General features: G+C 60.7%; 107 protein-coding genes and 3 tRNA genes (2 of these 110 running past the window's edge). 41 read left to right on the forward strand and 69 right to left on the reverse strand.

The genetic code is table 11. The annotated features are described in order from the left end of the window. A protein-coding gene (locus tag MOQ67_RS25645; RefSeq protein WP_253400437.1) for a DUF1513 domain-containing protein crosses the window boundary here: on the forward strand, positions 1-455 show its end. Its footprint begins 643 nt before the window's first position; 455 of the gene's 1098 nt are visible here — the last part of the coding sequence; its start codon lies beyond the left edge, outside the window; it ends in the stop codon at positions 453-455. Between the two features lie 105 nt (positions 456-560). Here MOQ67_RS25645 and MOQ67_RS25650 read toward each other — a convergent pair whose 3' ends face one another. The 5 genes from MOQ67_RS25650 to colR form a co-directional block, all read right to left on the reverse strand. Beyond that, complete coding sequence (locus tag MOQ67_RS25650) at positions 561-788, reverse strand: hypothetical protein (protein WP_247399746.1); 228 nt, start codon at positions 786-788, stop codon at positions 561-563. Next, positions 785-1504, reverse strand: a complete 720-nt coding sequence (locus tag MOQ67_RS25655; protein WP_253398555.1) for a lipopolysaccharide kinase InaA family protein — start codon at positions 1502-1504, stop codon at positions 785-787. Before MOQ67_RS25655 ends, MOQ67_RS25650 begins: the two co-directional genes overlap by 4 nt. 4 nt (positions 1505-1508) lie before the next feature. After that, positions 1509-2189, reverse strand: coding sequence for a class I SAM-dependent methyltransferase (locus tag MOQ67_RS25660; RefSeq protein WP_247399742.1), 681 nt, complete (start codon positions 2187-2189; stop codon positions 1509-1511). Between the two features lie 187 nt (positions 2190-2376). Then, the gene (locus MOQ67_RS25665) at positions 2377-3657 is read right to left on the reverse strand and encodes a sensor histidine kinase (RefSeq protein ID WP_321861843.1); all 1281 of its coding nucleotides are present in this window, start codon (positions 3655-3657) and stop codon (positions 2377-2379) included. Next, the gene (gene colR / locus MOQ67_RS25670; protein WP_016975511.1) at positions 3647-4330 is read right to left on the reverse strand and encodes a two-component system response regulator ColR; all 684 of its coding nucleotides are present in this window, start codon (positions 4328-4330) and stop codon (positions 3647-3649) included. The genes MOQ67_RS25665 and colR overlap by 11 nt, the downstream gene beginning before the upstream one ends. 204 nt (positions 4331-4534) lie before the next feature. On the opposite strand from colR, the gene MOQ67_RS25675 reads away from it, so the two are divergent. Further along, positions 4535-6484, forward strand: coding sequence for an LTA synthase family protein (locus tag MOQ67_RS25675; protein ID WP_321848877.1), 1950 nt, complete (start codon positions 4535-4537; stop codon positions 6482-6484). A 50-nt stretch (positions 6485-6534) separates the two neighbouring features. After that, complete coding sequence (locus tag MOQ67_RS25680) at positions 6535-7272, forward strand: phosphatase PAP2 family protein (RefSeq protein ID WP_253398562.1); 738 nt, start codon at positions 6535-6537, stop codon at positions 7270-7272. A 105-nt stretch (positions 7273-7377) separates the two neighbouring features. Here the strand turns inward: MOQ67_RS25680 and groL are convergent, their stop codons facing one another. The 5 genes from groL to MOQ67_RS25705 form a co-directional block, all read right to left on the reverse strand. Then, positions 7378-9024, reverse strand: a complete 1647-nt coding sequence (groL, locus tag MOQ67_RS25685; RefSeq protein WP_253398564.1) for a chaperonin GroEL — start codon at positions 9022-9024, stop codon at positions 7378-7380. Between the two features lie 50 nt (positions 9025-9074). Then, complete coding sequence (locus MOQ67_RS25690) at positions 9075-9371, reverse strand: co-chaperone GroES (protein ID WP_017846112.1); 297 nt, start codon at positions 9369-9371, stop codon at positions 9075-9077. A gap of 246 nt (positions 9372-9617) precedes the next feature. Beyond that, positions 9618-10094: an FxsA family protein gene (locus tag MOQ67_RS25695; protein WP_017846113.1), complete on the reverse strand. Its 477-nt coding sequence runs from the start codon at positions 10092-10094 to the stop codon at positions 9618-9620. A 67-nt stretch (positions 10095-10161) separates the two neighbouring features. Then, positions 10162-10893, reverse strand: a complete 732-nt coding sequence (locus tag MOQ67_RS25700; protein WP_448675693.1) for a HugZ family pyridoxamine 5'-phosphate oxidase — start codon at positions 10891-10893, stop codon at positions 10162-10164. A gap of 101 nt (positions 10894-10994) precedes the next feature. Beyond that, entirely contained in the window at positions 10995-12002 is a 1008-nt protein-coding gene (locus MOQ67_RS25705) for a DUF481 domain-containing protein (protein ID WP_448675694.1), read from the reverse strand. 192 nt (positions 12003-12194) lie between these two features. On the opposite strand from MOQ67_RS25705, the gene MOQ67_RS25710 reads away from it, so the two are divergent. The 4 genes from MOQ67_RS25710 to MOQ67_RS25725 all read left to right on the forward strand — a co-directional run bounded on the left by MOQ67_RS25710 (position 12195) and on the right by MOQ67_RS25725 (position 16983). Beyond that, a complete protein-coding gene (locus tag MOQ67_RS25710) occupies positions 12195-12509 on the forward strand; it encodes an MGMT family protein (RefSeq protein WP_448675960.1) in 315 nt (104 codons plus the stop codon). Positions 12510-12552: 43 nt separating this feature from the next. Continuing rightward, positions 12553-14085, forward strand: a complete 1533-nt coding sequence (locus MOQ67_RS25715) for an AmpG family muropeptide MFS transporter (protein WP_247396826.1) — start codon at positions 12553-12555, stop codon at positions 14083-14085. Positions 14086-14293: 208 nt separating this feature from the next. Next, on the forward strand, positions 14294-16009 hold the full coding sequence (locus tag MOQ67_RS25720; RefSeq protein ID WP_253398568.1) for a proline--tRNA ligase: 1716 nt from the start codon (positions 14294-14296) through the stop codon (positions 16007-16009). A 20-nt stretch (positions 16010-16029) separates the two neighbouring features. Continuing rightward, on the forward strand, positions 16030-16983 hold the full coding sequence (locus tag MOQ67_RS25725; RefSeq protein ID WP_253398570.1) for a hypothetical protein: 954 nt from the start codon (positions 16030-16032) through the stop codon (positions 16981-16983). A 70-nt stretch (positions 16984-17053) separates the two neighbouring features. Here the strand turns inward: MOQ67_RS25725 and dinB are convergent, their stop codons facing one another. Continuing rightward, on the reverse strand, positions 17054-18112 hold the full coding sequence (gene dinB, locus MOQ67_RS25730) for a DNA polymerase IV (RefSeq protein ID WP_253398577.1): 1059 nt from the start codon (positions 18110-18112) through the stop codon (positions 17054-17056). 283 nt (positions 18113-18395) lie between these two features. On the opposite strand from dinB, the gene MOQ67_RS25735 reads away from it, so the two are divergent. The 7 genes from MOQ67_RS25735 to MOQ67_RS25765 all read left to right on the forward strand — a co-directional run bounded on the left by MOQ67_RS25735 (position 18396) and on the right by MOQ67_RS25765 (position 28116). Beyond that, positions 18396-18472 (forward strand) — tRNA-Met (locus tag MOQ67_RS25735). A 287-nt stretch (positions 18473-18759) separates the two neighbouring features. After that, on the forward strand, positions 18760-19803 hold the full coding sequence (locus tag MOQ67_RS25740; RefSeq protein WP_253398579.1) for an HlyD family secretion protein: 1044 nt from the start codon (positions 18760-18762) through the stop codon (positions 19801-19803). Positions 19804-19805: 2 nt separating this feature from the next. Continuing rightward, positions 19806-22547, forward strand: a complete 2742-nt coding sequence (rbbA, locus tag MOQ67_RS25745; protein ID WP_448675695.1) for a ribosome-associated ATPase/putative transporter RbbA — start codon at positions 19806-19808, stop codon at positions 22545-22547. A gap of 1 nt (position 22548) precedes the next feature. Next, the gene (locus tag MOQ67_RS25750; protein ID WP_253398583.1) at positions 22549-23673 is read left to right on the forward strand and encodes an ABC transporter permease; all 1125 of its coding nucleotides are present in this window, start codon (positions 22549-22551) and stop codon (positions 23671-23673) included. A 175-nt stretch (positions 23674-23848) separates the two neighbouring features. Further along, positions 23849-23925 (forward strand) — tRNA-Met (locus MOQ67_RS25755). A gap of 268 nt (positions 23926-24193) precedes the next feature. Further along, positions 24194-26836: a bifunctional lysylphosphatidylglycerol flippase/synthetase MprF gene (gene mprF, locus MOQ67_RS25760; protein ID WP_253398584.1), complete on the forward strand. Its 2643-nt coding sequence runs from the start codon at positions 24194-24196 to the stop codon at positions 26834-26836. Continuing rightward, positions 26836-28116, forward strand: a complete 1281-nt coding sequence (locus MOQ67_RS25765; protein ID WP_253398586.1) for a virulence factor family protein — start codon at positions 26836-26838, stop codon at positions 28114-28116. The genes mprF and MOQ67_RS25765 overlap by 1 nt, the downstream gene beginning before the upstream one ends. A gap of 118 nt (positions 28117-28234) precedes the next feature. On the opposite strand, the gene recJ is transcribed toward MOQ67_RS25765, so the two are convergent. Both recJ and MOQ67_RS25775 read right to left on the reverse strand, forming a co-directional pair. Continuing rightward, a complete protein-coding gene (recJ, locus tag MOQ67_RS25770) occupies positions 28235-29944 on the reverse strand; it encodes a single-stranded-DNA-specific exonuclease RecJ (RefSeq protein ID WP_448675696.1) in 1710 nt (569 codons plus the stop codon). Between the two features lie 57 nt (positions 29945-30001). Next, positions 30002-30544 (reverse strand): YaeQ family protein, encoded by a 543-nt coding sequence (locus MOQ67_RS25775; RefSeq protein WP_247396803.1) that lies wholly within the window; start codon positions 30542-30544, stop codon positions 30002-30004. A 148-nt stretch (positions 30545-30692) separates the two neighbouring features. On the opposite strand from MOQ67_RS25775, the gene MOQ67_RS25780 reads away from it, so the two are divergent. Together MOQ67_RS25780 and MOQ67_RS25785 are read left to right on the forward strand one after the other, a co-directional pair. Next, complete coding sequence (locus tag MOQ67_RS25780) at positions 30693-31892, forward strand: CaiB/BaiF CoA transferase family protein (protein ID WP_253398596.1); 1200 nt, start codon at positions 30693-30695, stop codon at positions 31890-31892. Positions 31893-31908: 16 nt separating this feature from the next. Then, on the forward strand, positions 31909-32778 hold the full coding sequence (locus tag MOQ67_RS25785) for a TIGR02285 family protein (protein ID WP_253398598.1): 870 nt from the start codon (positions 31909-31911) through the stop codon (positions 32776-32778). A gap of 170 nt (positions 32779-32948) precedes the next feature. On the opposite strand, the gene MOQ67_RS25790 is transcribed toward MOQ67_RS25785, so the two are convergent. Beyond that, a complete protein-coding gene (locus MOQ67_RS25790; RefSeq protein ID WP_247396797.1) occupies positions 32949-33233 on the reverse strand; it encodes a DUF3509 domain-containing protein in 285 nt (94 codons plus the stop codon). Between the two features lie 313 nt (positions 33234-33546). Here MOQ67_RS25790 and MOQ67_RS25795 point away from each other — a divergent pair, with 313 nt between their 5' ends. Then, positions 33547-33768: a hypothetical protein gene (locus tag MOQ67_RS25795; RefSeq protein ID WP_253400439.1), complete on the forward strand. Its 222-nt coding sequence runs from the start codon at positions 33547-33549 to the stop codon at positions 33766-33768. A 95-nt stretch (positions 33769-33863) separates the two neighbouring features. Here MOQ67_RS25795 and thrC read toward each other — a convergent pair whose 3' ends face one another. The 9 genes from thrC to ffh all read right to left on the reverse strand — a co-directional run bounded on the left by thrC (position 33864) and on the right by ffh (position 42355). Further along, complete coding sequence (gene thrC, locus MOQ67_RS25800; RefSeq protein ID WP_253398599.1) at positions 33864-35273, reverse strand: threonine synthase; 1410 nt, start codon at positions 35271-35273, stop codon at positions 33864-33866. A 67-nt stretch (positions 35274-35340) separates the two neighbouring features. Continuing rightward, entirely contained in the window at positions 35341-36645 is a 1305-nt protein-coding gene (locus MOQ67_RS25805) for a homoserine dehydrogenase (RefSeq protein ID WP_247396790.1), read from the reverse strand. Positions 36646-36774: 129 nt separating this feature from the next. Beyond that, positions 36775-37506: a thioredoxin fold domain-containing protein gene (locus MOQ67_RS25810; protein WP_010207987.1), complete on the reverse strand. Its 732-nt coding sequence runs from the start codon at positions 37504-37506 to the stop codon at positions 36775-36777. 156 nt (positions 37507-37662) lie between these two features. After that, a complete protein-coding gene (gene xerD / locus MOQ67_RS25815; protein ID WP_253398601.1) occupies positions 37663-38559 on the reverse strand; it encodes a site-specific tyrosine recombinase XerD in 897 nt (298 codons plus the stop codon). Positions 38560-38782: 223 nt separating this feature from the next. Then, entirely contained in the window at positions 38783-39133 is a 351-nt protein-coding gene (gene rplS / locus MOQ67_RS25820) for a 50S ribosomal protein L19 (RefSeq protein ID WP_054593850.1), read from the reverse strand. 45 nt (positions 39134-39178) lie between these two features. Next, positions 39179-39952: a tRNA (guanosine(37)-N1)-methyltransferase TrmD gene (trmD, locus tag MOQ67_RS25825; RefSeq protein WP_448675697.1), complete on the reverse strand. Its 774-nt coding sequence runs from the start codon at positions 39950-39952 to the stop codon at positions 39179-39181. Then, positions 39934-40470 carry a ribosome maturation factor RimM gene (gene rimM, locus MOQ67_RS25830; protein WP_253398603.1) on the reverse strand — a complete coding sequence of 179 codons (537 nt, stop codon included), beginning with the start codon at positions 40468-40470 and terminating at the stop codon, positions 39934-39936. Before rimM ends, trmD begins: the two co-directional genes overlap by 19 nt. A 5-nt stretch (positions 40471-40475) precedes the next feature. Further along, a complete protein-coding gene (gene rpsP / locus MOQ67_RS25835) occupies positions 40476-40727 on the reverse strand; it encodes a 30S ribosomal protein S16 (protein ID WP_003175899.1) in 252 nt (83 codons plus the stop codon). Positions 40728-40978: 251 nt separating this feature from the next. Beyond that, the gene (ffh, locus tag MOQ67_RS25840; RefSeq protein WP_253398610.1) at positions 40979-42355 is read right to left on the reverse strand and encodes a signal recognition particle protein; all 1377 of its coding nucleotides are present in this window, start codon (positions 42353-42355) and stop codon (positions 40979-40981) included. A gap of 219 nt (positions 42356-42574) precedes the next feature. On the opposite strand from ffh, the gene MOQ67_RS25845 reads away from it, so the two are divergent. The 3 genes from MOQ67_RS25845 to MOQ67_RS25855 all read left to right on the forward strand — a co-directional run bounded on the left by MOQ67_RS25845 (position 42575) and on the right by MOQ67_RS25855 (position 46219). Then, on the forward strand, positions 42575-43387 hold the full coding sequence (locus MOQ67_RS25845) for a cytochrome C assembly family protein (RefSeq protein ID WP_253398618.1): 813 nt from the start codon (positions 42575-42577) through the stop codon (positions 43385-43387). Between the two features lie 12 nt (positions 43388-43399). Next, positions 43400-44638, forward strand: coding sequence for a transporter associated domain-containing protein (locus MOQ67_RS25850; protein WP_253398625.1), 1239 nt, complete (start codon positions 43400-43402; stop codon positions 44636-44638). A gap of 270 nt (positions 44639-44908) precedes the next feature. Further along, on the forward strand, positions 44909-46219 hold the full coding sequence (locus tag MOQ67_RS25855; RefSeq protein WP_448675698.1) for an MFS transporter: 1311 nt from the start codon (positions 44909-44911) through the stop codon (positions 46217-46219). A gap of 96 nt (positions 46220-46315) precedes the next feature. On the opposite strand, the gene purT is transcribed toward MOQ67_RS25855, so the two are convergent. The 5 genes from purT to MOQ67_RS25880 form a co-directional block, all read right to left on the reverse strand. Continuing rightward, positions 46316-47497: a formate-dependent phosphoribosylglycinamide formyltransferase gene (gene purT, locus MOQ67_RS25860; protein WP_026139924.1), complete on the reverse strand. Its 1182-nt coding sequence runs from the start codon at positions 47495-47497 to the stop codon at positions 46316-46318. 69 nt (positions 47498-47566) lie between these two features. Beyond that, entirely contained in the window at positions 47567-48034 is a 468-nt protein-coding gene (locus MOQ67_RS25865) for a VUT family protein (RefSeq protein ID WP_253398631.1), read from the reverse strand. Positions 48035-48196: 162 nt separating this feature from the next. Beyond that, on the reverse strand, positions 48197-48412 hold the full coding sequence (locus MOQ67_RS25870; protein WP_253398633.1) for a DUF1289 domain-containing protein: 216 nt from the start codon (positions 48410-48412) through the stop codon (positions 48197-48199). Beyond that, positions 48409-48933 carry a gamma carbonic anhydrase family protein gene (locus tag MOQ67_RS25875; protein WP_247405462.1) on the reverse strand — a complete coding sequence of 175 codons (525 nt, stop codon included), beginning with the start codon at positions 48931-48933 and terminating at the stop codon, positions 48409-48411. Before MOQ67_RS25875 ends, MOQ67_RS25870 begins: the two co-directional genes overlap by 4 nt. Positions 48934-48968: 35 nt before the next feature. After that, positions 48969-49571 (reverse strand): CoA pyrophosphatase, encoded by a 603-nt coding sequence (locus tag MOQ67_RS25880; RefSeq protein ID WP_253398643.1) that lies wholly within the window; start codon positions 49569-49571, stop codon positions 48969-48971. A gap of 146 nt (positions 49572-49717) precedes the next feature. Here MOQ67_RS25880 and MOQ67_RS25885 point away from each other — a divergent pair, with 146 nt between their 5' ends. The 7 genes from MOQ67_RS25885 to nagE all read left to right on the forward strand — a co-directional run bounded on the left by MOQ67_RS25885 (position 49718) and on the right by nagE (position 58228). Further along, complete coding sequence (locus tag MOQ67_RS25885) at positions 49718-50266, forward strand: NUDIX hydrolase (RefSeq protein ID WP_253398645.1); 549 nt, start codon at positions 49718-49720, stop codon at positions 50264-50266. A gap of 37 nt (positions 50267-50303) precedes the next feature. Beyond that, on the forward strand, positions 50304-50807 hold the full coding sequence (locus MOQ67_RS25890; protein WP_253398647.1) for a L,D-transpeptidase family protein: 504 nt from the start codon (positions 50304-50306) through the stop codon (positions 50805-50807). A gap of 262 nt (positions 50808-51069) precedes the next feature. Then, positions 51070-51801: a GntR family transcriptional regulator gene (locus tag MOQ67_RS25895; protein ID WP_247405475.1), complete on the forward strand. Its 732-nt coding sequence runs from the start codon at positions 51070-51072 to the stop codon at positions 51799-51801. Positions 51802-51837: 36 nt separating this feature from the next. Continuing rightward, complete coding sequence (gene nagA / locus MOQ67_RS25900; RefSeq protein ID WP_448675699.1) at positions 51838-52944, forward strand: N-acetylglucosamine-6-phosphate deacetylase; 1107 nt, start codon at positions 51838-51840, stop codon at positions 52942-52944. Then, positions 52937-53947 (forward strand): SIS domain-containing protein, encoded by a 1011-nt coding sequence (locus MOQ67_RS25905; protein WP_448675961.1) that lies wholly within the window; start codon positions 52937-52939, stop codon positions 53945-53947. The genes nagA and MOQ67_RS25905 overlap by 8 nt, the downstream gene beginning before the upstream one ends. A gap of 36 nt (positions 53948-53983) precedes the next feature. Then, positions 53984-56494, forward strand: coding sequence for a phosphoenolpyruvate--protein phosphotransferase (gene ptsP / locus MOQ67_RS25910; RefSeq protein WP_448675700.1), 2511 nt, complete (start codon positions 53984-53986; stop codon positions 56492-56494). 27 nt (positions 56495-56521) lie between these two features. Beyond that, positions 56522-58228 carry an N-acetylglucosamine-specific PTS transporter subunit IIBC gene (gene nagE, locus MOQ67_RS25915; RefSeq protein ID WP_448675701.1) on the forward strand — a complete coding sequence of 569 codons (1707 nt, stop codon included), beginning with the start codon at positions 56522-56524 and terminating at the stop codon, positions 58226-58228. A 171-nt stretch (positions 58229-58399) separates the two neighbouring features. Here nagE and MOQ67_RS25920 read toward each other — a convergent pair whose 3' ends face one another. After that, positions 58400-58711, reverse strand: coding sequence for an NGG1p interacting factor NIF3 (locus tag MOQ67_RS25920; RefSeq protein WP_253398662.1), 312 nt, complete (start codon positions 58709-58711; stop codon positions 58400-58402). Positions 58712-58715: 4 nt separating this feature from the next. After that, positions 58716-62612 (reverse strand): phosphoribosylformylglycinamidine synthase, encoded by a 3897-nt coding sequence (gene purL / locus MOQ67_RS25925; protein ID WP_321848904.1) that lies wholly within the window; start codon positions 62610-62612, stop codon positions 58716-58718. A gap of 286 nt (positions 62613-62898) precedes the next feature. Between purL and mltF the strand changes: the two genes are divergently transcribed. Then, entirely contained in the window at positions 62899-64359 is a 1461-nt protein-coding gene (gene mltF, locus MOQ67_RS25930; protein WP_253398671.1) for a membrane-bound lytic murein transglycosylase MltF, read from the forward strand. A gap of 111 nt (positions 64360-64470) precedes the next feature. Here the strand turns inward: mltF and MOQ67_RS25935 are convergent, their stop codons facing one another. The 5 genes from MOQ67_RS25935 to treP form a co-directional block, all read right to left on the reverse strand. After that, positions 64471-64767 carry a PTS transporter subunit EIIB gene (locus tag MOQ67_RS25935; protein ID WP_448675702.1) on the reverse strand — a complete coding sequence of 99 codons (297 nt, stop codon included), beginning with the start codon at positions 64765-64767 and terminating at the stop codon, positions 64471-64473. A 2-nt stretch (positions 64768-64769) separates the two neighbouring features. After that, positions 64770-67301: a phosphoenolpyruvate--protein phosphotransferase gene (gene ptsP / locus MOQ67_RS25940; RefSeq protein ID WP_448675703.1), complete on the reverse strand. Its 2532-nt coding sequence runs from the start codon at positions 67299-67301 to the stop codon at positions 64770-64772. Positions 67302-67423: 122 nt separating this feature from the next. After that, entirely contained in the window at positions 67424-68644 is a 1221-nt protein-coding gene (locus tag MOQ67_RS25945; protein ID WP_253398677.1) for a maltoporin, read from the reverse strand. 110 nt (positions 68645-68754) lie between these two features. Further along, on the reverse strand, positions 68755-70401 hold the full coding sequence (gene treC, locus MOQ67_RS25950; RefSeq protein WP_448675704.1) for an alpha,alpha-phosphotrehalase: 1647 nt from the start codon (positions 70399-70401) through the stop codon (positions 68755-68757). Positions 70402-70477: 76 nt separating this feature from the next. After that, positions 70478-71920, reverse strand: coding sequence for a PTS system trehalose-specific EIIBC component (gene treP, locus MOQ67_RS25955; RefSeq protein WP_253398687.1), 1443 nt, complete (start codon positions 71918-71920; stop codon positions 70478-70480). Between the two features lie 238 nt (positions 71921-72158). Between treP and treR the strand changes: the two genes are divergently transcribed. From treR to MOQ67_RS25970, 3 genes are all read left to right on the forward strand, one after another. Next, the gene (treR, locus tag MOQ67_RS25960) at positions 72159-72863 is read left to right on the forward strand and encodes a trehalose operon repressor (RefSeq protein WP_253398689.1); all 705 of its coding nucleotides are present in this window, start codon (positions 72159-72161) and stop codon (positions 72861-72863) included. Between the two features lie 282 nt (positions 72864-73145). Continuing rightward, complete coding sequence (locus MOQ67_RS25965) at positions 73146-74177, forward strand: hypothetical protein (protein ID WP_253398691.1); 1032 nt, start codon at positions 73146-73148, stop codon at positions 74175-74177. Further along, positions 74156-74935, forward strand: coding sequence for a hypothetical protein (locus MOQ67_RS25970; protein ID WP_448675705.1), 780 nt, complete (start codon positions 74156-74158; stop codon positions 74933-74935). The genes MOQ67_RS25965 and MOQ67_RS25970 overlap by 22 nt, the downstream gene beginning before the upstream one ends. A 149-nt stretch (positions 74936-75084) precedes the next feature. Here MOQ67_RS25970 and guaA read toward each other — a convergent pair whose 3' ends face one another. From guaA to MOQ67_RS25990, 4 genes are all read right to left on the reverse strand, one after another. Then, positions 75085-76662: a glutamine-hydrolyzing GMP synthase gene (gene guaA, locus MOQ67_RS25975; RefSeq protein ID WP_321848913.1), complete on the reverse strand. Its 1578-nt coding sequence runs from the start codon at positions 76660-76662 to the stop codon at positions 75085-75087. A gap of 82 nt (positions 76663-76744) precedes the next feature. Next, positions 76745-78214 (reverse strand): IMP dehydrogenase, encoded by a 1470-nt coding sequence (gene guaB, locus MOQ67_RS25980; protein WP_247402674.1) that lies wholly within the window; start codon positions 78212-78214, stop codon positions 76745-76747. Positions 78215-78454: 240 nt separating this feature from the next. Further along, positions 78455-79003 (reverse strand): sugar ABC transporter ATPase, encoded by a 549-nt coding sequence (locus tag MOQ67_RS25985; protein WP_448675706.1) that lies wholly within the window; start codon positions 79001-79003, stop codon positions 78455-78457. A 136-nt stretch (positions 79004-79139) separates the two neighbouring features. Further along, entirely contained in the window at positions 79140-79907 is a 768-nt protein-coding gene (locus MOQ67_RS25990) for a sulfite exporter TauE/SafE family protein (RefSeq protein WP_448675707.1), read from the reverse strand. Positions 79908-80006: 99 nt separating this feature from the next. Between MOQ67_RS25990 and MOQ67_RS25995 the strand changes: the two genes are divergently transcribed. The 4 genes from MOQ67_RS25995 to leuA all read left to right on the forward strand — a co-directional run bounded on the left by MOQ67_RS25995 (position 80007) and on the right by leuA (position 85135). Next, entirely contained in the window at positions 80007-80897 is an 891-nt protein-coding gene (locus MOQ67_RS25995) for a LysR family transcriptional regulator (protein ID WP_448675708.1), read from the forward strand. Positions 80898-80927: 30 nt separating this feature from the next. Further along, complete coding sequence (gene xseA, locus MOQ67_RS26000) at positions 80928-82307, forward strand: exodeoxyribonuclease VII large subunit (protein ID WP_448675709.1); 1380 nt, start codon at positions 80928-80930, stop codon at positions 82305-82307. A gap of 3 nt (positions 82308-82310) precedes the next feature. Further along, complete coding sequence (locus MOQ67_RS26005) at positions 82311-83132, forward strand: peptidoglycan DD-metalloendopeptidase family protein (RefSeq protein ID WP_321848915.1); 822 nt, start codon at positions 82311-82313, stop codon at positions 83130-83132. A 323-nt stretch (positions 83133-83455) separates the two neighbouring features. Next, positions 83456-85135, forward strand: coding sequence for a 2-isopropylmalate synthase (gene leuA / locus MOQ67_RS26010; protein WP_253398707.1), 1680 nt, complete (start codon positions 83456-83458; stop codon positions 85133-85135). 180 nt (positions 85136-85315) lie between these two features. On the opposite strand, the gene MOQ67_RS26015 is transcribed toward leuA, so the two are convergent. The 21 genes from MOQ67_RS26015 to trmJ form a co-directional block, all read right to left on the reverse strand. Then, positions 85316-86107, reverse strand: a complete 792-nt coding sequence (locus MOQ67_RS26015; protein WP_448675710.1) for an amidohydrolase — start codon at positions 86105-86107, stop codon at positions 85316-85318. Next, positions 86095-87243 carry a pyridoxal phosphate-dependent aminotransferase gene (locus MOQ67_RS26020; RefSeq protein ID WP_253398716.1) on the reverse strand — a complete coding sequence of 383 codons (1149 nt, stop codon included), beginning with the start codon at positions 87241-87243 and terminating at the stop codon, positions 86095-86097. The genes MOQ67_RS26015 and MOQ67_RS26020 overlap by 13 nt, the downstream gene beginning before the upstream one ends. 114 nt (positions 87244-87357) lie before the next feature. Beyond that, on the reverse strand, positions 87358-88827 hold the full coding sequence (gene der, locus MOQ67_RS26025; RefSeq protein ID WP_321848917.1) for a ribosome biogenesis GTPase Der: 1470 nt from the start codon (positions 88825-88827) through the stop codon (positions 87358-87360). Between the two features lie 259 nt (positions 88828-89086). Continuing rightward, entirely contained in the window at positions 89087-90238 is a 1152-nt protein-coding gene (bamB, locus tag MOQ67_RS26030) for an outer membrane protein assembly factor BamB (RefSeq protein WP_017846172.1), read from the reverse strand. Further along, positions 90231-90872: a YfgM family protein gene (locus MOQ67_RS26035; protein ID WP_253398718.1), complete on the reverse strand. Its 642-nt coding sequence runs from the start codon at positions 90870-90872 to the stop codon at positions 90231-90233. Before MOQ67_RS26035 ends, bamB begins: the two co-directional genes overlap by 8 nt. A gap of 41 nt (positions 90873-90913) precedes the next feature. Continuing rightward, entirely contained in the window at positions 90914-92203 is a 1290-nt protein-coding gene (hisS, locus tag MOQ67_RS26040) for a histidine--tRNA ligase (protein ID WP_448675711.1), read from the reverse strand. 23 nt (positions 92204-92226) lie between these two features. Further along, a complete protein-coding gene (gene ispG, locus MOQ67_RS26045) occupies positions 92227-93336 on the reverse strand; it encodes a flavodoxin-dependent (E)-4-hydroxy-3-methylbut-2-enyl-diphosphate synthase (RefSeq protein ID WP_247403071.1) in 1110 nt (369 codons plus the stop codon). 2 nt (positions 93337-93338) lie between these two features. Then, the gene (locus MOQ67_RS26050) at positions 93339-94346 is read right to left on the reverse strand and encodes a RodZ domain-containing protein (protein ID WP_253398724.1); all 1008 of its coding nucleotides are present in this window, start codon (positions 94344-94346) and stop codon (positions 93339-93341) included. Further along, positions 94346-95104: a type IV pilus biogenesis/stability protein PilW gene (pilW, locus tag MOQ67_RS26055; RefSeq protein ID WP_321848919.1), complete on the reverse strand. Its 759-nt coding sequence runs from the start codon at positions 95102-95104 to the stop codon at positions 94346-94348. The genes MOQ67_RS26050 and pilW overlap by 1 nt, the downstream gene beginning before the upstream one ends. Before the next feature lie 12 nt (positions 95105-95116). Then, on the reverse strand, positions 95117-96265 hold the full coding sequence (gene rlmN / locus MOQ67_RS26060) for a 23S rRNA (adenine(2503)-C(2))-methyltransferase RlmN (protein ID WP_448675712.1): 1149 nt from the start codon (positions 96263-96265) through the stop codon (positions 95117-95119). Positions 96266-96293: 28 nt separating this feature from the next. Continuing rightward, a complete protein-coding gene (gene ndk / locus MOQ67_RS26065) occupies positions 96294-96719 on the reverse strand; it encodes a nucleoside-diphosphate kinase (protein ID WP_017846179.1) in 426 nt (141 codons plus the stop codon). A gap of 91 nt (positions 96720-96810) precedes the next feature. Next, positions 96811-97011 carry a Fe-S cluster assembly protein IscX gene (gene iscX / locus MOQ67_RS26070; RefSeq protein WP_017846180.1) on the reverse strand — a complete coding sequence of 67 codons (201 nt, stop codon included), beginning with the start codon at positions 97009-97011 and terminating at the stop codon, positions 96811-96813. A gap of 14 nt (positions 97012-97025) precedes the next feature. Continuing rightward, positions 97026-97367 carry an ISC system 2Fe-2S type ferredoxin gene (gene fdx, locus MOQ67_RS26075; RefSeq protein ID WP_104904502.1) on the reverse strand — a complete coding sequence of 114 codons (342 nt, stop codon included), beginning with the start codon at positions 97365-97367 and terminating at the stop codon, positions 97026-97028. Positions 97368-97370: 3 nt separating this feature from the next. Next, entirely contained in the window at positions 97371-99233 is a 1863-nt protein-coding gene (gene hscA, locus MOQ67_RS26080) for a Fe-S protein assembly chaperone HscA (protein ID WP_448675713.1), read from the reverse strand. Positions 99234-99284: 51 nt separating this feature from the next. Then, the gene (gene hscB, locus MOQ67_RS26085; protein WP_247399830.1) at positions 99285-99806 is read right to left on the reverse strand and encodes a co-chaperone HscB; all 522 of its coding nucleotides are present in this window, start codon (positions 99804-99806) and stop codon (positions 99285-99287) included. Positions 99807-99814: 8 nt separating this feature from the next. Next, positions 99815-100138: an iron-sulfur cluster assembly protein IscA gene (gene iscA, locus MOQ67_RS26090; RefSeq protein ID WP_010565230.1), complete on the reverse strand. Its 324-nt coding sequence runs from the start codon at positions 100136-100138 to the stop codon at positions 99815-99817. Positions 100139-100166: 28 nt separating this feature from the next. Then, positions 100167-100553, reverse strand: coding sequence for a Fe-S cluster assembly scaffold IscU (iscU, locus tag MOQ67_RS26095; protein WP_010565229.1), 387 nt, complete (start codon positions 100551-100553; stop codon positions 100167-100169). Positions 100554-100652: 99 nt separating this feature from the next. After that, positions 100653-101867: an IscS subfamily cysteine desulfurase gene (locus tag MOQ67_RS26100; protein WP_253398732.1), complete on the reverse strand. Its 1215-nt coding sequence runs from the start codon at positions 101865-101867 to the stop codon at positions 100653-100655. Between the two features lie 50 nt (positions 101868-101917). Then, entirely contained in the window at positions 101918-102409 is a 492-nt protein-coding gene (gene iscR, locus MOQ67_RS26105) for a Fe-S cluster assembly transcriptional regulator IscR (RefSeq protein WP_003194020.1), read from the reverse strand. Between the two features lie 302 nt (positions 102410-102711). Continuing rightward, entirely contained in the window at positions 102712-103494 is a 783-nt protein-coding gene (gene cysE, locus MOQ67_RS26110) for a serine O-acetyltransferase (RefSeq protein WP_247399826.1), read from the reverse strand. A 2-nt stretch (positions 103495-103496) separates the two neighbouring features. Next, the gene (trmJ, locus tag MOQ67_RS26115) at positions 103497-104267 is read right to left on the reverse strand and encodes a tRNA (cytosine(32)/uridine(32)-2'-O)-methyltransferase TrmJ (protein WP_003210307.1); all 771 of its coding nucleotides are present in this window, start codon (positions 104265-104267) and stop codon (positions 103497-103499) included. A 145-nt stretch (positions 104268-104412) separates the two neighbouring features. Here trmJ and suhB point away from each other — a divergent pair, with 145 nt between their 5' ends. Further along, a complete protein-coding gene (gene suhB, locus MOQ67_RS26120) occupies positions 104413-105228 on the forward strand; it encodes a type III secretion system regulator SuhB (protein WP_448675714.1) in 816 nt (271 codons plus the stop codon). Positions 105229-105371: 143 nt separating this feature from the next. Here suhB and MOQ67_RS26125 read toward each other — a convergent pair whose 3' ends face one another. The 6 genes from MOQ67_RS26125 to queA all read right to left on the reverse strand — a co-directional run bounded on the left by MOQ67_RS26125 (position 105372) and on the right by queA (position 111446). Continuing rightward, positions 105372-105914 (reverse strand): glycine zipper 2TM domain-containing protein, encoded by a 543-nt coding sequence (locus tag MOQ67_RS26125; RefSeq protein ID WP_247399224.1) that lies wholly within the window; start codon positions 105912-105914, stop codon positions 105372-105374. 124 nt (positions 105915-106038) lie between these two features. Next, complete coding sequence (secF, locus tag MOQ67_RS26130) at positions 106039-106953, reverse strand: protein translocase subunit SecF (RefSeq protein ID WP_017846188.1); 915 nt, start codon at positions 106951-106953, stop codon at positions 106039-106041. A gap of 9 nt (positions 106954-106962) precedes the next feature. Next, complete coding sequence (secD, locus tag MOQ67_RS26135; RefSeq protein WP_017846189.1) at positions 106963-108831, reverse strand: protein translocase subunit SecD; 1869 nt, start codon at positions 108829-108831, stop codon at positions 106963-106965. 62 nt (positions 108832-108893) lie between these two features. Then, positions 108894-109232, reverse strand: a complete 339-nt coding sequence (gene yajC / locus MOQ67_RS26140; RefSeq protein WP_003175975.1) for a preprotein translocase subunit YajC — start codon at positions 109230-109232, stop codon at positions 108894-108896. 43 nt (positions 109233-109275) lie between these two features. Next, entirely contained in the window at positions 109276-110391 is a 1116-nt protein-coding gene (gene tgt, locus MOQ67_RS26145) for a tRNA guanosine(34) transglycosylase Tgt (protein ID WP_010565220.1), read from the reverse strand. Positions 110392-110396: 5 nt separating this feature from the next. After that, a complete protein-coding gene (queA, locus tag MOQ67_RS26150; RefSeq protein WP_017846191.1) occupies positions 110397-111446 on the reverse strand; it encodes a tRNA preQ1(34) S-adenosylmethionine ribosyltransferase-isomerase QueA in 1050 nt (349 codons plus the stop codon). A gap of 108 nt (positions 111447-111554) precedes the next feature. Between queA and MOQ67_RS26155 the strand changes: the two genes are divergently transcribed. Continuing rightward, a tRNA-Leu gene (locus MOQ67_RS26155) sits at positions 111555-111639 on the forward strand. Positions 111640-111802: 163 nt separating this feature from the next. Here the strand turns inward: MOQ67_RS26155 and MOQ67_RS26160 are convergent. After that, a complete protein-coding gene (locus MOQ67_RS26160) occupies positions 111803-112111 on the reverse strand; it encodes a DUF3077 domain-containing protein (RefSeq protein ID WP_017846211.1) in 309 nt (102 codons plus the stop codon). A gap of 578 nt (positions 112112-112689) precedes the next feature. On the opposite strand from MOQ67_RS26160, the gene MOQ67_RS26165 reads away from it, so the two are divergent. Both MOQ67_RS26165 and MOQ67_RS26170 read left to right on the forward strand, forming a co-directional pair. Further along, positions 112690-113067: a c-type cytochrome gene (locus MOQ67_RS26165; protein ID WP_082118788.1), complete on the forward strand. Its 378-nt coding sequence runs from the start codon at positions 112690-112692 to the stop codon at positions 113065-113067. Between the two features lie 209 nt (positions 113068-113276). Beyond that, on the forward strand, positions 113277-113591 hold the full coding sequence (locus tag MOQ67_RS26170; RefSeq protein WP_232925432.1) for a helix-turn-helix domain-containing protein: 315 nt from the start codon (positions 113277-113279) through the stop codon (positions 113589-113591). A 103-nt stretch (positions 113592-113694) separates the two neighbouring features. Here the strand turns inward: MOQ67_RS26170 and MOQ67_RS26175 are convergent, their stop codons facing one another. Together MOQ67_RS26175 and MOQ67_RS26180 are read right to left on the reverse strand one after the other, a co-directional pair. Next, on the reverse strand, positions 113695-113934 hold the full coding sequence (locus tag MOQ67_RS26175; RefSeq protein WP_069556794.1) for a DUF7660 family protein: 240 nt from the start codon (positions 113932-113934) through the stop codon (positions 113695-113697). A 213-nt stretch (positions 113935-114147) separates the two neighbouring features. Beyond that, positions 114148-114684, reverse strand: a complete 537-nt coding sequence (locus tag MOQ67_RS26180) for a dihydrofolate reductase family protein (protein WP_198717450.1) — start codon at positions 114682-114684, stop codon at positions 114148-114150. A 116-nt stretch (positions 114685-114800) separates the two neighbouring features. On the opposite strand from MOQ67_RS26180, the gene tnpB reads away from it, so the two are divergent. Then, positions 114801-115163 (forward strand): IS66 family insertion sequence element accessory protein TnpB, encoded by a 363-nt coding sequence (tnpB, locus tag MOQ67_RS26185; protein ID WP_232925431.1) that lies wholly within the window; start codon positions 114801-114803, stop codon positions 115161-115163. 18 nt (positions 115164-115181) lie between these two features. Next, positions 115182-115343: the start of an IS66 family transposase gene (gene tnpC, locus MOQ67_RS26190; protein ID WP_102619022.1), read on the forward strand. Its footprint extends 1341 nt past the window's final position; only the first 162 of its 1503 coding nucleotides appear in the window; the start codon lies at positions 115182-115184; its stop codon lies off the right edge, out of view.

Raw genomic sequence — 115343 nt, forward strand, 5'->3', positions numbered from 1 at the left:
TCGGCCAGCCGATGAACAGCGTGCGCCATATGGGCATCGCCAGCGATGGCACCATCCTCACCGGGCAGCAGTTCATGGGGCCGTCCCAGGAGCGTTCCGAGTTGCTCGCAATCAAGCGCCCAGGGCAGCCATTCGTGGCATTTCCGGTGGCCGATGAGCAACTGCAGGCCATGGGGCATTACACCGCCAGCGTCGCGGTACACAGTGAATTGCGCCTGGTGGCGTTGACCGCGCCGCGCGGCAACCGCTTCTTTATCTGGGACATGGACAGCGGCAAATTGCGCCTGGACGGGCCTTTGCCGGACTGCGCGGGTGTGGGTGCGGTAGCAGACGGGTTTGTCGTGACATCCGGCCAAGGGCGGTGCCGATTCTATGACTGTCGCCAGGAACAACTGATCGCAAAACCGTTGGAATTGCCGGCAGGGCTTTGGGATAACCATCTGCACCTGATCTGACGGTCAGCCGCTCGGGCTAATCCCGCGCTGCGCCTGACAGCCAGATCGCAGGCGAAAAAAAAGGGCCTCGTTTCACAAGGCCCTTTTCGGGTGGTTTCGATCGTTTCAACTTTGTGGCCCCACCCCTCGTGACATCCCGAACATGAACAACAGCAGGTCATGATCGGGCTTGACCGTCGCACTCGCCTTGGCAATGCGCGGCAGCAGGCATTGCCCGCCGCTTTGCACCGCACTGAGGACCTGTGTCCGAGGTTGTTCCCATGCAACCAGGGCCAGGGCAGCAACGCCCAACGCCCCAGACAGAAACAGACCTCGAGCTATTTCTAGCTTCATTTGGTTAAACCCTTGATAGCGCTGCCAAACGCCGTCTCGTAAAAGTAGCTGAGTTTTGCCCAGTCGCCATCGCTCCACGACGAGTGGCGGCGCAGTTGCAGCATGTCGTGGGAGGCCGCCCGATAAGCGGTGAGACGTTGGCGGCACTTCTCAAAGTCCAGCAGCGCGACTTCCACGCTGGCCGAGTCGGGCTCACCCGTGACTCGCACAAAGATATGCTTGATGTACAGGCAACCATGTTGCCAGCGACCCTTGTGCATGCGCGCCAACGTCGCCGCGAGTTCCTTGAGCAGGCGCTCATGGACCGCCTCACCGTACTGTTCACGGCCACCGGCGGCGTACCAATTTTCGATTTCGTCGAAACCGTCCAGCGAAGCCGTCACCAACAATGCCTTCCATTGGTGTTGCGGATCACGACGCGCCTCGCAGAACACCATCTCCGGCACCCGCACATTCAGCGAGCGCAGGCCCTTGATGGCATCCCGTTCGCGCAACACGGTCGGGCGCCCAAACGGATGGAGCCAACTGCGGTAGATATGCCCAGTCTGACGCTTGCTGTAGAGCAGGCGCCCGTTGGGGCCTATCACACGCTGCACACCACTCTCTCCGCCGCGTCGACGATTGGGCTCTTCGACCCACTCGCCCTGCTGGCGCCAGAAATAATCAAATCGCTCTTCGGGAGCTACGTGACTGCCTGCTACGCACTCAACTGCCATCCTGTTACCTCTTGCGCAATACATACACCCGCCACATGGCGTAGAGCGGGATGAAATCCAGGGATTCCTGAACACGGAAACCCGCTTGCTCAAACTCTGCCTCGACGGTAGCCGCCGGTAGTACAAACCGGTTTTGGTAACCTTCCTGCTCGCCTTCCTTACGACGTTTTACTTCGGCACGCTTGCGTTTCCAGGCCTTGAAGTTGCCATCCACCCACAACGAGATAATCACGCTGTCGCGGGTAACGCGATGAAACTCCCGCAGTATCGCCAGCCGGTGCTCAGGATCACCAATGTGGTGCATCAGGCGCATGCAGAAGATGCTGTCGACCGAGTTATCTGGCAGGTCGATATCAAAGGCCGATGTCCGCAAGGGCCGTACCCGCTTCACCACATCCGCCGGTTGGGAGAACGTCGCGACCTTCAACATCGACTCCGAATTGTCGGCGCCGATAATCACCCGATTGGGCTTTTCAGCCAGCAGCGGCCAAAAACGCCCAGCCCCACAAGGCAAGTCCAAGACCAGGCCGGGTTCACCGGCCATGGCCAACGCGCCGCGTGCCAATTGCTCGTCACGTTTGTGGGACAGCCGGCGAGCCAAATTATCCTGATGCTTGAGCAAATAATTCTGCGCATGCTGATCGTCGTACTTATCGGAAAATTCGAGCTTGATCGGGGTAGGCATCTTACGTCTCCGTTTACTGATGCCTACAACCTTAGGTTGCGAACTGTGATCAACAGGTCAACTCGTTGTGAAAAACTTGTCCTGTCCACTCCCATACATTTCAAGACTTTACAGATACAAGTAGTGGCAACGGGCCACTCCCGACAAATTATACTGATCTACGCCAGCATAGCGGTAGCACGCAAGGTCAGGGTTTGACCTGACTCAACTGGACGTGAAAGCGGCAACCATTGGGCTCCATGGTGCTCAAGCTGACGCTCCAGCCCTGGTTCTCGCAGATGCGTTGCACCAGCGACAACCCCAGGCCAAGGCCTTCACCGCGCTTTTCGCTGCCGCGCACGAAGGGTTCGAACATGGCTTCGCGCTTGTCTTCGGGGATGCCAACGCCGGAGTCTTCCACGATAAAACCACTCGGTTCCAGGGTGAGCCGGATAAAGCCCTGCTCGGTGTAATGCAGTGCATTACGCAGCAAGTTGCCCATCACCGCATGCAGGAAGGTGGTGTTGTAGCGTGTATCCAGAGGGTTGCCCGGCTGATAGATCAGTTGCAGGCCTTTATGCTCGATCGGCTCGCGCCAGAGGCCAAGCAAATCGTCCGCCACCTGCGTGAGGGTTACCCGAGGCGACATGGTGGCGTCGTTGTGCTGGGCGCGCGCCAGCATCAGGAAGGTCTGCACCAGTTCGCGCATTTCTTCGCAGGCCCTGGCGATGCGCAGCACCTGGTTGCGCCCGCGCTCGTCGATGGCCGGGTTTTCCAGCAGCAGCTCGCAGGAACTGGCCAGTACCATCAACGGCGTGCGTAATTCGTGGCTCACGTCACTGGTAAACAACTGCTCGCGGGACAGCGCCTGGCGCAAACGGCCCAGTGTGGCGTCGAAGGCCACGGCCAGCTCGCCCACTTCATCAGCAGCGTAATCCGGCGCCAGGGGCGGCGCCAGGCCGAGCAATTGGTCGCGATGACGCACCTGGCGCGCCAGGCGCACCACCGGTGCCATCACCTTGCGGGCCAACACCCAACCGAGGAAGACCGCCAGCGCCAGGCTGAGCACGAAGCCCACCAGCACCACCGCGAACAGCACGCGCTCACGCTCTTCGAAATCGCTCTGGTCTTGCAGCAGCACATAGCGCCGACCGGCGACCACTTCGACCATGGCGTGGTACGACAACGCCTCGCGGAACACTTCATGGAAACCGGGTTCCAGGTGCCGCAAGTCCTTGGGCAGCTCGAAATCCCCGCGCCCGCCGCTGAAATAGAACAACTGATCCGGCTCGGGTCGGTGGCTCCAGTCTTCGACGCTGTCCATCAGCAGCAGGCGCTGCAAGTCGCCGCCCAAACCGGCCGAAATCAGCTTCTCTTCCACCAGATGCACCGTCGCGATGATCCCCATGGCGAAGGCGCCCGCCACCAACGCGCTCATCAAGGCAAAGGCGATGATGATCCGCTGGGCAAGGCTTTGCTTAAACTCCATCACGACCCTCGGCCAGGCGGTAACCCACACCGTGTACCGTTTGCAGCAATGGCTTGGCGAAAGGTTTATCGATCACTTGGCGCAACTGATGGACGTGACTGCGCAGACTGTCACTGTCGGGACAATCATCCCCCCATAGCGCTTCTTCGAGAATTTCCCGACGCAGTACATGGGGACTTTTCTGCATCAACACCGCCAGCAGCTTCAGGCCCACCGGGTTGAGCTTGAGCAGGCGCCCTTCGCGGGTGACTTCCAGGGTATCGAGGTCGTAATGCAGGTCGGCCACCTGCAGGGCACGGCGTCCGCCACCCTGGGCGCGGCGCAGCACGGCTTCGATGCGCGCGGCCAGTTCCGACAGGGCAAACGGCTTGAGCAAGTAGTCATCGGCACCGGACTTGAAGCCCTGCAGCCGGTCATCCAACTGATCGCGGGCGGTGAGCATGATCACCGGCGTGTCGCGGCGCGCGTCTTCACGCAGGCGCTTGCACAAGGTGTAGCCATCGATGCCCGGCAGCATGATGTCGAGCACGATCAGGTCGTAGTGTTCGGTGGCGGCCAGGTGCAGGCCCGACAAACCGTCCTGCGCGCAGTCCACGGTGTAGCCTTTGAGCCCCAGATAATCGGCCAGGTTGGCCAGAATATCGCGGTTGTCTTCAACCAATAAAATTCGCATGGGCAGTGTCTCCGTACTTTCGTGCCAGCCGTGTGTTGGCTCGCGCAGCTTAAGGCCTAGTGGGGCTCAGGGATAGAGCTGAACACTGCGCAGATAAACGATTTCAACCGATTAGAGCACTGAACGAGTTTTTCACTATAGCTTCACAAACTGACTACAGTGCCAGGCCGAAGATCGCCCCCCATCGATCTAAGGAAGTTGGACATGGGGTTTCTCAAAACAGCGCCTATGCGCTATCTGCTGTTGGTAACCGGTGCCTGGTTGGTTGTTTTCCTGCTCACCCGCGGCGTACTGCTCATTACGCACCTGGATGAAGTCGGCGGCAATCTGCTGCCGGTGTTTGGCGTGGGATTGCTTTATGACCTCGGGTTCCTGGCCTATGCCGCGCTTCCTCTGGGACTGTACCTGTTGCTATGTCCGCCCGCACTGTGGCGCCGCCGTGGCCATCGCTGGTTCCTGCAGGCGGTACTCACTGTCAGCCTGTTCGCGATGTTGTTCACTTCGGTGGCCGAATGGCTGTTCTGGGATGAGTTCGGCGTGCGCTTCAACTTTATCGCCGTCGACTACCTGGTGTACTCCAATGAAGTACTGAACAACTTGCTGGAATCCTACCCCATCGGCAAGTTGCTCAGTTTGCTGGCGATGCTGGCTATCGTGTTGAGCCTGGCGCTGCGCAAGCCATTCAATGCCGCCATGAATGCCCCCCTGCCGCCCACGCGCGACCGCCTGTTGAATGCCTTGGCACTGTTGGTCGTCGCGGGCCTGAGCCTGCAGCTGATCAGCCAGGACAGCCCGCGCACCCAAGGCGGCAACGCCTACAAGAACGAACTGGCGAGCAATGGCCCGTATCAGTTTTTCGCCGCGTTCCGTAACAATGAGCTGGATTACTCACAGTTCTACAAGAGCCTGCCGACCGAGGTCGTGGCCAAGCAGTTGCGCGCCGAACTCAGCGAACCCAATGCGCGCTTTATCGGCCAGGACCCGTTGGATATCCGCCGCGCCATCACCCACCCGGGCACGCTGCGCAAACCCAATATCGTGCTGGTGACCATCGAAAGTTTCAGCGCCAAATACATGGGCAGCAATGGCGACGGGCGCAACCTCACGCCGAATCTCGACGCCTTGCGTCAACAAAGCCTGTACTTCAATAACTTCTACGCCACCGGCACCCGCACCGACCGCGGCCTGGAGGCAATCACCCTGGCAATCCCACCGACGCCGGGACGCTCCATCGTCAAACGTATTGGCCGGGAAAGCGGCTTCGCCAGCCTCGGGCAACAACTCACGGCCATCGGTTACGACAGCGTGTTTGTGTATGGCGGGCGTGGCTATTTCGACAATATGAACGCGTTCTTCAGCGGCAACGGTTATCGCGTCGTGGACCAGAGCAGCGTGCCCGAGGCGGAAATCTCGTTCAAGAACGCCTGGGGCATGGCTGACGAGGATCTGTACAAACAGACCCTGAAGCTGGCCGATGCCGACTACGCCAAACAGCAGCCGTTTTTACTGCAACTGATGACCACGTCCAACCATCGCCCCTACACCTATCCGGAAGGGCGCATCGATATCAAATCCGGCAATGGCCGCGACGGCGCGGTGAAGTACACCGACCATGCCATCGGCCAATTCCTGGAAGCGGCACGTCAGAAGCCCTGGTTCGATAACACCATCTTCGTCTTCGTCGCCGACCACACCGCCGGCAGTGCGGGCAAGGAAGACCTGCCTATTACCAACTATCAGATTCCACTGTTCATCTATGCGCCGAAGCTGATCGACGCACGGGAATCGGCACAACTGGCCAGCCAGATCGACCTGGCGCCAACCCTGCTGGGCCTGATCAACCTGAGCTATGAATCGACCTTCTTTGGCCGCGACCTGTTGCAGGACAACCCATTGCCCCCTCGGGTCGTGGTCGGCAACTACCAGCACCTGGGGTTATTCGACGGCAAAGACCTGGCGATTCTCAGCCCGCGCCTGGGCCTGCGCCGCCACAACGAGGCGCTGGGTGAGAGCCAGGAACTGCGGGTCGGCAACGATGACCCGCTGATCCAGCGGGCGATCACCTACTACCAGGCCGCCAGTTATGATTTCAAACAACAACTGCTGAGCTGGAGGGCCCCTAAGGAAGAGGCCCCGGCATTGAGCACGCGCTAACTAAAACGTCCCGTACAGCCAAGTACGGGACTTTTTTATCAGGGTTCACCATGCAATCCACCCCTGTTGTACCGGTTTCCAAACCTCTCAATTTCTGGCTGTGCCTGGGCATACCCGCCGGCGCTGCGCTCCTGATGCTCTTGCTGGAGCTGACATCGCTGGACATGGACCTCGCCAAGCAGTTCTACAACGCAGCGGATGGCGGCTTCATCGGGCGTTACAGTTTTTTCCTCGAAGACATCCTGCATGACCGCGCCAAACAGTTGGTCATCCTGTTCTCGGTGCTGGCCATCCTGGGGTTTGCCGGCACCTTTATCCTCCAGCGGCTCAAGCCTTACCGCCGCGAACTGGGCTGCCTGGTGTTGTCCCTGGGGCTGGCCACGGCGTTCGTCTCGCCGTTGAAAACCGTCACCGCCGTGCAATGCCCGTGGAGCCTCAAGGAGTTCGGTGGCCAGGAAACCTACAGCGAACTGCTGAGCCCCCGCCCGCCCACCGATAAACCTGGGCGCTGCTGGCCCGGCGGGCATGCGGCAACCGGGTTCGCGCTGTTCGCCTGGTTCTTTGCGCTACGGGATCGGCGGCCGCGGATAGCGCGCAAAGCGTTCATCTTCGCCGTGGCGCTGGGCGGCGTCTTTTCCGTGAGCCGCATGCTGCAGGGCGCACACTTCTTTTCCCACAATGTGTGGACGGCGATTTTCTGTTGGCTGATCTGCCTGGGGCTGTACTGCCTGATACTTTATCGACCCTCGAAGGTCAGGGTGTCTGAAGTGCGCGCATTGAGTACGTAGACCGGCCAGCCGCTTCAGTTACCGCCCGCCCTTTACACGCCCGCATAAAAAAACCCCGCCTGCATCGCTGCAGGCGGGGTTTTTCAGGCGCTGGGTAAGGCTGGCTTACATCATGCCGCCCATGCCACCCATGCCGCCCATGTCTGGCATACCGCCGCCAGCCGAGCCGTCTTTCTTCGGTGCATCAGCGATCGCCGCTTCGGTGGTCAGGATCAGACCGCCGATGGAGGAAGCTGCTTGCAGCGCGGAACGAGTCACCTTGGTAGGGTCCAGGATGCCCATTTCGATCATGTCGCCGTACTCGCCGGTCGCAGCGTTGTAACCGTAGTTACCTTTGCCGTTCTTGACTTCGTTGACCACAACGCTTGGCTCGTCGCCGGAGTTGGCAGCGATCTGACGCAGCGGCGCTTCAACAGCACGACGCAGTACAGCGATACCCACGTTCTGGTCAGCATTGTCGCCGGTCAGGTTGGTCAGGGCTTCCAGAGCACGGATCAGCGCAACGCCACCGCCAGGTACCACGCCTTCTTCAACGGCTGCACGGGTTGCGTGCAGGGCGTCTTCAACGCGGGCTTTCTTCTCTTTCATTTCAACTTCGGAACCAGCGCCAACCTTGATCACTGCAACGCCGCCGGACAGCTTGGCCAGACGCTCTTGCAGTTTTTCACGGTCGTAGTCCGAGGAAGTTTCGGCAACCTGGGCACGGATCTGAGTGATGCGCGCCTGAATGTCGACCTCTACGCCAGCACCGTCGACGACGATGGTGTTTTCCTTGGAGATGGTCACACGCTTGGCGCTACCCAGGTTTTCCAGGGTGGCGCTTTCCAGGCTCAGGCCGATCTCTTCGGAGATAACGGTACCGCCGGTCAGAACGGCGATGTCCTGCAGCATGGCCTTGCGACGGTCGCCGAAACCTGGAGCCTTGACGGCTGCAACTTTGACGATGCCACGCATGTTGTTCACAACCAGAGTCGCCAGGGCTTCGCCTTCAACGTCTTCGGAAACGATCAGCAGTGGGCGACCGGCTTTGGCAACAGCTTCCAGCACCGGCAGCATTTCGCGGATGTTGGAGATCTTTTTGTCGACCAGCAGGATCAGCGGGTTTTCCAGCTCGGCAACCATGGTTTCCGGCTTGTTGACGAAGTACGGGGACAGGTAGCCACGGTCGAACTGCATGCCTTCTACAACCGACAGTTCGTTTTCCAGGCCAGTGCCTTCTTCAACGGTGATCACGCCTTCTTTACCGACTTTTTCCATGGCTTCGGCAATGATGTCGCCGATGGAGTTGTCGGAGTTGGCGGAGATGGTGCCTACCTGAGCGATAGCCTTGGTGTCAGCGCATGGCTTGGACAGGTTTTTCAGCTCAGCGACGATGGCGATGGTCGCCTTGTCGATGCCGCGCTTGAGGTCCATCGGGTTCATGCCGGCAGCGACGGCTTTGTAGCCTTCGTTGACGATTGCCTGGGCCAGAACGGTAGCGGTGGTGGTGCCGTCGCCTGCGTCATCGTTGGCACGGGAGGCAACGTCTTTGACCAGCTGCGCGCCCATGTTTTCGAAACGGTCTTCCAGTTCGATTTCTTTGGCTACGGAAACGCCGTCCTTGGTGATGGTCGGAGCGCCGAAGCTCTTCTCGATGATCACGTTACGGCCTTTCGGGCCCAGGGTCGCTTTTACTGCGTCAGCCAGGATGTTGACACCGGTGAGCATTTTCTTGCGGGCGGAATCGCCGAATTTAACTTCTTTAGCAGCCATGATCGATATTCCTTAAATACTTTGTAGTAACGGGAAAATGGGCGGGGAAATCAGCCTTCCAGTACAGCGAGAATCTCGTTCTCAGCCATGACCAGCAGGTCTTCGCCGTCGACTTTCACAGTGTTGCTGCCGGAGTAAGGACCGAATACAACCTTGTCACCGACTTTAACGGCCAGCGCACGTACTTCACCGTTTTCCAGAGTCTTGCCTGGGCCTGCAGCGACGATCACACCGTGGTTGGCTTTTTCAGCAGCCGAACCTGGCAGAACGATACCGCCAGCGGTTTTCTTTTCTTCTTCGCTGCGACGGATAACGACGCGGTCGTGCAGAGGACGAAGCTTGCTCATTGTCGATCTCTCCTAATTGTGTTTTTCATCGGCCGGTGTCAGTACCGGCAGGTTTAATCCGGCGGTGCCGGTCGCGGTTCGCAGGGCGAAACGCGGAAGTCTGTCTGGTGTTGCCACCAGAAACCTTGCGGTGACCGTTACATAAGGGCGCATAAGCATATTACAAGGGGCCGGGGATGAATTTTTTTGCGTCTGCCAGCCCATAAAAACAACACGGCACCCGAAGGTGCCGTGCCAGTGAAGCAGTTATTTACTGTCGCGATGCTCGAACTCACCTTCGATCACATCACCTTCGCGTCCCAACGGCTGGCGCGGAGCCGGGCCGCCACGGGGTTGCAGGTCGTCGGCGAACGCGCGCTGGCGAATCGCAGCCTCTTCGGCACGCTGGCGCATTTTGCCCGCCAGCAGCTTGCGGGTGAAGGGCAGCAACATGACCAGGCCGAGCACATCGCTGATAAAGCCTGGCAGGATCAACAGGCCTCCGGCCAGGGCCATCATCAGGCCTTCGAGCATGGTTTGTGCCGGCAATTCACCGCGATTCAGGCTTTCACGGGCACGCAACGCCGTGGCCAGACCGGCGACGCGCAGCACCAGAACGCCGAGCATCGAGCCGAGAATGATCAGCAGCAGCGCCGGGAAAAACCCGATCGCACCACTGACTTTTACGAATACGAACAGCTCCAACACCGGGAACAGCAGAAAGAGCAATAAAAAAGGGCGCATCAAATGGTTTCCTCAACGCAAGATTGCCTTGCCAGTCCACCTTAGATGACGTCGCCATTTCGTGAATTCAAGCTTCAGCGGCGCTTTTTTTCGGCCAGACCGCAGCATGAGCCAATGAAACCAGGGCCTCGCGCACTTGTGTCGGCGTGTTGCAAGATTCAGCGAACGGCAACCAGTGCAGCGCATGACCGATGCGCAGGTGCATGCCTTCGCTGTCGATCCCGGCCAATTGCGCCGGTTCGTGGGTGGGCAAGCCGGCCAATTCAACGTAATGGGCGATGGCCTTGGTGTGATCGGCGTTCATGTGCTCAACCATGCTGCGCTCGGCCGGGCCGGCGAACGGGTTGCCCAGGGTCAACTGGTCAAGCCAGTGAATCGCGCCAAAGCCGCCGATATAGCGGTGACGTACCGGCTTGAGCACCCAGAAGTCGAAATCGTGGGCCTTGTGATAGTTGGCCGATTCAGGGAAGTAGCGGTAATAGCGCTCGGCAGCCGCGTCAATCGCAGCAGCGTCCTGCAATTGCTCGGCTTCGGCCAGGTAAGTCAGGCGCCCGACCGCCTGCACGTCATCCGCTTCACGCTCGCCGACCAGCAACGAACACTTGGGGTCTTTCTGCAGGTTATGGGTGTGTTGGGCAATCCGGCTGATCAGGATCAGCGGCCGGCCCTGCTCGTCCAGACAGTACGGCACGACCGAACCAAAGGGAAAGCCGGGCATGGCTTTGGACAATGTGGAGAGAGCCCCACGGTATTCCTTGAGCAACAGCTCTCGGGCGTTTTTGGCAACGTGCGCGCTCAACGTATGACTCCTCGGGAATTCAGTCGCCCATGGCGTATGGGAATGGATCTCAAGCCAAGGTAATCAATAACCGCGCAGGTTGCCAGCGGGCTTGAGGCCGATTACCAGGCCACGCCAAACCCTGCGGTGTAGCGGGTCTTGCTCAAGCTGCTTTCCGAGTCGCCACTGATCACGTCACGCTCGGCCTTGAGATTGAGCGACGCCCACTCGGTGACCTTGTAGCGCAGGCCCATTTCCGCATCCAGGGCGTATTCGGCCGGCCCGCCGATAGGTTTGCCCACTTCGCCGGAGGTGAAGAACTCAACCGTCTTGCCGATCAGGTAGCGGTTGTAGTCCCACTTCATGGCCAAGGAATAGAAGTTGTCCTTGCCGCCGTCGGAATATTCGTAATCGGTGCGGTTGACCAGCGAGCCCAGGGAGAATGCACCGAGTTCATCGTCCCAGAACTGGTAGCCCGGGCCGGTGCCGACCGTGCGCTGGCGGGACAGGTCTTCCACCTTGTCGCGCTTGTAGGTCAGGCGACCCTGCCAGAACCAGTGCTCGGTGATGAAACGGTCGAGGTCATATTCCAGGGCCCAGTTGTCGGTGGTGGTGACGTCGTCCTGGAATTCGCGGTTGTACTCGCCCTGCCCGGTGTGGCGCCATTGGCCATGGCGGGCGGAGGTCTTGAAGTCGATGTCGTAGTCGTTGGTGTCTTTCTCGGCGCGTTTGTAGTCCAGCGCCATGTCGACGTTGCCTTTCCACACTAGGTCTTCGATCACCGGTTTGGGCTTGATGATCTGCTGGATGCTGGCCAATTCCACCGTCTTGGGCGCCTCGCCATTGGCCAGCACCACTTTGCCATCGTCCGCCGCCTGCAAGGATTTGGCTTTCTCTCCGGTGTAGGCATCCTGCTTGACCAGTAATTCCTGATCACTCTCCAGGGTTTTCACCTGTTTCCAGTCCACCGGGATAGCCCCAGCGTAGTCGGTCTGGATCAGCAGCTTGCCACCGTCGAAGACCTTGATCTTGCCGGTCAGACGGTCGCCGTTCTTTAACCAGACCGTATCGGCAAGCAAGGGGGTGGAGGCGCTGAAAACAGCAAGGCACAGCAAGGTTCTGGACAACATAAGCAGATAGGGGGCTCAGGGTTGGCGAAAAAGAGGCGTTATCGTGTTAGATAGCTAGGACTGACTCAAGGAATTGTGTTGAGTTCAGTTCTCATCTGCATATTTACAGACGTTTCTTACAAACAACCGACGCTCTGAACGGATATCCCCACCGTGAAACAACCCGCCGAAGCCCCGCAAAGCCCTGCCGAGATGCGCCGCACCGCGCTGTACCTGACGCTGGCGCAAGTCCCCGAAGGCTGCGTAGTGAGTTACGGCGAACTGGCGCACCTCGCGGGGCTTGGGCGCGCGGCGCGCTGGGTCGGGCGCACGCTGAGCCAACTGCCCGAAGACACGCGCTTGCCCTGGCACCGCGTGCTGGGTGCCGGTGGTCGGATAAGCCTGCCGGTGGGCAGCGCCTCAGGCGACGAACAACGTGCGCGTTTACGCAGCGAAGGTGTCGTTATCCTGAACAACCGCGTGGATATTCAGCGCCATGGCTGGCGCCCGGTAGAGCACAGCGGTTAGAGTGCGCGCTTTGTTTCCGTGAATCTGAGGCAGACTCCAGCCCATGCCCCGTAAAACCTGGCGCGCCGCGCTCGCCGCCTATGCCAGCCCCTCGACGTTAGTGCTGTTGTTGCTCGGTTTTGCCGCCGGCTTGCCTTACATGTTGGTGTTCTCGACGCTTTCGGTCTGGTTGCGTGAGGCCGGTGTGGCCCGCGAGACCATCGGCTATGCGAGCCTGATCGGTTTGGCGTATGCCTTCAAATGGGTGTGGTCGCCACTGCTCGACCAGTGGCGCCTGCCGCTGCTCGGCAAACTCGGACGTCGTCGCTCCTGGCTGGTACTGGCCCAATCGCTGGTGATCCTCGGATTGATCGGCATGGGGTTCTGCGACCCGCAAAAACACTTGTCCTGGCTGATCGCTATCGCGGTGATCGTCGCCTTCGCTTCGGCTACCCAGGATATTGCGGTTGATGCCTATCGCCTGGAAATCGCCGATGACAGCCGCCAGGCTGCCCTGGCCGCCAGCTACATGTCCGGCTATCGCATCGCCGCCCTGCTGGCCACGGCCGGCGCGCTGTTTTTTGCCGAAGGTTTTGGCTCTACCGGTTTCAACTATAAACACTCGGCGTGGACCGGCACCTATGTGCTGTTCGGCGCACTGATGATTCCGGCGCTGCTGACCACCCTGTTTATGCGCGAGCCCAATGTGCCACTGCGGACCCAGTTGCAGGCGGGGCGCTACAGCTTCATGCACCAATTGATGTCGGTGTTTGTACTGATTGTGCTGTTGGTGTCGGTGCCGGCGATGTTCACCCAGTTGTACAACACCGATTTCGCCAGCGTGCTGTTCCACGGCGTAAGCCTGTGGGAACTGTTGATGGAAGACCGCGCCTTCCTGCGTGCCATCCTCTATATCACCCTGACGGCATTGTGCCTGTCGGCCATGGGCCGCCGAGGCTTGGCGCCAGTGCTGACGCCGGTCAACGACTTCATTCTGCGCTACCGCTGGCAGGCGCTGCTGCTGCTCGGGCTGATCGCCACCTATCGCATGTCCGATACGGTGATGGGCGTGATGGCCAACGTGTTCTATATCGACCAGGGCTTTACCAAGGACCAGATCGCCGGGGTCAGCAAGATATTCGGCCTGATCATGACGCTGCTCGGCGCCGGCATGGGTGGCCTGTTGATTGTGCGCTTCGGCATCCTCCCGATCCTGCTCATCGGCGGCATCGCCTCGGCCGGCACCAACCTGCTGTTCGTGGTGCTCGCCGACATGGGCCCGGACCTGCAGATGCTGATCTTCACCATCTCCATGGATAACTTCAGCTCAGGCCTCGCCACCTCGGCGTTTGTCGCCTACCTGTCGAGCCTGACCAACCTCAAGTTCTCCGCCACCCAATACGCGTTGCTCAGCTCGATCATGCTGTTGCTGCCGCGCCTGATCGGCGGGTATTCGGGGGTGATGGTGGAGAAGTTCGGCTATCACAACTTCTTCCTGATCACCTGCATGCTGGGCGTGCCGACGTTGCTGCTGATTGCACTGCATTGGTTCCAGGAAAACCGGCGGATTCGCTTGAACCCGCCGGCAGAAGACTGACAGAGCCTCCCCTTGTAGCTGTAGCGAGCTTGCCCGCGAAGAAGTCACAGACACCGCGTTTATCCCGGTTTCCCGCGTCATCGTTGACGATCTTCGCGAGCAAGCTCGCTCCTACAAACAGCTCTGCGTCCTGATGCCTGTACGGCGGCAGTTTGCGCCCGTACAATCCCAAGTCACTTCAAGTCCAAGCAACCGACAACGGCCTACCATGCGTACCAGTCAATATTTGCTCGCCACACTGAAAGAAACGCCTTCCGACGCGGTTGTGATCAGCCATCAGCTGATGCTGCGCGCCGGTATGATCCGCAAGCTGGCTTCTGGCCTGTACACCTGGCTGCCCATGGGCCTGAAGGTGATGCGCAAGGTCGAAGCCATCGTTCGCGAAGAAATGAACGCTGCCGGTTCTCTGGAAGTGTTGATGCCGAGCACCCAACCGGCTGAGCTGTGGCAGGAATCCGGGCGCTGGGAAGAGTACGGCCCGGAATTGCTGCGCTTCAAGGACCGTCATGGCCGCGACTTCTGCGCTGGCCCGACCCACGAAGAAGTGATCACCGACCTGATGCGCAACGAGTTGAGCAGCTATAAACAGCTGCCCCTCAACCTGTATCAGATCCAGACCAAGTTCCGTGATGAAATCCGCCCACGCTTCGGCTTGATGCGCGGCCGCGAGTTCATCATGAAGGATGCGTATTCGTTCCACGCCGACCAGGCGTCCTTGCAGGTCACCTACGACCGCATGCACACCGCCTACTGCAACGTGTTCACGCGCCTGGGCCTGAAGTTCCGCCCGGTTGAAGCGGACAACGGTTCCATCGGCGGCGCCGGCTCCCACGAGTTCCACGTACTGGCCGAGTCCGGCGAAGACGATATCGTGTTCAGCAACGGTTCCGACTACGCGGCGAACATCGAGAAAGCCGAAGCCGTGCCACGGGAAACCTCCCGTCCAGCGCCGGCTGAAGAGCTGCGCCTGGTGGACACCCCGGACACCAAGACCATCGCGGCCCTGGTGGAAAAATTCAATCTGCCGATTGAAAAGACCATCAAGACCCTGATCGTTCACGCCGAGGAAGCCGGCAAGCTGATCGCCCTGGTGATCCGTGGCGACCACGAACTCAACGAGATCAAGGCGGCCCAGCAACCTGGCGTGGCCAGCCCGCTGGTCATGGCCTCCGATGCCGAACTGCGCGACGCCATTGGCGCCGGTGCCGGTTCCCTGGGCCCGCTGAACCTGCCGCTGCCGATCATCATCGACCGTTCGGTCGAGCTGATGAGCGACTTCGGTATCGGCGCGAACATCGACGACAAGCACTACTTCGGCGTGAACTGGGAACGCGACTTGCCGGTGCCGACCGTGGCCGACCTGCGTAACGTGGTCGCCGGTGACCCAAGCCCGGATGGCAAGGGCACCCTGGAAATCAAGCGCGGCATTGAAGTCGGGCACATCTTCCAGCTGGGCAACAAGTACAGCAAGGCGATGAAGTGCGAAGTGCTGGGCGAAAACGGCAAGCCGATCACCCTGGAAATGGGTTGCTACGGCATTGGCGTATCGCGCGTGGTTGCCGCTGCCATCGAGCAGAACAACGACGAGAAAGGCATTATCTGGAGTGACGCCCTGGCGCCGTTCCAGGTCGCCCTGGTGCCGCTGCGCTATGAAACCGAGCAGGTCCGTGAAGCCACCGACAAACTGTATGCCGAACTGACGGCCGCCGGCTTTGAAGTGTTGCTGGATGACCGCGACAAGAAAACCAGCCCAGGCATCAAGTTCGCCGACATGGAACTGATTGGCATCCCGCACCGGATCGTGGTCAGCGACCGTGGCCTGGCTGATGGCAATCTGGAATACAAGAGCCGGACCGAAGCCGAAGCCCAACCGTTGCCGGTGGCTGACGTGCTGTCTTTCCTTCAGGCGCGTATTCGTCGCTGAAAACCAGATCAAGAGAAGTCATGTTCAAGCGAAACACCAGAGCCCTGGGGGGCGCCGCCTTGTGCGGCGCCCTGCTGGTCAGCGGCTGCGCCAACCAGATGTCGCAACGCAGTGAGCACGAGGAGCGGGTCGAGCGTAAATTGCTCGACCACAGCCTGCAGATCGATGTAGGCGAACCCAAAGTGCTGGAGCTGCCGCAACGCCGGGTTCGCATTCACGAGCAAAAGACCTTTGAGGTCACCGAATTCGAAGTCACCCGTCGTTACGACCGCTACACCCCCTACCAGCCCTGGCGCAAACTCTATGAGCTGCCGCTGGGCGCGGTCGCGTTGGTGGCAGGCGCGGGCGCCAACGTGGCGAATATCTTCGCCCTCGGCAACCTGCCGACCAGCATGACGCACGATTGGCTGAGCTACGGCATCGACGGCCTCAACCCGTTCATGAACGTGCAATCCCATGGGCGCGCGCAACAGAACCTGGCGGGGATCGATGAAGTCCAGCGCGACAAGCGTGTGGAGTATTCGAGCCTGCCCTGGAGCGAGCGCCCGGTACAGGTCACCGCGGGCAAGCAAGTGTATGAACTGACCACCGACCGCAACGGCGTACTGCGCCTGAACCTGTTGGACAGCCCGTTCGCCGAGCAGGATCTGAACCGCATCAGCACCTTGAAGATCAGCGTGGAAGATAGCCAGGACGACGTGCATTCGGACTCGACCCTGGCGGTGAGCCACACACTGCGCGGCAAGTTGCTGGAAGCCCACGGCCTGATCTACGACGACCTGGAAGACGACGAAGTCAGCCAGTGGGTCCACCGCGTCAAGCGCCTGTCGGAGCTGGGCCTGGAGGAAGAAGCCAGCGAACTGGAACAGAGCCTGATCGAACTGACCCGCAATGATCCGGAGTTGCAGCAGGAATTCCTGCAAGCGCTGACCAAGGATGCGGGGCGACTCGTCGCAGATCCTGGCGCACGCTGAGCCCTCGAAAACGCTGTAGATCTAAATGTGGGAGGGGGCTTGCCCCCTCCCACATTTTTGTTTCCGGGTTCTACCACAACAGCTCGAGCTGTTCGTTACCGCTGCTCAAGTCGAGCAACCGCACCCCAATCCCCAGCAACCGCACCGGCTTGCCACCGCGATTGAACGCCTGGGTCATCAGCTGTTGATAACTTTCCAGGTCCCGCCCTGCCCCCGCCTGCTCCAGGGTCGTCTGGGTAAAGTCATGAAACTTCACCTTCACGAACGGCTTCCCCGCGCGGTAACTGCTGTCGATGCGCGCGATGCGTCCAGCCAGGGTTTCCATCAGTTCAGGCAGTTTCGCCAGGCAACTTGAAAGATCTGGCAGGTCCACATCGTAGGTATTTTCCACACTGATCGATTGCCGACGACTGTCGTTCTGCACCTCGCGCTCATCTATCCCACGGGCCAGACTCCACAGCCGCTCGCCAAAACTGCCGAATTCGCGCACCAGCGCCAGCTTGTTCCATTCGCGCAATTGCAGGCAGTCTTCGATCCCCATGCGCGCCAGCTTCTCTGCGGTCACCTTGCCCACGCCGTGCAGTTTTTTTACCGGCAGTATCGACACAAAGTCTTCGACCTGGTCCGGCGTGATCACAAACAAGCCGTTGGGTTTCTTCCAGTCACTGGCGATCTTGGCCAGAAACTTGTTGGGCGCCACACCGGCGGACACGGTGATGTGCAATTGATTGGAGACCCGGCGCCGGATGTCCTGGGCGATACGCGTGGCGCTGCCGCCAAAATGCGGGCTGTCGGAAACATCCAGGTAGGCCTCATCCAGGGAGAGCGGCTCGATCAGGTCGGTGTAATCGCGAAAGATGCTCTGGATTTCTTTCGACGCTTCCTTATAGGCATCCATGCGCGGCTTGACGATGGTCAGGTCCGGGCAGAGCTTCAAGGCATGACGCGACGACATGGCCGAGCGCACCCCGTAGGCCCGCGCTTCGTAGTTACAGGTGGCAATCACGCCGCGCCGATCCGCCGAACCGCCCACCGCCAGGGGCTTTTGCGCCAGGCTCGGGTTATCGCGCATCTCGATGGCGGCGTAGAAGCAATCACAGTCGACATGGATGATTTTGCGCTGCGTCATATATATAGAAGGGAGTGCAATCCAACGGGCGGTCAGTATCGCACTCACACCTGTATATAGCACCAGTAGTTTGAATCTTCCGCGCAAGCGGTAGGAAATAGCCCAGGTAGATTTATTTTCTCAATCGAAATCAGCCTACCAATAGAGCTGAAAGCCTCGGCCCGACTGGCCCGCAGCCCTTTCCAAAACCGTGATGGAGAGGTAAGCGATTGAACCACAAGCGCTTTTCTTCGATTCATAGGTTGACACCCCTGCGTTCCGCTGTAGAATGCCGACACACAGACGCGGGATGGAGCAGTCTGGTAGCTCGTCGGGCTCATAACCCGAAGGTCGTCGGTTCAAATCCGGCTCCCGCAACCAGTTTTAAGTACACGTCAAACACCGCCACGACCTCACCGTCGCGGCGGTGTTTTCGTTTGTGTCGACTTTAACGACTGAAGACTGAGGGCGATGGCCGCGCCCGGTTTCAGCTCGATTGTTTGATAAAGATCAACGTTATGTGCAGCCCTCGATTGGTAACGTCTACCACGATGGGCAAACGCCGGTATTCACACGCAACAACGTGATCACGTTTGCGTCTCGCCGCCCGACAGGTGCATGTGTGCGCCTCAATCGACCCTCACGCCCCCACGTTTAAGGATCGGATCATGACGGCCAGCCCGAGTAACGATGCAAAGTGGTCTTGGCGGCGTGTCACAAGGATTGTTCTGATCCTTGTCATCGTCTTGGCAGCCGGCGCCGGTGGCGCCTGGTACTGGTGGCAAAGCCAGCAAGGCAAGTTGCCCGAGGGCATTGTCTCCGGGAACGGCCGCATCGAATCCGACCAAATCGACATCGCCGCGAAGTTGGCCGGACGCGTGCGCGAGGTGCTGGCCCGGGAAGGTGACCTCGTCACCGAAGGCCAGGTGCTCGCCCGCCTCGATACCACGGAGTTGCAAGCGCAACGCGCCAAATATGCCGCCGACGTGGCATCCGAGGAAGCCTCGATGCTCGAGGCAAAGGCGACGGTCGTGCAACGGCAGGCAGAACTGACCCTCAAGGAAGCAAAGCTGCGCCGCGCCCTCAAGCTGATCGTCACCGGGGCGATCAGTGAGGACAACCGCGATGAGGCGCAGGGCGAACGCGATTCTGCGCGCGCCGTTCTCGACGCCGCGCAGCGGACCGTGACCGCGCGCGAGCGTTCGGTCGTCGCCGCACAAGCCCTGGTTAATCAGACCGACGCCCAGATCGCCGACACCATTCTGGTGGCGCCCGTGCAGGGGCGCGTTCTGTATCGTCTCGTCAACCCCGGGGAAGTCGTTTCGGCGGGCGGAAAGGTGCTGACGATCATCGACCTGTCCGAAATCTACATGGAGATTTATCTCCCCTCCGAACAGGCCATGCGCGTAACGATCGGGTCGGCCGCGCGAATTGTGTTCGACGGCGCCGACTTCGCCGTCCCGGCCAAAGTAAGTTTCGTGTCGCCGGACGCGCAGTTCACACCCAAGCAGGTCGAGACGCGCAGCGAACGCGACAAGCTGATGTTCCGGGTCAAGCTGCGCATCCCGCCAAGCCTCATCGCGCGCCACCTCAACCAAGTGAAAACGGGGACCCGCGGCATCGGCTATGTGCGCCTCGATCCGAACCCGCCCAATTGGCCGGACACCCTGCAAAAGCGCATTCAGGCCGATCCTGTTGATGCCGAGGATTGACAATGGAGGCTCGCGCAGCGCTGATCGCCGAGGTTTCCAACGCGACTCATGCCTATGGCAAGGTTCTAGCGCTCGACAATGTCTCGCTCGCACTGCCAAGCGGCCAGATGACGGGCATCATCGGCCCTGACGCCGCCGGCAAGTCCACGCTGCTCGGCCTGATCGCCGGCGCGCGGAAGATGCAGACCGGATCGGTCGAGGTCCTCGGCGGCAGCATGAGCAATGCCCGGCATCGCCGCTCCGTCTGCACACGCATTGCCTATATGCCGCAAGGGCTCGGTAAAAACCTCTATCAGGAAATCAGCGTCCGCGAGAACCTGGCCTTCTTCGCCACCCTCTTCGGCCTGTCCGCGTCGGAACGTGAAGCACGCACACGGCGTCTGGCGGCCGCGATCGGCTTGCTGCCGTTTCTCGATCGACCTGCCGGAAAGCTGTCGGGCGGCATGAAGCAAAAGCTCGGCCTGTGCTGCGCGCTCATTCACGACCCCGACCTGCTCATTCTCGATGAGCCGACGACCGGCGTCGATCCGTTGTCGCGCCGACAGTTCTGGGACCTGATCAGCGAACTGCGGCGCGAGCGTCCGACGATGAGTGTCGTCATTTCCACCGCTTATATGGACGAGGCGAGCCAATGCGATTGGCTCATCGCGATGGATCACGCACGCGTGCTTGCCTGCGGCACTACGGACGAGCTGCGCACGAAGACCGGCCAGCAAGACATGGAAGCGGTGTTTGCCGCCCTGCAGCCGGGGCAAAAATCGACGGCGCAGCGCTTCGTCATTCCGCCGCGCCAACCAGGCAGCGAGGCGCCGGTCATTGTCGCGAAGAATCTGACGCGCCGCTTCGGCAGCTTCACCGCGGTCGATAACGTCAGCTTCGCCATCGAGCGCGGAGAAATCTTCGGCTTCCTCGGTTCGAACGGCAGCGGCAAGACCACGACCATGAAGATGCTGACCGGACTACTGGCACCGAGCGAGGGGGAGGCCGAGGTGTGCGGAAAACCTGTCGATGCCAACGACCTGTCGGTCCGCCAGCGCGTAGGCTTCATGTCGCAATCGTTCTCGCTCTATGGCGAACTCACCGTGCGGCAAAACCTGCGTCTGCATGCGCGCCTTTTTCATCTGGCCGCAGACCAGGCTAACGCGCGTATCGCCCAGCTCATGGTCGATGTCGGCCTTGTCGACTATGCCGACACCGAAGCGAACTCGCTGCCGCTCGGTGTGCGCCAGCGCCTCTCACTGGCCGTGGGGATCGTGCACGACCCCGAGTTGCTGATCCTTGACGAACCCACTTCGGGCGTCGATCCGTTGGCACGCGATGAGTTCTGGCGCTTGCTCGGCGACCTCTCGCGAACCCGCAATGTCACGATCTTCGTCTCCACGCATTTCATGAGCGAGGCCATGCGCTGCGACCGCATCTCATTGATGCATGCGGGTCGTGTCCTCGTCTGCGACACGCCGCAAAACGTCATTACCTCCAAGGGCAGCGCGAACCTCGAAGAGGCGTTCATCGCCTATATCGAGGCTGCCGAACCGTCTACGCCCGCGCCCCCCGTGGCCGATGCCGAAGCGCAGACCCAGCAGGATGCGGCGGCGTTGTCGCCCAGCCGCTCGACCTTCATGCCGTTGCGCCGCCTGCTCGCCTTTGCCAAGTGCGAGACGTTGTCGCTTGTACGCGATCCGGTGCGGCTTGCCTTCGCTTTCCTTGGCTCCCTCATCATGCTGTTGATCTTCGGTTTCGGCGTCTCCAGCGATGTGACCAATCTCACCTATGCGGCCTTCGACCACGACGACACGCCGGAGAGCAGAGCCTATCTCGCCAATTACTCGAGCTCTCGATACTTCATCGAAAAGACGCCGATCCACAGCGTCGACGACATGCAAAGGCGCCTGAAGTCGAACGACATCACACTGGCCCTCGAAATTCCACCTGGCTTCGGGCGCTTGGTAAAGCGCGACTCGGATTGGCAGGTGTCGGCCTGGATCGACGGCGCCAACACCTCGCGCGCCGCGACCATCGAGGGTTACGTGGAATCGGCGCACAATCTCTTCGCCGAAGAAAGAAAACGGCAGTCCAGCGACGTAGCGAGCACGAAACCGACGACCAGCATCGTGATCCGCAACCGTTACAACCCGACGGCCGAGAGCATCTATGCGATCGGGCCGGCCGTGCCGGCGATGTTGCTCATGATGTTTCTCGCCATTCTCACAGCGGTCAGCGTTGCCCGCGAAAAGGAGATCGGCACGATCACGAACTTCTATGCCACACCCACGACGCGCCTGGAGTTCCTAGTCGGCAAGCAACTGCCCTATATTGGCGTCGGCATGATCAATTTCTTCATCATGACCGCGACCGTGCTATTCATCTTCGATGTTCCGCTGAAGGGCGACGGTCTCGCACTGACCCTGGGCGCGCTGTTCTATGTGGCGGCGGCCACCGGTTACGGGCTGTTCATCTCGACCTTCACCTCGAGCCAGGTCGCAGCGGTGTTCGCCGGAGCGGTGCTGTCGATGCTGCCGACCATGCAGTTCTCCGGCATGATGCAACCCGTCTCGACGCTTGAGGGCGGCGCTCGCCTCATGGGGTACCTCTGGCCGACGAGCTATTACATGCACATGAGTGTCGGTGCGTTCACCAAGGGACTTGGCTTCACCGACATGGTTAACGATCTGCTCGCGCTGACCCTGTTTTGCCCGGCCTTCTTATTGCTGTCCGCGCTGCTCCTGCGCAAACAGGAGAAATAAGATGCAGAGTCTCTCCAACATTTTCTGGCTCGGCGTCAAAGATCTGCGCACCCTCTCGAAGGACCTGATGATGATCCTCTTCATCATCTATTCCTTCGGCCTCAGCATTTATATGCAGTCGACCGGAGCCGGCGAGACCGTCAACAATGCCTCCGTGGCGATCGTCGACGAGGACCACTCCAGCCTGTCGCGATCGATTGCCGGGCTGTTCTATCCCCCGTACTTCCAGGCGGCCAAAATGATCAGCGCCGCCGACATCGATCGCGGCATGGACAACGGTCTTTACACCCTCGTCGTCGTCATTCCTCCGCGCTTTGAAGCGGATGTGCGCAAGGGGCGCGATATTGAAGTCCAGGTCAACGCGGACGCCACCGCAGTCCAGCAAGCGTCATTGGGGTCGGGCTATATCCAGAACATGGTGAGCGAAGAGGTCACGCGCTACCGACAGGAGATGGCGCAAACCACCGGGCTCTCCTCGGATCTCGTCATCCGCCGCGCGTTCAATGCCAACGGCACGCAATCCTGGTTCCGCGCGATCGTCGGCCTTGCCGATCAGTTGTCGATGCTGATCATTATCCTGACCGGCGCGGCGCTCTTGCGCGAGCGGGAGCACGGCACGATCGAGCACCTGCTGGTGATGCCGTTGACGGCCTTCGAGATAGCGCTCGCCAAAGTATGGTCGAGCGGGTTGGTGATCTTCGTCGGCTTCATCTGCTCGCTGTTATTCGTGGTCGAGGGTCTCCTCGACGTTCCGATTGCCGGCTCGCGCGGTGTCCTGCTGCTCGGCACCCTCATCTATATCTTCGCCACGGCAGCGATCGGCATCTTCCTCGGCACCCTCGCCCGCACCATGGCGCAATTTGCCCTGCTGATGATGATGGCCGTCATGCCGATGATGATGCTGTCGGGCGGCATGTCGCCGATCGAGAGCCAGCCGCAATGGGTCCAGTACGTAACGTGGTTTTTCCCGTCGCGGCACTATGTGAGCTTCATGCAGGCGATCGTGTATCGAGGCGCGGGACTCGATATCGTCTGGAAAGAGTTCGTGACGGTCCTGGTGATGGGCGTGACGTTTCTCGCGGCGAGTTTGCTGCTGTTCCGTCAGTCCGTTGCGACCTTGCGGTAAGCCTTTTCTTGTACCGGCCTGTTTTAGGTCGAGACGATTGTCCGACAAAAAGCCTTTCCCTTACGCGCACTTACTCCACATAGTCGAGATTCAACGGTCAATTCACACTTATTTGACCCATCGGCCCATTAACGGTTGACACCCCGCCGCTTGGCTGTAGAATGCCGCCCACAGACGCGGGATGGAGCAGTCTGGTAGCTCGTCGGGCTCATAACCCGAAGGTCGTCGGTTCAAATCCGGCTCCCGCAACCAAACATCAAAAAAGGCTACTCGAAAGAGTGGCCTTTTTTGTATCCGGCAAAAAAAGTTCTTCTGAAACAATGGCATGGCATCTTTCATGAAACCGTAGACGGTTCGTGGAGTCCATTTCATCGCACGCTAGGCTTAATCCTTCTACGACCAATGGCCGCAGTCGCCGCATCCGGTGATCCGCGTTAATATTTGTAATTATTTTGTCCATAGGGATTGGTAACTTGGCTGGATACCCCCATCCTGTCGCGCACAATCCACGAGGTGATTGATGCGCGCCAACTCGTCTGAACCACAAGACTCCGTCACAGCGACACAACCGATCACTCCCACCCGTTTGCGCTGGCTGGATCTGTTAAGCAAGTATCGGCAACCCATCGGGCTGGCCGTGACGCTGCTGCTGTTCGCAATCGCCCTGATCGCCTGCCGACACCTGCTGCTGGAACTGGATCTCTACGCCCTCCACGACTCGATCCTGGAAGTGCCCAAACCGGCCTTGCTGGGCGCGTTAGCTGCCGCCATCGGCGGTTTCATCATTCTATTGGGCTATGAGTTTTCCGGCGCGCGCTATGCCGGGGTGAAACTGCCCGCCAAGACCCTCGCCCTCGGCGGTTTTACCGCCTTTGCCATCGGCAACGCCATTGGCCTGTCGATGCTCTCAGGCGGTTCGGTGCGTTACCGTTTATATGCGCGCCATGGCATCGGGGCTTCGGAAGTCGCCCACATGACCGTGTTCGCCAGCCTCGCACTGGGCTGCGCCCTGCCGCCGCTGGCTGCATTGGCCACCTTGAGCAACTTGCCCGCCGCTTCCGCCGCCCTGCATGTGTCGCAAGGCTTGCTCGGCGCTATCTCCGGTGCCGTGTTGCTGCTGTCGGCCGCGCTGTGCATCGGTATTTATCGCCGGCGCCTGCCAGAACAACCCTACCCGGACAACCTGCTGGTCAAGATTGGCCGTCGCACCCTGCGCCTGCCCGGTCGGCGCCTGACGCTCCTGCAACTGATCATCACCGCCCTGGACGTCGCCGCTGCCGCCACCGTCCTTTATATGCTGCTACCGGAAGCGCCACCCTTCGGCCCGTTCCTGCTGGTGTACCTGCTGGCGCTGGCCGCCGGCGTACTCAGCCATGTGCCGGGTGGCGTCGGGGTGTTCGAGGCGATCCTGCTCGCGGCCTTTGCCGACAAACTCGGTGCCGCGCCATTGGCCGCCGCCCTGCTGCTGTATCGCATGATCTATGTGGTGCTGCCGCTGCTGATCGCCTGCGTGTTCCTGTTGATCAACGAGGCCCAGCGCCTGTTCCAGACCCAGCAGAGTCTGCGCGTGGCTTCGGGCCTGGCAGCGCCGGTGCTGGCCGTACTGGTTTTTTTGTCCGGCGTGGTCCTGCTGTTTTCCGGCGCTACGCCGGAGATCGACTCACGCCTGGAAAACATCGGTTTCCTGATTCCCCACCGCCTGATTGACGCCTCGCACTTTGGCGCAAGCCTGATCGGCGTGTTGTGCCTGCTGTTGGCCCAGGGTCTGCGTCGACGCTTGTCGGCGGCCTGGATGTTGACCATGGTGCTGCTGCTGACCGGCGCCCTGCTCTCACTGCTCAAGGGCTTCGACTGGGAAGAAGCCAGCCTGATGACCATGACTGCGGTGTTGCTGGCGATCTTCCGCCGCTCCTTCTACCGCGCCAGCCGCTTGACTGAATTGCCGTTCTCGCCGCTGTACCTGGTGGCCAGTGTGTGCGTGCTGGGAGCGTCTATCTGGCTGCTGCTGTTTGCCTATCAAGATGTACCGTATAGCCACCAATTGTGGTGGCAGTTCACCCTCGACGCCAACGCCCCGCGTGGCCTGCGCTCGCTGCTGGGGGCTGCGGTGCTGCTGGTGATCGTGTCGCTGACCTGGCTACTGCGTACCGCGCGCCCGGTGATCCACCTGCCGACGCCGGAAGAAATGGAACGCGCCACCAAGATCCTGATGGCCTCATCGCAACCCGACGGCGGCCTGGCGCTGACCGGCGACAAGGCGCTGCTGTTCCACCCCAACGACGAAGCCTTCCTGATGTACGCCCGTCGCGGGCGCAGCCTGGTGGCCCTGTACGACCCGATCGGCCCGACCCAACCCCGTGCCGAGATGATCTGGCAGTTCCGCGACCTGTGCGACATCCACCATGCGCGCCCGGTGTTCTACCAGGTACGCGCGGAAAACCTGCCGTACTACATGGACATCGGCCTGACCGCGATCAAGCTGGGCGAAGAAGCCCGCGTCGACCTGAAACGCTTTGACCTGGAAGCCAAGGGCAAAGAGATGAAGGATTTGCGCTACACCTGGAACCGTGGAACCCGGGACGGCTTGTCCCTGGAAATCCACGAACCGGGCACGGCGCCGATGGACGAACTCAAGGTCATTTCCGACGCCTGGCTGACCGGCAAGAACGTGCGGGAAAAGGGCTTTTCCCTGGGACGTTTCAGCGACGACTACCTCAAGCACTTTCGCATCGCGATCATTCGCTTCGAAGGGCACCCGGTGGCCTTCGCCAACCTGCTCGAGACCTACAACCACGACCTGGCCAGCCTCGACCTGATGCGCGCCCACCCCGACGCGCCTAAGTTGACCATGGAATTCATGATGGTCGGCCTGATTCAACACTATAAGAATCATGGTTATGCTCGCTTCAGCCTCGGCATGGTGCCATTGTCGGGCCTGCAACCTCGCCGTGGCGCGCCGCTCACCCAACGCCTGGGCTCGATGGTGTTCCGTCGTGGCGAGCAACTGTATAACTTCCAAGGTTTGCGCCGCTTCAAAGACAAGTTCCAGCCTGACTGGGAACCCCGTTACATGGCCGTGCCCGCAGGACTTGATCCGCTGGTGGCACTGGCCGATACCGCCGCCCTGATCGCGGGCGGCTTGACTGGATTGGTGAAACGCTGATGATTCGACGCTCCTGGCGGTATGTATTGGCTTCTGTGGTGGTGCTCGCCGTAGCCCTGGGCGGCGGCTATTGGTACTGGAACCGCCCTGCCCCGCAGCCGACCCTGGAGCAGTTGCCCCAGGCCGATGGCTCGGTGATGACCCGCGTAACCCCCGCCGGCACCCCGAAAGCCCGCGTGGCCGTGGCGGTAATGGCCGACGAGACCCTGACCGACAGCCAACTGATTGCCCTGAGCCAGGGCGGCAAAGCGCAAATCGTCCAGGTGATCCTGCCCAAGGATGACTGCACGCTGCAGCAACAGGCACTGCAAGGCGCCCTGAGTCAGCTCAAGGGCCCCGCGACGCTGGTCAGCGGCATCGGCCCTGGCGCCGCCCTCGCCTGGCGCTGGCTGGCCACACAGAACAACGACAAGGCCAATGCCATCTCCGTCGGCTTCGCCCTGGTACAGGAAGGCTGTAAAGACCCACTGCCAAAGACCGCCGCCCACGGCAACTGGCTGGTGGCATGGAACGACAACCCTGACGATGAAAGCGCCAGTTTCGTGCGCGACACACCCCGCGCCACCACCAGCATCAGCGACTACGACATTCACTACCCGCAAGTGCTGAATAACGAACTGCGCAAGCAACTGGTGGGTTCGGACAACGGCGGCCTGGCGATTCCGGTCGTGGAAGTCCCCGCCGGCCAGGCCAAGGACACCGTGACCCTGTTCCTCTCCGGTGACGGCGGTTGGCGTGACCTCGACCGCGACGTCGCCGGTGAAATGGCCAAGATCGGCTACCCGGTCGTAGGCATCGACACCCTGCGCTACTACTGGCAGCACAAGACCCCGGAGCAAAGCGCCAAGGACCTCAGCGAGCTGATGCAGCACTATCGGCAGAAATGGGGCACCAAGCGCTTTGTGCTAACGGGTTATTCGTTCGGCGCCGACGTATTGCCGGCCATCTACAACCGCATGCCGGAAAACGAGCAGCAGCGCGTCGACGCAATCATCCTGCTGGCGTTCGCACGCACCGGCAGCTTTGAAATCGAAGTGGAAGGTTGGCTGGGCAACGCCGGCAAAGAAGCCGCGACCGGCCCGGAAATGGCCAAGCTACCGGCGGACAAGGTGGTGTGCATCTACGGTGCCGAAGAGGTCGACGAGAGCGGTTGCACCGACAAGACCGCCGTGGGCGAAGCGATAAAACTACCAGGCGGGCACCACTTCGACGAGAACTACCCGGCGCTGGCCAAGCGCCTGGTGGATATCATCGTCAAGCACCAGGCCAAGACCGAGTAATCCTACGCTGTACGCAAAACCCAATGTGGGAGGGGGCTTGCTCCCGATAGCGATAGGTCAGTCATACCGCTATCGGGGGCAAGCCCCCTCCCATATTGGTTTGTGGTGTGGGTTGGAACTAGCGCGGTTCGATATGCGCAATCATCAACTGCACGGTTTCCTGGCCACGGAACTCGTTCACGTCGAGCTTGTAGGCCAACTCCACCCAACGCACGGTCGGGTTCGGCCAGACCTCACGGTCCACCCCAAACGCAATACCGTCGAGTTTCACTGACCCGCATTCGCTCTTGAGCACCACTTTCAGGTGCCGCTCCCCCACCACACGCTGCTCTACCAGCTGAAACACCCCATGAAACAACGGCTCGGGGAAGTGCTGCCCCCATGGGCCGGCATGCCGCAGCGCGCGCGCCAACTCCAGGTGAAACTCTTCCACCGCCAGGGTGCCGTCGGACAACAGCCGCCCGGTCAAGTCTTCTTCGCGCAGTTGCCGACGCACTTCGGCATCAAAGGCTTCGGCAAACAAGGGGAAGTTCGCCTCGGGCAATGTCAGGCCGGCCGCCATGGCGTGGCCGCCGTATTTGCTGATCAGGTTGGGATGCTGGCTCGCCACCACCGCCAGCGCATCGCGGATGTGAAAGCCCTGCACAGAACGGCCTGAGCCCTTGAGCAGGCCATCACCGGCGTCGGCAAAGGCGATGGTCGGACGGAAATAGCGCTCTTTCATGCGCGACGCCAGAATCCCGATCACGCCTTGGTGCCACTCCGGGTCGAACAGGCACAAGCCATACGGCATCGACTCCAGCGGCAAGTCCTTGAGCTGGGCCAGGGCTTCGCGCTGCATGCCTTGTTCGATGGATTTGCGGTCCTGGTTCATGCCGTCCAGTTGCGCGGCCATTTCCCGTGCGGCGGCGAAATCCGTGGTGAGCAGGCATTCGATGCCCAGGCTCATATCGTCCAGGCGACCGGCGGCATTGAGCCGTGGCCCGAGGATAAAACCGAGGTCGGTGGACGTGATGCGAGCATGGTCACGCTTGGCCACTTCGAGGATCGCCTTGATCCCCGGCCGCGCGCGACCGGCGCGGATGCGCTCCAGGCCCTGGTGGACCAGGATGCGGTTGTTGGCGTCCAACGGCACCACGTCGGCGACGCTGCCGAGGGCGACGAGGTCGAGCAACTCGCCAAGGTTCGGCTGCGGTTTGTTCTCGTACCACCCCAAACTGCGCAAACGGGCACGCAGGGCCATCAATACATAAAAGATCACCCCGACCCCGGCCAACGCCTTGCTGGGAAACTCACAGCCCGGCTGGTTGGGGTTGACGATGGCATCCGCCGCCGGCAATTCATCCCCCGGCAAGTGGTGGTCGGTCACCAGCACTTTGAGCCCCGCCGCCTTCGCTGCCGCCACGCCTTCGACGCTGGAGATGCCGTTATCCACGGTGATCAGCAACTGCGGCTCGCGCTGCAGGGCCACGGCGACGATTTCCGGCGTCAGGCCGTAGCCGTATTCGAAGCGGTTGGGCACCAGGTAGTCGACATGGGCCGCACCGAGCAAGCGCAGGCCCAGGGTGCCCACCGTACTGGCGGTGGCGCCATCGGCGTCGAAGTCGCCGACGATAAGGATGCGCTGGCGTTGCTCCAAGGCCGTCACCAGCAGGTCTACCGCCGCGTCGATGCCCTTGAGTTGTTGATAAGGGATCAACCGCGCCAGGCTCTTGTCCAGTTCGGCCTCCGTCTCTACCCCACGCGCGGCGTAGAGGCGGGTCAACAGCGGTGGCAGTTCACCGAGAAACGGCAGGACAGCAGGTAACGGGCGGGGATCGATACGCATGGGACGCTGGGGAATTCTCTGTAGGGGAAATATTAGCGGCAGGCTTCAAGCGCTAGCTCAACCGCGCTCGCCGACCAGCCATTGCAGTTGCACTTCGTGCTGGCCGCGGTCGTCGGTGACGAAGATCGTGCCTTCGCTGATCATCACGTCCCACTTGATCACGCGGGGCATGTCCTTGGCCAAGGTCTCGAGGACTTCTTGCGGTACGGCAGCGATGTGTACGTTTTTCAGGTTTTTCGCCACCGGAACCACTTTGCCTTCCCACACACGCAGGCTGCCGTAAGCCAGCAGACTGGTGCGTTCGGTGCGACGCGAGCACCAGGTCAGGCGGTCGGCATCGGGCTGGCCAACTTCGATCCAGTGCAAAACCCGATCATCCAGACTTTTTTCCCACAGGGCTGGCTCGTCTACATCTGACAGACCACGGCCGAACGACAGTTGCTCGTTGTACCAAAGGGCGTAGGCCAGCAGGCGCACGGTCATGCGCTCTTCGGTTTCCGAAGGGTGGCGGGCGATGGTCTGTTTGACGCTCTCGTACACCGAGCGATCGAGGTCGGTGAGGTTGAGTTCGAATTTGTAGGTCGTGGACGGCTGGGCCATGAACGGACTTCTAGAGACAGGAAAAGGCTGGCAGTCTAACCGATGGCGAGGCTATTCAACGAATGCTGCGCTGCATCATCCTTATCCCTGCGCCCCTCGGCTATGTTAAAAGGCATTACACCACTGTGCTGCGTATGAAAGGTTCCTCATGTCGTTTAACGCCAAACCGCTTGCCGGCCTGAAGGTCATCGAACTCGGCACCCTGATCGCCGGCCCGTTCGCCTCACGCATTTGCGCCGAGTTCGGCGCCGAAGTGATCAAGGTCGAATCCCCGGACGGCGGCGACCCGCTGCGCAAATGGCGCAAGCTGTACGAAGGCACCTCGTTGTGGTGGTTCGTGCAGGCGCGCAACAAAAAATCACTGACGCTGAACCTCAAACACCCGGACGGCCTGGCGATCCTCAAGCAGTTGCTGGCGGACGCCGACATCCTGATCGAAAACTTCCGCCCCGGCGTCCTGGAAAAGCTCGGCCTGAGCTGGGACATCCTGCACGCACTGAACCCGAAGCTGGTGATGGTGCGCCTCTCGGGCTTTGGCCAGACCGGGCCGATGAAAGATCAGCCGGGGTTTGGCGCGGTCGGCGAATCGATGGGCGGGCTGCGTTACATCACCGGTTTTGAAGACCGCCCGCCGGTGCGCACCGGTATTTCCATCGGCGATTCCATTGCCGCCCTGTGGGCGGTGATCGGCGCGCTGATGGCGTTGCGACACCGCGAGGTCAACGGCGGGCTGGGCCAGGTGGTTGATGTGGCACTGTATGAAGCCATCTTCGCCATGATGGAAAGCATGATCCCGGAGTTCGATGTGTTCGGGTTCATTCGCGAGCGCACCGGTAACATCATGCCCGGCATCACACCGTCCTCGATCCACACCAGCGCGGACGGCAAGCATGTGCAGATCGGCGCAAATGGCGATGCGATCTTCAAACGCTTCATGTCCGCCATCGGCCGCGAGGATTTGGCCAACGACCCGCAATTGGCCAGTAATGACGGGCGTGACGAGCGCCGCGACGAGCTGTATGGCGTGATTGATCGCTGGGTCAATTCGCTATCGCTGGAACACGTGATCGAGCAGCTCAACAAGGCTGAGGTGCCGGCCAGCCGCATCTACAGCGCCGAAGACATGCTCGGGGACCCGCAATTTCTGGCGCGGGAAATGTTCCTCAACGCGCAACTGCCCGACGGCAAGGCCTTCAAGATGCCAGGTATCGTGCCCAAGCTCTCCGACACGCCGGGCAGTTGTGAGTGGGTGGGGCCGCAACTGGGCGAACACAACAGCGTGGTACTGGGAGAGTTGGGCTATGACGCGGCTGCCATCATCCGCTTGCGTGAGCAAGGAGCGATCTGATGGTGCGCTCAAGATAGTGGCTCGCCGTTGGCTGTTGCGCCTGTGCGCCCCTTTGCTGGGACTTTTGCCGCTGCCGACCCAGGCGGCGCAAACCTTGATCTGGCTGGTGCGAGACCTGCCACCACTGACGATCTTCGACGGTCCGCAAAAAGGCCAGGGCGCCATCGACGAATTGTTGCCGATGCTGATGGAGCACCTGCCGGAGTATCAGCACCAGGTCCAGCACGTCAACCGTGCCCGGAGCATGCAGATGCTCCAGGCGCCCTCCCTCACCTGCGACCCTACCCTGATGTGGACGCCGGAGCGGACCCAATGGATTGTATATTCCGACCAGGCGTTTTCCGTGGTGAGCAATGGCGTGGTCGTCCGCCAGCAAAACCGGGACGTGTTGGCGCCCTTTGTTGCGCAAGGCAAGGTCGACCTGGAAGCGATGCTACGGGACAAGAGCACACGCCTGGGCATCATCGCCGAGCGCAGTTACGGGCCATTCATCGACGGCATGTTGCGGCATGGCGACACGCACAATCGGGTGATGCACTACGGCAACGACGCCTTGGGCAGCCTGCTGCAAATGCAGCGCCTGGGACGCCTGGAAGGGGTACTGGGTTACTGGACCGAAATTCGCTATCACGCATTGCAGCAAGGTATTGATCCCGAGGCGCTGGCGTTTTATCCGATTGCCGGCACCACGCCCTATCAGCACATCCATATCGGCTGTTCGGATACGCCCGAGGGGCGCCAGGTCATGGCGCGTATCAACCAGTTGCTGGGCGACCTGCCGCAGGCGCAGTTGCTACGTTCCTACGCGTCATGGCTCGACCCGGCCCTGCGTGAGCAATACCTGCTGGACCATCAGCGATTCTATGAAGAAGCACCCACCCCGTGATAAATCGCGGGCAAAAAGAAACCCCGAAGAGTGGGGAGACACTTCGGGGTTAAACGTGGCCTACAAAGACCAGTACAGCAAGTCACAAACACCGGAGCACAATGTCTGCTCTTGCTGTTACTAAATCAGACCAGCCACGCAGTAGGAAGTTTCCGCGGATAAACAATTCTTCATGCGAGGGCGCTGCTGCGGGTCTGGGCAGCATTGCGCAAGGCGGCGATCACCGAGGGTTCCAGGCGCCCTTCGGCAATTTTCAGGTCGCGCAGCAGGCAATCCACGACATCCACCAGCACGCGCTTGTCGGTCAGTTGCGCCCGGTCGACATCACGCTCGACCACGATAGCACCGGCAGGATTCTTTACGGTCACCAGGCACTCGCCCTGCACACCGGCGGTGGTCAGCGTAACCTGATAAGGGCTCAGCGCTTCTTCGAGCAATAGGCGGATACTTTCCATTTCGATCACCACTGAATAGTTCGGGAACAATCGCTTCAACGGGGGCTGCCTCTCTCCTAAGTGACTGGTTGTGACGTAGGAAAGTTCGCTTTTTCGTCTTTATGGAGCCGTCAGGGAGTGACTTGATCCAGCATGCGCTTGCAACATGACAACGAAAAAACGGCCGCACATAACTGCTTACCCAATGGGTTGCCGTTTCAGGGTTCGCCCTGCAGCGCGGCTGAGGGTGAACCCTATACTCAGTAAGCGCTGATCACGCTGTCACACAGCTAGAAGTGCATGTCAAAGGCCCTTATTGCTAAGGATGAACATGATGGTGGAACACAACGAACAACAAGCGTCGATGGAGAAGATGCATGCTGACGTATCTCGCATCTATGCCGAAATTTCACGCATGCATGCCGAGCAAGGCAAGCTCAACGCGGAGTCCTTGAAGATAACCTGTGAGACGTTTTGGTACCCCATGGGTGTAGCGATGGCCGTTGTCGCAACAATTGCTTCAATCACCGGAATGGCCATTAAATTACTGTTGTAACCAGCACACTGTCGGGCCTGCCAGAAAAAAAACGCCGCTGACCCAAGGAAGGGAAAGCGGCGTTTTTGTCTGCGCCGAAGCGCCAGCAGTTTGCCTTACAGCGGCTTACCACGATTGCCATGCTGGCTGACAAACGCCTGCATCGCCTTCAAGTCATTCGGCAGCACGGTGCAACGTTCTTCGCGCTCGAACAAGTCGGCCAGATGCTCCGGCAACTCCAGCGCCTTGCCAACACCCGCTTTCTCCACCGCTTCCGGGAATTTGACCGGGTGCGCGGTGCCGAGGATTACCATCGGAATGTCCAGGCTGCGACGGCATTCGCGCGCGGCCTTCACGCCGATAGCGGTGTGCGGGTCCAGCAGTTCGCCGGTCTGGGCATAGACTTCAGCGATGGTTTCGCACGTTTGCGCATCGTCCACGGCCAGGGAGTCGAACAGCTTGCGGGTTTCGGTCCAGCGCTCTTGATCGACGCTGAAACCACCACCGCTCTTGAAGCTGTTCATCAGCTCGGCGATGGCAGCGCCGTTGCGACCGTGCATGTCGAACAGCAGGCGTTCGAAGTTCGACGACACCATGATGTCCATCGACGGCGACAGTGTGGCGTGCAGGGTTTCCTTGACGTACTGGTTGCCGCTCATGAAGCGGTGCAGGATGTCGTTGCGGTTGGTAGCGACGATCAACTGGTTGATCGGCAGGCCCATGTTGCGCGCCAGGTAGCCGGCGAAGATATCGCCGAAGTTGCCGGTCGGCACCGAGAACGACACCGAACGTGCCGGCCCGCCCAACTGCAGCGCGGCGTGGAAGTAGTAGACGATCTGGGCCATGATCCGCGCCCAGTTGATCGAGTTCACCGCGACCAGGCGCGTGCCCTTGAGGAAGCTCTGGTCAGCAAAGCTGTTCTTGACCATTTCCTGGCAGTCGTCGAAGTTGCCTTCGATGGCGATGTTGTGGATGTTCTCACCAAAAATGGTGGTCATCTGCCGACGCTGTACTTCCGACACACGCTTGTGCGGGTGCAGGATGAAGATGTCGACGTTTTCGCAATGCTTACAGCCTTCAATGGCCGCCGAGCCAGTATCACCGGAGGTGGCGCCGACGATCACCACGCGCTCGCCGCGCTTCTCCAGCACGTAATCGAGCAGGCGCCCCAGCAGTTGCAGGGCGAAGTCCTTGAACGCCAGGGTCGGACCGTGAAACAGCTCAAGGACCCACTCGTTGCCATTCAGTTGACGCAGAGGCGCGATGGCGCTGTGGGAAAACACGCCGTATGTCTCTTCCAGGATCTTTTTGAAATCCGCATCCGGAATGCTGCCGGTGACGAACGGGCGCATCACCCGGAACGCCAGTTCGTGATACGGCAGGCCGGCCCAGGAAGCGATTTCTTCCTGGGTGAAGCGTGGCAGGTTTTCCGGCACGTACAGGCCGCCGTCGGTGGCAAGGCCTGCCAACAGGACGTCTTCGAAATTCAGGGCCGGTGCCTGGCCGCGGGTGCTGATGTAACGCATGACTGGCTCCTCAAAAACATTCTCGAACAGAGGCCGCCGATCGCACGGGGCCCCTGGAACAAATCGGTTAGTTCAGGTGTTCGACGCGAATCCGTACCACCGGCCCCACTACGCCTTGCAAGGCTTCCAGGGCGGTGATGGCATCGTTGATGTGCTGCTCAAGCACGCGGTGAGTCAGCAGGATCATCGGCACCTGGCCGTTCTGCTCCTCGACTTCCTTCTGCATGATCGACTCGATGTTGATGCCGCGCTCCGACAAGATGCTGGCAACCTGGGCCAATACGCCCGGGTGATCCTTGGCCTGTATCCGCAGGTAGTAGGCGCTTTCGCACGCTTCGATCGGCAGGATCGGGTGGGCCGACAGCGAATCCGGCTGGAAGGCCAGGTGCGGCACGCGGTTTTCCGGGTCGCAGGTCATGGCGCGAACCACGTCCACCAGGTCGGCGATCACCGACGAAGCGGTCGGCTCCATGCCGGCGCCGGCGCCGTAGAACAGGGTCGAACCGGCGGCGTCACCGTTGACCATCACGGCGTTCATCACGCCATTGACGTTGGCGATCAGGCGGTCGGCCGGGATCAGTGTCGGGTGTACACGCAACTCGATACCGGCCGGTGTGCTGCGCGCCACGCCCAGGTGCTTGATGCGGTAACCCAGGGCTTCGGCGTAGTTCACGTCGGCAGTGGTCAGCTTGGTGATGCCTTCGGTGTAGGCCTTCTCGAACTGCAACGGGATACCAAAGGCAATGGACGCGAGGATGGTCAGCTTGTGCGCCGCGTCGATACCTTCAACGTCGAAGGTCGGGTCGGCTTCGGCGTAACCCAGGGCCTGGGCTTCGGCCAGCACGTCTTCGAAGGTACGACCCTTCTCGCGCATTTCAGTGAGGATGAAGTTACCGGTGCCGTTGATGATGCCGGCCACCCAGTTGATGCGGTTGGCGGACAGGCCTTCACGGATCGCCTTGATCACCGGGATACCGCCAGCCACCGCGGCTTCGAACGCCACGATAACGCCCTTCTCACGCGCCTTGGCGAAGATCTCGTTGCCATGCACGGCGATCAGCGCCTTGTTGGCAGTGACCACATGCTTGCCGTTTTCAATCGCCTTGAGCACCAGCTCGCGGGCCACGGTGTAGCCGCCTACCAGCTCGATGACGATATCGATGTCAGGGTTGGTCGCCACGGCGAAGACATCGTTGGTAATCGCAATACCGGTCGTTTCGAACTGAGGCTTTGGCGAACGCGTGGCAATCTGCGCCACTTCAATCCCGCGCCCTGCACGGCGGGAAATTTCTTCAGCATTACGCTGAAGTACGTTTAAGGTGCCGCCACCGACGGTCCCTAACCCACAGATGCCTACTTTGACCGGTTTCACTGAAGAACTCCCCATGAAACGGCCGACGCGAGGTCGGCCGTGGAAAACAGCCGCACAACCGCGGCTTTCAATTAATGGCCCATCGACTTATCGAAGGGCCATGATCGTCAAAGGTTCGACGATGCTGGTTTATTTGGCACTCAGTGCCAGTTTGGCAACTTGCGGTGCCGGCTGATAGCCCGGAATTACCTGGCCGTCAGCCAAAACGATGGCCGGTGTACCGTTCACACCAATGGACTGGCCCAGGGCAAACTGCTTGGAAACCGGATTGGCGCACTTGGCCGCCTTGATTTCCTTGCCGTCGACCATCTTGTCCATGGCCGCTTTCTTGTCGGCCGAGCACCAGACTGCCTGCAACTGCTCGTCACCCGGCGAGCCCAGGCCCTGGCGCGGGAACGCAACATAGCGCACTTCCACACCGAGCTTGTTCAGCGCCGGCACTTCGGCGTGCAGCTTATGGCAGTACGGGCAGGTGGTGTCGGTGAACACGGTAATGTGCGTCTTGGTCTCGCCGATGGCCGGGTAGACCACGGTTTCAGCTACCGGAATGCCGTTGATCAGCTTGGACACGCCCAGCCGCTCGGCTTTCTCGGTCAGGTTGACCGGTTTACCGTCCTTCAACTGGAACAGGTAGCCCTGGACAATGTACTGGCCGTCGGCACTGGCATACAGCACGCGGCTGCCCTTGAGCTTGACTTCGTACAGGCCGGCCATCGGGCTGGCACTGATGCTTTCGATCGGTGTATCGAGTTGCAGGTTGGCCAGGCTCTTGCGAATGGTCTGCTCGGCAGCGTCATCGGCGAAGGCAAAGGTGGAAACCAACGCAATGGCTGCGGCGGCAATAATCTGGGTCAAGCGCATGGGAACTCCTGAAGGCAGATGCAGGGACAGGCGTGCGGAACACCGATCTGAAAACACGGGGCTGTAATCACAAGTCACGCCGTACCCTTTGCTAACCGGCAAAGCCTACCACAGTTGGGCCGCAGGGCAGCCCGTGGCGGGATAATTTGGCGGTTTTCAGCCACGCGGATGGTGCTTGGCATGCATATCCTGCAAGCGCGCTCGTGCCACATGGGTGTAGATCTGGGTTGTGGATAAGTCGCTGTGGCCAAGGAGCATTTGCACCACGCGCAAATCCGCGCCGTGGTTGAGCAAATGCGTGGCAAATGCATGGCGCAAAGTATGCGGCGACAGGCTCTTGCCGATCCCCGCCACCTTGGCCTGGTGCTTGATGCGGTGCCAGAAGGTCTGGCGGGTCATCTGCTCACCGCGCAGACTGGGGAACAGCACATCACTGGGGCGCCCACCGAGCAGCTCACCGCGCGCATCGCGCATGTAGCGCTCGACCCACACAATCGCTTCTTCCCCCATCGGCACCAACCGCTCCTTGCTGCCCTTGCCCATCACCCGCAGCACGCCCTGGCGCAGGTTGACTTGCTCAAGGGTCAGGCTGATCAGCTCGGTCACCCGCAGGCCGCAGGCGTACAGCACTTCGAGCATGGCACGGTCGCGCTGGCCAATGGCTTCGCTCAAGTCCGGGGCGGCGAGCAAGGCGTCGACATCGGCTTCCGACAAGGATTTGGGCAATGGCCGACCCAATTGCGGCATATCGACCTGTAACGTCGGGTCGAGGGCGATGAGTTTTTCCCGCAGCAGGTAGCGATAAAAGCCACGCACACCAGAAAGGAATCGGGCTGTGGAACGCGGCTTGTAGTTCTGCTCCAGACGCCAGGCCAGGTGATCGAGGATCAACTCACGTCCGGCATTGATCAGCTCCAGGTTTTTTTCCTGCAACCAGCCGTTGAACAGGGCCAGATCGCTGCGGTAGGCCTGGCGGGTGTTGTCCGACAGGCCTTTTTCCAGCCATAGGGCGTCGAGGAAGCGGTCGATCAGAGGGTGGTCGATGGCGGGCATGTGGGCTCAGGTTGACGACTGGATTGTCTGGTAGATCCTATCGCAGGCGAGCCAGCTCCCACATGGGATTTGTGTCGCGCATCGATTTTATGACCATTGATAATCAAATGGGGGATTTGGCTTGCCTGCGATAGCCGCGACTCGGCCTCGGATCAGCCAACAAATTCCAGGCACAAAAAAAGCAGCCCGTAGGCTGCTTTTTTTCTGCATCGGGAAGCTGGACTTAAACCAGTTTTTCCTTGATGCGAGCTGCTTTACCGGACAGGTCACGCAGGTAGTACAGCTTGGCTTTACGCACGTCACCGCGACGCTTAACGGCCATGCTGTCGATTTGCGGGCTGTAGGTCTGGAAAGTACGCTCTACGCCAACACCGTTGGAGATTTTACGAACAGTGAAAGCACTGTTCACACCACGGTTACGCTTGGCGATTACCACGCCTTCGAACGCTTGCAGACGCGAACGGTCGCCTTCCTTCACTTTCACCTGAACGACAATGGTGTCGCCCGGGGCAAAGGTAGGGATCTCTTTGGTCATCTGCTCTGCTTCGAGTGCAAGGATGATTTTGTTAGTCATGCTGTGCTCCTAAGGTAAGTCAATGGACCTACCATCGATACGTTGTTAACTATCGTCCCGCGCGAGGATGTATTCCTCGAGCAGCTTCTTCTCTTCTCCAGAAAGCGAGCGGCTTTCCAGAAGATCGGCGCGTCGTTCATAGGTCCGACCAAGGGACTGCTGTAAACGCCAACGCCGGATGTGTGCGTGATTGCCACTTAGCAATACGTCGGGAACACGCTGATCCGCATACACCTCCGGTCGGGTGTAGTGCGGGCAATCCAGCAAACCATCCGTGAAGGAATCTTCCTCCGCGGAGTCCGCATGCCCTAAAGCTCCAGGCAGCAGTCGTGTAACCGCATCTATCAGGACCATCGCCGGCAGCTCACCGCCAGACAGGACATAGTCCCCAATCGACCACTCTTCATCGACATGAGCTTCAATAAAACGCTCGTCAATGCCTTCATAGCGACCGGCAATCAGGATCAGTGCTTCCTCATTCGCCAGTTCGCGTACCGCCGCCTGTTTCAGCTGACGGCCTTGAGGGGACAGGTAAATTACCTTCGCCTTCTCCCCGGCGGCAGCCTTGGCCTGAACCAACGCGTCTTCCAGGGGCTTGACCTTCATCACCATGCCCGGGCCACCGCCAAATGGGCGATCGTCCACAGTGTGATGTCGATCCGTCGTGTAGTCTCGCGGGTTCCAACAGGTGAGCTGCAAGAGCCCCTGTTTCACCGCCCGACTGGTGATGCCGTAATCGCTGATGGCGGAGAACATCTCGGGAAACAAACTGATCACTTCAATGCGCAAATTAGCCACGCTTAGAAGTCCGCGTCCCATTCCACCTTCATCTCGCCCGCGGCCAGGTCGATGGCCAACACGCATTGCTCGGTATAGGGCAATAGGCGCTCGCGATCATCCAGGCTGCCAGCGCAAGGCTTGACCACCATTACATCATTGGCGCCGGTTTCCAGAAGATGATCGATTTTCCCGAACAGTTGCCCGAGTTGATCAATAACCTTCAGACCTTCCAGCTGGTACCAGTAGTACTCGCCGTCGGTCAATTCAGGGAACAGGTTGCGCGGCACGCAGATCTCATAACCGGCCAGAAGACGAGCTTCTTCACGATCATCAAGACCCTTGAGCTTTGCGACCAGGAACTTATCGCTCCCGCGTCCACTGACCAGCTCGACCTGTTTCACATTCCCCTCGCGCTTGAGCGTCCAGGTTTTGTACTGCAACAGGTTTTCTGTCGGATCAGTAAAGGAATACACCTTCACTTCGCCGCGAACGCCATGAACAGAATAAATCTTGCCGATAACGATCAAATCATCAGCAACAGCTGGCGTCGCGTTCATATTGCTCAGGCTGCGGCCTTAGCCGAGTCCTTCAACAACTTGGCAACACGCTCGGAAGGCTGTGCACCAACGCTCAGCCAGTAGGCTACGCGCTCTTGGTTCACGGACAGACGAACTTCTTGACCACGAGCAACAGGGTTGAAGAAACCAACCTGTTCCTTGTGCGAACCGTCACGCGGGTTGCGGCTGTCGGTTACGGTCAAGTGGTAAAACGGGCGCTTTTTGGAGCCGCCAAGGGCAAGACGGATTGTTAGCATGTGAACATCGTTCCTGTAGTCGGTGCTGCAAATCTAAATGCACAGCGGGCATAGGTGCCCGAAAGGCCGCATATTCTAAGGAATATCCGGACTTTTGCAAATGTCTTTTTCTGGCGCCTATCAGCGTGCCATTCAGATCTGCTATAGAGCCGTCGGTTAAAACGGCAAGTCAGCTCCCGCCAGACGGCGGGTTTGCTGGAGATCCCACATCCCTGTGGGTCGGAGCAGGAGCACGCTCCCGCTCGAATACTTTACATTTTCGGCATGCCGCCGCCGGGCAACATACCGCCCATGCCGCGCATCATCTTGGCCATTCCGCCTTTGGCGGAGAACTTCTTCATCATCTTCTGCATCTGCTTGTGTTGCTTGATCAAGCGACCGATGTCCTGCACCTGGGTGCCAGAGCCCATGGCGATCCGACGCTTGCGCGAACCGCTGATCAGCTCAGGGTCGCGGCGCTCGGCCGGGGTCATGGAGTTGATGATGGCTTCCATCTGCTTGAACTGTTTCTCTGCCGCGCCCTGGGCATTGCCCATTTGCGCCAGGTTCACACCGCCCATATTCGGCAGCTTGTCCATCAGGCCGCCAAGGCCGCCCATGTTCTTCATTTGTTGCAACTGATCGCGGAAGTCTTCGAGGTCGAAGCCCTTGCCCTTCTTCAGCTTCTTGGCCAGTTTATCGGCCTTGTCCTTGTCGAGCGTCGCTTCGGCCTGCTCGATCAGGCTGAGTACGTCACCCATGCCGAGGATACGCGAAGCGATACGCTCAGGGTGGAACGGTTCGAGCGCGTCGCTCTTCTCGCCCATACCGATGAACTTGATCGGCTTGCCAGTGATGGCGCGCACCGACAGCGCGGCACCACCACGGGCGTCGCCGTCGACCTTGGTCAGGATCACGCCGGTCAGCGGCAGTGCGTCACCAAAGGCCTTGGCGGTGTTGGCCGCATCCTGGCCGGTCATGGCGTCGACCACGAACAGCGTCTCGACCGGGTTGATCGCGGCATGCAGCGCCTTGATCTCGCCCATCATCTCTTCGTCGATGTGCAGGCGACCGGCGGTATCGACGATGACCACGTCGATGAATTTCAGCCTGGCTTCTTTGATCGCCGCGTTGGCGATATCGACCGGCTTCTGGCTCAGGTCCGACGGGAAGAAGGTCACGCCCACTTCGCCGGCAAGCATTTCCAGTTGCTTGATGGCCGCCGGACGGTACACGTCGGCCGACACCACCATCACGGTTTTTTTCTTGCGTTCTTTAAGGAAGCGCGCCAGCTTGCCGGCGGTGGTGGTCTTGCCCGCACCTTGCAGACCGGCCATCAGCACGACGGCCGGCGGCACGGCGCTGAGGTTCAGGTCTTCGTTGGCCGCGCCCATCAGGCTTTCGAGCTCGGCCTGGACGATCTTCACAAAGGCCTGGCCCGGCGTCAGGCTGCGGGACACTTCGGTGCCGACCGCGCGCTCTTTGACCGAGTTGACGAAGTCCTTGACCACAGGCAAGGCCACGTCGGCTTCCAGCAACGCCATGCGCACTTCACGCAGGGTGTCTTTAATATTGTCCTCGGTCAGCTTGGCCTTGCCGGTTACGTGGCGCAGCGTCTGCGAGAGACGGTCAGTCAAGTTTTCAAACATGCGCGATCCTTTCAGGCCCTATGGTAGACCGAGGTAATGGCGGCCCAGGCTGTGGTAAATCGCTATTAAAAACAGCGCTCGGCGAGCCTGCGGCGTGGGCAGGTCGCGGATTATAGCGAAGACTGCGCACATGCACACCCGCTGTCTGGCCCTGGAGTCTTTCGTGGAACGCAGGTGTATGCCAAACTCAGCGCCTTTCGGGCTTGCCTAACAGGATTTATGCTCCCTTTGTCACCCAGTTTACTACCCAGCCTCGCCGCCGCCTTTTTGTACGCCGCTGCGACCCTCTACCAAGGCACTCGCCTGGCGCAAGGCGCCAAGGCCGACACGCGCCTGCTGGCAGGCCTTGGCGTCCTCGCCCTGCTGGCCCATGCCGCGAGCCTGTTCACCCACTTGATGACGCCGGTCGGCCTGGGCCTGGATTTTTTCAGCGCCGCCAGCCTGATCGCCGCCGCGGTGATCGCCCTCACGCTGATCGCCTGCGCACGCATCCCGGTGGAAAACCTGCTGGTGCTGCTGTTTCCCCTGGGGATGCTGACGGTGCTGCTGGCGCAATTCGCGCCCACCGGCACGGTGCAGGTGATCGATGAAGCACCGGGCATTCTTGCGCACATCCTGCTGTCGATCCTGGCCTACGGCATGTTCACCATCGCGGTGTTCCAGGCGTTGCTCCTGCTCGTGCAGGACCACCAGCTCAAGCACAAGCACCCGTCCGGCCTGATCAAGAACTTCCCGCCGCTGCAAACCATGGAAAGCCTGCTGTTCAGCTTCTTGTGGGCCGGCTGGACGCTGTTGTCGCTGTCGCTGATCTCCGGCTGGCTGTTCGTCGAAAACCTGTTCGCCCAGCACCTGGTGCATAAAACCCTGCTGGCGTGCCTGGCGTGGGTGGTGTTCAGCGTGCTGCTGTGGGGCCGCAACCGCCTTGGCTGGCGCGGGCACAAGGCGATCCGCTGGACCCTGGCCGGTTTCTGCCTGCTGATGCTGGCCTATTTCGGCAGCAAGCTGGTTCGCGAATACATCCTGCATATCTGACGGGCAGCGATCATGGATAACTTGCCCTTAGGGCCGATGCTCGCGGTAATCGCCTTGCTGGTTTTGTGGGCGGCGCTGTTTACCGCCATCGAAGCCGCGCAACAGCACCTGCTGGCCCTGCGCCCCGGTACACGCCAGGGCGACAAGGCCGCCGCCCGCCTGAACTTCCCACGCCACAGCATGATCCTCTGCAACACCCTGTGCCGTGCCGGCGTGGTGATCCTCTGTACCCTGCTGGCGATCTACGCCTGGGCGCAAAACGGCGCGTGGCTTGGCTGGCTGGTCTCCTGCAGCATCCTGCTGGTGCTGGCCGATTACCTACCCCGCGCCCTGGCCACCCGCCATCCGGAAGCGGTGCTGGGCTTCGGCAATGCCCTGCTGGGCGTGCCGCTGAAAATCCTTTATCCCCTCGCCTGGCTGCTCAATGGCATCAGCCTGCTGTTGCTGCGCCCCTTCGCACGCACGCCCGGCGTGGTGAAAAAAAGCGACGAACCGCAGCCCGAGCATGATGACGAACCCGAACCCGAGGCCGATGAAAGTCGCACGCCCGGCATGCCCGGCATCCACGCGCTGGACAACATCACCGTCAACGACATCCTGGTGCCACGCAGCGAAGTGGACGGCATTAACCTGGACGACTCGCTCGACGCGATCATCGAGCAACTGCGCAGTTCCCAGCGCACCCGCCTGCCGGTGTTCCACAGCGACATCAACCAGGTCGAAGCCGTGCTCAACACCCGGCTGATCCAGCACCTGTTGCTGGATGCCAGCCTGACCAAGGAGAGCTTGCTCGCCGCCTGCTACGAACCCTACTTCGTCCCGGAAAGCACGCCCCTGCAACTGCAGTTGCTGAACTTCCACAAGCAGCAGCGGCGCCTGGGCATGGTGGTGGACGAGTACGGCGAAGTGCTGGGCATCGTCACCCTGGAAGACATTCTTGAAGAAATCGTCGGCGAATTCGAAAGCGAACAGAGTGCTGACAACCCGCATATCGAAGCGCAACCGGACGGCCGCTATATCATCGACGGCGCCGCCTCGATCCGCGAATTGAACAAGAGCCTGGGCTGGCACCTGCCCTGCGACGGCCCCAAGACCCTCAATGGCCTGGTGACCGAAGCGCTGGAAACCATTCCCGATTGCGCGGTGTGCCTGAAAATCGGCCGCTACCGCCTGGAAATCCTCGAGACCGAGGACAACCGGGTGAGCAAGGTACTGATCTGGCACACCAGTCGCGTGCCGGTCGCCGCGTAACTCCTCTGACGCAACACACTTCAAACTGTGTGCAGTAGATCGGATTCACCCCCTTGTTGGATGCGCAACCCCCTTCCTATAATCGGGTCGGCTTACCCAAGCCCCGCCCGACCGCGTGCTACCCGCACCGAGCGCGTCCAGGCACCGCCTTGCCATGTCTGACCGGCGTTCGCTCCCATCCCGAGCCGCTCCGCTCACAACCCTGATCCTGGGGTGTTCGACCAATAATAATCCGCGTCCAAACGCGCACTGACCGTCAGGGATACCGCCATGAGCACCACCTATAACGAGGCTGCGACCGCCGCCCCGACCAACTCGACCGCCCGCGTCGCCACCGCAAGCATCGTCGGCACCGCCATTGAGTTCTACGATTTCTATATCTATGCCACTGCGGCCGCGCTGGTGATCGGCCCCGTGTTCTTCCCGCAGACCTCCGGCACCGCGCAGATGCTCGCGTCGTTCCTGACCTTTGGCATCGCGTTCATCGCCCGCCCGCTGGGTTCGGCGCTGTTCGGCCACTTTGGCGACCGCATCGGCCGCAAGTCGACGCTGGTGGCTTCGCTGCTGCTGATGGGGGTGTGTACCACGCTGATCGGCTTGCTGCCGGGGTATGACAGCATCGGCGCCTGGGCCCCGATTCTGTTGTGCGTGCTGCGTTTCGGCCAGGGCCTGGGGCTGGGCGGGGAATGGGGCGGTGCGGCGTTGCTCGCCACCGAGAACGCGCCGAAGGGCAAACGCGCGTGGTTCGGCATGTTCCCGCAACTCGGTCCTTCGATTGGCTTCCTGGCGGCCAACGGCCTGTTCCTGATCCTGGCCATGAACCTGAACGACGAGCAGTTCCGCAGTTGGGGCTGGCGCATCCCGTTCATCCTCAGCGCCGCACTGGTGATGGTCGGCCTGTATGCGCGGCTGAAGCTGCATGAAACCCCGGTATTCGCCAATGCCGTGGCGAAAGAAGCGCCGGTAAAAGTGCCGTTGGTCGAGCTGTTCAGCCAGCATTGGATGCCAGTGCTGCTGGGCGCCGCGTCGATGGTGGTGTGCTATGCGCTGTTCTATATCACCACGGCATTTTCCTTGAGCTACGGCGTGTCGACCTTGGGCTACAGCCGCGAGACATTCCTCGGGTTGCTGTGTTTTGCCGTGTTGTTCATGGGCCTGGCGACGCCGCTGGCAGCCTTGGCCAGCGATCGATTCGGACGCAAACCGGTGCTGATAGTCGGTGCAGTGCTGGCCATTCTGTCGGGTTTCACCATGGAGCCGTTGCTGACCCAAGGTTCGACCTGGGCGGTGGCGCTATTCCTGGCCCTGGAGCTGTTCCTGATGGGCGTGACCTTCGCCCCGATGGGTGCGTTGCTGCCGGAACTGTTCCCGACCCGCGTGCGTTATACCGGCGCTTCGGCGGCGTATAACCTGGGCGGGATCGTCGGCGCGTCGGCGGCACCGTTCTTCGCGACCAAGCTGGTGGCGATGGGTGGGCTGAGTTATGTCGGCGGGTATGTGTCGGCGGCAGCGTTGCTGAGCTTGATTGCGGTGCTGTGCCTGAAAGAAACGCGGGATAACGATTTGAACAAGGTTGCCTGATAGATCGCTATCGGGGGCAAGCCCCCTCCTACACTCGACCACGTTCCTACAGCTTGAACGCGGTCACATGTGGGAGGGGGCTTGCCCCCGATGCTTTTAGAGCTCTACAACAACCGCCTGAGCCGCACGGGTCGCCTTGGCGCGAGCCGCTTCAATCGACTCATCCCGCGCCAATGCCACGCCCATACGGCGCTGGCCATTCACTTCTGGCTTGCCGAACAGACGCAACGCCGTGTCCGGCTCGCTCAAGGCCGCGCCGAGGTTGGCGAAAGCGGTCTGGGTCGATTGCCCTTCCACCAGGATCACCGCCGACGCCGACGGCCCGAACTGCCGGATCAACGGGATCGGCAGGCCCAGGATGGCGCGCGCGTGCAGGGCGAACTGCGACAGGTCCTGGGAAATCAAGGTGACCAAACCGGTGTCATGCGGGCGTGGCGACACTTCGCTGAACCACACCTGATCGCCCTTAATGAACAACTCCACGCCAAACAGGCCACGGCCACCCAAGGATTCAGTCACGGCCTTGGCCACGCGCTCGGATTCTGCCAGGGCAATCGGGCTCATGGCCTGAGGCTGCCAGGATTCCTGGTAATCGCCCTTCTCCTGACGATGGCCGACCGGCGCGCAGAAGGTCGTGCCGCCGATGTGGCGCACGGTCAGCAGGGTGATTTCGTAGTCGAAGTCGATAAAGCCTTCGATGATCACCCGGCCCTTCCCGGCACGCCCGCCTTCCTGAGCGTAATCCCAGGCTTTCTGCACGTCGTCGGCACTGCGCAGCAGGCTCTGGCCCTTGCCCGACGAGCTCATCACCGGCTTGACCACGCACGGGAAGCCCAGGTCTTGCACGGCCTTGCTGTAGTCTTCGAAGGTATCGGCGAAATGATACGGCGAGGTCGGCAGGTCCAGCTCTTCAGCGGCCAGGCGACGGATGCCTTCGCGGTTCATGGTCAGCGATGCGGCGCGCGCGGTCGGGATCACGGTGAAGCCTTCGGCCTCCAGCTCCACCAGGGTGGCGGTGGCGATGGCTTCGATTTCCGGCACGATGAAGTGCGGTTTTTCCGCTTCGATCACCGCACGCAGGGCGGCGCCGTCGAGCATGTTGATCACATGGCTGCGATGGGCAACCTGCATGGCCGGCGCGTTGGCATAGCGATCCACGGCAATCACTTCAACGCCCAGGCGTTGCAGCTCGATTACCACTTCCTTGCCCAGCTCACCGCAGCCACACAGCAAAACGCGGGTCGCGGTTGGCGACAATGGAGTTCCGATTCGGGTCATCTCAGGTCCTCAGGGGAGCGGATCATGGGGAGAAAGGCCGGCATTTTACATGAACTGTGCAGATTGGCTTCAGTTGGCGACGGCCCGTTTGCGGATACGCCAGGCCATGATCAGCCAGACCGCCGTGACCCCGGCGAATTTCGACGCCAGGGCGGTGCCCACCACGGCGGGCGTGAGGGCGCCGATCAAGCCGAAAAAGATAAAAGTATCGAGGGGAATGCTCAGCGCCGAACTTATCCACAGGCGATCGTGGAGCGGGCGCTTGGTAATGCTGAACACCAGCCAGTCGATGCACTCGGACACCGCGAACGCAGTGGCGCTGGCCAGGGCGATGGACGGGTCGGAGGTGATATACGACAGCACCAGCGCCGCCAGCATGGCGAGGATCGCGCCGTGGCCGAAGCGGGTTTGCACCATATCGCGCAGGATGAATACCAGACCGCCCCAGGCGGACCAGATGACATCCAGGTGCGGCGCGGTGGAGAAGGCGAAGTTGATCAGCACGACGCTGCTGATGTAGGCGATCAGGAAGAGCATGAGGGGATGGACCTGTGGGTAATGCCGCACAGGGTACACAATTACAGGGATGTCGTCTGGGAGGGACCCATCGGGGGCAAGCCCCCTCCCACATTTTGACCGCGTTCCTACAGATTAAATGCGGTTAAGTGTGGGAGGGGGCTTGCCCCCGATGGCAGTCGATCAGGCACCGGAACTCTTAGGCATCACCCACACCAACCCACCCGCCACCGCCCGCTCATGACACACCCCCAGCACCACCCGGCGCTCGGCGTTGTCCATGCGGCTCCAGCGCGTGATTTCTGCCACGCTACGCTGGCAGCCGATGCAAATATCGTCGTCATCCAGCGCGCAAATGTTCACGCACGGCGAGGCGACAGGGCGTTCTGACGGGTTCATTCTTCCTGCTCAGCCAGATCCCGCGCATAACGCTGGGCGTTATGCACATAGTGCGCAGCGCTGGCCTCGAGCATCTTCTTCTGCGCCTCGGTCAATTCGCGCACCACTTTGCCCGGCGAGCCCATGACCAGGGAGCCATCGGGAATGTCCTTGCCTTCGCCGATCAGCGAATTGGCGCCGATGATGCAGTACTTGCCGATCTTCGCGCCGTTGAGGATCACCGCATTGATGCCGATCAGGCTGTAATCGCCGACGGTGCAGCCATGCAGCATGGCGTTATGGCCGATGGTCACACCGGTGCCCAGGGTCAGCGGGTAACCCATGTCGGTGTGCATCACGCTGCCGTCCTGCACATTGCTGTTCTTGCCGATCAGGATCAGTTCGTTGTCGCCACGCAACACCGCGTTGAACCAGACATTGGCGCCCTCCTCCAGCTTGACCTTGCCCACCAACGTGGCATTCGGCGCCACCCAGCTGTGTGGATGCGTCTCGACGCGGGCGTCGCCCAGGCGGTATTTCATGATGTGTCCTCACGGCTGGCCATTTAAACGATGGCTTATAGATGGATGAAGCTCTTGGGCGGCTGGTGCAGGCTGATGTCGGCATCGTCATAAAGCAGATTGATCAACTCGACGATCATGATTGCCGTCAAACCCCAGATTTTGTATTCGCCGAACCGATAGCTCGGCACATACCAACTGCGGCCCTGGTAATCGATGCGGTGCGTATGCTCGCGCGGATCCTGGCGAAAAAACTCCAGGGGCACGCTGAAGACGGCGGCGATTTCGGCGTCGTTGGCCAGGTATTCGACGTAGTCCGGGATGACACCAACGTAGGGCGTGACCCGAATGCCATGCAGGGAAATCAACGGGCTCAACGGGCCGATCACCTCAACCAGGCCCGGCGGCAGGCCGATTTCCTCTTCGGCTTCGCGCAGGGCGGTGAAGATCAGGTCCGGGTCTTCGGGGTCGCGGCGCCCGCCGGGAAAGGCCACTTCGCCACCGTGGGTGGACAGGCCGCTGGCGCGCAGCGTCAGGATCAGCTCGGGTTCGTCACTGCGGGTAATCGGCACCAGCACGGCGGCCTCGGGGAAACGCCCGTCGGTCTCAAGCTGTTGCGGTGTGTGATTGCTTACCCGGCGAAGTAGCTCGTCCAGCATGAGTCATCTCGATCTGTTGGCTACCTTGCATCATGCACCAAAGCGCGCGGGCGCCCAACCCCAAAACCTGAGGGCTGTCGCGAAACGACAACTTGCAGGGCCTTGCCGCCCACGCCAAGATAGGCAGACTTTCCAGGAACCCCAGCATGAATTTCTGCAGCCAGTGCGGTAAACCGGTCACCCAACGCATTCCCGAAGGCGACGCACGTCTGCGTTTTGTCTGCGATAATTGTCAGACCATTCACTACCAGAATCCCAATATCGTCGCCGGCACGGTGCCGGTGTGGGGCGATCAAGTACTGCTGTGCCGCCGCGCCATCGAGCCCCGCCGGGGTTACTGGACCCTGCCCGCCGGCTTCATGGAGAACGGCGAGACCATGGAACAGGCCGCCATGCGCGAGACCATGGAAGAAGCCTGCGCCCATGTACGCAACCTGAACCTCTACACCCTGATCGACGTGCCGCATATCAGCCAGGTGCATGTCTTCTACCGCGCCGAGCTGATTGACCTGGACTTCGCCGCAGGCCCCGAAAGCCTGGAAGTGCGACTGTTCGATGAGGCCGACATCCCTTGGTCCGAGCTGGCTTTCCGCACGGTCGGGCGTACCTTAGAATACTTCTTCGCCGACCGTCGCCTACGGTCGTTCCCGGTGCGCAACGAAGCTGTGCCGCCGCTGTCCCAGCCCGCCCAATAACAAACCGGCAGATCGTCGTCCAAGGGAAATCGTTTTAATGCGTTGGTTGCTTGCTCTGCTCTGCCTGTCGTTCGCCACGTTGTCCTCAGCCACCACCCTGGAAACCCTGGGCGGCAAAACGGTCGAAAAAATTCTGGTGCTCAAGTCCGCCCATCAGTTGCAACTGATCAACGACGGCAAACCCCTCAAGACCTACCGTATCTCCCTGGGCAAAAACCCCAAGGGCACCAAGCTGTTCGAAGGCGACCGCCGCACGCCGGAAGGCTTGTACTGGATCGACTGGCGCAAAACCAGCGACCGCTACAACCTGTCCATGCATATCTCCTACCCCAATATCAGCGATTCCGCCCGTGCCCGCCGCCAGGGCGTGAACCCCGGCAGCATGATCATGATCCACGGCACGCCCGACAGCGCGGAGTACCCGGAGCAGTGGTTCCACACCCTGGACTGGACCGACGGCTGCATCGGCATGCGTAACGTCGACATGCGCGAAGTCTGGAACCTGGTCAAAGACGGCACCCTGATCGAGATCCGCCCGTAACCCTCGCCCCTCGGTCAATTAACTAAAAAAAGTTTCCCGCCCTCGGCAGCGCCTGCCGGTGAATACCAATTCACCCCGCAGGCCGCGCAGCTCTGCGCGCCTTAAAGACCTCTCTAATACCACTTGATGCCAAGCACCGTTAAGACGCCCTGAAACCTGGACTTACAGCGTTTTGGCAGCATTGACATGGTATTTAAGTGGTATTAGTTTCCGACCAATACCGGGCGACAACACTCTAATAACCGCATCGGAAACCTGACAGATGAACCCCATCCTGACGCTGCGTCCCGACGACAAGCAATCCACGCCGCTGTACCTGCAACTGGCCCGCAACCTGGAAGCGGCGATCCACGCCGGCCAGTGGAAATCCGAACAGGCCCTGCCGTCGGAACGCGCCCTCAGCGAGCAGTTGAGCCTTTCGCGCGTCACCGCCCGCAAAGCCCTGGAAGTCTTGCTTGCCCAAGGCCTGATCCGTCGCAGCCAAGGCTCCGGCACCTTTATCACCCCTCGGCTGGAACAGCCGCTGTCGCGCCTGTCAGGGTTCAGCGAGATGCTGCGACTCAAGGGGTTTGTGCCCAGCTCCCAGTGGCTGGAACGCGACATCAGCGCGCCGACCCATGAAGAACTGATCCGCCTGGGCCTGTCGCCGACCGACAAGGTGACGCGCCTCAAACGCCTGCGCAAAGCCGACGACACGGTGATGGCAATCGAAATGACCGCCATGCCCGCCTCGGTGCTGCCGCAACCGCAGGCCATCGGCCACTCCCTCTACGAGTACCTGGAGGGCATCGGCAAACCCATCGTGCGCGCCCTGCAGCATATCCAGGCGATCAACGCCTCGGACGAGTTCGCCGCACTGGTCGGCATCGCCCCCGGCACCGCCATGCTGCTGATGACCCGCGTCGGCTACACCGCCGACAACACCCCGATCGAAATCACCGACACCTACTGTCGCAACGACTACTACGACTTTGTCGCAGAACTGCGGCGATAGGCCTTTGCCGCGCACCGCGGCCTCAGAGAACTGCCCATGTCCGAAGACAATATCCTCACGCCCCATGGCTGGATTCGCGGCCACCTCGCGCACGAGCACGGCAAAGTGATCGCCATCGAAGGCGCGCCTTGCAACCCGGCCGACAACGACTTGCCCTACCTGCTGCCGGGGTTTATCGACCTGCACGTCCACGGCGGCGGCGGCAAAGACATCATGGAAGGGGCCGACGCCTTCGAAACCATCACCCGCACCCACGTGCGCTTCGGCACCACCTCGCTGCTGGCCACCACCATGACCGCGCCGGTGGATGAGATCTCCAACGTGCTCGGCCAGCTCGGCAGTTTCTGCGAGCAGCGCCTGAGCGGCAGCGCCCGGGTCCTTGGCGTGCACCTGGAAGGGCCCTACATCAATCCCGGCAAACTCGGCGCACAACCCAACTTCGCCCACACCGCATTGATGGAAGAAGTGGAAACCTACCTGCGCCTGGCGCCGATCCGGGTGATCACCATCGCCCCGGAAATCGCCGGGCATGACGCCCTGATCCGCGCCCTCAGTACACGCGGCGTGCGCATGCAGATCGGCCACACCCTGGGCAGCTATGAAGAAGGCGTCGCCGCCCTCGCCGCCGGCGCCACCAGCTTCACCCATTTGTACAATGCCATGAGCCCGCTGCATCACCGCGAGCCCGGCATCGTCGGCGCGGCGCTGGCCCACGCGCAGTACGCGGAATTGATCCCGGATCTGCTCCACGTACACCCCGGCGCCATGCGCGTGGCCCTGCGCGCGATCCCGTGCCTGTACTGCGTCACCGACTCCACCGCCGCCGCCGGCATGCCCGACGGCGAATACAAGCTAGGCAGCCACACCGTGACCAAATGCCTGGGCGGCGTGCGCCTGGCCGACGGCACCCTGGCCGGCAGCACCCTGACCATGGATCAGGCGCTGCGCAACCTGGTGAAGATTGGCCTGCCCATCAGCGAAGCCTCACAACGCCTGTCGCAATTTCCGGCGGACTACCTGGGCCTGGAAGAACGCGGCCGCCTGCAACCCGGCAGCTTTGCCGACTGTGTGCGCCTGGACCGCTCCCTGCACCTCACCGACGTCATGGTCGAAGGAGAAACCATTGTCCTCAAAAATGCTTGAAGAGGCCCTCGCCTCCTGTGACGCCGTAGCCACGCAATTGCAACGCCTGGACCCGCGCCTGCAAGACATCGCCGGCCGCCTGCGTCGCCAGCCGCCGCAAGTGGCGATGACCATCGCCCGTGGCAGTTCCGACCACGCCGCGAGCTACTTCGCCTACCTGGCCATGCAGCACGTGGGCGTTCCGGTGGCGTCGTTGCCGATGTCGGTGGTGACCCTGCTGCAAGCACCGTTGCAGGTCAGCGGCCAGGTCGCGTTCGGCTTCTCTCAGTCGGGCCAGAGCCCGGACCTGGTCGACAGCCTGCGCCTGCTGCGCAAACGCGGTGCCTTGAGCATTTCGCTGGTGAATGCCGAAGATTCGCCCCTGGAAGCCGCCTGCGAATTCCACGTGCCGCTGTGCGCCGGCCCGGAACTCAGTGTGGCCGCGACCAAGAGCTTTATCGCGACCCTCAGCGCCAGCGCGCTGTTGATCGGCCACTGGAACCAGGAAGCCGACCTGCTGCACGCCTGCCGTACGTTGCCCGAGGGCCTGCGCGAAGCAGCCAAGCAGGACTGGACGCAAGCCATCGACGCCCTGCGCGACTGCCAGCAGTTGATGGTGATCGGCCGTGGCGCCGGGTTTGCCATCGCCCAGGAAGCCGCGCTCAAGCTCAAGGAAACCTCGGCGATCCAGGCCGAAGCCTTCAGCAGCGCCGAGGTGCGTCATGGGCCGATGGCCTTGATCGACGCCAACTACCCGCTGCTGATCTTCGCCCCACGCGGCGCCGAGCAAGCCGGGCTATTGAGCCTGGCCGCCGATATGCGCCAACGCGGCGCCCGCGTGTTGCTCGCCGCGCCGGACGATATCACCGAACGCGACCTGACCCTGAGCTGCGCCGAACACCCGAGCCTGGACCCGATTCTGGCCATCCAGAGTTTCTATGTCATGGCCGCCGGCCTGGCGCTCGCACGCGGCATGAACCCTGACCAGCCGCGCCACCTGAGCAAAGTGACCCGCACCCACTGAGTGGCGTACCGCGATTTCCTGATGAGTACCGTGCCCATGTCCAACAACAATAATGAATTGACCCTCAGCGCGCCCTTAAGCGGCCCGGTGCTGGCCCTGGGTAACGTCCCCGACGAGGTGTTCGCCAGCGGCGCCATGGGTGACGGCCTGGCCATCGATCCGCTGAACGATAGCCTGTACGCACCGTGCGACGGCGAGATCATCCATGTCGCGCGCACCGGGCATGCGCTGACGCTTCGCGCGCAGAACGGTGCTGAGCTGTTGATGCATGTGGGCATCGACACCGTGGAGTTGAACGGCGAAGGGTTCGCCCTGCTGGTGAAGAACGGCGCACGGGTGAGCAAGGGCCAGGCGCTGATACAGTTCGATCTGGACCGGATTGCGCGCCAGTGCAAAAGCCTGGTCAGCCTGATCATTCTCACCAACAGCGAGCGCTTCGAACTGACACCGCTGGCGCTCCATTCGGTCAAGCGCGGTGAACCGCTGGCGCGCGTGGCGCTGCGTTCCTGCGTAGCGCCGCAAACAGCTGTGGATAACTCCGTCGCGCAAGTCAGCGCCAGCGTGCGCATCACCCACCGCGGCGGCTTGCATGCGCGTCCGGCAGCATTGATCCGCAAGACCGCCCAGGCGTTCAGCAGCCAGACGCAGTTGCATTTCGCCGGCAAGTCGGCAGCGTGCGACAGCCTGATTGGCCTGATGGGGCTGGGCATCGGCGAAGGCGACGAGGTCCGCGTCACCAGCCGTGGCAAGGATTGTACGGCGGCAGTGCAGGCACTGGTCGCCGCGCTGTCGGTAGCGATCAGCGACGAACCTCCCGCGCCGGCGGCCGTCGCACCCCGTCGCACGCCGACCGAAGCCGGTGTATTGCAAGGCGTCTGCGCGGCGCCGGGCTTGGTCTGCGGGCCGCTGTTCCGCCTGAACGGCATTGAGTTACCGGCCGATCCCGGCAATCACTGCGCCGACGAACAACTGCAACGGCTGGATGCGGCCCTTGAACACGTGCGCGGCGAAATCCGCAGCACCCTGGACCTCGCCCGCCAACGCAAAAATGTCGAAGAAGAAGACATCTTTGCCGCCCACCTCGCCTTGCTGGAAGACCCGGCCCTGCTGGACGCCGCCACCCACGCCATCGAACACGGCAGCGCCGCCACCCACGCCTGGCGCGATGCGATCCAGGCGCAATGCGCGGTGTTGCTGGGCCTGGGCAAGCCGCTGTTGGCCGAACGCTCCAACGACCTGCGCGACCTGCAACAACGCGTACTGCGGGCGCTGCTGGGTGAAGCGTGGCACCTCGAGTTGCCCGCCGGGGCGATTGTCAGCGCCCATGAACTGACGCCCTCGGACCTGCTGCAACTGAGCGCGCAACAGGCCGCCGGCATCTGCATGGCCGAGGGCGGCGCCACCTCCCATGTCGCGATCCTGGCCCGGGGTAAAGGTTTGCCGTGCGTGGTGGCGCTGGGCGCCGAAGTGCTCGATGTGCCCCAAGGCCAACGCGTGGTACTCGACGCGGCCAACGGTCGCCTGGAACTGGCACCCAGCGACGCGCGCCACGCCGAAGTCCACCGGATTCGCGACACGCAGAACCTGCGCCGCCAAGCGCAACAGACCCAGGCCCGACTGCCGGCGAACACCCGCGACGGCATGACCATTGAAGTCGCCGCCAATGTCGCCTCCAGCGCCGAGGCCCAAGTGGCGTTTGAAAACGGCGCCGATGGCATCGGCCTGCTGCGCACCGAATTCCTCTTCGTCGACCGCCGCACCGCGCCGGATGAACAGGAACAGCGCCAGGCCTATCAAGCCGTGCTGGACGCGATGGGCGACAAGTCGGTGATCATCCGCACCATCGACGTGGGCGGCGACAAACAGCTCGACTACCTGCCGCTGCCGGTCGAGGCCAACCCGGTGCTGGGCCTGCGCGGCATTCGCCTGGCCCAGGTGCGCCCCGAGGTGCTCGACCAGCAACTGCGCGCACTGCTGCAAGTCAGCCCGCTGGCGCGCTGCCGCATCCTGCTGCCGATGGTCAGTGAAGTCGACGAACTGCTGCAGATCCGCCAGCGCCTGGATGAACTGTGCGTCGAGTTGGAACTGACCCAGCGTCCGGAACTGGGGGTGATGATCGAAGTGCCCGCCGCTGCGCTGATGGCCGAACAACTGGCCGAACATGCGGACTTCTTGTCCATCGGCACCAATGACCTGTCCCAGTACACCCTGGCCATGGACCGCGACCACGCCGGCCTCGCCGCACGGGTCGATGCCCTGCACCCGGCACTGCTGCGGTTGATCGCCCAGACCTGCACGGGCGCAGCCAAACACGGGCGTTGGGTCGGCGTGTGCGGCGCCCTGGCGTCCGACCCATTGGCGACGCCGGTGTTGGTCGGCCTGGGGGTCAGCGAGCTGTCGGTCAGCCCGCCGCAGATCGGCGAAATCAAGGACCGCGTCCGCCACCTGGACGCGGCGCAATGCCGGCAACTGAGCCTGGGCCTGCTCGACCTGAGCAGCGCCAAGGCGGTACGCCAAGCCTGTCAACACCACTGGCCGCTGAGCTGACAACAACAAGAAAAAGGGAGACACGCCATGTATCAACACTTTATCGAAGGCCTGCAACGCCTGGGCCGTGCGCTGATGCTGCCGATCGCGATCCTGCCGATCGCCGGCCTCCTGCTGCGCCTGGGCGACACCGACCTGCTCAACATCGCGGTGATGCACGACGCCGGGCAGGCGATCTTCGCCAACCTCGCGCTGATCTTCGCCATCGGCATCGCCGTGGGCTTTGCCCGCGACAATAACGGCACGGCCGGTTTGGCCGGGGCCATCGGTTATCTGGTGATGATCTCGACGCTCAAGGTGATGGACTCGACCATCAACATGGGCATGCTCGCCGGGATCGCCAGCGGTTTGATGGCGGGCGGGCTGTACAACCGCTTCAAGGACATCAAGCTGCCGGAGTACCTGGCGTTCTTTGGCGGGCGGCGATTCGTGCCGATTGTCACCGGCTTCAGCGCGGTTGGCCTGGGCGTGATCTTTGGCCTGATCTGGCCGCCGATCCAGCACGGCATCAACAGCTTCGGCGTATTGCTGATGGAAAGCGGCAGCCTGGGTGCCTTCGTGTTTGGCGTGTTCAACCGCCTGCTGATCGTCACCGGCCTGCACCATATCCTCAACAACATGGCGTGGTTCGTGTTCGGCAGCTTTACCGACCCGCTGACCGGCGCGGTGGTGACCGGCGACCTGACCCGCTACTTCGCCGGCGACCCGAAAGGCGGCCAGTTCATGACCGGCATGTTCCCGGTGATGCTGTTCGGCCTGCCCGCCGCGTGCCTGGCGATGTACCGCAACGCCCTGCCGGAACGACGCAAAGTGATGGGCGGGATTTTCCTGTCGATGGCGCTGACCTCATTCCTGACCGGCGTGACTGAGCCGATCGAATTCGCCTTCATGTTCCTCGCGCCGTTCCTGTACCTGCTGCATGCGTTGCTGACCGGGCTGTCGATGGCGGTCACTAACCTGCTGGATATCCACCTGGGCTTTACCTTCTCCGGTGGGTTTATCGACATGGTGCTGGGCTGGGGCAAGTCCACCAATGGCTGGCTGGTCCTCCCGGTCGGCTTGGCTTACGCAGTGATCTACTACAGCGTGTTCAACTACTGCATCCGCCGCTTCCAACTGAAGACACCGGGCCGCGAAGATATCCCGGTGGCGCAGGCCGAAGTGATGAGCGATAACCAACGCGCCACGGCTTACATCCAGGCGTTGGGGGGTGCGGACAACCTGCTCAGCGTGGGGGCCTGCACCACGCGGTTGCGGCTGGACATGGTCGACCGCAACAAAGCAGTGGATGCACAGTTGAAAGCCCTCGGCGCGATGGCCGTGGTTCGGCCGGGTAACGGTGGGAGCTTGCAGGTAGTGGTCGGGCCGATGGCGGACAGCATTGCCGATGAGATCCGGTTGGCGATGCCGTCGTTTGTAGCCAATGCGCCCGTGACGGTTGCGCCTGTGGATAAGTTGGTTGCGGTGAATGTGCGGGAAGCCGAGAAATGGCTGAATGCATTGGGTGGCCGGGAAAATGTGCGCCAGTTGGAAGCGGTGGCGATGACCCGGTTGCGGGTGGAATTGGGGGATGACTCGGTGGTCTCCGAAGACCAGCTCACTGCACTCGGTTGCCAGGGTGTAAGCCAGCTCGATAGCGGTGTTTGGCATTTGCTGATTGGTGACAAGGCCTCGGGCTTGAGTGAAGCGTTGGAGCGACTGGTCAGCGGTCGTGAGGTCGGCGTCAAGGTTTAAGAGATGTAGTGGCTGTTCTGGCCGCAATCGCGGGCAAGCCCCCTCCCACATTTGACCTGGCAACGCGGTCAAATGTGGGAGGGGGCTTGCCCGCGATTGCGGCCTCCCAGACAACAAAAAACCCACTGACCCAACAGGCCCAGCGGGTTTCTTGCTCATGCAATCAACGAATCAAAAATCCGCCAACTGCCATACCTCATACGCCGGTGTCTCATAGGGATGGCTCAGCTTCAACGCAGCCACAACAGCCACAATCAACGCATCCGCCACCACCAGCTCAACCTTCCACTCTTCAACCACTTCAACCTGGCCGACTTGCCCGAGAAACGGCTGGCTGCCGTCCAACGCGCGGAATTGGCCCTGGCCCAGCACCTGCCAGGCGCAGCTGTCGTAGTCGCCGATGCGCCCGCCGCCGGCTGCGAAGACGGCGGCTTTCACCGTCTCCACGTGGCTCGCGGGCACAAAGAAAGCGAGCTTGTACACCGCCTTAGTTCACCCACACGCGAGCGTTGCGGAACATGCGCATCCACGCGCCGTCTTCGTTCCACTCTTCCGGGCGCCACGAGTTCTGCACGGCACGGAATACACGCTCCGGGTGCGGCATCATGATAGTGACGCGACCGTCGCGGCTGGTGAGGCCGGTGATCCCGCGCGGCGAGCCGTTCGGGTTGGCCGGGTAGCTTTCGGTGACCTTGCCGTGGTTGTCGACGAAACGCATGGCCACGCAGCCGGACACGTCGGCTTCGAGCAAGGCTTCTTCGCTGGCGAACTCGGCATGGCCTTCACCGTGGGCGATAGCGATTGGCATACGCGAACCGGCCATGCCTTGCAGGAAGATCGAGTTGGACTCCTGCACCTGCACCATGGCGACACGGGCTTCGAACTGCTCGGAACGGTTACGCACGAAGTGCGGCCAGAACTCGCTGCCCGGGATCAGTTCGTGGAGGTTGGACATCATCTGGCAACCGTTGCACACACCCAGGGTGAAGCTGTCGTTGCGCTCGAAGAAGCCCTGGAACGCGTCGCGGGCACGGCTGTTGAACAGGGCCGACTTGGCCCAGCCTTCACCGGCACCCAGCACGTCGCCGTAAGAGAAACCGCCGCAGGCCACCAGACCTTTGAACTCGTTGAGGTCGACGCGACCGGCGAGGATATCGCTCATGTGCACGTCGATCGCATTGAAGCCGGCACGGTCGAATGCGGCCGCCATTTCCACCTGGCCGTTGACGCCCTGCTCACGCAGTACGGCAACCTGTGGGCGAATGCCTTTCTTGATGTACGGCGCGGCGATGTCCTGGTTGACGTCGAAGCTGAGCTTGGTGCTCAGGCCCGGGTTGTCTTCTTCCAGGATCACGTCGAATTCCTGCTCGGCGCAGTCGGCGTTATCGCGCAGGCGCTGGATCTGGTAGCTGGTCTCGGCCCACTGGCGTTGCAGCAGACGGCGCTGGCCTTCGAACACGGTGTCGCCGTTGAAGACGATGTCGATCTGACCGTTGTTGATCGGCTGGCCGATCACGGCCACGCAATCGCCCAGGCCGGCGGCGCTGAACTGTGCCAATACGTTTGGCGTCGCGTCCTGGCGCACCTGGATCACCGCACCCAGTTCTTCGTTGAACAGGATGCCGTTGAGTTCAGAGGCGTCCTCGGCAACGCTGTCGAGCACCAGGTTCAAGCCGCAGTGACCGGCGAAGGCCATCTCGACCACGCTGGTCAACAGACCACCGTCGGAACGGTCGTGGTAAGCCAGCAGGTGGCCGTCGGCGTTGAGGCCCTGGATCACCGCGAAGAAGGCTTTCAGGTCTTCGGCGTCGTCGACGTCCGGCGCGTGTTTGCCGAGCTTGCCATGGGTTTGCGCGAGGATCGAGGCGCCCATGCGGTTCTGGCCACGGCCCAGGTCGATCAGGATCAGATCGGTGGTGCCCTTGTCCATGCGCAGTTGCGGGGTCAGGGTCTGGCGGATGTCGGTGACCGGCGCGAAACCGGTGACGATCAACGACAGCGGCGAGGTGACACTCTTGTCCACGCCGTCATCGTTCCAACGGGTGGCCATGGACATGGAGTCCTTGCCCACCGGAATGGTGATCCCCAGTTCCGGGCACAGCTCCATGCCGACAGCCTTGACGGTGTCGTACAAGCGCGCGTCTTCGCCGGGGTGACCGGCAGCGGACATCCAGTTGGCCGACAACTTGATGTCGGACAGCTTGCCGATACGGGACGCGGCGATGTTGGTGAGGGTTTCACCAATGGCCATGCGGCCCGACGCCGGAGCGTCCAGCAGGGCCAGCGGCGTGCGCTCGCCCATGGCCATGGCTTCACCGGTGTAGACGTCGAAGCTGGTGGCGGTGACGGCAACGTCGGCCACCGGCACTTGCCACGGGCCGACCATTTGGTCACGGGCAACCAGGCCGGTGATGGTGCGGTCGCCGATGGTGATCAGGAAACTTTTGCTCGCGACCGCCGGGTGGTGCAGCACGCGTTCGATGCTGTCGGCCAATTCCAGCGTGCTTGGGTCGAAGTCATCGCCCAGCTCGGCTTCACGTACCGCCGAACGGTGCATGCGCGGGGCTTTGCCCAGCAGCACCTCGAGCGGCATGTCCACCGGGCTGTTGCCGAAGTGGCTGTCGGTGACGGTCAGATGCGGCTCGGCAGTGGCTTCGCCGACCACGGCAAACGGGCAACGCTCACGTTCGCAGATGGCCTGGAAGCGCGCGAAGTCTGCAGGGCCGACGGCCAGGACGTAGCGCTCCTGGGATTCGTTGCTCCAGATTTCGTGCGGGGCCATGCCCGGCTCGTCGTTTGGAATGTTGCGCAACTCGAAACGGCCGCCACGCTCGCCATCGTTGACCAGTTCCGGGAAGGCGTTGGACAAACCGCCGGCGCCGACGTCGTGGATGAAGCTGATCGGGTTCTTGTCACCCAACTGCCAGCAACGGTCGATGACTTCCTGGCAGCGGCGCTCCATCTCTGGGTTTTCGCGCTGTACGGAAGCGAAGTCCAGGTCTGCCGAACTGGTGCCGGTGGCCATGGAGGAAGCCGCGCCGCCGCCCAGGCCGATCAACATCGCCGGGCCGCCGAGCACGATCAGCTTGGAGCCGACCAGGATCTCGCCTTTCTTGACGTGTTCTTCACGGATGTTGCCCATGCCGCCGGCCAACATGATCGGCTTGTGGTAACCGCGCACTTCGTCGCCATGCGGGGTGGTGATCGACTGCTCAAAGGTACGGAAATAACCGGTCAGCGCCGGACGGCCGAATTCGTTGTTGAACGCGGCGCCGCCCAGCGGGCCTTCGATCATGATGTCCAGCGCGGTGACGATACGCTCCGGCTTGCCGTAGGGCACTTCCCACGGCTGTACGAAGCCCGGGATCTGCAGGTTGGACACGGTGAAACCGGTCAACCCGGCCTTGGGCTTGGCGCCACGGCCGGTAGCACCTTCGTCGCGAATCTCACCGCCGGAACCGGTGGCTGCGCCCGGGAACGGGGCAATCGCGGTCGGGTGGTTGTGGGTCTCGACTTTCATCAGGATGTGTACCGGTTCCTGCACCGCGCCGTACTGGCGGGTTTCAGGGTCCGGGAAGAAACGACCGGCGACGCTGCCGACGATGACCGAGGCGTTGTCCTTATAAGCCGACAGAACGCCTTCGCTGTGCATCACGTAGGTGTTCTTGATCATGCCGAACAGGCTTTTTTCCTGGCTTTCGCCGTCGATGTCCCAACTGGCGTTGAAGATCTTGTGACGGCAGTGCTCGGAGTTGGCCTGGGCGAACATCATCAGTTCGATGTCGTGCGGGTTGCGCTTCAAGCCGTTGAAGGCGTTGACCAGATAATCGATCTCGTCTTCGGCCAGGGCCAGGCCCAGTTCGGTGTTGGCCTTCGCGAGGGCGGCGCGGCCACCGCCGAGCACGTCAACCGCGGTCAGCGGCTTGGCCTCGGCGTGACTGAACAGAGCGCCGGCCTGTTCCAACTGGCTGACGATGATCTGGGTCATGCGGTCGTGCAGGCTGCTGGCGATCAGCTCGGCCTCGGCATCGCTGAACTGGCCCGCGACATAGAAGGCAATACCGCGTTCCAGGCGCTGGATTTTTTCCAGGCCGCAGTTGCGGGCGATATCGCTGGCCTTGCTCGACCAGGGCGAGATGGTGCCGAACCGCGGCAGAACCAGGAACAAGCGGCCGGTCGGCTCTTGAACGGGAACGCTTGGGCCGTACTTCAGAAGGCGTGCCAGCACTTGCTGTTCGTCGGCGGTCAAGACGCCAGTCACGTCGGCGAAGTGAGCAAATTCAGCATACAGGCCTGTAACAGCTGGAACCTTCTGGCTCAGTTGCTCAAGGAGTTTGCTGTGGCGAAAGGCAGAAAGGGCAGGAGCGCCGCGCAGGATCAACATCTTCGGGACAGCCTCGGGAAGGGGTGTGCTTTGAGGCCGTGCATTCTAGCGTAAACCGTCGTCAACGGCACCCGAAACGCTACCGCTGGCCGCTGCCGAACGTCAGTTGGCAGGGTTTGCACGGTATCGGGGCGTTATCCACGGCATTGGGCGCAGTTATTTTAACCGTCATAATCGCTCGCCAGGCCACGTTTCTGCGGGCTGCAGCACAGTTTCAGGGCGGCTAGCAGACAAGTCCCCTGCTGTCGAGATATGGCGCCGTGGGCCGTTTGCGTATACTGCGCAGATGTTCTCCCCAACTGCTTTACGCCCGCGATGCGCCAAATGGCTCATCGCCACCGGACTCTTCCTGATGCTCAGCGCCTGTGTTGATAAACCCAGCACGCTCGAGCGAATCAAGGAGGATGGCGTATTGCGGGTGATTACCCGGAACAGCCCGGCCACGTATTTCCAGGACCGCAACGGTGAAACCGGTTTCGAATACGAACTGGTCAAGCGCTTTGCCGACGACCTGGGGGTAAAACTGGAAATCGAGACCGCCGACAACCTCGACGACCTGTTCGGCCAGCTCGGCAAACCCAACGGCCCGGTGCTCGCCGCCGCCGGTTTGGTCAGCAGCGAGCGACGCAAGCAGCAGGTACGCTTCTCCCACTCGTACCTGGAAGTCACCCCGCAGATCATCTACCGCAACGGCCAGTCGCGCCCCACCAACGCGGCGGACCTGGCGGGCAAGAAGATCATGGTGCTCAAGGGCAGCACCCACGCCGAACAACTGGCGGAGCTTAAAAAGCAGAATCCTGCGATCGAATACGAAGAATCCGACGCCGTTGAGGTGGTCGACCTGCTGCGCATGGTCGACGAGGGCCAGATCGACCTGACCCTGGTGGACTCCAACGAAGTGGCGATGAACCAGGTGTACTTCCCCAACGTGCGCGTGGCGTTCGACCTCGGCAACGCCAGCAACCAGAGCTGGGCCGTGGCCGCCGGCGAAGACAACAGCCTGCTCAACGAGGTCAACAGCTACCTGGACAAGGTCGGCAAGAACGGCACCTTGCAGCGCCTGAAAGATCGCTACTACGGGCACGTCGACGTGCTCGGCTACATGGGCGCCTACACCTTCGCCCAGCACTTGCAGCAGCGCCTGCCCAAGTACGAGAGACACTTCAAGGCCTACGCCAAGGAAGAAAAGGTCGACTGGCGCCTGTTGGCCGCCATTGGCTATCAGGAATCACTCTGGCAACCCACGGTCACCTCCAAGACCGGCGTGCGCGGCCTGATGATGCTGACCCAGAACACCGCCCAGGCGATGGGCGTATCCAACCGCCTGGACGCCAAGCAAAGCATCATGGGCGGCGCCAAGTACCTGGCCAAGATCAAGGATGAGTTGGACGACGATATCGCCGAGCCAGATCGCACCTGGTTTGCCCTGGCGGCTTATAACGTGGGCACCGGGCATCTGGACGACGCACGCAAGCTGGCGCAGAAGGACGGCCTGAACCCGAACAAGTGGCTGGACGTGAAAAAGATGCTGCCACGCCTGTCGCAGAAGCAGTGGTACAGCAAGACCCGCTACGGCTATGCCCGGGGCGGCGAGCCGGTGCATTTTGTGGCGAACATCCGGCGCTACTACGACATCCTGACCTGGGTGACCCAGCCACAGCTGGAAGGCAACCAAGTGGTCGAAGGCAACCTGCATGTGCCTGGAGTCAACAAGACCAAACCGCCGGAAGAGAACCCGCAGCTGTAACACCACCGCCCAATGTGGGAGGGGGCTTGCCCCCGATAGCAGTGTGTCAGTCAGCTTGTCTATAACTGACCCACCGCCATCGGGAGCAAGCCCCCTCCCACATTTGAATCGCTACTGGCCTTGGAGGCCGCTGATCAGATGCACGACCCCACCCGCCAACACCATCACTCCCGACACTCCCGCCGCTTTTAACGCCGCCGCATCCACCCGCGCCGCATCCAGCAGTTGCACGCGCACTCGCGTCAGCGCCACGCGTTGTTGCGACTTGAGGTTATCGGCGCCACCGAGGGCATTCAGCACATCGGCGGACAACAGGTTCTCCCCCGCTGGCACAGGCGCCGCGACGGTCTCGGCGATCAAGTCCGGGGTCAGGGCTTTCCAGAACGCCCGCTGCAATTTCTCGAACATGCTCAGTGCTCCACGACAGGTGAGGTTTCAACGGTGGCCGCGTGGTACAGGCGCAAGGCCTCGCGTACTTGCGCGGCTTCTTCCAGGCCCAGCACCTGACGGGCGATGATCTGGCAGTCCGCCAGGTCCAGCTCGCGCACGGTGGCCTTGATGGACGGGATCAGCGGCACGCTGACCGACAGTTCGTCCACCCCCAGCCCGATCAACACCGGCACCGCCAACGTTTCAGACGCCAGCGCCCCACACACGCCGACCCACTTGCCGTGGGCATGGGCGGCCTTGACGGTGGTAGCGATCAGGCGCAGCACCGCCGGGTGAAAGCTGTCGGCCTGGCTGGCCAGGCGTGGGTGGTCGCGGTCCATCGCCAGGGTGTATTGGGTCAGGTCGTTGGTGCCGATGGAGAAGAAGTCCACATGGGGCGCGAATACGTCCGCCATCAACGCCGCAGACGGCACCTCGATCATGATGCCCAACTTCGGCAGCGCCGTAAGCCCAAGGGCCGATGCTTCCTCTTCAAGAATCTTGCGCGCCAGGTGCAGCTCCGAGAGCAGGCTGATCATCGGCAGCATGATATGCAGCCGCGTCAGCCCGGCACTGGCGAGGATTGCGCGGAACTGTTCGCGCAGCAATTCGGGGCGCTCCAGGCACAGGCGAATACCGCGCAGGCCCAGGAACGGGTTGATCTCGGCGTCCATCGGCACATAAGCCAACGGTTTGTCACCGCCGACGTCCAACGTGCGCACCACCAGGTTGCGCTCCGGGCCCAGCGCGCGGGCGATGGCGCTGTAGGTGCAGGCCTGCTCCTCGGGGCTCGGTGCGCGATGGCGGTCCAGGTAGAGGAACTCCGAACGCAGCAGGCCCACGCCTTCGCCGCCCAGGCTCAGGGATTGCTCGACCTCCTGAAGCGACGCGACGTTGGCCGTGACTTCGACGTGATGACCATCGCGAGTGATGGCCGCCAGGCACGCCTGCGCGACGTCGCGTTGGCGCCGCAGCACTTGCTCCCGGCGAGCGGCCTGCAATTGCTCGATCTCGGCCAGATCCGGGTTCAGGTGCAGTTCGCCCTTGTCGGCATCCAGCAGCACCTGTTGACCGTTGGCCAGCGCCAACACCTGCGGCGGCACCCCGCAAATCGCCGGCAGCCCCAGCGCCCGGGCAAGGATCGCGACGTGGCTGGTCGCACCGCCGCCGACGGTGACAAACCCGAGCACCTTGTGCGTATCGAGGCTGGCGGTTTGCGACGGCGTCAGTTGCTCCGCGATCAGGATCGCGCGCTCAGGCAGTTCCCTGGCGCAATCCTGAATGCCGAGGAGCAGTTTCAGCACGCGCTGGCCGACGTCGGCCAAGTCCGCCGCGCGCTCGGCGAGCAGGGCATTGCCCAGGCCCTGGAACAGTTTGGCGGTGGCGAGCGTGGCGTTGTTCCAGGCAAAGGCGGCGCTTTTGCCGTCGGCCAGCAGGCCGTGCGCATGTTCCAGCAGGGTCGGGTCTTCGAGCAGTTCCTGATGGGCGCGGAAGATCTGCGCCTGGGCACTGCCGACCGCCTTGGCTTGCAGCGCTTGCAAGGCCTCGGTTGCAGCCAGCAGGCCACGCTCCAACGCCGTGCGTTCGAGTGCTGCGCCGCCCCCCGCTTCGGGGATGCTCAGCGTCGGCTCCGCCACCTGGACCACCTGACCAAACGCCGAGCCCGGCGACGCACACACGCCCCGCAGCACGCTCGCGGACGACAGCGGCACACGCGGCTCTACGTCCTCGACCGGAGCCGCGACGGTCTCGCCGCAACCCTCGGCCAACAGCGCCACCAACGCCTTGATCGCCGCGGCGGCATCCTCTCCCGCCGCGCTCACCTGCAAGGTGTCGCCCTGCACGGTTTGCAGCGCCATGATCGCCACCAGCGACTTGGCGTTGGCGCTCTGGGTTTGCTTGTGCAAGTAGATGCTGGCGTTGAACCCCTTCGCCGCCTGGGCAAACACCGCCGCCGGGCGCGCGTGCAAACCGTTGGTATTGGGCAACGTCAGCGGCTTGGAGAACAGTGCATCGCCCTCCTCCTCGTCCACTGTTTCTGCCGCCTCACCTGGAGACAGGCGCAACAGCGGCTGGCCCACCGCGACCAGGCCGCTGGCCGGCGCCAGTAGCGCAAACGGCTCGCCGCTGACCACCAGCATCAAGGTCAGCAGGCTGCGGGCGTTGAGCGCTACGTAGTCGGCATCGAACTCGATCAGCGGCTGCCCGGCCACCACCCGCTGGCCTTCCTCGACCAATCGGCTGAAGCCCTTGCCCGCCAGGTTCACGGTGTCCAGGCCGATATGCAGCAGCACCTGGACGCCGTTGTCGTCGGTAATGCTCACCGCATGGCCACTCTCCTGGATATTGCTGATCACCCCGGTCAATGGCGCGCAGAGGGTCGGCGAGGTGGGATCGATGCACAGGCCGTCGCCGATCAGGCGGCTGGAGAACACCGGGTCGGGGACCTTGTCCAGTGCCAGCAGCACACCCGACAAGGGCGCAAGCAGTTCCAGGGGTTGAGTTGCGGTCATGACGTCACCTGCTGTTTTGTTCTGTAAAAATCATTGGGTGGATACAAATCCCGAGGTGACAAAGATCAAATGTGGGAGGGGCTTGCCCCCTCCCACATTTAAGCCTGTCTACATCCGAAGATTCACTTCCACCAGTACTCGACTTGCACGCCGACGTTCGAGCCATGCCGCGCAGTGCCGTAGGCGCCGGTGTCGGACAACGCCGATCCCGCCGCCAGCTCATTCGCCGCGCGCTTGGCCGCTTCGTTCCAGGTCGCATAGGTGTAGTACAGACGCACTTCCGGGCGCGCCCAGAACTCCGGGCCCTTGGGCGACCAGGTCGGGGCGAAGGTGAATTTGCTCAGTTTGCGTGTACCGCCGGTAGCATCGACCTGATCATGGCCAAGCTCGGTGACCAATTTGAACTGTTCACTGATCGCATATGCCGGGCGCACACCGATGGACATCCAGGTCTGGTCCTGGCGGCCGGGGCGAATATCCTTCTGGTACACCGCCTCGATCTGCCCACCGAAACGCGGGGTGAGCTGCCAGTCGAAGAACTCCACGGCGCGGTAGCTTTTGCTGCTGCTATCCAGGGCGGTATTGCCGGTGTAGCCGAGGCCGGTGCCGGGACCTTCACCGTACTGCAGAGCGAACTTGTTCTTGCCGCCGAGGAACGGTGTTTGCACATGTTGCGCGGTCAGCGCCCAACCGCTGTTGGCGTCACGCCCTCCGGCTTTTTCGATGTAGCTCAAGCCCAGTTCCAGCTCGCCGCCGGGGTTGGTCTTGAAGCCGGCCACGTTGAAGTCGTGACGGGTCGCGTATTCCTTCTGGTACAGGTTGTCCTTGCGCGAAAGCGCGTAGCTGTATTTCAAGTCGCCAATCAGCACGTCCTCGATGCCACCGCCGGTGGCGCTCTGGTTCCAGTAGTAGAAGTCGGAGATATGGATGTCGTTACGCTTGTAGTAACGCCGCCCCGCCCACAGCGAGCCGCCGTTGAGGCTGGGCAGGTTGGACCACTGTGCATACATCTGCGGCATGCGCGCCGAGCCGTTGTCTTCGCCCTGGAATTTAAGGGCGCGGTCGTATTTGTTGTAGAGGGAAGCCATGGCGTCGACGCTGAGCACGGAGCCGTCGTCGAGGGTCAGCAGGTCCTGGCGCAGCTCCAGTTCGCCATATTGTTCACATTCGTTGCCCAAACGGTATTTGGTTTGCGCGCCCGGCAGTTGGAAACACTGCTGCTTGCCACTGCCGGTTGAAGTCCCCGCGCCGCTGCGCAAGTAACCGGAAAACTCCAGGGCCTGAGCGCCGAACGGCAAGCTCAGACACGACGCCACGAGGCCCAGCTTTATTGTTTTTTTCATGCAGTACTCCGATATTTTTATTATGTTTTTTGAAGCGCCCAGTGCTCCCACACGGGGAATTAATCTCCTGCTTCGCGTCGCGCTCGGCCGTTGCTACAACGCTCCAGGCGTCAGTCCTTGAGATGCAGCACAAAGGATTCGTAAGGCCGTAACGCCAGCGTGCCCGCGCTTGCCTGGCAATCGGGGTAGTTGCTGATCAGCAGGCGCTGCCGCGTCGTTGCGTTGAGGACGTTGTCGGGCAGCTGGATTTCGCAGGGGTTGCCGTAGAAGTTGTTCAGCACCAGCAGGCGCTCGCCATGGCCTTCGCGCAGGTAGGCCCAGACCTGGAGATGGTCCTGCAACAATTCGCGATAAACGCCGTCTTGAATCAGCGGCTCCTGGCGACGCAAGGCGATCAGGCTGCGGTAGTGATGCAGCACCGAATCCGGGTCATCCCGTTGGCTGTCGACGTTGATCTGCGCCGCATTGGCCGGGATCCCAATCCACGGTTCAGCGCTACTGAAACCGGCATGCTTGCAGGCATTCCACTGCATTGGCGTGCGCCCGTTGTCCCGCGACTTCTGCATGATCGCCGCCATGCTCGACGCCTCGGACTCACCGGCATCGCGCTTGAGGCGGTAAATGTTGAGGGTTTCGACATCGCGGTACTGTTCGATCTTGTCGAAGCCCGGATTGGTCATACCCAACTCTTCGCCCTGATACACATACGGCGTGCCCTGCAGGAAGTGCAGCGCCGTGGCGAGCATCTTGGCCGAGACCACACGATGCTCACCGTCATCCCCAAAGCGCGAGACCACCCGTGGCTGGTCGTGGTTACACCAGAACAGCGCGTTCCAACCGCCGCCGGCCTGCATGCCCAGTTGCCAGTCGGAAAAGATCTGCTTGAGCTGCAGGAAATCGAAGTCGGCCTTCACCCACTTCTGCAGGTTCGGGTAGTCGACTTTCAGGTGGTGGAAGTTGAAGGTCATCGACAGCTCTTTCGACTCCGGCCGCGAGTAGCGGATGCAGTGTTCCAGGCTGGTGGACGACATCTCGCCGACGTTGATCAGGGCATGGCCTGCGAAGACTTCGCGGTGCATTTCCTGCAGGTATTCGTGCACGTTCGGACCGTCGGTGTAGAAACGGCGGCCGTCGCTGGCGTCTTCGGGGAAGTCGGCGGGCTTGGAGATCAGGTTGATCACGTCCAGGCGGAAACCGCCCACGCCTTTGTCACGCCAGAAGCGCATCAGCTTGAACACCTCGGCGCGCACCTTGGGGTTGTCCCAATTCAGGTCGGCCTGGGTGTGGTCGAACAGGTGCAGGAAGTACTGCCCGGTTTGCGCTTCGTATTCCCAGGCCGAGCCGCCGAACTTGGACTCCCAGTTGTTCGGCTGGTCGCGCCAGATATAGAAGTCGCGGTACGGGTTGTCGAGGCTGCTGCGCGCCTGCTGGAACCACTCGTGCTCGATGGAGGTGTGGTTGACTACGATGTCGAGCATCAGCTTGATGCCACGCTTGGCCGCTTCGCTGATCAGCAGGTCGCAATCGGCCATGGTCCCGTAGCTCGGGTCGATGGCGTAGTAGTCGCTGATGTCGTAGCCGTTGTCGCGCTGCGGCGAGCGCAGGAACGGGGTGATCCATAGGCAGTCGACGCCCAGCCATTGCAGGTAGTCGAGTTTGTCCACGATACCCAGCAGGTCACCGGTGGCGTTACCCGCGTGGCTGTAAAAGCTTTTGGGGTAGATCTGGTAGATCACCGAGTGTTGCCAATTTTGCATGGGGGTCCCTTCAGTAAAATTTTGTACCCGCCGCTCGGGCCTCATCGGGAGCGGGCTTGCTCGCGAAGGCGGTAATTCAGGCAACGCGATACCCAGGCCGGACGATCTTCATGCTCAACGCACAGGTCAAAACAAACGGCACGACCATCGCGATGACCATCCCGATCACAAACATCGGGATCGCATGCGGCACGATCGAGATAAACCCAGGCAAGCCACCGACCCCGATGGCCGAGGCCTGCACCTTGTTCAGCGAGAGGAAAATGCTGCCCAGTGCCGAGCCCAGCAACGCGGCATAAAACGGAAACTTGAAGCGCAGGTTCACGCCGAACATCGCCGGTTCAGTGATGCCGAAATACGCGGAGACGGCGGAAGTCGAGGCCATGCTTTTGTCCCGCGCATTGCGGGCCATGTAGAACACCGCCAGCGCGGCGCTGCCCTGGGCCAGGTTGGACATGACGATCATCGGCCAGATAAACGTGCCGCCCTGGGTGGAGATCAGTTGCAGGTCCACCGCCAGGAACATGTGGTGCATGCCGGTGATCACCAGCGGTGCATACAGCAGGCCGAAAATCGCCCCACCGAGCATCGGCGCCAGGTCAAACAGGGTGACCACGCCTTCGGTGATCAGGATGCCGAGGTGACGGGTCACCGGGCCGATGATCGCCAGCGCGAGCACGCCGGTGACGACGATGGTGGTGATCGGCACGACCAGCAGTTGAATGGCATTCGGCACCCGCGCACGCAGCCATTTCTCGATGACGCTCATCACATAGGCCGCCATCAGGATCGGCAGGATCTGCCCCTGGTAGCCGACTTTCTCGATCTTGAACCAGCCGAAAATGTCGAAGTACGGCAGGCTCTGGCCATCGAGACCGGCCACCGCCTTGCCATAGTTCCAGGCGTTGAGCAGGTCTGGATGGACCAGCATCAGGCCGAGCACGATGCCGAGGATTTCACTGCCGCCAAAACGCTTGGCTGCCGACCAGCCCACCAGCGCTGGCAGGAACACGAACGAGGTGTTCGCCATCAGGTTGATCAGGCTCCACAGGCCATCCAGGTTCGGGTAGGCCTCCAGCAGCGTCTTGCCTTCGATGAACATGCCCTTGGCGCCCATCAGGTTGTTCACGCCCATCAACAGGCCAGCGATGATCAGCGCGGGCAGGATCGGCATGAACACATCGGAGAACACCCGCACCAGGCGCTGCATGGCGTTGGTCTTGTCGGCGCCCTTCTTCTTGACGTCGGCGATGGTGGCGGCGGCGAGGCCGGTTTGCTCGCGCAGGGCGGCGTAGACCTTTTCCACTTCGCCGGGGCCGATCACCACCTGGAACAGACCGCCGGTAAAGAACGAACCCTTGACCAGGTCGACCTGGTTCAACGCGCTGCCGTTGACCAGGCTCGGGTCCTTGAGCGCCAGGCGTAGGCGGGTCACGCAATGGGCAGCTTGCTCAAGGTTGTCGCGGCCCCCGAGGTTCTCGAGAATCTCGCGGGCGATGTTCGAATAGTCGTGGCTCATGCTTGGTTTCCACTTTGATTTTTTTATTTGGGGGGCAGTCATTGGCAGCACGCCGAAGGCAAAAGTACTCGTACAGACGAGTTAAAGCAACAACTCGTCTGTACGAGTTACATGTTGTTTATTTTTTGTAGGCCTGGCCGCCCCGCAAGCCACAGATATCCACGGGCCCAATGGACAAACCCCAGCCGTGCCACTAAGGTTCCTGCCTTGAACGCAAACGCGGCACAGAGCCATCCCCATGAGCAAATACAACCAGATCTATACCGATCTGCTTGCCAACATCACCACTGAACGCCTGCAACGTGGCACCCGTCTTCCCTCTGAAACCGAACTGATGGATGCCTACCAGGCCAGTCGTGGCACCGTGCGACGGGCCATCGAGCAGTTGCAGGAACGTGGATTTGCGCAAAAAATCCACGGCAAGGGCACGTTTGTGTTGTCGCCCAACCCCATCGAGTTCCAACTGGGCGGCATCGTCAGCTTCCACGAAACCCACGCCGACCTGGGCGATGACGTACGCACCGACGTCGTCGAATTCACCCAGTTCCCGCTGGAAGGTTCGCTGCTGCTGCACATCGAGGCCGAACCCGGCAGCCTGATCACCCGCATCAAACGGGTGCGGCGCATCGGCGGCAAACGGGTGATCCTCGACATCAACCACTTCGTCGCCGACCTGATCCCCGGCCTGGACCGCGACATCGCCGAGCAATCGATCTACGCCTTCATCGAGCAGACGTTGCAGCTGCACATCAGCTACGCCCAACGCACCATCGAAGCCCTGCCCCGCGGCAAAGACGACCAGACGCACCTCGACCTCGAGGGTCAAAGCCATGTGATCGTGGTGAGCAACCAGACGTTTTTGCAGGACGGGCGGCAGTTCGAGTACACCGAGTCGCGGCATACGTTGGATAAGTTTTACTTTTCGGATATCGCGCGGCGGTGAGGCCGAGCGAAGATCAAATGTGGCAGCGGGCTTGAACTTGCGATGGCGGTGGTTCAGTTAGTACATGAGCTGAACGATCGACCGCTTGACACTTGCGCCTGACGGCCGGTGAAAAACGCTCCATGGCGGTAACGCAAACCCTCTATCAGACGCGGGTCCAGAACGAAAAAACCGGCAGGTGTGGGTCTGGGCCGGTAACTCGCCCACAACGTTAACCACTTTTTTGACTTGTTAACCTCCGTGGTTTACAGTGAAAAAAAGTGATTAACAAGGCGCCGCGAAATGCCGGTTTTGCTGGATGACATTAAAGATTATCTCGAATCCACAGTCGGCTTGGAGGCGCACCTTCAAGCAGCCTCAGGCCTGAAAGTTCCCTTTCACATCAAGGATGCCTACAAGCTCGTCTATCTGGCCCTTATGGTAGGGCCGAAGGCGAAACAGAAACTAGCGATGCTCCTACTGCTTCCAGTGGAAAATAAGTACCCGGGCGCCGTAACGCTAGGGAAGCACATCGCCCAGGTACAAAAAGCCACGGACAAGGTGGTTGTGTACGTATGCCAGTCACTGTCGGTACCGGAGCGGCGTAGCCTGATCGCCAACAACATCAACTTCATCCAGCCCGGCTATCAGATGTTCATCCCAGAGTTGGCGATGGACCTGCGCGAGAGCGTTCGGACACGCCGAAACGAGGAAGACGTGTCCACCCTTCTTCCCGCAGCACAAGCGATGGTCTTGGCTCGCCTGTATGAGGGATGGGACAGCGACACGATCTTCAACTCCAACGGCATCATGAACGGTTTCAAATACAGCCGCGTCACACTTGCCAAAGTGATCGATCAGATGCTGAAACTTGGCATCGTCCATCCTGCACAAAGTCAGGGATTCAAAAATTGCTATTCGTTCGGGGCACCTCCGGCCGAGGTCTTCAAAAATGTTCGTCGTTTTATGCGCTCTCCCGTTAAACGGAAGGTTGCGATCGACCGAGTGCTTCATACAGGCAACGGCGTATTTCTTGCCGGCGAGACCGCTCTGGCCAAATGCACGATGCTGGCTGGCCCCGTCCAACCGATTTTTGGCATGACCAAAAAGCAGTTCGACACCCTGGTCGAGGAGCAGGCATTCAAGGTCACCGACTCGGTTGATGAGATTCGGGCATGGGTGGAAATATGGGCTTATCGAAGCCTAAAGGAAGGAAAAAACATCGCCGACGAAGCGTCATTGCTTCTGAGCTTGGAAAACATCCCGGACGAACGTGTCCAGCTGGCTTTAGACGAACTTAAGGAGGCAGTGGCTTGGCTAAAATCAGAGGACTAGACGTATTCGGGCAACACTTCAGCGATTTTCGTGATCAGTATGTGCTGATTGGCGGTGTTGCCTCCTGGCTCACGATGGATGAAGCAGGCCAATCGTTCCGCGCAACCAAAGATCTTGACATCGTGCTGGTTATTGAAGCGCTCAACGCCGATTTTGCTGGGGCGTTCTGGGCCTTTATACGTGCCGGACGTTACGCCATCCGGCAGGTTGGTGGGATTGACGGTCAGCGGCCTGTTTTCTACCGGTTCCAGAACCCTGAGGATGAGGCCTTCCCCGTCCAGATCGAATTGTTCTCGCGCGCACCCGAGGGTATCGAGCTCCCGGCGGACGCGACGCTGACCCCTATTCCCACAGACGAATCGGTATCAAGCCTGTCCGCAATCTTGCTCGATGCCCCCTACTACCACTTCCTCCTTGAGGGTCGGCAGAGCAATGAGGTACTGACCTTCATCGGCGCCGACCGGCTGATCCCACTCAAGGCGCATGCATGGCTCGATTTGTCAGCGCGAAAGGAGGCAGGCGAGCAGGTCGACAGCAAGAACATCAAGAAACATCGAAATGACGTTCTGAATCTGAGCGGCCAATTGACCGATGACCCCATCGCGCTACCAGAAAGCATTCAGACCGACATGAGAGCGTTTCTGGCGCTCCTGGCATTGGAAAAGATCGATCTCAAGGCCATCGGATTGAAAGGGACCCTGGGGGACTATATCGAGCGCCTGACATTGAGTTTCGGCTTACAACAGCCAATCCAATAGGAACACACTCTGAAAACCACCGGTTCCGCTTGCTAGCGGGATGCACAAAGCTGCCAGAATTTGCCACACCCAAAAAGCCAAAAGCCCGCAATTAAGCGGGCTCCAGGGCATTTTTTGCTAGATCGTGCCCGGCAATGCCGGACGCGGGATCATTCCCACTCAATCGTCGCCGGCGGCTTGCTCGACACGTCATACGTCACGCGCGAAATACCTTCGATTTCATTGATGATACGGCCGCTGACAGTTTCCAGCAGTTCGTAGGGCAGGTGTGCCCAACGGGCGGTCATGAAGTCGATGGTTTCCACCGCACGCAGGGCCACGACCCACGCGTAACGACGACCGTCGCCGACCACGCCTACCGATTTCACCGGCTGGAACACCACGAACGCCTGGCTGACTTTGTGATACCAGTCGGCCTTGCGCAGTTCTTCGATGAAGATGTGGTCGGCGCGACGCAGCAGGTCGGCGTATTCCTTCTTCACTTCACCGAGGATCCGCACGCCCAGGCCCGGGCCTGGGAATGGGTGACGGTAGACCATGTCGTAGGGCAGGCCCAGTTCCAGGCCCAGACGGCGGACTTCGTCCTTGAACAGTTCGCGCAGTGGTTCGACCAGCTTGAGGTTCATTTCCTCGGGCAGGCCACCTACGTTGTGGTGGGACTTGATCACGTGAGCCTTGCCGCTCTTGGCGCCGGCCGACTCGATCACGTCGGGGTAGATGGTGCCCTGGGCGAGGTACTTGATGTTGTCCAGCTTGTTGGACTGGGCATCGAATACGTCGATGAAAGTGCGGCCGATGATCTTGCGCTTCTTCTCCGGGTCGGACTCGCCGGCCAGATTGTTGAGGAACTGCTCCTCGGCGTTGGCGCGGATCACCTTGACGCCCATGTTCTCGGCGAACATGGCCATCACTTGCTCGCCTTCGTGCAGGCGCAGCAAGCCGTTGTCGACGAATACGCAGGTCAGCTGATCACCGATCGCCTTGTGCAGCAGCGCGGCAACCACGGAGGAATCAACGCCGCCGGACAGGCCGAGCAGGACGTTGTCGGTGCCAACCTGGGCACGCACGTTGGCGATGGCGTCTTCAGCGATTTTCGACGGGGTCCACAGGGCTTCACACTCGCAGATATCGAGGATGAAGCGCGACAGGATGCGCCCGCCTTGCTTGGTGTGAGTCACTTCCGGGTGGAACTGCACGCCGTAGTAACCACGCTCGTCGTTGAACATACCGGCGATCGGGCAGCTCGGGGTGCTGGCCAGGATGTGGAAGTCTTCCGGCATCTTGGTGACCTTGTCACCGTGGCTCATCCACACATCGAGGCCGAACAGGCCGTCGGCGTCGATGTGGTCTTCGATGCCGTCCAACAGGCGGCTCTTGCCGACCACGTCGACACGCGCATAACCGAATTCACGCAGCTCGGAACCTTCAACCTTGCCGCCCAACTGCTCGGCCATGGTCTGCATGCCATAGCAGATACCGAACACGGGCACGCCCAGGTCGAATACGGCTTGCGGGCAGCGCGGGCTGTTGGCTTCGTGTACAGACTCGGGGCCGCCGGCAAGGATGACGCCTTTCGGTGCGAATTCGCGGATCGCTGCGTCGTCCATGTCGAACGGATGCAGTTCGCAGTACACGCCGATTTCACGCACGCGACGGGCGATCAGTTGGGTGTACTGGGAACCGAAATCGAGGATCAGGATACGGTGGGCGTGAATGTCGAGGGCCATGAGATCAGTCTCGTCTAATGAATCAGAAACAACTCGGGGCTGAATAAGACAGCCCCGGTTACTTAACTTTATGCTGGAAGCCTCAACCTACGCGGTAGTTCGGCGCTTCCTTGGTGATCTGCACGTCATGGACGTGGGATTCGGCCATACCGGCGCCGGTGATCCGCACGAACTCTGGCTTGGTGCGCATTTCTTCGATGTCGGCGCTACCGGTGTAGCCCATCGAGGAACGCAGGCCGCCCATCAGTTGATGGATGATCGCGCTCAGGGTGCCTTTGTACGGCACACGGCCTTCGATACCTTCCGGAACGAGTTTCTCGGCGCCTGCCGAGGAGTCCTGGAAGTAACGGTCGGAAGAGCCTTGCGCCTGGGACATGGCGCCCAGCGAACCCATGCCGCGGTAAGCTTTGTACGAACGGCCCTGAAACAGTTCGATCTCGCCCGGGGCTTCTTCAGTACCGGCGAACATCGAGCCCATCATCACGCAGGAAGCACCGGCGACGATGGCTTTGGACAGGTCACCGGAGAAACGGATACCGCCGTCGGCAATCAACGGAACGCCCGTGCCTTCGAGGGCCTCGGCGACGTTGGCGATGGCGCTGATTTGTGGCACGCCCACACCCGCGACGATACGCGTGGTGCAGATCGAGCCAGGGCCGATACCGACCTTGACCGCATCCGCGCCCGCGTCGGCCAGGGCCTTGGCGGCAGCGCCGGTAGCGATGTTGCCGCCGATCACCTGGACTTCAGGGAAATTCTGTTTGACCCAACGAACGCGGTCGATCACGCCCTTGGAGTGACCGTGAGCGGTGTCTACCACCACCACGTCCACGCCGGCAGCGACCAGGGCCGCCACGCGATCACCGGTGTCTTTACCGGTACCGACTGCCGCGCCGACGCGCAGACGACCTTGGTCATCCTTGCTGGCCAGCGGGTAAGCCTTGGCTTTTTCGATATCGTTGACGGTCATCATGCCCTTGAGGGCAAATTTGTCGTCGACGATCAGCACGCGCTCGATGCGGTGCTTGTGCAACAGTTCGCGCACGTCGTTCTTGTCCGCGCCTTCCTTGACCGTGACCAGACGCTCTTTAGGCGTCATCACTTCGCGGACGGTGACTTCAAGACGGTTCTCGAAACGCACGTCACGGGAGGTGACGATGCCGACCAGGTCGCCATTGTGCAGCACCGGAACGCCGGAGATATTGTGCAGGCGGGTCAGTTCGAACAGTTCACGCACGGTGGCGTCAGCTTCGATGGTGATCGGGTCCTTGACCACACCGGCTTCGTAACGCTTGACCTTGCGCACTTCGGCAGCTTGCTGCTCGATGGTCATGTTCTTGTGGATGATGCCAATGCCGCCTTCCTGAGCCATGGCGATGGCCAGACGGGCTTCAGTGACGGTATCCATGGCAGCGGAAACCAGGGGAATATTCAGCTCGATGCCACGGGTTAGGCGGGTCTTGAGACTGACTTCGTTAGGAAGCACCTCGGAATAACCGGGCACTAAGAGAATGTCGTCGAATGTCAGAGCTTCTTGGCTGATACGCAGCATCGCGGGGGCTCCCGAGCGGGAAAATGGAAGCGCGCCATTATACTCAGACACCCCTCAGGTCTCAACGTAAAACTCTGACAAACTTGGTAATACTGATAGATGGAGAAAAGATGCTGCTTTTCTGTAGGAGCGAGCTTGCTCGCGAAGAACACCAAGACACCGCGTTTAACCAGACTACCCGGATTATCGTTGACGATTTTCGCGAGCAAGCTCGCTCCTACAGAGGGTTGAGCTTGCAGCCTACAACTCGACTTTGACCCAACTGATCTTCTGGTCCAACCAATCGGCAAATTCGTCGATAAAGCTCTGCTTGAAACCCGCCTCCGCCCAGTTGTTGAAGATGAATCCGAGGTTGGAAAACCCGCATTCCTGCAGGAACAGAAAGCCGTTGATGTCATCCTCATGCCCACACAGCGGGCAGGTGAAGTTGTCGGTGTGGCCGGGCATCCAGTCTTCCAGGCTGTCGAACAGCGCCTCGCCGATTTCCTTGAGGCATTCCGGGCAGCCGGCTTCTTCGAGAAAGCCCTTGGCCGGCGTATAGATGCAACGTTTGTAGATGATTTCCAGACCATTGACCGGTTCGTTGAATGGCAGCGCATCCGGGTGCAGTACCACGGCGCGGGCGCCATCCGCCAGGGCGTAGGCCATGCGGTTGCCGGTGCGCCCGCACGTGGTCAGCTCTTCCTTGATGATGTTCTTGCGCACCAGCCAACGCACGACCGCCCGGGCGCGGGGTTCGTGGACGGGCAAGGTGGAGATTTTCGGGACAAGGATGCTTTGGGAATTCATGGGAGCCCTGCGGTATGACGTCTGGCGCCGTCGCGGGCAAGCCCGGCTCCCACCTTGCAATGCGATCGACTGTGGGAGCGGGCTTGCTCGCGAAGAAGCCCTGAAGGCAGGCAGCTTAATCCCTGCCCGACACAGGTCAAGTACTCAGGTACCGCCCAATCAAGGCAATGCCGCTGGCCAGCACCAGCCACGTGACCAATCGCACAAACGCCTCACGGGACATGCGCAACGTCAGCCGCCGCCCACACCACAACCCCAGGGCCATCGCCGGCAACAGGCAAACCGCCAGCAGCAACAGCGGCATGTCGGCATACACCCCGGCGATCAGGAACAGGCTGAGGCGCACCACGGTGCTGCAACTGATCAACGCACTTTGCGTGGCGCGCGCCGCGTCCTTGGGCAAACGACTGCTCAGGTAGATCGCATATAAAAAGCCACCACTGCCGAACAACGCACCAAACAAGCCGCCGACGGTGCCCATGGGAATCGCCCAGCCCGCCGCCAGTTGCGCCGGCCGGGCCTTCACCGCCAAGGTGTAAATCGCGTAGGCGCTGATAAACAGCCCCATCAACAACAGCAACAGATCCGAATGCAGGTTGAGCAAAAACACCACGCCCAGGGTGCAACCGATCACCATGCACGGCAGCAGTCGCAACAGCTCCGGCTTGTTCACATCCCGTCGCGATTGCAGCAGGTTGCCGAAGGCCGCGATGAAATCCAGCAACACCAGCAGCGGGATGATCTTCGACAGCGGCATGAACATAAGCAGGATCGGCCCCGCCACCAGCGCCGTACCGAACCCGGCGATGCCAAACACGATATAGGCCACGGCAACGCCCAGGCCGATCACCAGCCAATCTGTACCGCCAAACGACCACTGACTCATCAGCTCAACCGGGCTCATGGGTAATTCCTTGAAAGAGATGTCCATCACTTTAGCCATCGGTGAGAGTTGCGACTAATATCTTCAAAGCCCTCTACCCATCTCGAAAAGGCATGACGCGTGATTTCCACCCGCCAACTGCGCTACTTCGTCGAAATCGCCGACAGCGGCAGCTTCAGCGCCGCCGCCGAGCGCCTGTTTGTCGCGCAATCGGCCCTGAGCCGGCAGATCAAAGAACTGGAAAACCAACTGCACACGCCATTATTCGAACGCACCGCGCGCCAGCCTCGGCTGACCGCCGCCGGTGAAGCCTTCTACCCGCGGGCGCGCAACCTGCTCAGCGAACTGCACAAGGCCAGCGAGATGGCGACACAAGTGGGTAACGGCCAAGTCGGCACCCTGCGCCTGAGCCATTCGAGCACCGTGCCGATGAGCGGCCCGTTGTTGCGCGGCATCAGCACCTGGCTGGAGCGCTGCCCCGGCGTGTCGATGGATATCGCCAAGCTGTCCTCCGAAGCCCAACTGGAAGAAATCGCCGACGGTCGCCTGGACGTCGGTCTGCTGCGCCTGCCGGTACTGCGCCAGCGCGAAGGCGTGCGTGTAGTGCCTTTATACAGTGAGCAGTTACTGCTGGCGGTGCCGCCGAACCACCCGTTAGCGCGCAGCCAGGCGCCGGTCGAATGGGCGCAGCTCAGGGACGAAGCGTTTATCTCGGTCCCCCATCCCCAACGCGGCGGGCTGAGCTATCTGTCGGCCGAGTTGTGCATGCGTGCCGGATTTTTCCCCAAGGCTGCACGGGTCATGTCGCGCAAGACCACGCAGTTGCAGTTGATCCAGGCCGGCTTCGGTATTGCCTTGTTACCAAAATCGATGCAGGACATCGCCCCGGCCGCCGTGCATTTTTTACCCCTGGCCGACCCGGACTGCCTGAGCACCGTGGCCCTGGCCTGCCCGCACGCACCGGGCGCGTTGGTGGAGCAATTCTGTCAAACCTTGCGCGAATGCCTATAAACTGCCGCCCATGACTAAAGATCTCTTTCCATGATTAAAGACCCGTTCGCCCGCCTGGGCCTGGACCGCGAGGTCCTGACTGTCAGCCAACTCAACGGCCGTGCGCGGGTGTTGCTGGAAGACGTGTTCACCAATATCTGGGTCGAAGGCGAGATCTCCAACCTCGCCCGCCCGGCTTCCGGCCATGTGTACTTCACCCTCAAGGACAGCGGCGCCCAAGTGCGTTGCGCGCTGTTCCGGCAGAACGCCGCACGGGTGCGCCAGGCCTTGAAAGATGGCCTGGCGGTGAAGGTGCGCGGTAAGGTCTCGCTGTTCGAGGGCCGTGGCGACTACCAACTGATCCTCGATACCGTCGAGCCCGCCGGCGATGGTGCGCTGCGCCTGGCCTTCGATGCGCTGAAGGAAAAGCTCAGCGCCGAAGGCCTGTTCAGCGCCGAACGCAAGGTGGCACTGCCGGCCCATCCGCAGCGCATCGGCATTATCAGCTCGCCGACGGGCGCGGTGATCCGCGACATCATCAGCGTGTTCCGTCGCCGTGCGCCGCAGGTGCAACTCACCCTGATCCCCACGGCCGTACAAGGCCGCGAAGCGGTGGCGCAGATTGTGCGCGCGCTGAAGCTGGCCGACGCGCGAGGCTTTGACGCGTTGATCCTGGCCCGTGGCGGCGGCTCGCTGGAAGACCTCTGGTGCTTCAACGAAGAAGCCGTGGCCCGCGCGGTGGACGCTTGCGTGACGCCGATCGTCAGCGCCGTCGGCCATGAAACCGATGTGTCGATCAGCGACTTTGTCGCCGACGTGCGCGCGCCTACGCCGTCTGCCGCTGCAGAACTGCTGGCCCCGGACGCCAGCAGCCTGGTGCGCCAGGTCGACAGCCTGCACCGCCGCCTGGTGATGCTGATGCGCAACCGGCTGACCCACGACCGCCTGCGCCTCGAAGGCATGGCCCGCCGCCTGCGTCATCCCGGCGAACGTCTGCGCCAGCAGGCCCAGCGCCTGGATGACCTGGACATGCGCCTGCGCCGCGCGTTCGAACGCAGCCTCAATACCCGCCGCGAACGCTTGATCCGCCTGGAAACCCGACTCGCCGGCCAACACCCCGGCCGCCAACTGGCCCTGCTGCGCCAACGCCTGGACAGCCTCGCCGAGCGCCTACCCCGCGCCATGCGCGAGGGCCTCAAGGCGCGCCGCCTGCTACTGCAAAGCCAGGTGCAGACGCTGCAAGTGGTCAGCCCGCTGGCGACCCTCGGCCGTGGCTACAGCATCCTGCTCGACGAACGCGGCCAGGCGATTCGCAATGCCGCGCAGACCCACACCGGCCAGCGCCTGACCGCGCGCCTCGGCGAAGGCCAATTGCAAGTGCGGGTGGAAGACAACCACCTGACACCCGTCACCCTTTCGTTATTGGATTGATCGATGCTACGTTTTTTTAGCCTGTTGATGCTGCTGTGCCTGACCGTCAACGCCCACGCCGACAGCTACATCTCCCGGACCTTGAACAAGCCGGTGCCGGGCGGTGTTGCCGTCGTCGACCTGGGCTCCTCGGCCGCCGCACCAAAAGCCACCTACCAGGGCAAGCCGGTTCTGGTGGTGAAGGAGCAGGCCAACTGGCTGGCGATTGTCGGCATTCCGCTGACGGTCAAACCGGGCAATGAACGCATCAGCAGCGGCGGGCGCAACCTGCCGTTTATCGTCGGTTACAAGCAGTACCCGGAACAGCGCATCACCCTGAAAAACAAAAGCCAGGTCAACCCCGCCCCGGCGCAGCTCAAACGCATCGAGGCGGAGCTGGCGGTGCAGATCAAGGCTTACCGCAGTTTCAGCCCTAACCTGCCAAGCAACCTGGTGCTGGACAAACCGGTCAACGGCCCGCTGTCGAGCAAGTTCGGCGTGCGTCGTTTTTTCAACGGCGAAGAACGCAACCCGCATTCAGGCCTGGATTTCGCCGTCCCCGCCGGCACGCCGATCAAGACCCCGGCGGCGGGCAAGGTGATCCTGGTCGGCAACTACTTCTTCAACGGCAACACGGTGTTCGTTGACCACGGCCAGGGCTTTATCAGCATGTTCTGCCATATGTCGAAGATCGATGTCAGCGTGGGCCAGCCACTGGCACGCGGCGCAGTGGTGGGCAAGGTCGGCGCGACGGGCCGCGCAACCGGGCCGCATATGCACTGGAATGTCAGCCTGAACGATGCACGGGTAGATCCGGCGATCTTTATCGGCGCGTTCCAACCTTGAATGGCCCGATTGCGCGGCCAACAAAGGCTGCGCAATTAAAGCAAGCACATGCTCAATCTCCAACCATAAAATCTCGTTTCCTACGCCAATAGAAGAACTTCTCTCAATTTTTACGGACTACTTGCCATCTTTCACCTCTGGGGTTAGGGTTGAGCTTATGAAAACTTCTCACACCCTCATTCTGCTCCGTCAGCACCGCAGCCTGTGCCTTGTCAGCGCACGACTGCCAGGCTGAATCGATCTGCCTCGTCTCCCGCTTTATCCCCAATAACAGTTCCACGGCAGGCCGCCTTTTTTCGGCCCCTACTACAAAGGATTTCCCGATGAGCATGCTCAAAGACCCGTCTTCGAAGTACCGCGCGTTTCCGACCATCAATATCCCGGACCGCACCTGGCCGTCGAAAACCATCACCAGCGCGCCGATCTGGTGCAGCTCCGACCTGCGTGATGGCAACCAGTCGCTGATCGAACCCATGGATGCAGTCAAAAAGCTGCGCTTCTGGAAGACCCTGGTCGCCGTCGGCGTGAAGGAAATCGAAGCCTCGTTCCCGGCCGCTTCGCAAACCGACTTCGACTTCGTGCGCACCCTGATCGAAGGCAACCACATCCCCGAGGACACCACCATCCAGGTGCTGACCCAGGGCCGTGAAGACTTGATCGAGCGCACCTTCGAATCCCTGCGCGGCGCGAAAAAAGCCATCGTCCACCTGTACAACGCCACCTCGCCGTCCTTCCGCCGCATCGTGTTCAACCAGGACAAGGACGGGGTCAAGGCCATCGCGGTCAACGCAGCCAAGCTGTTCGTCAAATACGCCGCCCAGCAGCCGGACACCCAGTGGACGTTCGAATACTCCCCAGAGACCTTCAGCGCCACTGAGTTGGAGTTCGCCAAGGAAGTGTGTGACGCAGTGATTGAGGTGTGGAACCCGACGCCCGAGCACAAGATGATCCTCAACCTGCCGGCCACCGTTGAATGCGCCACGCCGAACATCTATGCCGACCAGATCGAGTGGTTCGGTCGTCATATCAACCGTCGTGACAGCGTGATCATCAGCCTGCACACCCACAACGACCGTGGCACCGGCGTAGCCGCCACCGAGCTGGGCCTGATGGCAGGCGCCGACCGTGTCGAAGGCTGCCTGTTCGGCAACGGCGAGCGTACCGGTAACGTCGACCTGGTCACCGTGGCGTTGAACCTCTACACCCAGGGCGTGAACCCTGAGCTGGACTTCTCCGACATCGACGGCGTGCGTAAAGTGGTCGAGGAGTGCAACCAGATCCAGGTGCATCCGCGCCACCCGTATGTCGGCGATCTGGTACACACCGCATTCTCCGGCTCCCACCAGGACGCGATTCGCAAGGGCTTCGCCCAGCAAAAAACCGACGCCCTGTGGGAAGTGCCGTACTTGCCGATCGACCCGGCCGACATCGGCCGCAGCTACGAGGCCGTGATTCGGGTGAACAGCCAGTCGGGCAAAGGCGGCATCGCCTACCTGCTGGAGCAGGAATACGGCATCAGCTTGCCGCGTCGCATGCAGATCGAGTTCAGCCAAGTGGTACAGGCCGAAACCGACCGTGTGGGCCTGGAGATGAGCGCTTCGCAGATTCACGCGCTGTTGCAGCGTGAATACCTGCAAGCCAACACGCCGTATGCGCTGGTCAGCCATCGCCTGCAGGAAGAAAACGGCAACAGCACGGTGGAAGTGGAAGTCTCGGGCAAAGGCCAAGGCGAAACCAACCTGCGCTGGCACGGCAAGGGCAACGGTGCGCTGGAAGCCCTGGTCGCCGGCCTGCCGATTGGCGTGGAGATCATGGACTACAACGAACACGCGATCGGTTCCGGCACCAACGCCAAGGCCGCGGCCTACATCGAGCTACGAGTGAACGGCGAGCGTCCGGTGCATGGCGTGGGCATTGATGAAAACATCACCACGGCCAGCTTCAAGGCGGTGTTCAGCGCCCTGAACCGCTCGCTGAGCCAGGTGGAAGCGAAAGCGGCGTAAGCCTCGCTGTAATGCTGAAGGCCCCTGGGTGAGAACCCAGGGGCCTTTTTGTTGGGCTTTGGATGTGTGTTGTGTGTCGGGGCCTCATCGCGGGCAAGCCCACTCCCACATTTGGACCGCGTTCTTCCTGTAGGAGCACGGTCAAAATGTGGGAGTGGGCTTGCCCGCGATAGCGGTCTGTCAGACAAATTGAAAGTTATCAGCATCCAGATTCGCCGGAAATTTGCTGCGATACGCCGCCAGTTCAGCCGCGTCCAGGCACACCTGGAACACCCCATCCGCCTCCCCCGCACTCAGCAGGTTCTCACCCTGGAAATCCAGCACCTGGCTATCTCCGGTATAGACAAAGCCCTTGCCGTCCGTGCCCACCCGATTCACCGCCGCCACATAACACAGGTTCTCGATCGCACGCGCCGGCAGCAACCGGTTCCAATGCTGGCGTCGCGCCCCTGGCCAGCTGGCGGTGTACAGCAGCAGATCGGTGTCCTGGGCATCACGACTCCACACCGGAAAGCGCAGGTCGTAGCAAATCAATGGGCGAATACGCCAGCCCTTTATCTCGAACTGCACCTGGCGCTCGCCGGGCGTGTAGTGATTGTGCTCGCCGGCCATGCGGAACAGATGGCGCTTGTCGTAATGCAGCACCTCGCCATCCGGCCGCGCCCATAACAGGCGGTTGCGATGGCTACCGTCGGCGGCCTGGATAATCACACTGCCGGTGATCACCGCGTTGTACTTCGCCGCCTGGGCCTGGAGCCAGCGATGGGTTGGGCCATTTTCCGGTTCGGCCAGGGTGGCCGAGTCCATGGAAAAACCGGTGGTGAACATCTCCGGCAGGATGATCAGATCAGCGCCCCGGGCCTGCTCCAGCAACAATTCGAAGTGATCGAGGTTGGCCTGGCGGTCGTGCCAGGCCAGGCTGGTCTGGACCAGGGCGATGTTCAGGTCGGGCAGTGTATTCAGATCACGCATAGTTTTTCGGCTGCTTGTTGCAGCGTCTCCTCGCGTTTGGCAAAGCACAGGCGCACCAAGCGCTGGCCTTGGGGTGGGTGCTGGTAGAACACCGAAACCGGGATTGTTGCCACCCCGTGCTCGCGGGTCATCCACAAGGACATGGCGACGTCATCCAGGTCCGGGCGAATCGCTGAGTAATCCACCAGTTGGAAGTAAGTACCGGTGACCCGATTAAAGCTGAAACGCGACGGCGTCAACAGGTCGCAGAACAGGTCGCGCTTGGCCTGGTAAAAGGCCGGCAATTCTTCGACGTGTTCCGGGTGCTCAGCCATGAAATCGGCCAACGCGTACTGCAACGGGGTCACGCCGCAGAAGTTGACATATTGATGCACCTTACGCAATTCGGCGGTCAGGGCCGGGGGCGCGACCACGTAGCCGGTTTTCCAGCCGGTGACGTGGTAGGTCTTGCCGAAGGAGCTGACCACGAACGCACGTTGATACAGCTCTTCGTGGGCCAGCACGCTGACGTGAGGCACACCATCAAACACCAGGTGTTCGTAGACCTCGTCGCTGACCAGGTAGATATCGCGATCGCGGATCAAGGCCGCCAACAGGTCCAGCTCGGCGCGGCTGATCAGTGCGCCGGTGGGGTTATGCGGCGTGTTCAGGATGATCATGCGCGTGCGCGCAGATAACGCAGCCTGAATCTTTTCAAAGTCGAGGGTGAAGTTTTTCAGGTTCAGTTGCACATGCACGCAACGACCGCCGGCCAACTCGACCGAGGGCTCATAGCTGTCGTAGCACGGGTCGAATACGATGACTTCGTCGCCGCTGCGAATCACCGCCTGAATCGCGCAGAAGATTGCCGCAGTGGCGCCTGGGGTGATGGTCACTTCGCTGTCGGGGCTGACCGTGGCGCCATAGCTGCGAGCGATCTTGGCCGCCACTTGCTGGCGCAGGGCTGGCAGGCCGGTCATCGGTGCGTATTGGTTATGGCCGCTGGCGACATGCTTGCCCACGGCATCGAGCAAACCCTGTGGGCCATTAAAATCGGGGAAACCCTGGGACAGGTTAAGCGCGCCGGTCTCGGCAGCGAGTTGCGACATGGTGGTGAAAATGGTCGTGCCGACATTTGGCAGCTTGCTGTTGATCATCGGAGGCCCCTGCAGGTGAGCCCCAAGTTTTAAGCTGCCAATTGCATCGGGTCAAGGCGCAAACCACCGCGCACAAAAAAGGGCTCGTAAAGAGCCCTTTTTGCGAAGTCGGAATCAGCGCTTGTCGCGGCGCTTCTTGTCGGCCTTCTTGTGGTGAGTCATCAAACGACGCTTCTTGTTCACCTGACGGTCAGTCAGTGTGTTCTTGTTGCCTTCGTATGGGTTCTCGCCACCCTTGAACTCGATACGGATCGGCGTACCGACCAGCTTCAAGACACGGCGGTAGGTGTTTTCCAGGTAACGCACGTAGGACTTGGGCACCTTCTCGATCTGATTACCGTGGATCACGATAATCGGCGGGTTGGCACCACCCAAGTGGGCGTAACGCAGTTTGATCCGGCGGTTGTTGACCATCGGTGGGGCGTGTTCGCCTACCGCGTCTTCCAGGATCTGGGTCAGACGGTTGGTCGGCCAGCGGGTCACTGCGGACTTGAACGAGTTCTGTACGGACGCGTAGAGGTTGCCCACGCCGGTGCCGTGCAGTGCCGAGATAAAGTGGATATCGGCAAACTCGACGAAGAACAGGCGACGCTGCAGTTCGATCTTGACGAAATCGCGCTCGCTCGGCGTCATGCCGTCCCACTTGTTGATCGCGATCACCAGGGCCCGACCGGCTTCCAGGGCGAAGCCCAGCAGGTTGAGGTCGTGGTCCACCACGCCTTCGCGGGCGTCCATCACGAAGATCACCACGTTGGCGTCTTTGATCGCCTGCAGGGTTTTCACCACGGAGAACTTTTCAACTTCCTCGTGGATCTTGCCGCGCTTGCGCACACCGGCAGTGTCGATCAGCGTGTACTTTTCGTCGTTACGCTCGAACGGGATGTAGATACTGTCGCGGGTGGTGCCGGGCTGGTCGTACACGATGACACGGTCTTCACCGAGCATGCGGTTGACCAGGGTCGACTTGCCGACGTTGGGGCGGCCGATGATGGCGATCTTGATACCATCTTTTTCGCTCGGGCCAGGAATGCGCTTGGCTTCCTCACCTTCGGCGACGACCTCTTCTTCGCCCTCTTCTTCTTCGGCGTCATCCCTAGGGAAGTCGCGCAGGGCGATCTCCAACATCTGGGTGATGCCACGACCGTGGGCACCGGCGATCGGGATCGCGTCGCCCAGACCCATCGGGCTGAATTCGGCACGGGCCATTTCAGGATCGATGTTGTCGATCTTGTTGGCCACCACATAGGAACGCTTGTTGCGCTTGCGCAGGTGCTCGCCGATCATCTGGTCGGCAGCGGTGTAGCCCGCGCGGGCGTCCACCAGGAACAACACGACATCGGCTTCTTCAATGGCCAGCAGCGACTGCTCGGCCATCTTTTCGTCCATGCCATGCTCATCACCGGAGATACCACCGGTGTCGACAATAATGTAGGAGCGCCCTTGCCACTTTGCCTCACCGTATTGGCGATCACGGGTCAAACCGGACAAGTCGCCGACAATGGCGTCGCGAGTCCTGGTCAGGCGGTTGAACAAGGTGGACTTGCCGACGTTAGGTCGGCCCACCAGGGCGATTACGGGAACCATGCGGCTCTCCACTTCGTTATTTCAGAAAATACAAAAGCCGCTGCAAGGCAGCGGCTGGTGCTCGGGGCGGCATTTGAAATGCCACATACCCTGCCCGACACTGGTTCCTGTAGGAGCGAGCTTGCTCGCGAAAAACCTGAGGACGCCGCGTTTATCCAGAAACCCGCGTGAGCGTTGACGTCCTTCGCGAGCAAGCTCGCTCCTACATTAAGCAATGAAGCAGGGCCGCCTGGGGGTAACCCCAAGCATAGTCAAACCTTTACTTGATGGTCAGGGCTTCCAGCTTGCCGCTGTTGCCAAACACATAAAGCATGTTACCCACGACCAGCGGACGCGCACGCAGGCCGTCACTGTCGATGCGCTCGCGACCCACAAAGCGACCGTCAACCTGACTCAGCAGGTGCAGGTAACCTTCGAAGTCGCCTACCGCTACGTAGCTGGAGAACACTTCCGGTGCCGACAGTTGACGGCGGGCCAGAGAGTCGTTGCTCCACAGCGCAGTGGTGGAACGTTCGTCGACACTTTCAACGGTGCCAGACGACAGACTTACATAGACGCTGCCAAACCCTTGGGCGACACCGGCGTAGCTGGAAGCATCACGCTGCCAGTTGACGCGGCCGCTTTGCAGGTCCAGTGCCGCGACACGGCCCTGGTAGGTAGCGACGTAGAGGGTTTCGCCGGACAGCAGCAAGCCACCGTCGATGTCGACGACGCGATCCAGTTCCGAACGACCTTGCGGGATGGCCACACGCGTTTCCCAGATCGGCACGCCGTTCTGGGTATTCAGGGCGACCACTTTACCGGTCGACAGGCCTGCAACGGCCAGATTATTGGTCACAACCGGACCACTGGTACCGCGCAGGGTCAGCACCGCAGGGGTGCTGTCGTACAGCCAGCGCTGCGCGCCGGTGCTGGCGTCGAGGCCGATCACACGGTCGTCCTGGGTTTGCACCACGACGATGTCGCCGTTGGTGGCAGGCGGTGCGAGGACTTCACTGGTCACGCGAGCGCGCCATTTCTCTTCACCGGTGCTGGAGTCCAGCGCCACGACTTCGCCTTTGAGCGTGCCGAGCATGACCATGCCGTAACCCACGCCGACGGCGCCGGATACAGGCAGTTCGAGGTCTTTCTTCCACTTCACGTCGCCGTTCATGCGATCCATGGAGATCACCACGCCGGTCACGTCAGCGGCCACAATGTTGTCACCGTCGATTGCCGGTACCAACATGTTGTAGGTTTCGCCCTGACCGTCACCGATGGAGCGGCTCCATTGCTTTTGCAGGACCACTTCTTCCTTGAAGCTGGTCAGCTCGGCCGGAGGCAGTTCTTTTTTACTGTTGCTGCTGCAACCCGCGGCCAGAACGGCCAGAGCCAGCAATGCTGCATGTTTCCAACGGATCACGTCACGCATCCCCTTTGGCCAAGTCGTCGAGCTTGATTTGTAAGCCACCGACCGCTGCTTCATCAGACAGCGCCGCCTTGGCTTTTTGGTACGCAGCATTGGCTTCGTCGGTACGACCCAATTGGACCAACAGGTCGCCCTTGAGCTCTTCGCGAGTGGCTACAAATGCCTTGTCAGCATCGCCGTCGAGCAGTTTGAGTGCTTCGTCGGCCTTGTTCTGTGCCGCCAATACCTGAGCCAGGCGCTGACGTGCGATTTCACCCAGGGTCGGGTTGGTCGGCTTGTCGGCGATGGCCTTCAGTTCGGTGACTGCATCATCCAGCTTGCCGGTGTCGACCGCGACTTTCGCGACGAACAGGCTGCCATATTGGGCGTAGGTGCTACCGCCAAATTCGCTCTTGAGCTTACCAGCCAGGTCTGCCACTTGCGCAGGATCGGGCTTGCCGCTCGGCGTCAGCGTGGTTTCCAGCAATTGCTGATAGAGGATCGAGGCGCCTTGGGACTGGTTGGCCTGATACTTGTGCCAGGCTTGCCAGCCGAACACTACCACTAAAGCCAGCAGGCCACCGGTAACCAGGGGCTTGCCATTACGCTGCCACCAGTCCTTGAACTCGGCCAACTGCTCATCTTCAGTACTCGACACCCCAACACTCCTTAATCGCTAAATTCGGCTGTTCGACAGCTTCAACCCTGCACGACGCAGGTGGCCAAGTGCGCAGCGAGCGCATCAAAGGCAATGTTCTGTTGCTCGCCCTGACCACGCAGGGGTTTGAAACCTATCACTTGCTGGGCCAATTCGTCATCGCCGAGGATCAGTGCGTACAGCGCACCGCTCTTGTCGGCTTTCTTGAACTGGCTCTTGAAGCTGCCGGCGCCAGCATTGATCTGCAGGCGCAGGTTCGGCAGTTGGTCGCGCACTTTTTCGCTCAGGGCCAGGCCAGCCAGTTCGGCGGCCTCGCCAAAGGCGCACAGGTACACATCCACCTGCCGGGAGATTTCTTCCGGAACCTGCTCAAGGGTTTCCAGCAGCAGGATCAGCCGCTCGATACCCATGGCAAAACCCACGCCAGGCGTAGGCTTGCCGCCCATCTGCTCGACCAGGCCGTCGTAACGGCCACCGGCACACACGGTGCCCTGGGCGCCGAGTTTGTCGGTAACCCACTCGAACACGGTCTTGCTGTAGTAATCGAGGCCGCGCACCAGTTTCGGGTTGATCACGTAAGGAATACCGGCGGCATCCAGACGCGCCTTGAGGCCCTCGAAGTGGATACGGGATTCGTCGTCCAGGTAGTCGGCCATCTTCGGCGCGTTGACCAGTACGGCTTGCGTGTCGGCGTTCTTGGTATCGAGGACGCGCAACGGGTTGGTTTTCAGACGACGCTGGCTGTCTTCGTCCAACTTGTCCAGGTGGGCGGACAGGTACTCGACCAGGGCGACGCGGTAGCGGCCCCGGGACTCACTGGTGCCCAGGCTGTTGAGTTCAAGCTTGACCGCATCGCGGATACCCAGCAGGCCCCACAGGCGCCAGGTCAGCACGATCAGCTCGGCGTCGATGTCCGGACCGTCGAGGTTGAACACTTCCAGGCCGATCTGGTGGAACTGGCGATAACGGCCTTTCTGTGGACGCTCGTGGCGGAACATCGGCCCGATGTACCACAGCTTCTGCGACTGGCCACCGCCGGTGAGGCCATGCTCGAGCACGGCGCGCACGCACGCGGCGGTGCCTTCCGGACGCAGGGTCAGGGAGTCGCCGTTGCGGTCTTCGAAGGTGTACATCTCTTTTTCGACGATGTCGGTCACTTCACCGATGGAGCGCTTGAACAGCTCGGTGAACTCGACGATCGGCATACGGATCTGTTTGTAACCGTAGTTATCCAGCAGACGCGCAACGGTGCTCTCGAAGTAGCGCCACAGCGGCGTCTGCTCCGGAAGGATGTCGTTCATGCCACGAATGGCTTGCAGAGACTTGCTCACATCTATTCCTTAAATTCGCTGGATCAGCCGCGCGCGATAACTGCAGCGTCAGCTTCGACCTTCTCGGCCGCTTTCTGGCGGATCAGTCTTTCGAGCTCATCCACCAGATTGTCATTCGTCAGTTTCTGCGACGGCTTGCCGTCGATGTAAATCAGGTTCGGCGTGCCGCCGGTCAAGCCGATATGGGCTTCCTTGGCTTCACCCGGCCCGTTGACCACGCAACCGATCACCGCAACATCCAGCGGCACCAGCAGGTCTTCGAGGCGCCCTTCCAGTTCGTTCATGGTTTTCACCACGTCGAAGTTCTGCCGCGAGCAGCTCGGGCAGGCAATAAAGTTGATGCCACGGGAACGCAAATGCAGGGATTTGAGAATGTCGTAACCGACCTTCACTTCCTCTACCGGGTCTGCCGCCAGGGAGATGCGGATAGTATCGCCAATCCCTTCGGCGAGCAGCATACCGAGACCCACCGCAGATTTCACTGTGCCTGAGCGCAAACCACCCGCTTCAGTGATACCCAGGTGCAGTGGCTGCACGATTTCCTTGGCCAGCAGGCGGTAGGCCTCTACCGCCATGAACACGTCGGAAGCCTTTACGCTGACCTTGAAGTCCTGGAAATTCAGGCGCTCAAGGTGCTCAACGTGGCGCAGCGCTGATTCAACCAGCGCGGCGGGAGTCGGCTCGCCGTATTTCTTTTGCAGGTCTTTTTCCAGGGAACCGGCGTTCACGCCGATGCGGATCGGAATCCCGCGATCACGGGCAGCGTCCACCACCGCGCGCACACGGTCTTCGCGACCGATGTTGCCCGGGTTGATACGCAGGCAATCAACACCCAACTCCGCAACGCGCAAAGCGATCCGGTAGTCGAAGTGAATGTCGGCAACCAGCGGCACCTTGACCAGTTGCTTGATGCGGCCGAAGGCTTCGGCGGCATCCATGTCCGGTACGGAAATCCGCACGATGTCGACGCCAGCGGCTTCCAGACGATTGATCTGGGCGACGGTGGCAGCAACATCATTGGTGTCGCTGTTGGTCATGCTCTGTACCGCGATGGGGGCGTCGCCGCCCACCGGCACCGAGCCGACCCAGATCTTGCGCGATAGGCGACGTTTGATTGGAGATTCGCCGTGCATGACTATTGTCCCAACTTCAGGCGAGCAGTTTCGCCACTGGTGAACGGCGCTACGTCGACAGGCTGGCCGTTGTAGGCCACTTGTGCTCCACGGGCAAAGCCCAGACGCAGCGTCAAAGGAGGCTTGCCGCCCTGGTCGAGCGTATCTCCCTTACGCTTCATACCGCTAAACAGCACTTTGCCATTGCCATCGGTGAGTTGCGTCCAGCAGTCAGCGACGAAGGTAATCTGTACGCGCCCGTCACCGGCGATCAACACAGGCGTGGTCGGCGGCGAAATCGCGGGCGCCGCCGGGGCGGTAGGCGCTGGCGTTTGCACAGGAGCGGCCGGCGCCACAGGTGCAGCCGGGGTGTGCGCCGCTGCAGCCGGTACGGCCGGGGTGTGCGCCGGAACGGCTGGAGCCGGCACCGCAGCGATGGCCGCCGGGGCCGATTCCGCTGCGGGCTGCTCGGCAGTCACTGGTGCTTCAGGCACAGCCTGGCCTTCGGCGACAGCCTGGTCTTCCGGTTCGTCCAACGGGTGAATCTGCGTGGTGCCGTCGGCGCTTTCGACTTCGACGTGCTCCAGGGCGTTGCTGGTCAAGTCCTTGGTGCGCTGGGAGGCTTGGTCCTGCCACCAGACGAAGCCGCCACCAATCACGGCGATCAGCAACAACAGGCTGACGATACGCAGGATCGTATGGGACACCCGCACCGGCTCTTCGATGCGCCCCAGGCCATGGACGTTACTGCCCTGGGAGTCGGTGCCGGTGAACTGGTCGAATTGCTGGACCAATAGGGTCTGGTCGATATCCAGTAATTTGGCGTAGGCGCGGATATAGCCGCGGGCGAAGGTATGCCCAGGCAGCTTGTCGAACGCGCCGGCTTCCAGGTTGCCCAGGGACGTGGTGGTCAAATTGAGCTTGAGGGCCACTTCCGCCAGAGACCAACCATTGCTTTCGCGGGCCTGACGCAAGGTGTCGCCTGGGTTTACGCGATTAGCTGCTACAACTTCCGGGTGCGCGGCTTTCATCATTGCTCCGACAGGTATTGCTGATATTCCGGCGTACCGGGATAGAGTCGTTCGAGTTGCTGGCCATAACGTGCGGCCGTGTCGCGTTCTTCATGAACCGTCGCCAGGCGCACTCCGAGCAATAGACTACGTGCATTTTGCCCGCTGAGCAGGCTAAAACGCTCGTAATAGTCACGTGCCGGCACATAATGCCTGTCTTCGTAAGACAACTCAGCCATTTCGAGCAAGGCACGAGGCTGGCGACTGTTCAGGTGCAGGGCTTTTTCCAGGTGCTGGCGCGCGATATCACGCTGGCCGAGACGCTTGGAGGCCACCCCAAGGTTCTCGAACACCCGCGACCGCTCTGGGTAGAGGGTATCGGCGCAGGCTTGCTGGAAATAACGGGAAGCCTGGTCATAACGTTTCTGTTCGAACAGGAAGCTGCCGTAGTTATTCAGCAGCCGTGGATCGGCAGGACGCGAAGCCAAGGCCTTGTTGAAATACTGATCGGCCAGCTCAGGCTCGGCCTGGGCCTGGAACACCAGGGCCAGTGCGCCATTGGCATCGGCATCGTCGCTGTCCAGTTCAAGAGCCTTCTTCAACGGCATCTTGGCCTGCTCGCTCATGCCTTGGCGCAGGTAACCCAAGCCCAGTTGCACATAAGCCACTCGCGCCTCTTCACGGCCCTTGCCGGTTTGCAAAGGGCTGTCATGGCCCGAAGAAACACAACCGGCCGCGAGACCGGTAACAAGCAACAGCAGCGCAAGGCGCAAGGGCATAGAGATCCTCTCTCAGGTTCGAGTCGCAGCGCTTTGCGGCATATCGTCGGCAGCGCTCAGTTCGCGCACCGCGATATAACGTTCGCTGCGACGGGTGCGATCCAGCACCTGTCCTACCAATTGGCCACAAGCGGCGTCGATGTCTTCACCACGGGTGGTGCGCACGGTGACGTTGTAGCCGGCCTGGTGCAGTTGATCCTGGAAACGGCGGATGGCGTTGTTGCTCGGCCGCTCGTAGCCAGAATGTGGAAACGGGTTGAAAGGAATCAGGTTGATCTTGCACGGGGTGTTCTTGAGCAGTTCGATCATCTCGACCGCGTGTTCGACCTTGTCGTTGATGTCCTTGAGCATGGTGTACTCAATGGTCAACACGCGCTTCTCGCCCAAGGTCGCCATGTAACGCTGGCAAGACTCGAGCAGCATCTTAAGCGGATACTTCTTGTTGATCGGCACCAATTGGTTACGCAATGCGTCATTGGGTGCGTGCAGCGACAACGCCAGGGAGACGTCGATGTGCTTGGCCAGCTCATCGATCATCGGTACCACACCGGAAGTCGACAGGGTCACACGGCGCTTGGAGATGCCGTAGCCCAGGTCGTCCATCATCAGGTGCATGGCGGCGATGACGTTATCGAAGTTCAGCAGCGGCTCACCCATGCCCATCATCACCACGTTGGTGATGGCACGGTCGACGGTTGCCGGGACGCTGCCAAAGGATTTGTTGGCAATCCACACCTGGCCGATGACTTCGGCGGCGGTGAGGTTGCTATTGAAGCCTTGCTTGCCGGTGGAGCAGAAACTGCAGTCCAGGGCACAGCCTGCCTGGGACGAAACGCACAAAGTGCCACGTTTGCCCTGGGGAATGTAGACGGTCTCGACGCAACTGCCGGACGCCACGCGCACCACCCACTTACGGGTGCCGTCGCTGGAGATGTCCTCGCTGACAACCTCGGGACCACGGACCTCGGCAATAACCTTGAGCTTGTCGCGCAGGGCCTTGCTGACGTTCGTCATGGCGTCGAAATCGTCGACACCAAAGTGGTGAATCCACTTCATTACCTGACCGGCACGGAAACGCTTCTCCCCGATTGAGCCGAAGAATTTTTCCATTTCCTGCTGAGTCAGACCCAGCAGGTTGGTTTTTACAGTCGATGTAGTCATGGATTCACCTTCACTCTTAAGCCAATGCTTAGCGAGTGGTTACTTCAGTAGCTGCGAAGAAGTACGAGATTTCGCGAGCAGCAGCGGCTTCGGAGTCCGAACCGTGTACAGCGTTGGCGTCGATGGAATCAGCGAAATCAGCACGGATGGTGCCGGCAGCTGCTTCTTTAGGGTTGGTAGCGCCCATCAGCTCACGGTTCAGAGCGATAGCGTTTTCGCCTTCCAGAACCTGAACAACAACAGGGCCGGAGATCATGAAGGCAACCAGGTCGCCGAAGAAGCCACGAGCGCTGTGCTCAGCGTAGAAGCCTTCAGCTTCAGCCTTGGACAGTTGCTTGAGTTTCGAAGCTACAACCTTCAGGCCGGCTTTTTCGAAACGAGTGGTGATCTCGCCGATGACGTTTTTTGCAACAGCGTCAGGCTTGATGATGGAGAAAGTACGTTGAACAGCCATGGTGTAACTCCAGAAACGGTAATTTACGAAAAATTAAACCCGCGAATTATACGCGGGTTCTTGGGTATTGCCTAACTGCGTAAGGGAGGCGTCAGTCCTGTTCTTCTTTCCAGGCAGTCTGGATCGCTTCCAAGACCTTTTCGCCGCCGCGGTCGCGCTCATCGTCAAACCCTGGCAAAGCCATGACCATGTCACGCAAAGCTACAAAGTTCAGCGAGTAGGGATCCATATCCGGATTGCCATCGGCCAACAGGATAGCGATCTCTTGCACATCAACCCATTTAAGACTCATGACACTTCCTTGAATCAATGCGGCGCTTCGGCCGCATGGTTGAGCGAATATTTCGGAATTTCGACGGTGATGTCTTCAGTCCCGACCTTGGCCTGACAGCTTAGGCGAGAAGTTGGCTCCAGGCCCCAGGCACGGTCAAGAAAGTCTTCTTCCAACTCGTCAGCTTCTTCCAGAGAGTCGAAACCCTCGCGAATGATGCAGTGGCAAGTGGTGCAAGCGCAGACACCGCCGCAGGCACTTTCGATCTCGATGTGGTTGTCATGGGCAACTTCGAGGATGGACTTGCCGGTCTCAGCCTCCACGACCATACCGTCCGGGCAATGCTCGGCGTGTGGCAGAAAAATGACCTGCGGCATCAATTATTCCTCAATTTCATTCAGGTTGCGGCCCGCCAGGGCGGCTTTTACCGTCTGGTTCATGCGGCGGGCGGCGAAGGCATCGGTCACTTGCGACAGGCGCTTGGTCTGCTGCTCGATGGCATAGCCATCGGAGCCTTTCATCAATTCGGCGAGTTCCTGCATCTGCAGGTCGATGGCCATGCGCTCTTCGGCATCCAGCAGGCGCTCGCCGTCGACCTCCAGGGCGCCCTGCACCGCTTCGAGCAGGCGCTGGGCATCGACTTGCTGCTCGCGCAGCACGCGGGCGACCTTGTCGTCACCGGCATACTGGAACGAATCCTTGAGCATCTTGGCGATTTCGCCATCGGTCAGACCGTAGGACGGCTTGACCTGGATGCTGGCTTCAACGCCCGAGCCCAATTCACGCGCGGCCACGCTGAGCAGGCCATCGGCGTCGACCTGGAAGGTCACGCGAATTTTCGCCGCACCCGCGACCATCGCCGGGATACCGCGCAATTCAAAGCGTGCCAGGGAGCGGCAGTCGCTGATCAGCTCACGCTCGCCTTGCAGCACATGAATCATCATGGCCGTCTGGCCGTCTTTGTAGGTGGTGAAGTCCTGGGCGCGGGCGACGGGGATGGTGGTGTTGCGCGGAATCACCTTCTCCATCAGGCCGCCCATGGTTTCCAGACCCAGGGACAACGGAATTACGTCGAGCAGCAGCAGTTCGCCACCATCGCGCTTGTTGCCGGCCAGGGTATCGGCCTGGATCGCGGCACCAATGGCCACCACTTGATCCGGATCGATTTCAGTCAGCGGCTGACGGCCAAACGCTTCGGCAACAGCTTCGCGGACGCGCGGCACTCGGGTCGAACCACCGACCATCACCACGGCAGCGACATCTTCCAGCTCAACACCGGAATCACGCACGGCGCGGCGGCAAGCCTTGAGGCTGCGGGCGACCATCGGTTCGATCAACGAATCGAAGGCTTCACGGGTCAGCTGGGCCGACCAATTGCCGTAGGAAACGTCAACAGAGGCCGCATCAGTCAGGGCTTCTTTGGCGGCACAGGCAGTTTGCAGCAGATGGCGCTGCTCGCCCGGGTCCAGGTCAGCGGACAAACCGGCACTGCTGATGATCCAACCGGCGATCGCGTGGTCGAAGTCATCGCCGCCCAGGGCCGTATCACCACCGGTGGCCAACACCTCAAAGACACCGCCAGTCAGGCGCAGGATTGAAATATCAAAGGTGCCGCCGCCCAGGTCGTAAATCGCGACCAAGCCTTCGGCATGCTGATCCAAGCCGTAAGCCACGGCAGCAGCGGTCGGCTCATTGAGCAGACGCAGCACGTTCAGGCCGGCGAGCTTCGCCGCATCCTTGGTGGCTTGGCGCTGAGCGTCATCAAAGTAGGCTGGAACCGTGATTACCGCGCCGACCAGTTCACCGCCCAAGGTGGTTTCCGCGCGCTGGCGCAGCACCTTGAGGATATCGGCCGACACTTCCACCGGACTTTTCGGGCCTTGGACGGTGTCGATGAACGGCATGTGCGACTCACCGCCGACAAAGCGGTACGGTAGCTGGTCGCCCAATTGCTTGACGTCGGACAACCCACGACCCATCAAGCGCTTGACCGACAGCACGGTGTTCAATGGATCGGTAGACGCTGCCAGCTTGGCCGACTCACCAACTTCGGTGCGATCAGCGTGATAGCGCACTGCCGACGGCAGGATCACCTGGCCATCAGCATCGGGCAGCGGCTCGGACAGGCCGCTGCGCAAGGCGGCGACCAGGGAATTGGTGGTGCCCAAGTCAATCCCGACCGCCAGACGACGCTGGTGCGGTTGAGGACTTTGGCCGGGTTCGGCGATCTGCAGTAGGGCCATGGTAATCAGGTCTTATCTGTCTTTCAGGCGTGCAACATGGGCAGCGCTGGGTTAATCGTCGAGGCGCTCTTCTAACTGGCGCACTTCGTAGGTGAGCTTGTCGAGGAACTGCATGCGCCGCATCAGGCGTTCTGCCTGCTCACGTTGCGCTGCATCATCCCAACAGGCTGCGAAGCTTTCGTAGAGCGCATCCTGAGCCACTTTCAGACGCCGCTTGAAGGCCGCGACACCCGCCAGATCGGCTTCGTCCTGCAAGTCTTCGAGCTCTTCGCGCAACTGCATCTGCTGCATCAGAAAGTCCGGATCATGCACCGTGACTTCCAGCGGCAACTCACCACCATTCATCGCGAGCAGGTAACGCGCGCGCTTGGGGGGGCTTTTGAGCGTCTGATAGGCTTCGTTGAGGCTGGCCGATTGCTCCAGCGCCAGGCGTTGCTCACGCTCGGAAGCGTCAGCGAAGCGGTCCGGATGCACGCCACGCGCCAATTCACGGTAGCGCGTGGCAAGCTGCTCGAGGTCCAGCCGAAAGCTCGGCTGCAGCTCGAATAAAGCGAAATGACAAGGATTGCCCACAAGTAGCCTCAGATGTTGAAGCTTTCGCCGCAGCCACATTCACCGCGCACGTTGGGGTTGTTGAACTTGAAGCCTTCGTTCAACCCTTCCTTGACGAAATCGAGTTCGGTGCCGTCCAGGTAGGTCAGGCTTTTCGGGTCGATGATCACTTTCTCGCCGTGACTTTCGAACACCTGATCTTCCGCCACTACCTCGTCGACGAACTCCAGCACATAGGCAAGGCCGGAACAGCCCGTGGTGCGAACACCCAGACGAATCCCCTCACCTTTACCGCGCCCATCCAGGGAGCGTCGCACGTGCCGCGCAGCCGCTTCTGTCATGCTGATAGCCATCGTTGACTCCTTACTCGTCGCCAAATGCTTAGATCAAGCCTTTCTTCTGCTTGTAGTCGCGAACGGCAGCCTTGATGGCGTCTTCTGCGAGCACGGAGCAGTGGATTTTCACTGGCGGCAGAGCCAGTTCTTCGGCCAGTTGGGTGTTGCTGATAGTCACAGCCTCATCCAGGGTCTTGCCTTTCATCCACTCGGTCGCCAGGGAGCTGGAGGCGATAGCCGAACCGCAGCCGTAAGTCTTGAACTTGGCGTCTTCGATAACGCCCGCCTCATTGACTTTGATCTGCAGGCGCATCACATCGCCGCACGCCGGAGCGCCGACCATGCCGGTGCCGACATCAGGGTCTTCCGCGTCCATCTTGCCAACGTTGCGCGGGTTTTCGTAGTGGTCTATGACCTTTTCGCTGTAAGCCATGGTACTGAATCCTCACTCATCAGGGCCGCTCTGGAGCCCTGTAAAAACGCCTGCGTTTTCCGCCACGTTCCTACAGAGCTGGGGTGGCGGCTTCTATAGTTAGTGTGCCGCCCACTCGATCTTGGAAATATCGATGCCGTCTTTGTACATGTCCCACAGCGGCGACAAGGTGCGCAGCTTGGTGACGGCCTCGCAGACTTTCTGCGCGGCGTAGTCGACTTCTTCTTCGGTGGTGAAACGGCCAAACGTAAAGCGGATCGAGCTGTGCGCCAGTTCGTCGTTGCGGCCCAGGGCGCGCAGCACGTAGGACGGTTCAAGGGAGGCCGAGGTGCAGGCCGAACCGGACGAAACCGCCAGGTCCTTGAGCGCCATGATCAGCGACTCGCCTTCGACGTAGTTGAAGCTCAAATTCAGGTTGTGCGGTACACGGGCAGTCATGCTGCCATTGATGTACAGCTCTTCAAGGTTTTCGACCTGCTTGTAGAAGCGATCGCTCAGGCCCTTGATACGCACGTTTTCGGCAGCCATTTCTTCCTTGGCGATACGGAAAGCCTCGCCCATGCCGACGATCTGGTGGGTCGCCAGGGTGCCCGAACGCATGCCGCGCTCGTGACCGCCGCCGTGCATGGTGGCTTCGATGCGCACGCGAGGCTTGCGGCTCACGTACAGGGCACCGATACCTTTAGGACCGTAGGTTTTGTGCGCCGAGAACGACATCAGGTCGACTTTCAGCTTCGACAGGTCGATGTCGACCTTGCCGGTGGACTGAGCAGCGTCGACGTGCAGCAACACACCTTTGGAGCGGGTCAGCTCGCCGATGGCCGCGATGTCGTTGATGGTGCCGATTTCGTTGTTCACGTGGATCACGGAAACCAGGATGGTGTCTTCACGCATCGCCGCCTCGATCATCGCCGGCGTCACGATACCGTCGGTGGTCGGCTCGAGGTAGGTGACTTCGAACCCTTCACGCTCCAATTGGCGCATGGTGTCGAGGACCGCCTTGTGCTCGATCTTGGTGGTGATCAGGTGCTTGCCTTTGGTCGCGTAGAAATGCGCGGCGCCCTTGATTGCCAGGTTGTCGGATTCGGTAGCACCGGAGGTCCAGACGATTTCGCGTGGGTCGGCACCCACCAGGTCAGCGACTTGGCGACGAGCGTTTTCAACCGCTTCTTCGGCTTTCCAGCCGAATACGTGGGAACGCGACGCCGGGTTGCCGAAATTTCCGTCAACCAGCAGGCATTCGCTCATCTTTTGCGCGACACGCGGATCAACCGGGGTGGTCGCTGAGTAATCAAGGTAAATCGGCAATTTCATGGACTTTCTCCTAAATCAGGCTGGCTGGCGTGCCGTTAGCTCTTCGGCTGTCACTCGACGGCAGACGCTTCAATCTTGTCCAGACGCGGCGCCTTGGTGTTGCAACGGCGCTGGTCCTGACGCTGGGCTACTTCTTGCACCTCACGGCGAGTCACAAGATCAGCCAAGCTGATACCACTCAAAAACTCATGGATCTGCAGGCTCAAGTCACACCACAAGTGGTGGGTCAGGCAGGTGTCGCCGGCGTGGCAATCACCCAAACCCTGGCATTTGGTGGCATCGACGGATTCGTTGACCGCGTCGATCACCTGGGCCACCTGGATACCCTGCATATCGCGCGACAGTTGATAGCCGCCACCCGGCCCACGCACGCTGGAGACCAGATTGCTGCGGCGCAATTTGGCGAACAACTGTTCGAGGTAGGACAGGGAAATGCCTTGGCGCTCGGAGATATCGGCCAGGGACACCGGCCCAGTTTGCGCGTGCAAAGCCAAGTCAAGCATGGCGGTCACCGCGTATCGGCCTTTTGTAGTCAGTCTCATGGACAAGTACCAAGGTGTTTCAGAATGGGAGCAAGTATGCGATTCCCGAGTATTTAAGTCAACTATAAGACCTAGTACTTTAGTCAGGATTAGCCGCAAAAAGGGCGCGCAAATAATATCAGGATGGGTCGGGGACGAACAGCAGGAACAGGGCCGAGCAGGAATTCAGAGACCAATGGAGATCAACATGTGGGAGGGTGCTTGCTCCCGATAGCGACGGATCAGTCAATGTATTGGGTGACTGACCACCGCTATTTGGGGCAAGTCCCCTCCCACAGGGGACTTTTGGTGATCGCGAGGCTTCAGCCAGCCTTGGTGGCGGCTTCGTCTTTGATCTCGGCGAAGTCCTCTTCGCGCAGCTCAGGCAGGTCTTTCGCACAATAGCTGCTGCCCAATTCCTTCAGCGCGCCGCACATGCCGTCCAGCTTGCCGTCTACCGCTTGCAGGTGGTCAAGCAACTGACCGATGGCACGGGCCACCGGGTCGGGCATGTCTTCGCTGACGCCGTAGGCATCGAAGCCGATCTTCTCGGCCATGGCTTTACGCTTGGCTTCCTGCTCATCACCGACTTCCGGCTTGACGATGATCCGCCCTGGAATACCAACCACGGTTGCCCCCGGCGGCACGGCCTTGGTCACCACTGCATTGGAGCCGACCTTGGCCCCAGCCCCCACAGTGAACGGACCCAGCACCTTGGCGCCCGCCCCTACCACCACGCCGTTTTCCAGGGTTGGGTGGCGCTTACCTTTATTCCAACTGGTGCCGCCCAGGGTCACGCCCTGGTACAGGGTCACGTCATCGCCAATTTCAGCAGTCTCGCCAATGACGATGCCCATGCCGTGGTCGATGAAGAAGCGGCGGCCGACCTTGGCGCCCGGGTGAATCTCGATGCCGGTCAACCAGCGCCCAAAGTTGGACACCACCCGCGCCAGCCATTTCCAGCCCATGCCCCACAAGGCGCCGGACAGGCGATGAATCCAGATCGCATGCATGCCCGGGTAGCAGGTCAGTACTTCAAAGGCGTTGCGCGCCGCCGGGTCACGGTGGAAAACACTCTGGATATCTTCTCGCAAACGCTCGAACATTTTTAATCCTTCCGCTTAAGAAGCTCGCCACGGGCCGCTTTCTGGGTTTCCGTGAGGATGCCACGCAATATATTCATTTCCGCTCGGCTGACCGAGCTGCGTCCGTACAGGCGACGCAGGCGCGCCATCAAGTGCCGGGGCTTTTCCGGATCGAGGAATTCGATGGCCACCAGGGTTTGTTCCAGGTGCTCATAGAACCGTTCCAGCTCGTCCATGGTGGCCAACTCGCCACTTTTGGTCGATGCCACTTCATCCTTCTCGACCTTGCTCGGCTGCCCTTCAGCGGCCAGCCAGGCCATGCGCACTTCGTAACTCAACACCTGCACCGCCGCCCCGAGGTTCAGCGAGCTGAACTCAGGGTCTGATGGAATATGCACGTGATAATGACATCGCTGCAGCTCTTCATTGGTCAGGCCGGAGTCTTCACGACCGAACACCAGGGCGATTTCAGCGCCGCCGGCGGCTTCCTCCACCACTTTGGTCCCACATTCACGCGGATCGAGCAATGGCCAAGGGATTCGACGGTCGCGGGCGCTGGTGCCGAGCACCAGGTTGCAGCCGACCAATGCATCTTCCAAGGTGGCGACGACCTGGGCTTTTTCAAGGATGTCATTGGCGCCGGAGGCCCGGGCATCGGCCTCGTGGTGCGGGAACACGCGCGGCTCGACCAGCACCAGGCGCGTCAGCCCCATGTTTTTCATGGCTCGCGCCACCCCGCCGATATTGCCGGGATGACTGGTATTGACCAAGACGACACGAATGTTTTGCAGCAAGGTAGGCGCTCTCGGACACGGGAAAGGGGAGCAAATCTTACAGAACAGCCTAAGGTTATGCCATGAAAGCTCACGTCGTCCTTCACCTGAAGAAAGTTTCTGCTAGAATGCTCGGCTTTCTTTAACAACCTTAGGTGACACATCCATGCAGCCCATGCTGAATATCGCGCTGCGCGCCGCCCGCAGCGCCAGTGAATTGATCTTCCGCTCCATCGAGCGCCTGGATACCATCAAGGTCGACGAAAAAGACGCCAAGGATTATGTATCCGAGGTGGATCGCGCCGCCGAACAGAAAATCATCGACGCCCTGCGCAAGGCCTACCCTACCCACGGCATTCTCGGCGAAGAAACCGGCATGCATAAAGGCAGCGGCGAAGGCGAAGACTACCTGTGGATCATCGACCCACTGGATGGCACCACCAACTTCCTGCGCGGCATCCCGCACTTTGCCGTGAGCATCGCGTGCAAATACCGTGGCCGCCTGGAACACGCCATTGTGCTGGACCCGGTTCGCCAGGAAGAATTCACCGCCAGCCGTGGCCGTGGCGCCCAGTTGAACGGTCGTCGCCTGCGCGTCAGCGGCCGTACCAGCCTGGACGGCGCCCTGCTGGGCACCGGCTTCCCATTCCGTGACGACCAGATGGACAACCTGGACAACTACCTGGGCATGTTCCGCGCCCTGGTTGGCCAGACCGCCGGCATCCGCCGCGCCGGTGCAGCCAGCCTGGACCTGGCCTATGTGGCCGCCGGTCGTTTTGATGCGTTCTGGGAGTCGGGCCTGTCCGAGTGGGACATGGCAGCGGGCGCCCTGCTGATCCAAGAGGCCGGCGGCCTGGTGAGCGACTTCACCGGTGGTCACGACTTCCTGGAAAAGGGCCACGTGGTTGCCGGTAACACCAAATGCTTCAAGGCGGTATTGACGGCGATCCAGCCGCACCTGCCGGCTTCGCTGAAGCGCTAAGCGAGCGAGCACAAAAAAGCACCCCTCGGGGTGCTTTTTTTATGCCTGGGATTTGGTGTGAGCTTAAATACCAGCAACACCACAAGCCAACTGTGGGAGGGGGCAAGCCCCCTCCCACATTGTGAACTGTGCCAGGCCCGGGGTTATTGCTGGTTCTGACCGAGAATCAGACGCCCCTCTTTATCGACCGGGATCTGACCGCCTGGATCACGATCCATACGCACCGTACCTTCCTTGCCACCCAAGGTGTAACGCACGTCATAGCCGACAACCTTGTCGCTGATGTCGTTGACGGTGTTACAGCGGGTTTGCGTGGTGGTGTAGGTATCGCGGTTCTGCATGCCTTCCTGAACCTTGTTACCGGCGTAGCCGCCACCGACCGCACCGGCTACGGTGGCCAGCTTCTTACCGTTACCGCCACCGACCTGGTTACCCAACAGGCCACCGGCCAGCGCACCGACCACCGTACCGACGATCTGGTGTTGATCCTGCACCGGCTTCTGCCGGGTCACTGCGACGTCCTTGCAGACCTCGCGAGGCGTTTTAATCTGGGTGTTCACCGGCTGCACCGCCAGCACTTGCGCATACTCAGGGCCGCTTTTTACCAGGCTGTAGGTGGCAACAGCACCCCCGGCAGTCACACCGACAGCACCCAATACCGCACCAACCAGCAACGACTTGTTCACGTTGAACCTCCTGACCATCACAAACGGACCGAAAGATCCGCGCTATACCCAGCCTTGGAGCAAAAAAAAAGGCGCGAGTTCAATACTCGCGCCTTCTTTGTAACAACAAATCAACGCTCACCCATCAAGGGCGGTCGTCGACCTCCTTGCCAGTCGCGGCCGGAGGGATCAGGTCTTCGCTGTTGAGGTTCAGCCAGATCAGTACCACGTTGGCGATGTAGATCGACGAGTAGGTGCCCGCCAGAACGCCGATAAACAGCGCCAGGGAGAAGCCCCACAGGTTGTCACCACCGAAGATCATCAGTGCCGCGATCGCCAGCAAGGTGGAGATCGACGTCGCCATGGTCCGCAACAGGGTCTGAGTGGTGGAGATGTTGATGTTCTCGATCAACGTCGCCTTGCGCAGTACGCGGAAGTTCTCGCGAACCCGGTCGAATACCACGATGGTGTCGTTGAGCGAGTAACCAATGATCGCCAGCACCGCGGCCAGCACAGTCAGGTCGAAGGTGATCTGGAAGTACGCCAGGATGCCCACGGTCACGACCACGTCGTGGATCAGCGAGACAATGGCGCCGACACCGAACTTCCACTGAAAGCGGAACGCCAGGTAGATCATGATGCCGACCAGCGCCATCAGCATGCCGAGGCCGCCCTGGTCGCGCAGCTCTTCACCCACTTGCGGGCCGACGAACTCGACGCGCTTGACCGCCGCCGGGTTATCACCGCCGACCTTCTGCAAGGCCTCGGCAACCTGGTGACCCAGTTGCGGGTCTTCGCCCGGCATCCGCACCAGCAGATCAGTGGTCGCACCGAAGCTCTGCACGATAGCTTCGTGATAGCCGGCCTTGACCAGCTCTTCGCGCACCTGAGTCACGTCGGCTGGCTTCTCGTAGGTCAGCTCGATGAGCGTACCGCCGGTGAAGTCCAGACCGTAGTTCAGGCCCTTATGGAACCAGCTGAACAACGCCAGAACGGTAAGGAGCACGGTGACGCCGAACGCAATATTGCGAACGCCCATGAAGTTGATTGTACGTAACATGGCAGCCCCTTAAATCCACAACTTCTTGAAGTCACGCCCGCCAAAGATCAGGTTGACCATTGCGCGGGTCACCATGATGGCCGTGAACATCGAGGTAAAGATACCGAGGGACATGGTCACCGCAAAACCTTTGACCGGGCCGGTGCCCATGGCAAAGAGAATCCCGCCGACCAGCAATGTGGTCAGGTTGGAGTCGAGAATCGCGGTAAATGCCCGGCCGAAGCCTTCGTTGATTGCGCGCTGCACGGTCATGCCGGCGGCGATCTCTTCACGAATCCGCGAGAAGATCAGCACGTTGGCGTCCACCGCCATCCCCATGGTGAGGACGATACCGGCGATGCCTGGCAGGGTCAGCGTAGCGCCCAGCAACGACATCAAGGCCAGCAGCATCACCATGTTGCCCGCCAGGGCCACGGTGGCGATGACGCCGAAGAAGCGGTAGATGGCGATGATGAACAGCGACACGAACAGCATGCCCCACAAGGCCGCATTGATACCCTTGGTGATGTTGTCGGCACCCAGGCTCGGGCCGATGGTGCGTTCTTCAGCGAAGTACATCGGCGCAGCCAGGCCACCAGCGCGCAGCAGCAGGGCCAGCTCGGACGATTCGCCCTGACCGTTCAGGCCGGTGATGCGGAACTGAGCACCCAGCGGCGACTGGATGGTCGCCAGGCTGATGATCTTCTTCTCTTCCTTGAAGGTCTGCACCGGCACGTCTTTCTCGACGCCGTTGACCATTTGCTTGGTGTAGGTGGTGACCGGGCGTTGCTCGATGAAGATCACCGCCATGCTGCGCCCGACGTTGCTACGTGTGGCGCGGCTCATCAGTTCGCCACCATGGCCATCCAGGCGGATGTTCACTTCAGGCGTACCGTGCTCGCCGAAACCGGCCTTGGCGTCAGTCACCTGGTCGCCGGTGATGATCAAGCCACGCTCGATCTGCGCCGCAGGGCGGTTGCCTTCACGGAACTCGAAGGTCTCGGAAGTGGCTTTGGAAGCACCCGGCTCGGCGGCCAGACGGAATTCCAGGTTGGCGGTCTTGCCGAGGATACGCTTGGCTTCAGCGGTATCCTGCACGCCCGGCAGCTCAACCACGATGCGGTTGGCGCCCTGGCGCTGAACGATCGGCTCGGCCACACCCAGCTCGTTGACGCGGTTACGCACCGTGGTCAAGTTCTGCTTGATGGAGTATTCGCGGATTTCCGCCAGCTTGGCCGGGGTCATCGCCAGACGCAGTACAGGTTGACCGTTGAGGTCGGCCGGTACGATGTCGAAATCGTTGAAGTTCTTGCGGATCAGCGCACGGGCCTGCTCGCGGGACGCTTCGTCAGAGAAGCCCAGCTGGATGGCACCGTTGAGCTGCGGCAGGCTGCGATAACGCAACTTCTCTTTACGCAGCAGGCTCTTCACGTCGCCTTCGTAGACTTTCAGGCGCGCATCGAGGGCTTTGTCCATGTCGACTTCCAGCAGGAAGTGCACACCGCCGGACAAGTCCAGACCCAGCTTCATCGGGTGCGCGCCAATGCTGCGCAGCCATTTTGGCGTGGTCTGTGCCAGGTTGAGCGCGACAACGTAGTCGTCACCCATGGCCTTGCGCACGACGTCTTTGGCCGGCAATTGGTCTTCTTGCTTGGTCAGGCGCAACAAGCCGCCCTTCGCATCAGCTGCCAACGTTGCCGCTTTGACCTGGATGCCCGCATCGGTGAGCGCTTTGCTCGCGCGTTCCAGGTCAGCCTGATTGACCTTCAGCGAAGTGCTGGCGCCAGAGATCTGGATCGCAGGGTCATCAGGATAGAGATTGGGAGCGGAATAAATAAAACCGATCGCCAGCACCGCCAGGATCAGTAGGTATTTCCACAGAGGGTATTTGTTCAGCATCACGCCGCCCGCTTATAACGCGGGGCGCCTTGCGCGCCCCGTCGATTGGTAAAAGTTGTTACTCAGATCGCTTTGAGCGTGCCTTTAGGCAGCGTGGCGGCGATGGCGCCCTTCTGGAACTTCATTTCGACGGTGTCGGAGACTTCCAGAACCACGAAAGCATCGGAAACCTTGGTGATCTTGCCCGCGATACCGCCGGTGGTCACGACTTCGTCACCTTTCTGCAGGCTGCCGAGCAGGTTTTTCTGCTCTTTGGCGCGCTTGGCCTGTGGACGCCAGATCATCAGGTAGAAGATGACCAGGAAGCCGACCAGGAAAATCCACTCGAAACCACCGCCCATAGGGCCGGCAGCAGCAGGCGCAGCGGCATCAGCCATGGCGTTAGAGATAAAAAAGCTCATTTAGCACTCCAGTTGCAAATAGTGAATCTTAGGGTCGGAAAACTCAGTCCAAGGGCGGCACAGGGAGCCCGCGCTTGGCATAGAAGGCATCGACGAAGGCGGCCAATGTACCCTGTTGAATAGCCTCGCGCAAACCAGCCATCAGGACTTGGTAATGACGCAAATTGTGGATGGTATTCAACATGCTACCCAGCATTTCCCCACACTTGTCCAGATGGTGCAGATAAGCACGGGAGAAGTTCTGGCAGGTATAGCAGTCACAGGTGGGATCCAGCGGCGAATCATCATGGCGATGGAACGCGTTACGGATCTTCAGCACGCCTGTATCGATGAACAGATGCCCATTGCGGGCATTACGGGTTGGCATCACGCAATCGAACATGTCCACACCGCGGCGCACACCCTCTACGAGATCCTCCGGTTTGCCAACGCCCATAAGGTAACGAGGTTTGTCAGCGGGCATCAGGCCCGGCAGGTAATCCAGCACCTTGATCATCTCGTGCTTGGGCTCACCCACCGACAGACCGCCGATGGCCAGGCCGTCGAAGCCGATCTTGTCCAGGCCTTCCAGCGAGCGCTTGCGCAGGCTTTCATGCATGCCGCCCTGGACGATACCGAACAGCGCCGCGGTGTTGTCGCCGTGGGCGTTCTTCGAGCGCTGGGCCCAACGCAGCGACAACTCCATGGAAACCCGCGCGACGTCTTCATCGGCCGGGTACGGCGTGCATTCGTCGAAAATCATCACGATGTCGGAGCCCAGGTCGCGCTGGACCTGCATCGACTCTTCCGGGCCCATGAACACTTTGGAACCGTCGACCGGCGAGGCGAAGGTCACGCCCTCCTCCTTGATCTTGCGCATGGCGCCCAGGCTGAACACCTGGAAACCACCCGAGTCAGTGAGGATCGGGCCTTGCCACTTCATGAAGTCATGCAGGTCGCCGTGCTTCTTGATCACTTCCGTGCCCGGGCGCAGCCACAGGTGGAAGGTGTTGCCGAGGATGATTTCGGCGCCGGTGGCGACGATATCGCGCGGCAGCATGCCTTTGACGGTGCCGTAGGTGCCGACCGGCATGAACGCCGGGGTCTCTACCGTACCGCGCGGAAAGGTCAGACGACCGCGACGGGCTTTGCCGTCAGTGGCCAGCAATTCAAACGACATACGACTCATAGTTGTTCCTCTGGGCCGCGTGGCGCCGGATTACGGGTGATAAACATCGCATCACCGTAGCTGAAAAAACGGTACCCATTGTCGATGGCAGCCTGATAAGCAGCCATGGTTTCCGGATAACCGGCAAATGCCGACACCAGCATCAACAGCGTGGATTCCGGCAAATGGAAGTTGGTCACCAGCGCATCGACCACATGGAACGGCCGGCCGGGGTAAATAAAGATATCGGTGTCGCCGCTGAACGGCTTGAGCACGCCATCACGCGCCGCGCTTTCCAGGGAACGCACGCTGGTGGTGCCCACGGCAATCACTCGCCCGCCGCGCGCCTTGCACGCGTTGACCGCGTCCACGACGTCCTGGCTGACTTCCAGCCATTCGCTGTGCATATGGTGGTCTTCGATGTTATCCACACGCACCGGCTGAAACGTGCCGGCCCCCACGTGCAGGGTCACATACGCGCTCTCGACGCCCTTGGCGGCGATCGCATCCAGCAGCGGCTGGTCGAAATGCAGCCCGGCCGTCGGCGCCGCGACAGCACCGAGGCGCTGGGAATACACCGTCTGATAGCGCTCGCGGTCCGCATCTTCGTCGGGGCGGTCTATATAAGGAGGCAACGGCATATGGCCGACGCGCTCCAGCAGCGGCAACACTTCCTCGGCAAACTTGAGCTCGAACAACGCATCATGACGCGCCACCATCTCGGCCTCGCCACCGCCATCGATCAGCAGAGTCGAACCCGGTTTCGGCGACTTGCTGGAGCGCACATGGGCCAGCACGCGATGGCTGTCCAGCACCCGCTCCACCAGAATTTCCAGCTTGCCGCCGGAAGCTTTCTGGCCAAACAGCCGCGCCGGAATCACCCGGGTATTGTTGAACACCATCAAATCGCCCGGGCGCAAATGCTCAAGCAAATCAGTGAATTGACGGTGTGCGAGGGCACCGCTGAGCCCGTCCAGGGTCAGCAGTCGACTGGCGCGACGCTCGGCCAAAGGGTGGCGGGCGATCAGCGAATCAGGGAGCTCAAAAGTAAAGTCAGCAACGCGCATGATGGGGTTCGTCTAGCAGGGCCGGGAAGTCTAGCGGAAATAGTCAAAATTGACCATGAAACGTGATTGACCAACGGTAATCTCATCTCTATACTTCGCCGCCATTGAGCCCTGATGGCGGAATTGGTAGACGCGGCGGATTCAAAATCCGTTTTCGAAAGGAGTGGGAGTTCGAGTCTCCCTCGGGGCACCATCTTAAAAAAAGACCTTGAAATTCAAGGTCTTTTTTTTCGCCCGTCGAAAAGTGGGCAACCAGCAAAATCCCCGACCAGCGCAACATCAACTTGAAACACAGCCCCTTGTGGGAGCTGGCTTGCCTGCGATAGCGTCAGCCGCAACACCCTCAAACCACCAGACTAACTACCCGCCACTTCACCCTCCTCCGTCACCCCATTGGCCAACATCCCATTCGCCAAATCATCCACCACCGCCTTCGCCATCTCCCCCAAATAATGCGCCGCCCAGGCATAACGATCCGCGCCCGTGTCCATGGCGGCATCCAACGCCAGCAGTTTTGAACAGTGGAGAAGTTCGGAGGCATGCTCCAACGCATCGCGGATGGGCACGCCGGCGTTCACGCGGAATAGTCGGTGAAGGTTGGGCTGCTTGCCACAGGTAGAAAAGGTGATGACGCCGAGGGTTTTGTTGAGGGGTGGGTTGATCATTGGGCACCTCCTGGATGGGCGGAGGTGTGGGTGGTGGGGTTGTGAGGGTATGGCCTGTCAGAAATGCTCATGGTTTTAGCTCCTAATGTAGAGACCTGCCACGTTCGTTTCTCATGCGAATGGGTGGCAGCTATGCGCGGGCTGAGAAACCGGGACAATAGGAACCCGGCAGACCCGAAGGTCTCCCACGCATAGCCGCCATTGCACAGACATGCGGCACAAAAAAGCGCCAACAGTCTAATGGATGGTGGCGCCTATGCGCCTATTGTTTCTCGGATTCTCAAGTCCGGTCGCTGGGTTGGAAGCGACGGGGAGGAAGTTAGCGCAGGAGCGATTGGGGTTGAAAGTCAGTATCTGTGGCGAAAAATTTCCGTTAGGTCGGTCGGGGTTGGCGAACGACGCCGATTCTCCCCCATATGCAGGAAACAACCGGGGTCTGCCCCCGATTACCTCCGGGAAAACGTGTTGGTTTAATGGGCATCAGAAATGACCGTGTGCGCCGACGCGATGGCTGATATCTTTCCCGCGCGCCCAATCGCGTCCAATCAACGCCGGTCCCATCAAGGAAGATAAAAACAATGAAAGTATTGCTTATCGCTTCGCTAGGAATGTTGTCGCTGACTCAAACATCACTATCCTTCGCGGATAATGCTAATGGAAAAAATCTCTATCTACAGCGATGCAGCATGTGCCATGGAATGGATCTCAAAGCAACAGGACCACTGGCTAAAAAAAGTAATCCGCCGACGCCTGATCTAACAACGCTCGCTTTCAAAAAACGATTAAATGATTATCCGGGCGTGATTGTGTCTTCGATAATACTTCGCCCAAATGGCGACTTAATTCCAAGAACCTTGCGAGAGAATGGAGTAAAGCTATCGCCGCACTCATGGAGCGTTAAGGATTTTCGCGATTTAAATCAATACATGGGTGGCGTTATTTCAAAAACCCGATGACCGTCGAAGTGCCTGGTCCTGTGCTGTCTCCGTGGATTGACATGACGCTTTAAGCGCTCTGCCAACAGTTCAAACTCGATACCTTTGCTACAGATTGGCCTACGCTGGAGCTGCAGGCTGCCGAGAAAGAAACAAAGAACCCGCTGCGGTTATCGCAGGAACTCAACGGCTCAACAGCCACATGAACGGTGACTTTTAGAATAGCTAACATGACGACCAAGCCTTCTGCGCAAGTATCCCGCGCTGAGTACGCGCGACGGATAAATCGTGTACTCAACTACATCGATGCTCACCTCGATCAGCCGTTAGATGGCGCGCAGTTAGCCGACATCGCCAATTTCTCGCGTTTCCATTTTCATCGAATTTTCGCCGCATGGATGGGCGAAACGCTTGGCAGCTATGCACAGCGTCGACGGCTCGAGAAGGCGGCCTTCCGGCTGTCCTGTGGTAGCCATGAAACAGTACTTGAAACAGCGTTCCGGTCTTTCGCGACCGGCTACAATCGACCCAATACAGCCAGTTAAAATTGGCGGTGACCGACCAGAATCGGTCGATCGTGAGGTGGAGCCGAGCCCGTTCGGCTACCCCCTAGACGCAACGCTTAAAGCGAATAAACATTTCACCTGTTTACTCGTATATTTTTCCGCAGTACAAAAAATTAGCGAATTGCCGCCAAGGATTGGAGCCTTGAAGCCCCTGATCGACGCCAAAATTACTGGCCTCGGCCCATGCAATAGCTCCGTCTAGGAAGGCTTCTATCGTCCCGTTTTCCCAGTCACCATTCGATTTGTCTTCCGCCAGGGCGTGGGCAAAAGCCAGAAAGGTATTGGCGTCCTTGACCTGATCCAATTGCTCATGAAGCTCCATGGGTTTCTCCCTTCAACGTCATAAGTAGCTCGTCGGATTATCCATAGAGCGAATAATGTCCGCTACTGGCCGATTTCTGCCTGTCATAACCGGCAGAAGTCGACCACTAACTGACTGCCAGAAGAAAAGCCAACATCCACGAGAATCGGCCTCGGCAAATAAATCCCCCCCCTCTCCCCTCATTGCTCTAGATCGAACACCCTCCCGAACCGGTCATACCGTCAACCGATAGGTAGACTGCACCAACCCCGAAGGAAAGCTGCAACTGGATACCAGTTCCAAGTCAATGTCCTGCTGAAGGGCCCCAAACAATCGCCTTCCCGATCCGATCAGTACGGGAACAGTGGTAATCACCATATCGGCGACTAACCCATCGCGCAGGAAGGATTGCACCAACTGCCCGCCATCGACATAGACACGATGCATGCCTTGCCTCGCCAGTTCGGCCATCAGCTCCCCTGGTGCGAGGTGTGAGAAGCGCAGCTTGCCCTTCAACGCCTTGGGCACCGGCGTACCGGCCAGTTGTTCAGACAGCACCACGACGGGCCGGTCGTAGAACCATGTGTCGAAGGTCAGCACCTTCTCATAGCTGCCTCGCCCCATCACGATCACATCCTTGTCGGCAATGAAGGCGCAGTAGCCATGATCTTCAGTCGGATCATCACGCTGCAAAAGCCAATCAATGTCGCCATCTGGCCGGGCGATGAAGCCGTCCAGGCTGACGGCGATGAAAACATGTGCAGTGGCCATCAGGACCTCCTAATTGAAACGACGTTTATTCGTAAGCGATCCATCACCTACACATTCAAAGCCGCCCATTGAAGCCTGATGCTGTGCTCCCGATCTCTTTACGGAGCCAGCACCTCATGATGCGTCCCGACGCCAAAGTCGAAAAAGTCTACCTCTACCCCAAGCCCGTGGATTTTCGAAAATCCATCGACGGCCTCGCCGCCCTGGTCGAGCTGGATATCAAGGTGGCGGTATTCGACCCGGTACTTTTTGTTTTTCTAAATCGCCCCCGTAACCGGGTGAAAATCCTTTACTTGCGGGAGCGCAATGGCTTTTGCCTTTGGCTCAAGCGCCTGGAGTCCGAGCGTTTCAAAACCTCGTCCGACGCGACTGACGAAGCCATCGTATTGAGCGTCCAGGAACTGAACTGGCTGCTTGACGGTTTTGACCTGTGGCGCAACCGTCCGCATCAGGTTTTGACGCCGCGATTTGTTGCTTGATTGGGTATAATCCGGGCCATGACTTCGATGCCCGACAACCATCCCGATGACCCGGCTGCGCTCAAGCAATTACTTGCTCAGATGCAGTCGAAAGTCGCTCTTCTTGAAGAGGAAAATGCACTGCTTCGTCAGCGCCTGTTCGGACGAAAATCTGAGCAAACCGTTGATCCGATGACACCA

This window comes from Pseudomonas sp. LY-1, from assembly GCF_053502595.1.

Bases quoted from the DNA above. Each gene is read 5' to 3' on its own strand.
- MOQ67_RS25650 (WP_247399746.1), bottom strand. From the start codon at position 788: ATGAAGCTAGAAATAGCTCGAGGTCTGTTTCTGTCTGGGGCGTTGGGC.
- MOQ67_RS25655 (WP_253398555.1), bottom strand. From the start codon at position 1,504: ATGGCAGTTGAGTGCGTAGCAGGCAGTCACGTAGCTCCCGAAGAGCGA.
- MOQ67_RS25660 (WP_247399742.1), bottom strand. From the start codon at position 2,189: ATGCCTACCCCGATCAAGCTCGAATTTTCCGATAAGTACGACGATCAG.
- MOQ67_RS25665 (WP_321861843.1), bottom strand. From the start codon at position 3,657: ATGGAGTTTAAGCAAAGCCTTGCCCAGCGGATCATCATCGCCTTTGCC.
- colR (WP_016975511.1), bottom strand. From the start codon at position 4,330: ATGCGAATTTTATTGGTTGAAGACAACCGCGATATTCTGGCCAACCTG.
- MOQ67_RS25675 (WP_321848877.1), top strand. From the start codon at position 4,535: ATGGGGTTTCTCAAAACAGCGCCTATGCGCTATCTGCTGTTGGTAACC.
- MOQ67_RS25680 (WP_253398562.1), top strand. From the start codon at position 6,535: ATGCAATCCACCCCTGTTGTACCGGTTTCCAAACCTCTCAATTTCTGG.
- groL (WP_253398564.1), bottom strand. From the start codon at position 9,024: ATGGCTGCTAAAGAAGTTAAATTCGGCGATTCCGCCCGCAAGAAAATG.
- MOQ67_RS25690 (WP_017846112.1), bottom strand. From the start codon at position 9,371: ATGAGCAAGCTTCGTCCTCTGCACGACCGCGTCGTTATCCGTCGCAGC.
- MOQ67_RS25695 (WP_017846113.1), bottom strand. From the start codon at position 10,094: ATGCGCCCTTTTTTATTGCTCTTTCTGCTGTTCCCGGTGTTGGAGCTG.
- MOQ67_RS25705 (WP_448675694.1), bottom strand. From the start codon at position 12,002: ATGTTGTCCAGAACCTTGCTGTGCCTTGCTGTTTTCAGCGCCTCCACC.
- MOQ67_RS25710 (WP_448675960.1), top strand. From the start codon at position 12,195: ATGCGCCGCACCGCGCTGTACCTGACGCTGGCGCAAGTCCCCGAAGGC.
- MOQ67_RS25715 (WP_247396826.1), top strand. From the start codon at position 12,553: ATGCCCCGTAAAACCTGGCGCGCCGCGCTCGCCGCCTATGCCAGCCCC.
- MOQ67_RS25720 (WP_253398568.1), top strand. From the start codon at position 14,294: ATGCGTACCAGTCAATATTTGCTCGCCACACTGAAAGAAACGCCTTCC.
- MOQ67_RS25725 (WP_253398570.1), top strand. From the start codon at position 16,030: ATGTTCAAGCGAAACACCAGAGCCCTGGGGGGCGCCGCCTTGTGCGGC.
- dinB (WP_253398577.1), bottom strand. From the start codon at position 18,112: ATGACGCAGCGCAAAATCATCCATGTCGACTGTGATTGCTTCTACGCC.
- MOQ67_RS25740 (WP_253398579.1), top strand. From the start codon at position 18,760: ATGACGGCCAGCCCGAGTAACGATGCAAAGTGGTCTTGGCGGCGTGTC.
- rbbA (WP_448675695.1), top strand. From the start codon at position 19,806: ATGGAGGCTCGCGCAGCGCTGATCGCCGAGGTTTCCAACGCGACTCAT.
- MOQ67_RS25750 (WP_253398583.1), top strand. From the start codon at position 22,549: ATGCAGAGTCTCTCCAACATTTTCTGGCTCGGCGTCAAAGATCTGCGC.
- mprF (WP_253398584.1), top strand. From the start codon at position 24,194: ATGCGCGCCAACTCGTCTGAACCACAAGACTCCGTCACAGCGACACAA.
- MOQ67_RS25765 (WP_253398586.1), top strand. From the start codon at position 26,836: ATGATTCGACGCTCCTGGCGGTATGTATTGGCTTCTGTGGTGGTGCTC.
- recJ (WP_448675696.1), bottom strand. From the start codon at position 29,944: ATGCGTATCGATCCCCGCCCGTTACCTGCTGTCCTGCCGTTTCTCGGT.
- MOQ67_RS25775 (WP_247396803.1), bottom strand. From the start codon at position 30,544: ATGGCCCAGCCGTCCACGACCTACAAATTCGAACTCAACCTCACCGAC.
- MOQ67_RS25780 (WP_253398596.1), top strand. From the start codon at position 30,693: ATGTCGTTTAACGCCAAACCGCTTGCCGGCCTGAAGGTCATCGAACTC.
- MOQ67_RS25790 (WP_247396797.1), bottom strand. From the start codon at position 33,233: ATGGAAAGTATCCGCCTATTGCTCGAAGAAGCGCTGAGCCCTTATCAG.
- MOQ67_RS25795 (WP_253400439.1), top strand. From the start codon at position 33,547: ATGGTGGAACACAACGAACAACAAGCGTCGATGGAGAAGATGCATGCT.
- thrC (WP_253398599.1), bottom strand. From the start codon at position 35,273: ATGCGTTACATCAGCACCCGCGGCCAGGCACCGGCCCTGAATTTCGAA.
- MOQ67_RS25810 (WP_010207987.1), bottom strand. From the start codon at position 37,506: ATGCGCTTGACCCAGATTATTGCCGCCGCAGCCATTGCGTTGGTTTCC.
- xerD (WP_253398601.1), bottom strand. From the start codon at position 38,559: ATGCCCGCCATCGACCACCCTCTGATCGACCGCTTCCTCGACGCCCTA.
- rplS (WP_054593850.1), bottom strand. From the start codon at position 39,133: ATGACTAACAAAATCATCCTTGCACTCGAAGCAGAGCAGATGACCAAA.
- trmD (WP_448675697.1), bottom strand. From the start codon at position 39,952: ATGGGACGCGGACTTCTAAGCGTGGCTAATTTGCGCATTGAAGTGATC.
- rimM (WP_253398603.1), bottom strand. From the start codon at position 40,470: ATGAACGCGACGCCAGCTGTTGCTGATGATTTGATCGTTATCGGCAAG.
- rpsP (WP_003175899.1), bottom strand. From the start codon at position 40,727: ATGCTAACAATCCGTCTTGCCCTTGGCGGCTCCAAAAAGCGCCCGTTT.
- ffh (WP_253398610.1), bottom strand. From the start codon at position 42,355: ATGTTTGAAAACTTGACTGACCGTCTCTCGCAGACGCTGCGCCACGTA.
- MOQ67_RS25845 (WP_253398618.1), top strand. From the start codon at position 42,575: ATGCTCCCTTTGTCACCCAGTTTACTACCCAGCCTCGCCGCCGCCTTT.
- MOQ67_RS25850 (WP_253398625.1), top strand. From the start codon at position 43,400: ATGGATAACTTGCCCTTAGGGCCGATGCTCGCGGTAATCGCCTTGCTG.
- MOQ67_RS25855 (WP_448675698.1), top strand. From the start codon at position 44,909: ATGAGCACCACCTATAACGAGGCTGCGACCGCCGCCCCGACCAACTCG.
- purT (WP_026139924.1), bottom strand. From the start codon at position 47,497: ATGACCCGAATCGGAACTCCATTGTCGCCAACCGCGACCCGCGTTTTG.
- MOQ67_RS25865 (WP_253398631.1), bottom strand. From the start codon at position 48,034: ATGCTCTTCCTGATCGCCTACATCAGCAGCGTCGTGCTGATCAACTTC.
- MOQ67_RS25870 (WP_253398633.1), bottom strand. From the start codon at position 48,412: ATGAACCCGTCAGAACGCCCTGTCGCCTCGCCGTGCGTGAACATTTGC.
- MOQ67_RS25875 (WP_247405462.1), bottom strand. From the start codon at position 48,933: ATGAAATACCGCCTGGGCGACGCCCGCGTCGAGACGCATCCACACAGC.
- MOQ67_RS25880 (WP_253398643.1), bottom strand. From the start codon at position 49,571: ATGCTGGACGAGCTACTTCGCCGGGTAAGCAATCACACACCGCAACAG.
- MOQ67_RS25885 (WP_253398645.1), top strand. From the start codon at position 49,718: ATGAATTTCTGCAGCCAGTGCGGTAAACCGGTCACCCAACGCATTCCC.
- MOQ67_RS25890 (WP_253398647.1), top strand. From the start codon at position 50,304: ATGCGTTGGTTGCTTGCTCTGCTCTGCCTGTCGTTCGCCACGTTGTCC.
- MOQ67_RS25895 (WP_247405475.1), top strand. From the start codon at position 51,070: ATGAACCCCATCCTGACGCTGCGTCCCGACGACAAGCAATCCACGCCG.
- nagA (WP_448675699.1), top strand. From the start codon at position 51,838: ATGTCCGAAGACAATATCCTCACGCCCCATGGCTGGATTCGCGGCCAC.
- MOQ67_RS25905 (WP_448675961.1), top strand. From the start codon at position 52,937: ATGCTTGAAGAGGCCCTCGCCTCCTGTGACGCCGTAGCCACGCAATTG.
- ptsP (WP_448675700.1), top strand. From the start codon at position 53,984: ATGTCCAACAACAATAATGAATTGACCCTCAGCGCGCCCTTAAGCGGC.
- nagE (WP_448675701.1), top strand. From the start codon at position 56,522: ATGTATCAACACTTTATCGAAGGCCTGCAACGCCTGGGCCGTGCGCTG.
- purL (WP_321848904.1), bottom strand. From the start codon at position 62,612: ATGTTGATCCTGCGCGGCGCTCCTGCCCTTTCTGCCTTTCGCCACAGC.
- mltF (WP_253398671.1), top strand. From the start codon at position 62,899: ATGTTCTCCCCAACTGCTTTACGCCCGCGATGCGCCAAATGGCTCATC.
- MOQ67_RS25935 (WP_448675702.1), bottom strand. From the start codon at position 64,767: ATGTTCGAGAAATTGCAGCGGGCGTTCTGGAAAGCCCTGACCCCGGAC.
- ptsP (WP_448675703.1), bottom strand. From the start codon at position 67,301: ATGACCGCAACTCAACCCCTGGAACTGCTTGCGCCCTTGTCGGGTGTG.
- MOQ67_RS25945 (WP_253398677.1), bottom strand. From the start codon at position 68,644: ATGAAAAAAACAATAAAGCTGGGCCTCGTGGCGTCGTGTCTGAGCTTG.
- treC (WP_448675704.1), bottom strand. From the start codon at position 70,401: ATGCAAAATTGGCAACACTCGGTGATCTACCAGATCTACCCCAAAAGC.
- treP (WP_253398687.1), bottom strand. From the start codon at position 71,920: ATGAGCCACGACTATTCGAACATCGCCCGCGAGATTCTCGAGAACCTC.
- treR (WP_253398689.1), top strand. From the start codon at position 72,159: ATGAGCAAATACAACCAGATCTATACCGATCTGCTTGCCAACATCACC.
- MOQ67_RS25965 (WP_253398691.1), top strand. From the start codon at position 73,146: ATGCCGGTTTTGCTGGATGACATTAAAGATTATCTCGAATCCACAGTC.
- guaA (WP_321848913.1), bottom strand. From the start codon at position 76,662: ATGGCCCTCGACATTCACGCCCACCGTATCCTGATCCTCGATTTCGGT.
- guaB (WP_247402674.1), bottom strand. From the start codon at position 78,214: ATGCTGCGTATCAGCCAAGAAGCTCTGACATTCGACGACATTCTCTTA.
- MOQ67_RS25985 (WP_448675706.1), bottom strand. From the start codon at position 79,003: ATGAATTCCCAAAGCATCCTTGTCCCGAAAATCTCCACCTTGCCCGTC.
- MOQ67_RS25990 (WP_448675707.1), bottom strand. From the start codon at position 79,907: ATGAGCCCGGTTGAGCTGATGAGTCAGTGGTCGTTTGGCGGTACAGAT.
- xseA (WP_448675709.1), top strand. From the start codon at position 80,928: ATGATTAAAGACCCGTTCGCCCGCCTGGGCCTGGACCGCGAGGTCCTG.
- MOQ67_RS26005 (WP_321848915.1), top strand. From the start codon at position 82,311: ATGCTACGTTTTTTTAGCCTGTTGATGCTGCTGTGCCTGACCGTCAAC.
- leuA (WP_253398707.1), top strand. From the start codon at position 83,456: ATGAGCATGCTCAAAGACCCGTCTTCGAAGTACCGCGCGTTTCCGACC.
- MOQ67_RS26015 (WP_448675710.1), bottom strand. From the start codon at position 86,107: ATGCGTGATCTGAATACACTGCCCGACCTGAACATCGCCCTGGTCCAG.
- MOQ67_RS26020 (WP_253398716.1), bottom strand. From the start codon at position 87,243: ATGATCAACAGCAAGCTGCCAAATGTCGGCACGACCATTTTCACCACC.
- der (WP_321848917.1), bottom strand. From the start codon at position 88,827: ATGGTTCCCGTAATCGCCCTGGTGGGCCGACCTAACGTCGGCAAGTCC.
- bamB (WP_017846172.1), bottom strand. From the start codon at position 90,238: ATGCGTGACGTGATCCGTTGGAAACATGCAGCATTGCTGGCTCTGGCC.
- ispG (WP_247403071.1), bottom strand. From the start codon at position 93,336: ATGCACGGCGAATCTCCAATCAAACGTCGCCTATCGCGCAAGATCTGG.
- MOQ67_RS26050 (WP_253398724.1), bottom strand. From the start codon at position 94,346: ATGAAAGCCGCGCACCCGGAAGTTGTAGCAGCTAATCGCGTAAACCCA.
- pilW (WP_321848919.1), bottom strand. From the start codon at position 95,104: ATGCCCTTGCGCCTTGCGCTGCTGTTGCTTGTTACCGGTCTCGCGGCC.
- rlmN (WP_448675712.1), bottom strand. From the start codon at position 96,265: ATGACTACATCGACTGTAAAAACCAACCTGCTGGGTCTGACTCAGCAG.
- ndk (WP_017846179.1), bottom strand. From the start codon at position 96,719: ATGGCTGTTCAACGTACTTTCTCCATCATCAAGCCTGACGCTGTTGCA.
- iscX (WP_017846180.1), bottom strand. From the start codon at position 97,011: ATGAGTCTTAAATGGGTTGATGTGCAAGAGATCGCTATCCTGTTGGCC.
- fdx (WP_104904502.1), bottom strand. From the start codon at position 97,367: ATGCCGCAGGTCATTTTTCTGCCACACGCCGAGCATTGCCCGGACGGT.
- hscA (WP_448675713.1), bottom strand. From the start codon at position 99,233: ATGGCCCTACTGCAGATCGCCGAACCCGGCCAAAGTCCTCAACCGCAC.
- iscA (WP_010565230.1), bottom strand. From the start codon at position 100,138: ATGGCTATCAGCATGACAGAAGCGGCTGCGCGGCACGTGCGACGCTCC.
- iscU (WP_010565229.1), bottom strand. From the start codon at position 100,553: ATGGCTTACAGCGAAAAGGTCATAGACCACTACGAAAACCCGCGCAAC.
- MOQ67_RS26100 (WP_253398732.1), bottom strand. From the start codon at position 101,867: ATGAAATTGCCGATTTACCTTGATTACTCAGCGACCACCCCGGTTGAT.
- iscR (WP_003194020.1), bottom strand. From the start codon at position 102,409: ATGAGACTGACTACAAAAGGCCGATACGCGGTGACCGCCATGCTTGAC.
- cysE (WP_247399826.1), bottom strand. From the start codon at position 103,494: ATGTTCGAGCGTTTGCGAGAAGATATCCAGAGTGTTTTCCACCGTGAC.
- suhB (WP_448675714.1), top strand. From the start codon at position 104,413: ATGCAGCCCATGCTGAATATCGCGCTGCGCGCCGCCCGCAGCGCCAGT.
- secF (WP_017846188.1), bottom strand. From the start codon at position 106,953: ATGTTACGTACAATCAACTTCATGGGCGTTCGCAATATTGCGTTCGGC.
- secD (WP_017846189.1), bottom strand. From the start codon at position 108,831: ATGCTGAACAAATACCCTCTGTGGAAATACCTACTGATCCTGGCGGTG.
- yajC (WP_003175975.1), bottom strand. From the start codon at position 109,232: ATGAGCTTTTTTATCTCTAACGCCATGGCTGATGCCGCTGCGCCTGCT.
- tgt (WP_010565220.1), bottom strand. From the start codon at position 110,391: ATGTCGTTTGAATTGCTGGCCACTGACGGCAAAGCCCGTCGCGGTCGT.
- queA (WP_017846191.1), bottom strand. From the start codon at position 111,446: ATGCGCGTTGCTGACTTTACTTTTGAGCTCCCTGATTCGCTGATCGCC.
- MOQ67_RS26160 (WP_017846211.1), bottom strand. From the start codon at position 112,111: ATGATCAACCCACCCCTCAACAAAACCCTCGGCGTCATCACCTTTTCT.
- MOQ67_RS26165 (WP_082118788.1), top strand. From the start codon at position 112,690: ATGAAAGTATTGCTTATCGCTTCGCTAGGAATGTTGTCGCTGACTCAA.
- MOQ67_RS26170 (WP_232925432.1), top strand. From the start codon at position 113,277: ATGACGACCAAGCCTTCTGCGCAAGTATCCCGCGCTGAGTACGCGCGA.
- MOQ67_RS26175 (WP_069556794.1), bottom strand. From the start codon at position 113,934: ATGGAGCTTCATGAGCAATTGGATCAGGTCAAGGACGCCAATACCTTT.
- MOQ67_RS26180 (WP_198717450.1), bottom strand. From the start codon at position 114,684: ATGGCCACTGCACATGTTTTCATCGCCGTCAGCCTGGACGGCTTCATC.
- tnpB (WP_232925431.1), top strand. From the start codon at position 114,801: ATGATGCGTCCCGACGCCAAAGTCGAAAAAGTCTACCTCTACCCCAAG.